This is a genomic window from Nocardia sp. NPDC058114 (genome assembly GCF_042884695.1).
Lineage (GTDB): Bacteria > Actinomycetota > Actinomycetes > Mycobacteriales > Mycobacteriaceae > Nocardia.
On sequence record NZ_JBHVTK010000003.1, the window covers coordinates 509231 to 624573 of the forward strand.

At 67.6% G+C, this 115343-nt stretch carries 90 protein-coding genes and 1 tRNA gene (2 of these 91 running past the window's edge); 50 read left to right on the top strand and 41 right to left on the bottom strand.

Annotated elements, in window-relative coordinates; all coding sequences use genetic code 11:
- From ACFVVI_RS14835 to ACFVVI_RS14845, 3 genes are all read left to right on the top strand, one after another.
- Positions 1-19586, top strand: partial view of a non-ribosomal peptide synthase/polyketide synthase gene (locus ACFVVI_RS14835; protein ID WP_387445768.1) — the final stretch only. It extends 24424 nt beyond the left edge of the window; only the last 19586 of its 44010 coding nucleotides appear in the window; the start codon falls outside the window, past its left edge; it ends in the stop codon at positions 19584-19586.
- Between the two features lie 100 nt (positions 19587-19686).
- Entirely contained in the window at positions 19687-19854 is a 168-nt protein-coding gene (locus ACFVVI_RS14840; RefSeq protein ID WP_378990843.1) for a hypothetical protein, read from the top strand.
- Positions 19855-19875: 21 nt separating this feature from the next.
- Positions 19876-21048 carry an ATP-grasp domain-containing protein gene (locus ACFVVI_RS14845; protein WP_379313128.1) on the top strand — a complete coding sequence of 391 codons (1173 nt, stop codon included), beginning with the start codon at positions 19876-19878 and terminating at the stop codon, positions 21046-21048.
- A 17-nt stretch (positions 21049-21065) separates the two neighbouring features.
- On the opposite strand, the gene ACFVVI_RS14850 is transcribed toward ACFVVI_RS14845, so the two are convergent.
- The 3 genes from ACFVVI_RS14850 to ACFVVI_RS14860 are packed head-to-tail and all read right to left on the bottom strand — an operon-like array spanning position 21066 to position 24984.
- The gene (locus ACFVVI_RS14850; RefSeq protein WP_378990839.1) at positions 21066-21701 is read right to left on the bottom strand and encodes a response regulator; all 636 of its coding nucleotides are present in this window, start codon (positions 21699-21701) and stop codon (positions 21066-21068) included.
- Complete coding sequence (locus tag ACFVVI_RS14855; protein WP_387445769.1) at positions 21698-22846, bottom strand: sensor histidine kinase; 1149 nt, start codon at positions 22844-22846, stop codon at positions 21698-21700. Before ACFVVI_RS14855 ends, ACFVVI_RS14850 begins: the two co-directional genes overlap by 4 nt.
- Before the next feature lie 5 nt (positions 22847-22851).
- The gene (locus ACFVVI_RS14860) at positions 22852-24984 is read right to left on the bottom strand and encodes an MMPL family transporter (protein ID WP_387445770.1); all 2133 of its coding nucleotides are present in this window, start codon (positions 24982-24984) and stop codon (positions 22852-22854) included.
- A 355-nt stretch (positions 24985-25339) separates the two neighbouring features.
- Here ACFVVI_RS14860 and ACFVVI_RS14865 point away from each other — a divergent pair, with 355 nt between their 5' ends.
- A complete protein-coding gene (locus tag ACFVVI_RS14865; protein WP_378990835.1) occupies positions 25340-25507 on the top strand; it encodes a hypothetical protein in 168 nt (55 codons plus the stop codon).
- Between the two features lie 14 nt (positions 25508-25521).
- On the opposite strand, the gene ACFVVI_RS14870 is transcribed toward ACFVVI_RS14865, so the two are convergent.
- Positions 25522-26163, bottom strand: coding sequence for a TetR/AcrR family transcriptional regulator C-terminal domain-containing protein (locus ACFVVI_RS14870; protein ID WP_387445771.1), 642 nt, complete (start codon positions 26161-26163; stop codon positions 25522-25524).
- 90 nt (positions 26164-26253) lie between these two features.
- Between ACFVVI_RS14870 and ACFVVI_RS14875 the strand changes: the two genes are divergently transcribed.
- Entirely contained in the window at positions 26254-27249 is a 996-nt protein-coding gene (locus ACFVVI_RS14875) for an NAD(P)-dependent alcohol dehydrogenase (protein ID WP_387445772.1), read from the top strand.
- A 6-nt stretch (positions 27250-27255) separates the two neighbouring features.
- Here ACFVVI_RS14875 and ACFVVI_RS14880 read toward each other — a convergent pair whose 3' ends face one another.
- The 4 genes from ACFVVI_RS14880 to ACFVVI_RS14895 form a co-directional block, all read right to left on the bottom strand.
- Positions 27256-29457, bottom strand: a complete 2202-nt coding sequence (locus ACFVVI_RS14880) for a 5-oxoprolinase/urea amidolyase family protein (protein WP_387445773.1) — start codon at positions 29455-29457, stop codon at positions 27256-27258.
- Positions 29454-30068, bottom strand: coding sequence for an urea amidolyase associated protein UAAP2 (locus tag ACFVVI_RS14885; protein WP_379318434.1), 615 nt, complete (start codon positions 30066-30068; stop codon positions 29454-29456). Before ACFVVI_RS14885 ends, ACFVVI_RS14880 begins: the two co-directional genes overlap by 4 nt.
- Positions 30065-30814, bottom strand: a complete 750-nt coding sequence (locus ACFVVI_RS14890; RefSeq protein WP_387445774.1) for a DUF1989 domain-containing protein — start codon at positions 30812-30814, stop codon at positions 30065-30067. The genes ACFVVI_RS14885 and ACFVVI_RS14890 overlap by 4 nt, the downstream gene beginning before the upstream one ends.
- 267 nt (positions 30815-31081) lie before the next feature.
- Positions 31082-32617, bottom strand: a complete 1536-nt coding sequence (locus ACFVVI_RS14895) for an amino acid permease (protein ID WP_379318011.1) — start codon at positions 32615-32617, stop codon at positions 31082-31084.
- Positions 32618-32834: 217 nt separating this feature from the next.
- On the opposite strand from ACFVVI_RS14895, the gene ACFVVI_RS14900 reads away from it, so the two are divergent.
- The gene (locus ACFVVI_RS14900; RefSeq protein WP_387445775.1) at positions 32835-33506 is read left to right on the top strand and encodes a TetR/AcrR family transcriptional regulator; all 672 of its coding nucleotides are present in this window, start codon (positions 32835-32837) and stop codon (positions 33504-33506) included.
- Positions 33507-33543: 37 nt separating this feature from the next.
- On the opposite strand, the gene ACFVVI_RS14905 is transcribed toward ACFVVI_RS14900, so the two are convergent.
- Complete coding sequence (locus ACFVVI_RS14905; protein WP_387445776.1) at positions 33544-34365, bottom strand: alpha/beta fold hydrolase; 822 nt, start codon at positions 34363-34365, stop codon at positions 33544-33546.
- A 125-nt stretch (positions 34366-34490) separates the two neighbouring features.
- Between ACFVVI_RS14905 and ACFVVI_RS14910 the strand changes: the two genes are divergently transcribed.
- Positions 34491-35489 (top strand): GlxA family transcriptional regulator, encoded by a 999-nt coding sequence (locus ACFVVI_RS14910; protein ID WP_387445777.1) that lies wholly within the window; start codon positions 34491-34493, stop codon positions 35487-35489.
- Positions 35490-35495: 6 nt separating this feature from the next.
- On the opposite strand, the gene ACFVVI_RS14915 is transcribed toward ACFVVI_RS14910, so the two are convergent.
- The 6 genes from ACFVVI_RS14915 to ACFVVI_RS14940 all read right to left on the bottom strand — a co-directional run bounded on the left by ACFVVI_RS14915 (position 35496) and on the right by ACFVVI_RS14940 (position 39766).
- Positions 35496-36023 carry a hypothetical protein gene (locus tag ACFVVI_RS14915; RefSeq protein WP_101465660.1) on the bottom strand — a complete coding sequence of 176 codons (528 nt, stop codon included), beginning with the start codon at positions 36021-36023 and terminating at the stop codon, positions 35496-35498.
- Positions 36024-36118: 95 nt separating this feature from the next.
- Positions 36119-36916 (bottom strand): family 1 encapsulin nanocompartment shell protein, encoded by a 798-nt coding sequence (locus ACFVVI_RS14920; protein WP_378993315.1) that lies wholly within the window; start codon positions 36914-36916, stop codon positions 36119-36121.
- Positions 36917-37972: a Dyp-type peroxidase gene (locus ACFVVI_RS14925; protein ID WP_387445778.1), complete on the bottom strand. Its 1056-nt coding sequence runs from the start codon at positions 37970-37972 to the stop codon at positions 36917-36919. It lies immediately after the preceding gene.
- Between the two features lie 77 nt (positions 37973-38049).
- Positions 38050-38376 carry a cupin domain-containing protein gene (locus ACFVVI_RS14930; protein WP_101465662.1) on the bottom strand — a complete coding sequence of 109 codons (327 nt, stop codon included), beginning with the start codon at positions 38374-38376 and terminating at the stop codon, positions 38050-38052.
- Between the two features lie 104 nt (positions 38377-38480).
- Positions 38481-38966 carry a dihydrofolate reductase gene (locus tag ACFVVI_RS14935; protein WP_378993312.1) on the bottom strand — a complete coding sequence of 162 codons (486 nt, stop codon included), beginning with the start codon at positions 38964-38966 and terminating at the stop codon, positions 38481-38483.
- Positions 38963-39766, bottom strand: a complete 804-nt coding sequence (locus ACFVVI_RS14940; RefSeq protein ID WP_387445779.1) for a thymidylate synthase — start codon at positions 39764-39766, stop codon at positions 38963-38965. The genes ACFVVI_RS14935 and ACFVVI_RS14940 overlap by 4 nt, the downstream gene beginning before the upstream one ends.
- Before the next feature lie 58 nt (positions 39767-39824).
- Here ACFVVI_RS14940 and cobF point away from each other — a divergent pair, with 58 nt between their 5' ends.
- Both cobF and ACFVVI_RS14950 read left to right on the top strand, forming a co-directional pair.
- Positions 39825-40583, top strand: a complete 759-nt coding sequence (gene cobF / locus ACFVVI_RS14945) for a precorrin-6A synthase (deacetylating) (protein WP_378993309.1) — start codon at positions 39825-39827, stop codon at positions 40581-40583.
- 18 nt (positions 40584-40601) lie between these two features.
- Positions 40602-41471 carry an Fpg/Nei family DNA glycosylase gene (locus ACFVVI_RS14950; protein ID WP_378993308.1) on the top strand — a complete coding sequence of 290 codons (870 nt, stop codon included), beginning with the start codon at positions 40602-40604 and terminating at the stop codon, positions 41469-41471.
- On the opposite strand, the gene ACFVVI_RS14955 is transcribed toward ACFVVI_RS14950, so the two are convergent.
- From ACFVVI_RS14955 to ACFVVI_RS14965, 3 genes are read right to left on the bottom strand one after another with little or no spacing between them, the layout of a single operon-like run.
- Positions 41464-42909: a dihydrolipoyl dehydrogenase family protein gene (locus tag ACFVVI_RS14955; protein ID WP_387445780.1), complete on the bottom strand. Its 1446-nt coding sequence runs from the start codon at positions 42907-42909 to the stop codon at positions 41464-41466. The two genes, ACFVVI_RS14950 and ACFVVI_RS14955, sit on opposite strands and share 8 nt — an antisense overlap.
- Positions 42906-43151 (bottom strand): DUF2630 family protein, encoded by a 246-nt coding sequence (locus ACFVVI_RS14960; protein ID WP_101465668.1) that lies wholly within the window; start codon positions 43149-43151, stop codon positions 42906-42908. The genes ACFVVI_RS14955 and ACFVVI_RS14960 overlap by 4 nt, the downstream gene beginning before the upstream one ends.
- A 50-nt stretch (positions 43152-43201) precedes the next feature.
- Positions 43202-44596 (bottom strand): PLP-dependent aminotransferase family protein, encoded by a 1395-nt coding sequence (locus ACFVVI_RS14965; protein ID WP_387445781.1) that lies wholly within the window; start codon positions 44594-44596, stop codon positions 43202-43204.
- A gap of 79 nt (positions 44597-44675) precedes the next feature.
- On the opposite strand from ACFVVI_RS14965, the gene ACFVVI_RS14970 reads away from it, so the two are divergent.
- Entirely contained in the window at positions 44676-45368 is a 693-nt protein-coding gene (locus tag ACFVVI_RS14970) for a pyridoxamine 5'-phosphate oxidase family protein (protein ID WP_387445782.1), read from the top strand.
- A gap of 17 nt (positions 45369-45385) precedes the next feature.
- Here the strand turns inward: ACFVVI_RS14970 and ACFVVI_RS14975 are convergent, their stop codons facing one another.
- A complete protein-coding gene (locus ACFVVI_RS14975) occupies positions 45386-47488 on the bottom strand; it encodes a bifunctional lysylphosphatidylglycerol flippase/synthetase MprF (RefSeq protein ID WP_387445783.1) in 2103 nt (700 codons plus the stop codon).
- A gap of 132 nt (positions 47489-47620) precedes the next feature.
- On the opposite strand from ACFVVI_RS14975, the gene ACFVVI_RS14980 reads away from it, so the two are divergent.
- Both ACFVVI_RS14980 and ACFVVI_RS14985 read left to right on the top strand, forming a co-directional pair.
- Positions 47621-48919 (top strand): alpha/beta hydrolase, encoded by a 1299-nt coding sequence (locus ACFVVI_RS14980; RefSeq protein ID WP_387445784.1) that lies wholly within the window; start codon positions 47621-47623, stop codon positions 48917-48919.
- 44 nt (positions 48920-48963) lie between these two features.
- Complete coding sequence (locus tag ACFVVI_RS14985) at positions 48964-49656, top strand: TetR/AcrR family transcriptional regulator (protein ID WP_387445785.1); 693 nt, start codon at positions 48964-48966, stop codon at positions 49654-49656.
- On the opposite strand, the gene ACFVVI_RS14990 is transcribed toward ACFVVI_RS14985, so the two are convergent.
- A complete protein-coding gene (locus ACFVVI_RS14990; protein ID WP_387445786.1) occupies positions 49605-50279 on the bottom strand; it encodes a DUF4386 family protein in 675 nt (224 codons plus the stop codon). The genes ACFVVI_RS14985 and ACFVVI_RS14990 overlap by 52 nt on opposite strands.
- 57 nt (positions 50280-50336) lie before the next feature.
- Between ACFVVI_RS14990 and ACFVVI_RS14995 the strand changes: the two genes are divergently transcribed.
- A complete protein-coding gene (locus tag ACFVVI_RS14995; RefSeq protein ID WP_378993294.1) occupies positions 50337-51026 on the top strand; it encodes a TetR/AcrR family transcriptional regulator in 690 nt (229 codons plus the stop codon).
- Here ACFVVI_RS14995 and ACFVVI_RS15000 read toward each other — a convergent pair whose 3' ends face one another.
- Together ACFVVI_RS15000 and ACFVVI_RS15005 are read right to left on the bottom strand one after the other, a co-directional pair.
- Positions 51027-52394 carry a hypothetical protein gene (locus tag ACFVVI_RS15000; RefSeq protein ID WP_387445787.1) on the bottom strand — a complete coding sequence of 456 codons (1368 nt, stop codon included), beginning with the start codon at positions 52392-52394 and terminating at the stop codon, positions 51027-51029.
- A complete protein-coding gene (locus tag ACFVVI_RS15005; RefSeq protein ID WP_387445788.1) occupies positions 52394-53206 on the bottom strand; it encodes a crotonase/enoyl-CoA hydratase family protein in 813 nt (270 codons plus the stop codon). Before ACFVVI_RS15005 ends, ACFVVI_RS15000 begins: the two co-directional genes overlap by 1 nt.
- 64 nt (positions 53207-53270) lie before the next feature.
- On the opposite strand from ACFVVI_RS15005, the gene ACFVVI_RS15010 reads away from it, so the two are divergent.
- Genes ACFVVI_RS15010 through ACFVVI_RS15025 form a run of 4 tightly spaced genes read left to right on the top strand, consistent with a single transcriptional unit; the run spans position 53271 to position 56862 of the window.
- Positions 53271-53876: a TetR/AcrR family transcriptional regulator gene (locus tag ACFVVI_RS15010; RefSeq protein WP_387445789.1), complete on the top strand. Its 606-nt coding sequence runs from the start codon at positions 53271-53273 to the stop codon at positions 53874-53876.
- An 18-nt stretch (positions 53877-53894) separates the two neighbouring features.
- The gene (locus ACFVVI_RS15015; protein WP_387445790.1) at positions 53895-55523 is read left to right on the top strand and encodes an acyl-CoA dehydrogenase family protein; all 1629 of its coding nucleotides are present in this window, start codon (positions 53895-53897) and stop codon (positions 55521-55523) included.
- Positions 55524-55570: 47 nt separating this feature from the next.
- A complete protein-coding gene (locus ACFVVI_RS15020; protein ID WP_378993288.1) occupies positions 55571-56236 on the top strand; it encodes a nucleoside/nucleotide kinase family protein in 666 nt (221 codons plus the stop codon).
- Between the two features lie 59 nt (positions 56237-56295).
- On the top strand, positions 56296-56862 hold the full coding sequence (locus ACFVVI_RS15025) for a potassium channel family protein (RefSeq protein ID WP_378993286.1): 567 nt from the start codon (positions 56296-56298) through the stop codon (positions 56860-56862).
- Here the strand turns inward: ACFVVI_RS15025 and pgi are convergent.
- Positions 56831-58474 carry a glucose-6-phosphate isomerase gene (pgi, locus tag ACFVVI_RS15030; RefSeq protein WP_387445791.1) on the bottom strand — a complete coding sequence of 548 codons (1644 nt, stop codon included), beginning with the start codon at positions 58472-58474 and terminating at the stop codon, positions 56831-56833. The two genes, ACFVVI_RS15025 and pgi, sit on opposite strands and share 32 nt — an antisense overlap.
- Positions 58475-58664: 190 nt before the next feature.
- On the opposite strand from pgi, the gene ACFVVI_RS15035 reads away from it, so the two are divergent.
- The gene (locus ACFVVI_RS15035) at positions 58665-60119 is read left to right on the top strand and encodes an NAD-dependent succinate-semialdehyde dehydrogenase (protein ID WP_378993284.1); all 1455 of its coding nucleotides are present in this window, start codon (positions 58665-58667) and stop codon (positions 60117-60119) included.
- 102 nt (positions 60120-60221) lie between these two features.
- Here ACFVVI_RS15035 and ACFVVI_RS15040 read toward each other — a convergent pair whose 3' ends face one another.
- The gene (locus tag ACFVVI_RS15040; protein ID WP_056816138.1) at positions 60222-60515 is read right to left on the bottom strand and encodes a chorismate mutase; all 294 of its coding nucleotides are present in this window, start codon (positions 60513-60515) and stop codon (positions 60222-60224) included.
- A 377-nt stretch (positions 60516-60892) separates the two neighbouring features.
- Between ACFVVI_RS15040 and ACFVVI_RS15045 the strand changes: the two genes are divergently transcribed.
- A complete protein-coding gene (locus ACFVVI_RS15045; RefSeq protein ID WP_387445792.1) occupies positions 60893-63475 on the top strand; it encodes a UvrD-helicase domain-containing protein in 2583 nt (860 codons plus the stop codon).
- 52 nt (positions 63476-63527) lie between these two features.
- Here the strand turns inward: ACFVVI_RS15045 and ACFVVI_RS15050 are convergent, their stop codons facing one another.
- Both ACFVVI_RS15050 and ACFVVI_RS15055 read right to left on the bottom strand, forming a co-directional pair.
- The gene (locus ACFVVI_RS15050) at positions 63528-64907 is read right to left on the bottom strand and encodes a DUF1731 domain-containing protein (RefSeq protein ID WP_387445793.1); all 1380 of its coding nucleotides are present in this window, start codon (positions 64905-64907) and stop codon (positions 63528-63530) included.
- Positions 64908-65133: 226 nt separating this feature from the next.
- Positions 65134-66174, bottom strand: a complete 1041-nt coding sequence (locus ACFVVI_RS15055) for a M23 family metallopeptidase (RefSeq protein ID WP_378993280.1) — start codon at positions 66172-66174, stop codon at positions 65134-65136.
- A 517-nt stretch (positions 66175-66691) separates the two neighbouring features.
- Here ACFVVI_RS15055 and sucC point away from each other — a divergent pair.
- From sucC to purH, 6 genes are all read left to right on the top strand, one after another.
- Positions 66692-67861 carry an ADP-forming succinate--CoA ligase subunit beta gene (gene sucC / locus ACFVVI_RS15060; RefSeq protein ID WP_358109230.1) on the top strand — a complete coding sequence of 390 codons (1170 nt, stop codon included), beginning with the start codon at positions 66692-66694 and terminating at the stop codon, positions 67859-67861.
- A 12-nt stretch (positions 67862-67873) separates the two neighbouring features.
- Positions 67874-68791, top strand: a complete 918-nt coding sequence (gene sucD, locus ACFVVI_RS15065) for a succinate--CoA ligase subunit alpha (RefSeq protein WP_378635903.1) — start codon at positions 67874-67876, stop codon at positions 68789-68791.
- Between the two features lie 204 nt (positions 68792-68995).
- On the top strand, positions 68996-70030 hold the full coding sequence (locus tag ACFVVI_RS15070; RefSeq protein ID WP_378993276.1) for a DUF5336 domain-containing protein: 1035 nt from the start codon (positions 68996-68998) through the stop codon (positions 70028-70030).
- Positions 70031-70144: 114 nt separating this feature from the next.
- Positions 70145-71659, top strand: a complete 1515-nt coding sequence (locus tag ACFVVI_RS15075) for a DUF6350 family protein (RefSeq protein ID WP_378993274.1) — start codon at positions 70145-70147, stop codon at positions 71657-71659.
- 36 nt (positions 71660-71695) lie between these two features.
- A complete protein-coding gene (gene purN, locus ACFVVI_RS15080; RefSeq protein WP_378636340.1) occupies positions 71696-72376 on the top strand; it encodes a phosphoribosylglycinamide formyltransferase in 681 nt (226 codons plus the stop codon).
- Positions 72369-73934: a bifunctional phosphoribosylaminoimidazolecarboxamide formyltransferase/IMP cyclohydrolase gene (gene purH / locus ACFVVI_RS15085; RefSeq protein WP_378993273.1), complete on the top strand. Its 1566-nt coding sequence runs from the start codon at positions 72369-72371 to the stop codon at positions 73932-73934. Before purN ends, purH begins: the two co-directional genes overlap by 8 nt.
- A gap of 54 nt (positions 73935-73988) precedes the next feature.
- Here purH and ACFVVI_RS15090 read toward each other — a convergent pair whose 3' ends face one another.
- Positions 73989-74432, bottom strand: a complete 444-nt coding sequence (locus ACFVVI_RS15090) for a hypothetical protein (RefSeq protein WP_387445794.1) — start codon at positions 74430-74432, stop codon at positions 73989-73991.
- Between the two features lie 170 nt (positions 74433-74602).
- On the opposite strand from ACFVVI_RS15090, the gene ACFVVI_RS15095 reads away from it, so the two are divergent.
- Entirely contained in the window at positions 74603-75160 is a 558-nt protein-coding gene (locus ACFVVI_RS15095; RefSeq protein ID WP_387445795.1) for a LysM peptidoglycan-binding domain-containing protein, read from the top strand.
- 59 nt (positions 75161-75219) lie between these two features.
- On the opposite strand, the gene rpsR is transcribed toward ACFVVI_RS15095, so the two are convergent.
- The 4 genes from rpsR to rpmB are packed head-to-tail and all read right to left on the bottom strand — an operon-like array spanning position 75220 to position 76235.
- Positions 75220-75477 (bottom strand): 30S ribosomal protein S18, encoded by a 258-nt coding sequence (gene rpsR, locus ACFVVI_RS15100; protein WP_067449582.1) that lies wholly within the window; start codon positions 75475-75477, stop codon positions 75220-75222.
- Between the two features lie 36 nt (positions 75478-75513).
- The gene (gene rpsN, locus ACFVVI_RS15105) at positions 75514-75819 is read right to left on the bottom strand and encodes a 30S ribosomal protein S14 (RefSeq protein WP_378993269.1); all 306 of its coding nucleotides are present in this window, start codon (positions 75817-75819) and stop codon (positions 75514-75516) included.
- On the bottom strand, positions 75819-75989 hold the full coding sequence (gene rpmG / locus ACFVVI_RS15110) for a 50S ribosomal protein L33 (RefSeq protein ID WP_378635921.1): 171 nt from the start codon (positions 75987-75989) through the stop codon (positions 75819-75821). Before rpmG ends, rpsN begins: the two co-directional genes overlap by 1 nt.
- Before the next feature lie 9 nt (positions 75990-75998).
- Positions 75999-76235, bottom strand: a complete 237-nt coding sequence (gene rpmB / locus ACFVVI_RS15115; protein ID WP_194826729.1) for a 50S ribosomal protein L28 — start codon at positions 76233-76235, stop codon at positions 75999-76001.
- 103 nt (positions 76236-76338) lie between these two features.
- Here rpmB and mrf point away from each other — a divergent pair, with 103 nt between their 5' ends.
- From mrf to rpmF, 3 genes are read left to right on the top strand one after another with little or no spacing between them, the layout of a single operon-like run.
- Entirely contained in the window at positions 76339-77643 is a 1305-nt protein-coding gene (gene mrf, locus ACFVVI_RS15120) for a ribosome hibernation factor-recruiting GTPase MRF (RefSeq protein ID WP_387445796.1), read from the top strand.
- Entirely contained in the window at positions 77640-77906 is a 267-nt protein-coding gene (locus ACFVVI_RS15125) for a type B 50S ribosomal protein L31 (protein WP_378635925.1), read from the top strand. The genes mrf and ACFVVI_RS15125 overlap by 4 nt, the downstream gene beginning before the upstream one ends.
- Before the next feature lie 3 nt (positions 77907-77909).
- A complete protein-coding gene (gene rpmF / locus ACFVVI_RS15130; protein WP_378635926.1) occupies positions 77910-78083 on the top strand; it encodes a 50S ribosomal protein L32 in 174 nt (57 codons plus the stop codon).
- 76 nt (positions 78084-78159) lie between these two features.
- On the opposite strand, the gene ACFVVI_RS15135 is transcribed toward rpmF, so the two are convergent.
- The 6 genes from ACFVVI_RS15135 to ACFVVI_RS15160 form a co-directional block, all read right to left on the bottom strand.
- Entirely contained in the window at positions 78160-78384 is a 225-nt protein-coding gene (locus ACFVVI_RS15135; protein ID WP_336084385.1) for a hypothetical protein, read from the bottom strand.
- Between the two features lie 504 nt (positions 78385-78888).
- On the bottom strand, positions 78889-79665 hold the full coding sequence (locus tag ACFVVI_RS15140) for an MHYT domain-containing protein (protein WP_378993267.1): 777 nt from the start codon (positions 79663-79665) through the stop codon (positions 78889-78891).
- Positions 79658-80257 (bottom strand): ATP/GTP-binding protein, encoded by a 600-nt coding sequence (locus ACFVVI_RS15145; protein ID WP_266295760.1) that lies wholly within the window; start codon positions 80255-80257, stop codon positions 79658-79660. The genes ACFVVI_RS15140 and ACFVVI_RS15145 overlap by 8 nt, the downstream gene beginning before the upstream one ends.
- Before the next feature lie 4 nt (positions 80258-80261).
- Positions 80262-80633, bottom strand: coding sequence for a DUF742 domain-containing protein (locus ACFVVI_RS15150; protein WP_056813973.1), 372 nt, complete (start codon positions 80631-80633; stop codon positions 80262-80264).
- A 6-nt stretch (positions 80634-80639) separates the two neighbouring features.
- Positions 80640-81044 (bottom strand): roadblock/LC7 domain-containing protein, encoded by a 405-nt coding sequence (locus ACFVVI_RS15155; RefSeq protein ID WP_056813970.1) that lies wholly within the window; start codon positions 81042-81044, stop codon positions 80640-80642.
- Entirely contained in the window at positions 81041-83821 is a 2781-nt protein-coding gene (locus tag ACFVVI_RS15160) for an ATP-binding protein (protein WP_387445797.1), read from the bottom strand. The genes ACFVVI_RS15155 and ACFVVI_RS15160 overlap by 4 nt, the downstream gene beginning before the upstream one ends.
- A 292-nt stretch (positions 83822-84113) precedes the next feature.
- Between ACFVVI_RS15160 and ACFVVI_RS15165 the strand changes: the two genes are divergently transcribed.
- The 8 genes from ACFVVI_RS15165 to ACFVVI_RS15200 all read left to right on the top strand — a co-directional run bounded on the left by ACFVVI_RS15165 (position 84114) and on the right by ACFVVI_RS15200 (position 92285).
- Positions 84114-84800, top strand: a complete 687-nt coding sequence (locus ACFVVI_RS15165; protein ID WP_358071318.1) for a response regulator transcription factor — start codon at positions 84114-84116, stop codon at positions 84798-84800.
- 9 nt (positions 84801-84809) lie between these two features.
- Entirely contained in the window at positions 84810-86264 is a 1455-nt protein-coding gene (locus tag ACFVVI_RS15170) for an ATP-binding protein (RefSeq protein WP_378993264.1), read from the top strand.
- Between the two features lie 93 nt (positions 86265-86357).
- On the top strand, positions 86358-87863 hold the full coding sequence (locus ACFVVI_RS15175; RefSeq protein WP_387445798.1) for a trypsin-like peptidase domain-containing protein: 1506 nt from the start codon (positions 86358-86360) through the stop codon (positions 87861-87863).
- On the top strand, positions 87863-88405 hold the full coding sequence (locus ACFVVI_RS15180) for a MogA/MoaB family molybdenum cofactor biosynthesis protein (RefSeq protein ID WP_194826720.1): 543 nt from the start codon (positions 87863-87865) through the stop codon (positions 88403-88405). Before ACFVVI_RS15175 ends, ACFVVI_RS15180 begins: the two co-directional genes overlap by 1 nt.
- Before the next feature lie 742 nt (positions 88406-89147).
- Positions 89148-89828, top strand: a complete 681-nt coding sequence (locus tag ACFVVI_RS15185; RefSeq protein WP_378993261.1) for an MspA family porin — start codon at positions 89148-89150, stop codon at positions 89826-89828.
- 66 nt (positions 89829-89894) lie between these two features.
- Complete coding sequence (locus ACFVVI_RS15190; RefSeq protein WP_378993260.1) at positions 89895-90554, top strand: MspA family porin; 660 nt, start codon at positions 89895-89897, stop codon at positions 90552-90554.
- Between the two features lie 344 nt (positions 90555-90898).
- The gene (locus ACFVVI_RS15195) at positions 90899-91567 is read left to right on the top strand and encodes an MspA family porin (protein ID WP_378993259.1); all 669 of its coding nucleotides are present in this window, start codon (positions 90899-90901) and stop codon (positions 91565-91567) included.
- A 61-nt stretch (positions 91568-91628) separates the two neighbouring features.
- Positions 91629-92285: an MspA family porin gene (locus ACFVVI_RS15200; protein ID WP_379318356.1), complete on the top strand. Its 657-nt coding sequence runs from the start codon at positions 91629-91631 to the stop codon at positions 92283-92285.
- Positions 92286-92358: 73 nt separating this feature from the next.
- Here the strand turns inward: ACFVVI_RS15200 and mscL are convergent, their stop codons facing one another.
- The 4 genes from mscL to ACFVVI_RS15220 form a co-directional block, all read right to left on the bottom strand.
- A complete protein-coding gene (gene mscL / locus ACFVVI_RS15205) occupies positions 92359-92805 on the bottom strand; it encodes a large conductance mechanosensitive channel protein MscL (RefSeq protein WP_378993257.1) in 447 nt (148 codons plus the stop codon).
- A gap of 148 nt (positions 92806-92953) precedes the next feature.
- Entirely contained in the window at positions 92954-93622 is a 669-nt protein-coding gene (locus tag ACFVVI_RS15210) for an SAF domain-containing protein (protein WP_387445799.1), read from the bottom strand.
- Positions 93623-93712: 90 nt separating this feature from the next.
- Positions 93713-94030, bottom strand: a complete 318-nt coding sequence (locus ACFVVI_RS15215) for an FmdB family zinc ribbon protein (RefSeq protein ID WP_378993253.1) — start codon at positions 94028-94030, stop codon at positions 93713-93715.
- A 71-nt stretch (positions 94031-94101) separates the two neighbouring features.
- On the bottom strand, positions 94102-94701 hold the full coding sequence (locus tag ACFVVI_RS15220; protein WP_378993329.1) for a 5-formyltetrahydrofolate cyclo-ligase: 600 nt from the start codon (positions 94699-94701) through the stop codon (positions 94102-94104).
- A gap of 150 nt (positions 94702-94851) precedes the next feature.
- Here ACFVVI_RS15220 and ACFVVI_RS15225 point away from each other — a divergent pair, with 150 nt between their 5' ends.
- From ACFVVI_RS15225 to dpdD, 13 genes are all read left to right on the top strand, one after another.
- Entirely contained in the window at positions 94852-95778 is a 927-nt protein-coding gene (locus tag ACFVVI_RS15225; protein WP_378993251.1) for a UTP--glucose-1-phosphate uridylyltransferase, read from the top strand.
- A 39-nt stretch (positions 95779-95817) separates the two neighbouring features.
- A complete protein-coding gene (gene glp, locus ACFVVI_RS15230; protein WP_378993248.1) occupies positions 95818-97077 on the top strand; it encodes a gephyrin-like molybdotransferase Glp in 1260 nt (419 codons plus the stop codon).
- 12 nt (positions 97078-97089) lie between these two features.
- A complete protein-coding gene (locus tag ACFVVI_RS15235; RefSeq protein WP_358109313.1) occupies positions 97090-97740 on the top strand; it encodes a GNAT family protein in 651 nt (216 codons plus the stop codon).
- 136 nt (positions 97741-97876) lie between these two features.
- Positions 97877-98887: a gephyrin-like molybdotransferase receptor GlpR gene (glpR, locus tag ACFVVI_RS15240; protein ID WP_387445800.1), complete on the top strand. Its 1011-nt coding sequence runs from the start codon at positions 97877-97879 to the stop codon at positions 98885-98887.
- Positions 98888-98985: 98 nt separating this feature from the next.
- Positions 98986-99058: transfer RNA gene (locus tag ACFVVI_RS15245), tRNA-Ala, on the top strand.
- Between the two features lie 436 nt (positions 99059-99494).
- Complete coding sequence (dpdE, locus tag ACFVVI_RS15250) at positions 99495-102758, top strand: protein DpdE (RefSeq protein WP_387445801.1); 3264 nt, start codon at positions 99495-99497, stop codon at positions 102756-102758.
- A complete protein-coding gene (gene dpdF / locus ACFVVI_RS15255) occupies positions 102719-105319 on the top strand; it encodes a protein DpdF (protein WP_387445802.1) in 2601 nt (866 codons plus the stop codon). Before dpdE ends, dpdF begins: the two co-directional genes overlap by 40 nt.
- The gene (gene dpdG, locus ACFVVI_RS15260; protein ID WP_387445803.1) at positions 105319-106200 is read left to right on the top strand and encodes a protein DpdG; all 882 of its coding nucleotides are present in this window, start codon (positions 105319-105321) and stop codon (positions 106198-106200) included. The genes dpdF and dpdG overlap by 1 nt, the downstream gene beginning before the upstream one ends.
- Complete coding sequence (gene dpdH, locus ACFVVI_RS15265; RefSeq protein WP_387445804.1) at positions 106193-109261, top strand: protein DpdH; 3069 nt, start codon at positions 106193-106195, stop codon at positions 109259-109261. Before dpdG ends, dpdH begins: the two co-directional genes overlap by 8 nt.
- Positions 109254-109943: a hypothetical protein gene (locus ACFVVI_RS15270; protein WP_387445805.1), complete on the top strand. Its 690-nt coding sequence runs from the start codon at positions 109254-109256 to the stop codon at positions 109941-109943. The genes dpdH and ACFVVI_RS15270 overlap by 8 nt, the downstream gene beginning before the upstream one ends.
- Positions 109944-109948: 5 nt before the next feature.
- Positions 109949-114394 (top strand): protein DpdJ, encoded by a 4446-nt coding sequence (gene dpdJ / locus ACFVVI_RS15275; RefSeq protein ID WP_387445892.1) that lies wholly within the window; start codon positions 109949-109951, stop codon positions 114392-114394.
- Positions 114391-114912: a phospholipase D-like domain-containing protein DpdK gene (gene dpdK / locus ACFVVI_RS15280; RefSeq protein WP_387445806.1), complete on the top strand. Its 522-nt coding sequence runs from the start codon at positions 114391-114393 to the stop codon at positions 114910-114912. Before dpdJ ends, dpdK begins: the two co-directional genes overlap by 4 nt.
- Positions 114909-115343: the start of a protein DpdD gene (dpdD, locus tag ACFVVI_RS15285; RefSeq protein ID WP_387445807.1), read on the top strand. 1554 nt of this gene lie beyond the right edge of the window; only the first 435 of its 1989 coding nucleotides appear in the window; its start codon is at positions 114909-114911; its stop codon lies off the right edge, out of view. Before dpdK ends, dpdD begins: the two co-directional genes overlap by 4 nt.

A 115343-nucleotide genomic window follows, 5' to 3' on the forward strand; every position in this document is an offset into this window, starting at 1 on the left:
TGCTCGCCCGCCACGAATCGCTGCGCAGCTACTACCCGGAGGTGTCCGGCGCCGGCTACCAGGTGATCGTGCCGACCGGCAAGGTCATCCCCGACCTCGCGCCGATCGAGACCACCGCCGCCGAACTGCCGCAACGGCTTTCGGAGCTGGTACGCACCGCGTTCGACGTCACCGCCGAGGTGCCGTTCCGCGCGGCCCTGTTCGAGGTGAGCCCCACCGAACACGTGCTCGCCCTTGTCGTGCACCACATCTCCGCCGACGGCTTCTCCATGGGCCCGCTGACCCGCGACGTGATGACCGCCTACAGCGCCCGCGTCGAAGGCGCCGAACCGGCCTGGCGTCCGCTGGAAGTCCAGTACGCCGACTTCGCGCTGTGGCAGCGCGCCGTGCTCGGTGACGAGGACGACGCGAAATCGGTGATCGCCCAGCAGATCTCGTACTGGGGTTCGACCCTGGACGGCCTGCCCGAGCAGCTCGACCTGCCCGCCGACCGGCCGCGCCCCGCGGTCGCCAGCGGCCGCGGCGCCACCCACACCTTCGAGATCGACGCGAAAACCCATGCGGCCCTGACCGAGCTGGCCCGCACCCGCGGCGCGACGCTGTTCATGGTCTCCCACGCGGCGCTGGCACTGCTGCTCTCGCGCCTGTCCGGCGAGCACGACATCGCCATCGGCACCCCCATCGCGGGCCGTGGTGAGCGCGCGCTCGACGACCTGATCGGCATGTTCGTCAACACCCTGGTGCTGCGCACCGAGATCGACAGCGACGCGAGCTTCGCCGACCTGCTCGGTGCGGTCCGTGCGAGCGACATCGCCGCCTTCGGCCACGCCGATCTGCCGTTCGAACGCCTCGTCGAGATCATCAACCCGGCCCGCTCGCAGGCCCGCCACCCGCTGTTCCAGGTCATGCTGGCCTTCCAGAACACCGGCCAGACCAGCCTGGAACTGCCCGGCCTCACCGTGAGCGGCGTCGATCTGCCGATCGACGTGGCCAAGTTCGACCTGCAGGTCGTGCTCACCGAGAAGCCGGGTGAGGCATCGGGCATCGTCGCCGAGCTGATCTACGCCACCGACCTGTTCGACGCGGCGACGATGGACCGCTTCGGTGCCCGCTTCGCCCGCCTGCTGGCCGGCATCGCGGCGGCGCCGAACCGCGCCGTCGGCGATCTCGCGCTGCTCGACTCGGCGGAAACCGCGCTGGCCGTGCACGGTTGGAACGACACCGCCCGCGAGCTGTCCGAGGCGGGCACGCTGGTGGACGAGTTCGCCCGCCAGGCCGCGGCCACGCCCGACGCGGTCGCGATGGTCGATCCCGCCACCGGCGAAACCTTGACCTACGCCGAATTCGCTTCCCGGGTGCACCGTCTGGCGCATCGCCTGATCGAGGCGGGCGTCGGCCCGGAGTCCCTGGTCGCCCTCGGCCTGCGCCGCAGCATCGACCTGGTCGTCGCCGCCTACGCGGTGCAGGAAGCGGGCGGTGGCTACGTGCCGCTGGACCTGGACCAGCCCGCCGACCGCATCGCGTACGTGCTCGAGACCGCCGCACCGGTGGTGGTTCTCACGACGACTCGCGACGGCTTCGAGGATGCCGCACCGACACTGGTCATCGACGCGCTCGATCTCTCGGCGTACCCGGAGACTCCGGTCACCGATGCGGATCGGATCGCGCCGCTGCTCCCGCAGCACCCGGCCTACGTCATCTTCACCTCCGGCTCGACCGGCCGCCCCAAGGGTGTGGCCGTGGCGCACTCGGCCGTGGTGAACCAGATCCGCTGGATCACCGGCGAATACGGCATCGACGCCGGCGATGTGGTGCTGTTCAAGACGCCCGCCACGTTCGACGTGTCGGTGTGGGAGCTGTTCGGCCCGCTGAGCACCGGCGGCCGGATCGTCGTGGCGAGCCCCGATGGTCACCGCGACCCGCAGTACCTCGCGGATGTCATTGCCGCGCAACGGGTCACGATGACTTCGTTCGTGCCGTCGATGCTCACCGTGTTCGCGGGCAGCATCGATCAGGCCGCGGTCGAGGGCGGAGCTCTGTCCTCGCTGCGCGCCCTGCTGATCGCCGGTGAGGCATTCACCGCCGATACGGTCGTCGCATTCCGCAAGGTGAGCGACGCGGCGCTGTTCAACCTGTACGGCCCCACCGAGTTCACCGTCCACGCGACGCACGGCCCGGTCGCCGACCAGGTCGACGGCGCTGTCCCGATCGGTGCGCCGGTCTGGAACTCGCAGGCCTACGTCCTGGATTCGCGCCTGCATCCCGTGGCCGCCGGTGTCGCCGGTGAGCTGTACCTGGCCGGTGCCCAGCTGGCCCGCGGCTACTTCGGCCGACCGGACCTCACCGCCGATCGCTTTGTCGCCGACCCGTTCGGAACCGACGGCGAACGGATGTACCGCACCGGTGACCTCGTCCGCCGCGACGAGAACGGCGTCATCACCTATCTCGGCCGCACCGACTTCCAGGTGAAGCTGCGTGGTCTGCGGATCGAGCTCGGCGAGATCGAAGCCGCGCTCACCGCGCACAACACCGTGACGCAGGCCGTGGTGGTCGTGCGTTCGGACGCTCGCATCGGTGACCAGCTCGTCGGCTATGTCGTCCCCGCCGTGGGCGAGACCGCCGATATCGACGTTCTGCGCGCGCAGCTCGCGGCGCAACTGCCGTCCTACATGGTGCCGGCCGCGTTCGTCGTGATCGACGAGATGCCGCTGAGCGCCAACGGCAAGCTCGACCGTCGCGCCTTGCCCGAGCCGGTGTTCGAGGCGCGCGAGTTCCGTGCGCCGCGCACGCCGATCGAGGAGATCGTCGCCGCCACCTTCGCCGAGGTGCTCGGCCTGTCCGGTGACCGCGCGGTCGGCCTCGACGACGACTTCTTCGACCTGGGCGGCAACTCGCTCATCGCCACCCAGGTGGTCGCCCGCCTCGGTGCCGCCCTCGACACCCGCGTCCCCGTGCGCGCCCTGTTCGAGGCGCCCTCGGTGGCCGCGCTGGCCACCAAGGTCGAGGTCCACGCGGGCAGCGGCAGTCGCCGCGAGCTCGTCGCCAGTGCGCGCCCGGACCAGATCCCGCTCTCGCTCGCCCAGCAGCGCATGTGGTTCCTCAACCGCTTCGACAGCGCGACCGGCGTCAACAACATCCCCCTCGCGGTCCGTCTGACCGGCGACCTCGACATCGACGCCCTGCGCCAGGCCGTCGCCGACGTGGTCGACCGGCACGAGGTGCTGCGCACCGTCTACCCGGAGACCGCCGACGGCCAGGGCGTGCAGGTCGTGCTGCCCGCCGGGCAGATGCCGATCTCGCTGCACCCGATCACCGTCGGCGAGGACGAGATCCGCGATCGCATCAGCGAACTCGTGCTCGCCGGATTCGATGTGACCGCCGAGGTCCCGGTGCGCGCCGAACTGCTGCGCATCGCGGGCTCGATGGACGGCTCGCACCCCGACACCCACGTGCTGGTCTTCGTCGTGCACCACATCTCCGGCGACGGCTGGTCGGTGCGCCCGCTGGCCCGCGACGTGATGATCGCCTACGCCGCCCGCTCGCGCGGTGAGGCGCCCGGCTGGACCCCGCTGCCCGTGCAGTACGCCGACTTCGCCCTGTGGCAGCGCGAAACGCTGGGCTCCGAAGCGGACTCGTCGTCGATGATCGCCCAGCAGGTGGCCTACTGGTCGCAGAACCTGGCCGGGCTGCCCGACCAGCTCGACCTGCCCGCCGATCGGGCCCGTCCCGCCGTCGCGTCCAATCGCGGTGGGGTGCACGAGTTCTCGATCGACCCCGCCCTGTCCGCCGGACTCAATGCGCTGGCCCGCGAACACGGTGCCAGCCTGTTCATGGTCGTGCACGCCGCGTTCGCCGCACTGCTGGCTCGCCTGTCCGGCAGCGACGACATCGCCATCGGTACTGCCGTCGCCGGTCGTGGTGAAGCGGTGCTCGACGATGCCATCGGCATGTTCGTCAACACCCTGGTCCTGCGCAGCGCGGTCGACCCGGCCCAGCCGTTCACCGAGCTGCTCGCGCAGACCAGGGAGAACGACCTCGCCGCCTTCGGCCACGCCGACCTGCCGTTCGAGCGGCTCGTGGAGATCCTCAACCCGGCCCGTTCGCAGGCGCGCCACCCGCTGTTCCAGGTGATGCTGTCCTTCCAGAACACCGGTGAGGCGTCCTTCGAACTGCCCGGCCTCGAGGTCGCGGGCGTGCCGCTGGATGTGGTCACCGCCAAGTTCGATCTGCACCTGAACCTGGCCGATCGTCACCGTGCCGACGGTTCCGCCGACGGCATGACCGCCGAATTCGCCTACGCCACCGACATGTTCGACGCCGACACCATCGCCGTCCTCGCGCAGCGCCTGGTGCGGATGCTGACCGCGGTCGTGGCCAAGCCCGCCCGCGCGATCGGCGAGATCGAGCTGCTGGCCCCGGCCGAATACCGCCAGGTGGTCACCGACTGGAACGCCACCGAGCATCCGGTCGACCAAGCCGCCACGCTGGTGTCGATGTTCGAGGCACAGGCCGCGGCCAGCCCGCGCGCGACCGCCGTGACGTTCGAGGGGACGAGTCTGTCCTACCGCGAGTTCACCGCGCAGGTGAACCGCCTGGCCCGCCACCTCATCGCCCAGGGCGTCGGCCCGGACACCATGGTCGCGCTCGGCATGCGCCGCTCGCTCGACCTGGTGATCGGCATGTACGCGGTGAGCGTGGCCGGTGGCGCCTACGTGCCGCTGGACCCGGATCACCCAGCCGAGCGCACCCACTACGTGCTCGAGACCGCGGCGCCGGTGTGCGTACTGACCACTGTCCGGGACGAATTCGACGCCGGCTCGACCACCGCGCTGAACATCGAACGACTGGATCTCTCGGGTTACTCGGATGCGCCGGTCACCGATGCCGAGCGGATCGCGCCGCTGCGCCCGGAGAACACGGCGTATGTGATCTTCACGTCGGGTTCGACGGGTCGTCCGAAGGGTGTGGCGGTCAGCCACGGTGCGATCGTCAACCGTTTGGTGTGGATGCAGGAGGCTTACGGCCTGACCGAGGCCGACGTCGTTCTGCAGAAGACTCCGGCGACGTTCGACGTGTCGGTGTGGGAGTTCTTCTGGCCCTTGCAGATCGGCGCGCGACTCGTTGTCGCGAAGCCCGATGGTCACCGCGATCCGGCCTACCTCGCCGAGATCATCGCCACCGAAGGCGTCACCACCGCGCACTTCGTGCCGTCGATGATGTCGGTCTTCGTCGCCGAACTGGCCGAATCCGCCGCCGTGGCGCTCGCCGACGGTGCCGAGGTCTCGAGCAGCCTGCGACTGGTGTTCGCCTCGGGTGAGGCGCTGCCCGCGCCGACCGCCCAGCGGATGCGCGCCCTCACCGGCGCGGCCCTGCACAACCTGTACGGCCCCACCGAAGCCGCCGTCGACGTGACCTTCCACGAGGTCACCGATGCCGACACCACCTCGGTGCCGATCGGTGCGCCGGTCTTCAACACCCAGGTGTACGTGCTGGATTCGCGTCTGCACCCCGCGCCCGTCGGTGTCCCCGGCGAGCTCTACCTGGCCGGTGTCCAGCTGGCGCGCGGGTACGTCAACCGTCCCGACCTCACCGCCGACCGCTTCGTCGCCGATCCGTTCGGCGAGGACGGCGCCCGCATGTACCGCACCGGCGACCTCGTCGCCTGGACCGCGGACGGCGAGCTGGAATACCTGGGCCGCACCGACTTCCAGGTGAAGCTGCGTGGTCTGCGCATCGAACTCGGCGAGATCGAGTCCGCGCTCACCGCGCTGCCCTCGATCGCCCAGTCCGTGGTCGTGGTCCGCTCCGACGAGCGCCTCGGCGACCAGCTGGTCGGCTACCTGATCCCGGCGGCCGGTGCCAGCATCGACCTCGATGCCGTGCGCACCGAACTCGGCGGCGCGCTGCCGGCCTACATGGTCCCCACCGCCTTCGTGATCCTGGATGCTTTCCCGCTCAACGCCTCCGGCAAGCTCGACCGCAAAGCACTGCCCGCGCCGGTGTTCGAGGCCAAGGTGTTCCGCGCGGCGTCCACCCCGATCGAGGAGATCGTGGCGGGCACCTTCGGCGACGTGCTCGGCGTGACCCGCGTCGGCGCCGACGACGACTTCTTCGAACTCGGCGGCAACTCGCTGCTGGCCACCCAGGTCACCGCCCGCATCGGTGCCGCCCTGGACACCCAGCTCTCGGTGCGCGACCTGTTCGAGGCTTCGACGGTCTCCGCGCTGGCCGCCCGCGCCGAACACAACGCCGGCTCCGGCCGCACCCGTCCGCGCCTGACCGCGGGGGAGCGGCCCGCCGTTATCCCGCTCTCGCCCGCCCAGCAGCGCTACTGGTTCCTCAACCAGTTCGACACGTCCACCTCCGCGGTCGACAACATCCCCCTGGCCGTCCGCCTCACCGGTGAACTCGACGTGCCCGCGCTCGAGCAGGCCATCGGCGACGTGTTCGCCCGCCACGAAATGCTGCGCACCACCTACCCGGGCTCGCCGGACGGCCCGCACCAGGTGATCCTGCCCGTCTCGCAGAGCCGCGCCGTGGTGCACCACATCGCGGTCACCGAGGCCGAATTGCTCGGTAGCGTCATCGAATTCGCGATGACCACCTTCGACGTCACCCAGGAGGTGCCGCTCAAGGTCGCGCTGTTCGAACTGAACGCCACCGACCACGTGCTCGCGTTCACCGTGCACCACGTCTCCGCCGACGGTTCCTCGATGGGCCCGCTGGCGCGCGACATCATGGCCGCTTACGTGGCCCGTGTGCAGGGTGAGGCGCCGCAGTGGGCGCCGCTGCCCGTGCAGTACGCCGACTACGCGCTGTGGCAGCGCGAAGTCCTCGGCGACGAGACCGATTCCGAATCCCTCGCGGCCAAGCAGGTCGCCTACTGGAGCGAAGCGCTCGCCGGGCTGCCCGACCAGCTCGAACTGCCCGCCGACCGGCCGCGCCCGCCCGCGCAGTCGTTCCAGGGCCAGGCCATCCGCTTCGAGATCGACCCGGAGCGGCACGCGGCCCTGCACGAACTGGCACGGGCGAACAACGCCTCGCTGTTCATGGTCGTGCACGCCGCGCTCGCGGTGCTGCTGGCCCGCCTGTCCGGCACCGACGACATCGCCGTCGGCACCCCGATCGCCGGCCGTGGTGAGCGCGAACTCGACGACCTGATCGGCATGTTCGTCAACACCCTGGTGTTCCGCACCGCCGTCGACCCCGGCGCCTCCTTCGCCGAACTGCTCGCCGACGTGCGCAACCGCGACCTGGAAGCCTTCGCCAACGCCGACGTGCCGTTCGAGCGTCTCGTCGAGGTGCTCAACCCGGTCCGCTCCACCGCCCGCAACCCGCTGTTCCAGGTGGGCCTGTCGTTCCAGAACCTGGCCGACACCACCTTCGAACTGCCCGGCCTGACCGTCAGCGCCGTCGACTACGACTCGCAGCTGGCCAAGACCGACCTGCACGTCACCCTCTACGACCGCTACACCGACGACGGCGCACCGGCCCAGCTGGTCACCGAATTCGGTTACGCCATCGACCTGTTCGACGAGTCGACGGTCCAGAGCTTCGCCGACCGCTTCCTGCTGGTGCTCGACGCGGTCGCCGCCGACGCCACCATCCCGGTCGGCGACATCGACCTGCTCACCACGCCGGAATCCGAGCGGATCGTCAGCACGTGGAACGACACCGCGCACGCTGTCGACACCGACGCCACCCTGGTATCGCTGCTCGATGCGACAGTGGCGGCCACTCCCGAGGCCATCGCGCTGGTCGTGGACGAGCCGGAATCCGAAGCGATTGCCGCCGGTGCCGAATCCGGTAGTGGCACCGCCGCAGTCGGTCGGGTCGTCGCAGGACGCCGCGAGCTGACCTACGCCGAGCTCGACGCCGAGGTCAACCGTCTCGCGCGGCACCTGATCTCGCGCGGGATCGGCACCGAAGACCGGGTGGCTCTTGCCATCCGCCGTTCCGCCGAGCTGATCATCGCGATGTACGCGGTGGCCCGCACGGGCGCGGCGTATGTGCCGATCGACCCGGATCAGCCTGCCGAGCGCACCGACTACATCCTGGAGACGGCCGCACCGGCTGTCGTGCTGACGACGGCGAACGCCGAATTCAGCACGGCGGCAGCCGAAGTGGTGGTCCTCGATGACCTCGACCTGAGCGATGTCAGCGATGCCGCGATCACCGGGCGCACCCTGGTCCCCACGAACACCGCGTACGTCATCTTCACGTCCGGCTCGACCGGCAAGCCCAAGGGTGTGGCGGTCTCGCACGGCGCGATCGTCAACCAGTTGCAGTGGGAGACGGCCGAATTCGGCATCGGTGCCGACGACGCGGTGCTGCTCAAGACGGCCGCCACCTTCGACCTCTCGGTCTGGGAGTTCTGGACCGCCGCCGTCGCGGGTGCCCGTCTGGTGGTCGCCACCGCCGACGGCCACCGCGACCCGGCCTACCTCAACGACCTGATGCGGGGCACCGGCGTCACCACGCTGCATGTGGTGCCGTCGATGCTCGACGCGCTGCTCACCGAATCCGGTGCCGCACTGCCGCGGACGTTGCGCCGCGTCCTCGCCATCGGTGAGGCGCTGCCCGCCGCGACCGCCCAGCGTTTCCGCACGGCCAACACCGCCGCGCTGTTCAACCTGTACGGCCCGACCGAGGCCGCGGTCTCGATCACCAGCCACGCGGTGACCGACGCGGACACGGTCTCGGTGTCGATCGGCGCGCCGGAGTGGAACAGCCGTGTCTACGTGCTGGATTCGCGCCTGCGTCCCGTTCCGGTCGGTGTCTCCGGTGAGTTGTACCTGGCCGGCGCCCAGCTGGCCCGCGGCTACTACGGTCGCGCCGATCTGACCGCCGACCGATTCGTCGCGGACCCGTTCGCGGTGACCGGCGAGCGCATGTACCGCACCGGTGACCTGGTGGCCTGGAATGCCAACGGCGAGTTGGACTACCGGGGCCGCACCGACTTCCAGGTGAAGATCCGCGGCTTCCGCATCGAACTCGGCGAGATCGAAGCCGCGCTGCTGCGTCAGCCCGGCATCACCTCCGCGGCGGTTCTCGCGCACACGGATCCCGTCGTAGGCGATCGCCTGGTCGCCTACGTCGTCGCCGGAACCGCTGCCGACAAGGCCGCGGCAACCAGCGCTGTGAACTCGGCGACCGCTGACGCCGCGACCGAGAGCACCCCGGCTCGCTCGGCTGACCGCGCTGAGCTCGACAAGCTGGCCCTCCGTGCCGCGCTGGCCGCCGAACTGCCGTCGTACATGGTTCCGACCGTGTTCCTGCAGCTCGACGCGCTGCCGCTGAACGCCAACGGCAAGCTCGACCGCAAGGCTCTCCCGGAGCCCGAGGTCGAGAAGGCGGTGTTCCGCGCGCCGGTGAGCCCGAGTGAACAGCTCGTCGCGGCTACCTTCGCCGAGGTCCTTCGTCTCGACGCCGACAAGCGGTTCGGTCTCGATGACGACTTCTTCGCCTGGGGCGGTAACTCGCTGCTGGCGACGCAGGTCGCCGCTCGCCTCGGCGCGGCACTCGATACCCGCATTCCCGTGCGCCTGCTGTTCGAGGCGTCCACGGTGGCCGCGCTGGCCCAGCGGGTCGAGCAGCACGCCGAGACCGGCGATCGCAAGGCGCTGACCGCGGGTCCGCGCCCCGAGCACATCCCGCTCTCGCTCGCGCAGCAGCGGATGTGGTTCCTCAACCGGTTCGACACCCAGTCGGCCGCGTACAACGTGCCCGTCGCGGTCCGCCTCACCGGCGACCTCGACGTGAACGCGCTGCGTGCGGCGGTCACCGACCTGGTGACCCGCCACGAGATCCTGCGCACGATCTACCCGCAGACCGAAGCCGGTGCGGCACAGGTGATCCTGTCGCCCGCCCAGGCCGCGCCGGAACTGATCGAACGCACCGTGGCCGTCGACCAGGTGGAATCGGCTGTGGCGGAACTGATGTCGACGATGTTCGACGTCACCGTCGAGGTCCCGCTCAAGGTGGCACTGTTCCGCGTCGAGAACACCGACGACTTCGTGCTCGCCCTGGTCGTGCACCACATCTCCGGCGACGGTTCCTCGGTCGCCCCACTGACCCGCGACCTGATGACCGCCTACGCGGCCCGCTCCATGGGCTCCGAGCCCGGCTGGGCACCGCTGGCAGTGCAGTACGCGGACTACAGCATCTGGCAGCGTGATCTCCTCGGCAGCGAGGACGACGCCGACTCGATGGCGTCCAAGCAGGTCGCGCACTGGAAGCAGGCCCTCGCGGACCTCCCCGATCAGCTCGACCTGCCCGCCGACCGTCCGCGCCCCGCGGTGCAGACCTTCGCCGGCAGCAAGGTCGACGTCCAGATCGACGCCGACACCCACCGCGCGCTGGTCGAGCTGGCTCGTGCCGAGGGCGCGACGCTGTTCATGGTCGTGCACACCGCCCTCGCGGTGCTGCTCGCCCGCCTGTCCGGCACCGACGACATCGCCATCGGTACCCCGATGGCCGGCCGTGGCGAAGCCGCGCTCGACGACATGATCGGCATGTTCGTCAACACCCTGGTGTTCCGCACCAAGGTCGACGGCGGCGAGGCGTTCACCGAACTGCTCGCCCGCCAGCGTGAAGACGACATCGCGGCGTTCGCCAACGCCGACGTGCCGTTCGAGCGCCTGGTCGAGGTGCTCAACCCGGTGCGCTCCACCGCGCGTCATCCGCTGTTCCAGGTGGGTCTGTCGTTCCAGAACCTCAGCCGCGCCATCCTGGAACTGCCGGGCCTGACGGTCTCGGGCCTCGACATCGCCACCGAGCTGTCGCAGTTCGATCTGCACCTGATCGCCACCGACCGCTACGGCGATGCCGGTGAGCCCGAGGGCATCTCGGGTCTGTTCACCTACGCCACCGACCTGTTCGACCACGCCACGGTCGAAGGTTTCGTGGAGCGTTTCGTCCGCCTGCTCGGCGCGATCGTCGCCACCCCGCGCACTGCGGTCGGCGATATCGAACTGCTGGCCCCGGCCGAACGCACCCAGATCCTCGACGCCCGCAACGCCACCACTTACTCGGTCGACACCGAGGCCACCCTGGTCTCGCTGCTCGACGCGTCCGTGGTCGCCGATCCGAAGTCGACCGCGCTGGTCACCGACGACGGTGCCCAGCTCACCTACGCCGAACTCGACGCGAAGGTGAACCGCCTCGCGCGGCACCTGATCTCGCTCGGTGTGGGCCCGGAGTCCCGTGTCGCGCTGGCGATGCGCCGCTCGGTGGACCTGGTTGTCGCGATGTACGCGGTGGCCAAGTCCGGTGGCGCGTACGTGCCGGTCGACCCCGATCAGGCGGCCGAGCGCACCGGCTACATCCTCGAGACGGCGGCACCGGTCTGCGTGCTGACCAACGCCGAGTTCGCCACTGATGTCGCACCGGTCGTGCGGATCGACGAGCTCGACCTGGAATCGATCGGCGCCGCACCGATTTCCGATGCCGAGCGCACCGAGCCGTTGCGTCCGGAGAACACCGCGTACGTGATCTTCACGTCCGGTTCCACCGGCCGCCCGAAGGGTGTCGCCGTTCCTCACCGATCCATCGCCAACCAGCTGCAGTGGAAGCTGATCGAGTTCGGCATGGACGCCGCCGACGCGGTGCTGCTCAAGACCGCCGCCACCTTCGACCTCTCGGTCTGGGAGTTCTGGTCGGCCGCGGTCTGCGGTGGCCGCCTGGTGATCGCCTCGGCCGACGGCCATCGCGACCCGGCTTACCTCAACGAGCTGATGTCGCGCGAATGGGTCACCACCCTGCACGTGGTGCCGTCGATGCTCGACGCGCTCATCACCGCGGGAATGCCCGATTCGCTGTGGCGGGTCCTGGCCATCGGTGAGGCGCTGCCGGGTTCGCTGGCCCAGCGCTTCCGCGCCGAGTTCAGCCGTACCGAGCTGTTCAACCTGTACGGCCCGACCGAGGCCGCCGTCTCGATCACCTCGCACCGGGTGAACGCCGCCGACCAGGTGTCGGTCTCCATCGGTTCGCCCGAGTGGAACAGTCAGGTCTACGTGCTCGACGAGCGTCTGCGCCCGGTGCCCGACGGGGTCGCCGGTGAGCTGTACCTGGCGGGCGCGCAGTTGGCTCGCGGCTACTACGGTCGCCCCGACCTGACCGCCGATCGCTTCGTGGCCAACCCGTTCACGCCGGGCACTCGCATGTACCGCACCGGTGACCTGGTGGCCTGGCACAACCGCGAACTCGACTACCGCGGCCGCACCGACTTCCAGGTGAAGATCCGCGGCTTCCGGATCGAGCTCGGCGAGATCGAGGCCGCGTTGCTCGCGCTGCCCGAGATCGCCCAGACCGCGGTGATCGCCAAGTCCGATCCGCGCACCGGTGACCGTCTGGTCGCCTACCTGGTCGGCTCGGATATCGAGGTGGCACAGGTCAAGTCGACGCTGGCCGCCGGTCTGCCGTCGTACATGGTGCCCGCCGCGTTCGTGGTGCTGGACGCGCTGCCGCTGAATGTCAACGGCAAGCTCGACCGCAAGGCGCTGCCGGAGCCGGAGTTCGAGGCGCAGACCTTCCGCGCGCCGTCGACCCCGATCGAGGAGATCGTGGCCGGCGTGTTCGCCGATGTTCTCGGCGCCGAACGCGTCGGTGCCGACGACGACTTCTTCGCCCTCGGCGGCAACTCGCTGCTGGCCACCCAGGTCGCGGCCCGCCTCGGCGCCGCCCTGGACAGCCGGGTGCCCGTGCGCCTGCTGTTCGAGGCGTCGACGGTGGCCGGGCTCGCGGTGAAGGTCGAGCAGGGCGCGGGTGCCGGTGGGCGTCGCGCGCTGGTCGCCGGTCCGCGCCCGGATCAGGTGCCGCTGTCGCTCGCGCAGCAGCGCATGTGGTTCCTGAACCAGTTCGACACTGCCTCTTCGGTGAACAACATCCCCGTCGCCGTTCGCCTGTCGGGCGCGCTGGACGTGGCGGCGCTGCAATTGGCCGTCGCCGATGTGCTCGCACGGCACGAGACCCTGCGCACGGTGTACCCGTCGACCGACGGCACGCCGCACCAGGTGATCCTGCCGGTAGAAGGCAACGTCCCGGATCTGACGCCGGAAACCGTTGCTCCCGAACAGGTTCGCGACAAGATCGCCGAGCTGATCACCACCGGTTTCGACGTGATCGACGAAGTTCCGTTGCGTGCGAAGCTCATGCAGGTCGCCGACGAGGAATTCATCCTTGTCTTCGTGGCCCACCACATCAGCGCCGACGGTTGGTCCATGGGCCCGCTGACCCGCGACGTGATGATCGCCTACGCCGCCCGTGCCACCGGTGAAGCACCGGGCTGGGCGCCGATGCCGGTGCAGTACGCCGACTTCAGCGTCTGGCAGCGCGAGGTGCTCGGCGCCGAGACCGACGAGACCAGCCTCATCGCCCAGCAGGCCGGCTACTGGAAGCGCGCGCTCGCCGGTGTTCCCGACGAGCTGAACCTGCCCCTGGATCGCCCGCGTCCGAGCACGCAGTCGTTCGCCGGTGGCCGGGTGCTGTTCCCGATCGGCGGCGACATCCACGCCGGACTGTCCGCCATCGCTCGCGAGCAGAACGCGACGCTGTTCATGGTCGTGCACACCGCGCTGGCGGTGTTCCTGGCACGCATGTCGGGCACCGAGGACATCGTCATCGGCACCCCGATCGCCGGCCGCGGCGAAGCCGAACTCGACGACGTGATCGGCATGTTCGTCAACACCCTCGCCCTGCGCACGCAGGTCGGCGGACAGCTCACCTTCGCGGAGCTGCTGACCCAGGCCAAGGAAGCCGACCTGGCCGCCTTCGCCCACGCCGACATCCCGTTCGAACGCCTGGTGGAACTGCTCAACCCCGAGCGCTCCACCGCGCGGCACCCGCTGTTCCAGGTGGCGCTGTCGTTCGAGAACCTGCCCGACGCCGGCTTCGAGCTGCCCGGCCTGTCGGTCTCGGCCGTCGACTTCGACGTCGACACCGCCAAGTTCGACCTGCTGCTCACCGTGCGGGAAGCCGCAGCTGGTGATGACGCGGGCGCCTACGCCGAGTTCTCCTACGCCAGTGCGCTGTTCGACCAGTCGACCGTGGAGAAGTTCGCGCAGCGCTTCCAGCGACTGCTCGCCGAGGTCGTCGCCGACACCACCACCCCGGTCGGTGACCTCGAACTCCTCGACAGCGCCGAGCGCACCGAACTGCTCACCCGCACAGGCGGTCCCGCCGCCGCGGTGAGCACCCTGCCGGAGCTGCTGGCCCAGGCCGTGGCAACGAACCCGACCGGTCAGGCCATCGTGGCGCCGGGCGAGTCGGCCTCGCTGACCTACGCCGAGCTCGACGCGGCGTCTTCGCGCCTGGCACGGGTGCTCATCGCGCGCGGTGCGGCACCGGAGACCGTCGTCGCCATCGCCATGCAGCGTTCGCTCGACACGACCCTGGCCATCTGGGCCGTCAGCAAGACCGGCGCGGCGTTCCTCCCGGTCGACCCGAAGTACCCGGCCGAGCGCATCGCGCACATGATGTCGGACTCCGGTGCGGCACTGGGCATCACGGTGTCCGCCGAGGCCGACCACCTGCCGACGCCCGTGCTGGGCGACTGGCTGACCCTCGACGACGCGGCCACCGAGGCCGAGGTCGCCGCACAGTCCGACGCCCCGATCACCGAGGCCGATCGCCGTGGTGAAGTCCGCCCCGGCAACACGGCTTACATGATCTACACCTCGGGTTCGACGGGTCTGCCCAAGGGCGTCGTCGTCACCCATGCCGGTGTGCCCAACTTCGCCGCCGCCCAGGTCGCGCAGTTCGGTCTCGACAAGAACGCGCGGACCCTGGCGTTCGCGTCACCGTCGTTCGACGCGTCGATCCTCGAGTTCCTCCTGGCCGTCGGCTCGGCGGGCACCCTCGTGATCACACCGGTCGGTGTGGTCGGCGGCGAGGAGCTGGCCGACATCATCGCCGGCGAGCAGCTGACCCATGTGTTCCTCACCCCGCTGGTCGCGGCGTCGATGGAACCCGCGGCACTGGCCGGGCTCGAAGCGCTGATCGTCGGTGGCGACAAGGCTCCCGTCGACCTGGTCGCGAACTGGCACAGCGCGGGTACCGACCCGGCGCTGCACCGGTTCTACAACGCCTACGGTCCCACCGAGGCGACCATCGCCACCAACCTGTCCGATCCGCTGCTGCCGGCCGACACCATGAACATCGGTGGCCCGATCGCGGGCGCGACCGTGTACGTGCTCGACAGCCGCCTGCGCCCGGTCCCCGAGGGCGTGGCCGGTGAGCTGTACCTCGGCGGTGTCCCGCTGGCGCGCGGCTACCACGCGCGCCACGGCCTCACCGCCGAACGTTTCGTGGCCAGCCCGTACGTGGCAGGCGAGCGCCTCTACCGCACCGGTGACGTCGTCGCCTGGCGCACGGTGCACGGCAAGCCGGTCGTGGAATACGTGGGCCGCAACGACTTCCAGGTGAAGATTCGCGGTTTCCGCATCGAACTGGGCGAGATCGACGCGGTCCTCACCGCGCACGACAACGTCGAGTTCGCCGCCACCATCGGCCGCAAGACCGACGCGGGCGCCACCATCCTGGTGTCCTACGTCCGCGGCAACGTGGATCCGGCCGCCCTGGTCGAGTACGCGGCGCAGCACCTGCCCGCGCACATGGTGCCCGCCGCCGTGATGGTCCTCGACGAGATCCCGCTGACCCCCGCGGGCAAGCTCGACCGGCGCGCACTGCCGGAGCCGGTCCTCGCTCCGCGCGAGTTCCGCTCGCCGACCAGCGAAATCGAGGCGATCATCGCCACTGTCTTCGCCGAAGTGCTCGGCGTGGACGCCGTGGGCCTGGACGATTCGTTCTTCGCCCTCGGCGGCGACTCGATCCTGTCCATCCAGCTGGTCTCACGGGCCAAGGATCGCGGCGTGCTGTTCAAGCCGCGTGATGTGTTCGACAAGCGCAGCGTGGCAGGGCTTGCCGAGATCGCCGTGCTCGCGGGCGACGCCGAACAGATCGTGCTCGAGGAACTGCCGGGCGGCGGTGTCGGCGATATCCCGATGCTGCCGATCATGCGCCAGATTCTGGCGAGCGGTTCCACCTACGACCGGTTCTCCCAGTCGATGGTGCTGCGTCTGCCCGACAACATCACCGCCGATGTCCTGCACGCCACCATCGGCGCGGTCTTCGACCACCACGATGTGCTGCGCTCGCGAGTGGCGAAGGACGCCGCGAACGGGTGGATCTTCGAGGCTCTGGCACCGGGCGAGGTCGACGTGACCACGCTCGTGCGCCGGGTCGAGGTCGCCGGTGACATCGCCGACGATCAGCTGTCCAAGCTGGCCAGCGTCGAATACGACGAGGCCATGGGCCGTCTCGACCCCGCGAGCGCCGCCATGGTGCAGTTCGTCTGGTTCGCCTTCGGTGAGCCCGCCGAAGGTCCGCGCCGGCGCGACGCCCTGCTCATCGTCGGCCACCACTTCGTGATCGACGGCGTCTCCTGGCGCATCCTGATCCCGGATCTCGGCATGGCCTGGGGACAGATCGCGGCGGGCCAGCAGGTGACGCTGCCGGTCAACGGCACCTCGATGCGTCGCTGGGCGCACAGCCTGGTCGAGCAGTCGACCGATCGTCGCGCGGAACTGCCGTTCTGGCGCGAGGTGTCGGCCACCGTCGATCCGCAGCTCGGCGCGCGGGCCTTCGACCCGCAGGTCGACACCTTCGCCACCGTCGACCGGGTACAGGTCACCCTCTCGCCCGAGGTCACCGACGCGGTCCTCACCGCGATCCCGGGCCTCTACCACGGCGGCGTCAACGACGGTCTGCTCACCGCACTCGCGCTGGCCGTATCCCGTTGGCGTGGAGACGAATCCGGCACCGCGGCCCTGATCAAGCTGGAAGGCCACGGCCGCCAGGAAGAGATCGTGGCCGGTGCGGATCTGTCGCGCACCGTCGGCTGGTTCACCACCGCGTTCCCGGTCCGGCTGGACCTGGGCGGTGCCGACCTCGACGACGCGTTCGCCGGTGGCGCCGCGCTCGGTGACGTCATCAAGTCGGTCAAGGAGCAGATGCTCGCGGTGCCGGACAAGGGCATCGGCTTCGGCATGCTGAAGTACCTCGACGGTGCCGACCTGCCGAGCGTGGGCCAGATCAGCTTCAACTACCTCGGTCGCGCGACCGCCGGTGAGATCCCGGCCGAACTCGCCGAACTCGGCTGGGTGCCGGTGGCGGATCTGGGCCAACTCGACGCCGAGATGGACCTCGACATGCCCGCCAACGCGACCCTCGACATCAACGCCATCGTCAACGACGGCGACGAGGGACCGCAGCTCGGCGCGAACATCGCGTTCCCGAAGGGTCTGCTCACCGCCGACCAGGCACAGGAGTTCGCTGATCTGTTCGTGGCCGCGCTCACCGCGCTCGCCACGCACGCCCAGCGGGTCGACGCGGGTGGCTTCACCCCGTCCGACATGTCCCTGGTCCGGGTCGGCCAGTCCGACCTCGAGCTGTGGGAGCGCGACTACCCGGCGCTGTCGGAGGTGTGGCCGCTCTCGCCGCTGCAGGCGGGCCTGATGTTCCACGCCATGCTCAGCTCGGCGACCGTCGACGTCTACACCGTGCAGGCCGTCCTCGACCTCACCGGCACCCTCGACACCGAGCGCCTGCGCGGCGCCGCCCAGGCCGTGCTCGACCGGTACCCGAACCTGCGGACCGCGTTCGTCACCGATTCGGCCGGTCAGCCGGTGCAGGTGGTGCTCTCCGAGCTCGAGGTGCCGTGGCGTGAGGTCGACCTCACCGACCTGCCCGAAGACGAGCGGATGCCGCGCATGCGCCAACTGCTGCAAGCCGACCAGGCGAACCAGTTCGACATGGCCACCGCGCCGCTGATCCGCTTCGGTCTCTACAAGATCGACGAGGAGCACTCGCACCTGGCGATCACCGTGCACCACATCCTGGTCGACGGCTGGTCCATGCCGCTGCTCATGCGTGACCTGCTCGTGCTCTACGCGGTGCACGGTGACCTCACCGCGCTCCCGCGCGTGGCGTCCTACCGCAACTTCCTGTCCTGGCTCTCGGGCTGGGATCGCGAAGTGTCGCTGCAGGTGTGGGCCGACGCGCTGGCCGGGGTCGAAGGTCCCACCCAGCTCGCGCCCGCGCCGCGCACCGAGGAACGCTACGAGCTCGGCAAGGTCATCGTCGAGATCGACAACGACCGCACCCGGGCGCTCGGCAAGTTCGCCGGCGAGCTCGGGGTCACCGTGAACACGATGCTGCAGACCGCGTGGGGCATCGTCGTCGGTCGCCTCACCGGGCGCGACGACGTGGTGTTCGGCGCGACCGTCTCGGGTCGCCCGGCGGAACTGCCCGGCGTCGAGTCGATGGTCGGCCTGTTCATCAACACCCTGCCCGTGCGCATCCAGATCGACGACCGGATGACCGCGGAGAAGCTGACCCAGCGAGTGCAGTCCGAGCAAGCCGAGCTGCTCAGCCACCACTTCGTCGGTCTGTCCGACATCCAGCGGGTGGCGGGCATGGGCTCGCAGTTCGACACGCTGGTGGTGTTCGAGTCCTACCCGATGGACAAGGACGCCGTCACCGCGGCGAGCTCGATCGACGGCATGCAGGTCACCGGTGTCGGCCTCGACGACGCGACCCACTACCCGCTCACCCTGGTGGTGATGGCCGAGTCGACCATCGAGATCACGATGAAGTACCTGACCAGTACCTTCACCGCCGACGAGGTCCGCACGCTGTCGCAGCGCCTGCTGCGGGTGCTCGACGAGCTGCTCGACAACCCGTCCGGTCTGGTCGGCGACATCGACATCCTCGATGCGAGCGAACGCGCTCAGCTGCTCGCCGATTCCGGTGTGACAGCCGCTGTTTCGGCTCCGGTTGTTTCCGGTGTCGGCGCGCAGACGGTGGCCAAGATCCTCGCCGAGGTCGTCGAAGCCGATCCGCAGGCTCCGGCGTTGCTGCGCGGTGACAGCGAAATCGCCTACAGCGCACTGGATCGCAAGTCCTCCCAGCTGGCCCGGGTGCTCATCGCGCGCGGTGCGGGTCCCGGCGACGTGGTCGCGATCTCGCTGCCGCGCAGCGTGGATTCGGTCCTGGCCGCCTGGGCGGTCCAGAAGGCGGGTGCCGCGGTGCTGTTCGCGGGCGAACTCTCCGGCGTCGAGATCGCCGCCGCGGGAGCTCTTTTCGGGATCAGCGCGTCGCCGGTCGCCGGGGTGGCGGGTCAGTGGCTGATCCTGGCCGACGTCGAGGACGAGATCGCCGCGGCCGCGGCCCATCCCGTCTCCTACGCCGACCGCGTCCGCCCCCTGGCCGAGGACCACCCGGCCTTCGTGCTGGTCTCGGGCGAGAACACCACGGCCCTGGCCCAGTCCGACGCGGTGGCCCTCGCCGAGCGCCTGCGCGATGAACACGCCATCGACTACGAAGGCACCACCTACACCACCCACGCCTCCGGCCCGGCCGCGGTCCAGGAATTCCTGGCCTCGTCCACCGCGGGCGCCCTGTCGGTCCTGCCCGACGCCTCGGTCGAAGACGACCTGGCCGAGGGCGAGGTCACCCACTGGTTCGTCGTGGCAGGCGATCCGACCGACGCGGCCGAGGGTGAAGTGACGGTGATCGTCGCCGAATAGTCCGCCGCTACTCGCCTACCGGAGCGCTCGGTAGGCGAGTAGTTGTGGCGCAGGTGCCCTCGTCGGCCCTATCCTGGGTGCAGGAACAAGGGGAGGGCCTATGACCGATCAGCACGACGACCAGACCGATCCACGAGCGCAGTGGCGACAGCTTCCGCCCGCTCCCGCGGAGTGGATCGAGGAAACCCCGGCCAACACCCAAGCCACCGATCTCGGACTCCCCGCGATCGACCTCACCGAGGAATTCGTCCGCAAGTACGGCCTGTGATGTAGTTCCCCCCGATGTGACGTGGGGTCCTTCTTTCCGAAATGTGCTCGAAGCAGAACCGGGATAAGGTCCGGGTTCGCTTCGGGAAAAAGGAAGGGAGCGGTTGCCATAACGCTTCGGATTTGGCTGAGCAGTGCGGGTGCGGCCAGCGTTCAGGTCATGCGGTTGCTACGGGAGAACCCTGATGGGGTCGAGGTCACTGTTTTCGCCAGCAATGTGGATCCGAGTGCGGCAGCTCTCTCGGCGTGTGATGTGTCGGCGATCGAACCTCGGTATGTCAGCAACGAGGAGTATGCGCAGTTCGCGCTCGATTTCTGTCGGACGCATCGCATCGACGTGCTCATTCCGCCGCGACGGCTCGACGCACTGGCGGGCCGCGCGGCGGACTTCGCCGCGGTCGGTACCAGTCTGATGTGTTCGCCGCTGTCCGCGGTGACGGCGCTGACCAGCAAGGTTCTCACCTACGAGATAGCCGGTGCCGCGGGGATTCCCGTACCGCCGTGGCGCGAGGCGGCCGACGTCGATGAGTTCTACGCGGCTGTCGACGAGCTTTCGCTCACCGGGGAGACGCTGTGTATCAAGCCCAGCGGTGAGTACTCGGCGTTCGGCTTCCGCATCCTCGACGACCGCCCGCTGACCATGGCGAACCTGCGGGTCGCGCCCCGGCCGGTGGCCTCGGTCGAGGCGGTCGCGGGGGCGATGCGGCGGGCGGCGGAAGAGGGCGAAGCGGTGCCGCCGCTGCTCGTGATGCCGTTCCTCGAAGGACCGGAGATCAGCATCGACTGCCTCTCCGCGTCGGGAGGCGAACTGCTGATGGGTATTCCGCGGGCCAAGCAGGGGCGTTTCCGCATCCTGCTCGACGATCCCGCGCTGGTCGACATCGCGCGTCGGCTCGTACGGCATTTCGAATTGGCCTATCTGACGAATGTTCAATTGCGTTATCGCGGTGGCGAACCGGTGCTGCTCGAGGCGAATCCACGCCCCTCGGCGGGCCTGTTCCACACCTCGTTCGCTGATGTGAACCTGCCATGGGCCGCGGTTCGGCTCCTGCTGCAAGGGGATTCGGGATTGCGCCGACTGCCGCGGCTCGGTGCCTGCCTCGCCGTGGCGGAAGCGGTGATGGAGGTCGCGCCGCAATCGGACGGTCAGTTCCCCGGTGCCGTGCGCAGGAGCGCGGACCTGGTACCCGGTTGATCGGCTGCCGGAGTCGGTCACTCGCCGGTGGTGAACAGGCCCCGCTTCATCGCGACGATGACCGCGTGGGTGCGGTCGTTGACGTCGAGTTTGGCGAAGACGCGCAGGAGATGGGTTTTGACGGTGGCTTCGGCGATGACGAGGCGCCGGCCGATCTCGGGGTTGGACAGGCCGTCGGCGACCGCGCGCAGGACGTCGATCTCTCGCGGTGTCAGGGTGACCGGCTCGGGGCGGCGGATGCGGGCGACCAGGCGTTCGGCGACCCGGGGCGCCAGGACGGTCTGGCCGCGGGCGGCGGCGTGGATGGCGTCGACGAGTTGATCGCGGGTGGTGTCCTTGAGGAGGTAGCCGATGGCGCCCGCTTCGATGGCGCGTTCGATCTCGGCATCGGTGTCGTAGGTGGTGAGGATCAGGACACGGGTTCCGGTGCGGCGCACGATGTCGCGGGTCGCGGCGACGCCGTCCAGAACCGGCATTCGTAGATCGAGCAGCGCAACATCGGGGCACAGCCGTTCGGCGAGATCGATGGCTTCCGCGCCGTCGGCCGCCTCGCCGACGATCCGGATGGACGGTTCGGCCTGCAACAGCGCGACGAGACCCGCCCGCATCACGAGGTGATCGTCGGCGAGGATCAGGCGCAGGGGCTCGGTCACGTCGGTCCGGTCGCGGGGAGAAGGGCGAAGATCCTGGTGCCCTCGCCGGGCGAGCTGGTGACGGCGAATTCGCCACCGAGTTCGGCCAGCCGGTTACGCATCCCGTTCAGGCCGAATCCGCGAGCCTCGTGCGGTGCGAAACCGATTCCGTCATCGGTGATCTCGAGTTCCGGTCCGGCATCGGTGTGGGAGAGAACCACGCTCACAGTGCTCGCCTTCGCGTGCTTGCTCACGTTGGCCAGTGACTCCTGCGTGCAGCGCAGCAGGCCGATTCTGGTGGGTTGGTCGCAGACGATGTCCGCCAGTTCGGCGTGCACGGTCAGCCCGGTGTCTTCGACGAAGCTATCGAGGACCCGGCGCAGCGTCTGGGCGATCCCGGTGCTGTCCGCGGGAGTTCCGCCGACCAGCACCCTTGCCTCGGTGAGATTCTCGCGGGCGGTGCGCTCGATCGACAACAGCTGTTTGGCGGTGGCCGCCGGATCGGTGCCGATGCCGTCGCGGGCCACCTCGGCCAGCACGACGATGGAAGCGAAGCCCTGGGCGAGCGTGTCGTGGATTTCGCGGGCGATCCGTTCGCGTTCCTCGGCCGCGCCCTGCCGCTGGTGGGCGGCGGCCAGATCCGATTGGGTGCGTTCCAGCTCGGCGCCGAGGGCGCGAGTACGTTCCGCGCCCTGCCTGATCACCTGGTCCATCCACAGCCCGAGCAGGACGCCGCCCGCGTATCCGAGCAGGGTGAAGGTGGCATTGCCGGGGGAGAAGATCGGTCCGGTGAGATTCCCGATGAGGGTGGCTACCGCCGCCGCGCTGAGGTAACCGACCGCGCGGCGCGGTGTCGGAGTGTAGATCCAGAACAGCGGAATGGAGACGATGAAGAAGGCCGCACCGCCCTCGAGCAAGATCGCTGTCATGCCGAGGACGGCGACCAGCAGGCACAGAAAGCCGGTGGTGCCGACGACGCGGTGACGCGGAAAGGTCGTCAGCGCCAGATAACTCGCGGCCAGCGCCGTGATCAGGATCCACGTCGAGTACTTCGTCATATCGGTGCGATCGTGCACGGCGATCACGGGCGGGCCGAGGCCGAACAGCACCCAACATCCGGCGTACCACCGGCGCAGAATCCGCATCCGGGTCGGCCTCTCCTCCATTTCGCTCAGCCTACTTTCACCGGCTCGGCGGTGCGGGCGGGGCGGGCGGGCCACCAGGTGCGATCACCCAGCAGCAGCAACATCGCGGGCAGGATCACGATCCGGATCACGAACGCGTCGAGCAGGACCGCGGCCGCGAGGGCGAAGCCCATCTGCTTCATCTCCATGATGTGCAGCGGAACGAAGCTCGCGAACACTGTGACCATGACGAACGCGGCGCTGGTCACCGCGCTCGCCGAACCGCCGACGCCGTCGAGTACGGCCCGGCGGGTCGGCACCCCGGCGCGTGCGAGCTCGCTGATGCGGCTGAGCACGAAAATCTGGTAGTCCATCGACAGTCCGAACAGGATCACCAACAGCAGCAGGGGGACTCGGGAGCCGATCGAGCCGGTCGAATGGAAGTCGAGCAGGCCCTCGGCCCAGGTGTTCTGGAAGACCGCGGTCAACAGGCCCAGCGATGCGCCCGCCGAGAGCAGATTCAGCACGACACCGATCGATCCGAGGACCACGGAGCGGAACGTCACGACGGTCAGGACGAACGTCACCAGCAGCAACGTCGCGATGATCAGGGGCAGCTTCTGTTCCTGGTGGCGCGGGTAGTCGGCATAGCGAGCGACATCACCGGTCACCGCGTAGTCCACGCCGGAGAGGGTGCCGACGGTTGCCGGTAGGTAGTCCGTGCGCAGGCGTTCGAGGGACTGTTGGGCCGCATCGTCGCTGACGTGGTGCTGGACCGGCAGTTCCAGCAGGCTGACCCGGCCGTCGGGGGAGGTGCGCAGTTCGGCTTCGCCCGCGAGGGCGGGATCGGACTCGGCTCGTCGGGCCAGTGCGCGCAGCGCGTCGGTGACCTCGTCGGCTCGCTGCGGCTCGGCCGCCACCACGACCTGGTGCATCGACTTCAGCTGGGGGAACGCGGTAGTGAGCCGATCGAACGTTTGCATGGCGGGGATGGACCGGGGGTGGGTCTCGCGGCCCATGTCGGTGAGGTCGAGGCCGAGCAGTGGCACGGTGAGCGTGAGCATGGCCAGCACCGCGACGGTCAGTGCGGCTACCGGGCGTGCGGCGGTCAGTCGCAGCAGGGAACCGGTGAGTCGGCCGGTGCTCTCTCGCTCCGGTGCCGAGGGCTTGCGGGCCGCGCGCCGCTCGGCTCGATCGGTCAGCACTGTCAGCAGGGCGGGCAGTGCGGTGAGCGAGCTGGCCACCGCGACCAAGGTGACCAGAATCGCGGCGGTCGCGATCGAGGAGAAGACCACGTCGTCGGCGAGATACATCGTCGCGCTGGAGACCGCGACGGCGATCCCGGAAACCACCACCGCGCGCCCGGAGGTCGCCGCGGCCAGTTCCACCAGCGCCCGTGAACTGAGCGCGCCGCCCGCGCGGGCCCGCTCCTCGCGCGCCCGCTTCAGATAGAACAGGGTGTAGTCGACGCCGACCGCCATCCCGATCAGCAGAATGATGTTCGTGCCGACACCGTTGTCGGGGAACAGGTGTGAGGCGGGCAGCGACAGCCCGATTGCCGCGACGATCGACGATATCGCCAGCAACAACGGCACCAGAGCCATTGCCGCCGAACGGAACACAACGAGCAGGGTGAGCAGGGTGATCGGCAGCGCGATCATCTCGGTTCTCGCCAGATCGCGCCCGCGCAAGACTTCGACGCCGCTGCTGATGGAGGGACCGCCGGTCTGCTCGACCTGTAGGTCCGGGTATGCCCGCTGTACCTGATCGGTTTGCGCGCGCAGCGCGGCCACGTGCTTCTTGGCATCGAGTTCGGCGCCCGCCATGGTCACGTCGACGCGCAGCACCGTCCCATCCGGTGAATACACCGCAGCATCAACGGATCTGACCTCGGGCAGGGTCAGCATTCGGTCGATGACATCCTGAGCGGCGTTGTGCGCGGCAGTTCCGCCGCCGGTGATCAGCACCCGTTCCATCGGCGCCTGCTGCAATCCGCCCGAGGTCGCGAGCGCCTCACCGCGGCCCGCCTCGCCGATCCAGAAGTCCTCGGTGGCTGCGGGTTTCCCGCCGATGCCGACCCCGATTCCGACGCACAACGCCACGAAGACGAACCAGCCCACAATGGCCCGCCACGGATGGCGCGCGCTGGCAACGGCGATCAATACCAAGCGATTTCGCATGTCGTCGATGCTGCTCGGGTGGCCGGTGCCGTAGACAGCATCGACCGGTCGAACTTCGTGTCCACCGATCGGTGGACAACCTCTGGCCACATTCCGGAACGGTGTATTCGGTGGCACGAAGGTCACGGGTCGGTAACATTCGTTTTCGCGGTATCACGCCGGGAAAACCGCCGGCTTCCGCGGCAGGGGACGTTTCGCGGGCGAACCGTCGAAGCCCGGAAGTGACAGTTCCGCGATGCCACTGCGTCTGACGTAATGCTTTCTTGCCTGGAGTTTGCCCTCGTCACAGCGAAGACTGAGGGAGCGCGCAGCTAGGAACCAACCAACCGAGTTCACCCGAGAGAAAGGACTCCCCATGTCCGCGAAGATCAGCAAGGCGGCCGCCGCTGCCGCCATCGTTCTGGCTCTTGGCGCTGTCGCCGCTCCCGCGGCCTCGGCTGCCGTGCCCGCGCCTCCCACAGCATCGGAAGTCGGATCGGTGGCATTGTGCTTCCCGTTGGGCAGCGTGGAGATCTGTATCTGATCACCACGCCGTTGTCAGCGGGGGAGCAGACCGGCCAACCCCTCGAGAATTAGCTCGAGGCCGAAGGTGAAATCAGCCGCACCGGAGTGGGTTCCGGCGATGACGCGCGCGGCCAGCGCGTGCATGTGGGGATGGGTTTCGGCGGGAACGAGCGGAAGGAATTGTTGTGCCGCCGAAGCGTATTCGGCGGGGTCGAGAGGGAAGTTGACGGCCTGGACGGTGAAGCCGTAGATGTGGCTGTCCAGGGCATTCCAGGCTCGGTCGGCCTGTTCGTAGGTGAAGCCCGCGGTGATCAGGCAGCCGAGGGTGGCGTCGACGTAACGCAGCATGGCGGGGCCGACGTTGATGCGGGAGCCGAGCAGGCCGGTGGCCCAGCGGTGGCTCAGCAGGACCTCGTGGGCAGAGGCGGCGCGGCGGCGGAGTTCGGCCTGCCAGTCGCCGCCCGCACGGGGGACGTAGATCTCCGCGACCACCAGGTCGATGATGCCGTCGTAGAGGTCGTCCTTGTTGGCGACGTGGTTGTACAGCGACATCGCCTCCACGCCGACGGTCTTGGCGAGGTTGCGCATCGACAGGGCGGCCAGGCCCTGCTGGTCGGCGAGGTCGATGGCGGCGCGTAGGACGCGTTCCCTGGTGAGTGGGGTGCGCGTCGGCATGGGTGTCCTCTCCTTGACCTACTTACGGCGTAAGCGTACCGTTTCGTCTCAGAGACTTACGCTGTAAGTGCGAGATGAGGGACAGTTCTCATGACCGATGTCGATACCGCCTCGATGACCGCCTGGATCGCGCCCCGATACGGCGGGGGTGAAGTGTTGCGGACCGAGATCGTGCCGAGGCCGACGCCGGGGGACCGGGACGTGGTGGTCCGGGTGCGGGCGGCGTCGCTGTGCAGCGGGGACCTGCATCTGCTCACCGGGACGCCGTACCTGCTGCGGCTCGGGTTCGGGTTGCGCAGGCCCAAGCGTCGGATGATCGGGCAGAACTCGGCGGGCGAGGTCGTCGCGGTGGGCGCCTCGGTCGCTGAATTCCGGGTGGGTGATCAGGTTTTCGGTGCGGTCCCCAGCGGCGGGTTCGCCCAGTACGTGTGCGCGGACGCGGGTTCGTTCGCCGCTGTCCCCGCTGGGTTGAGCCTGGAAGACGCCGCGGCGATACCGGATTCGGGAATGACGGCCCTGCAGGGGCTGCGCGGCATCGGCAAGGTCGGGCCGGGGCAACGGGTGCTCGTGAACGGTGCGTCCGGTGGGGTGGGCAGTTTCGCGGTGCAGATCGCGAAGGTGCTCAGCGCGCATGTGACGGCGGTGTGTAGCACCCGGCATGTCGACATGGTGCGCGATATCGGTGCCGATGTCGTAATCGATTACACCACAGACGATTTCACTGTGACAGACGTGCCTTATGACGTGATCTTCGACCTCGCGGGCAACCGTGAACTGCGCGAAATCCGTCGCGTGCTGACCGTGGACGGTGTGTTCATCTCCTCCGCCGCCGCGCCGGGCAACAATTGGTTCGGCCCGATCCGATGGCTCGGTCAGGTGGCACTCACCGACCTGTTCGCGCGACAGACCCTGAAGGCACTGCTCATGCGACCCGCCACCGCCGACCTGCGATACCTGGCCGAATTGGCCGTCTCCGGAAAGTTGCGGCCGGTGATCGAGCGGCGGTTCCCCTTGTCCGACACGGCCCTTGCCATGGCCGCGTTCGAGCAAGGGCACGCGTCGGGGAAAACTGTTCTCATTGCCTGACGTCGCTCAGTCGGTGAGTTCTCCCGCGGTGCGCCAGGATTGGCGTTCCTCGGCGAAGGCTCCCGCCTGCAGGGTGCGGAAGTCGGTGATGGAGTCGGCGTTGTCCGCCAGGAACGTGCGATAGTCGGCCAGGCGGAAGTCGCCGTTCTCGGTGGTGATGTCCACCTTGCCCGCCGCGAAATCCGCGCGAAGGTCGAGTAGCTCGTCCGCCTCGACCGGGTGCCAGCGGATGCGGTCGAAATAACGCAGAAGCCAGGGGGTTTCGGGGTCGGTGGAAAAGCGGTCGACGCCGGGGCCCGCAGTGCCGGTCGGACGTGCCCGGTGGTTCCAGACCTGGGTGGTGCGCCCCACGAATTGGTAGCCGCCCGGGCCTTCCATGCCGTAGATGCACAGGTAGGCGCCGCCGATGCCGACCGCGTTCTCCGGGGTCCAGGTGCGGGCCGGGTTGTATTTGGTGGTGACGAGGCGGTGGCGGGGGTCGGTCGGGGTGGCCACGGGGGCGCCGAGGTAGACATCGCCCAAGCCGAGGACCAGGTATTCGGCATCGAAGACCGTCTTGTAGACATCCTCGACGGAAGGCAGGCCGTTCATGCGTCGGATGAACTCGATGTTCCACGGGCACCAGGGGGCGTCGGCGCGCACGCCGTGCACGTAGCGGGTGATCGCTTCCCTGGTGGAGGGGTCGTCCCAGGACAGCGGGAGATGGACCGTGCGACTCGGGACGACCAGCTGATCGGAATTCGGCAGCTGCGCCTCGGCTTCGGCGAGGAGGTCGAGCAGACGGGGGATCGGCAGGACAGCGGGGTCGACCCTGATCTGGAGTGAGCGAATCCCCGGGGTGAGCTCGATGACGCCACGCAACCCGATCGCGATGAGGTGCTGGTGCAGGGCGTGGACGCGGGCCCGAAGTCCGAGATCCAGGGTGAGCGTGCCGTATTCGACGAGCACGCCGTCGTCGCCTTGGCGGCGGTAGGTCACGCCGGTCTCGTCGTCGACTTCGGTGCGGCGCAGGATGCCGTCGTCGCCGTCGCGACCTGCCGAAAGGACGGTGCCGAAGCAAGCGCGTCGACGAGCGCCGAGTTCCGCCGCGGGGGCGGCGTGTTCGGAACGGATGGGGACGAAACGGACCCTGTCGCCCGGCGTGAGTTGGCCGAGTTTCCAGCGATCGGCGGCGACGACGGTGACCGGGCAGACGAATCCACCCAGGCTGGGGCCGTCCGGGCCGAGCAGGATCGGAGTATCGCCGGTGAAGTCGAGGGCGCCGACGGTGTACGCGTTGTCGTGGATGTTCGACGGATGCAAACCCGCTTCGCCGCCGTCGGTGCGGGCCCACTCGGGCTTCGGGCCGATGAGGCGGACGCCGGTGCGATCGGAGTTGAAGTGGACTTCGTAGTCGGTTCCGATGATGGTGTCGAAGTCGTAGCGGGTGAAGAACTCCGGTGCGCCGTGGGGGCCCTCGGTGACGGCGAGTTCCCAACGATGCGCGAAGGCGGGCTGGTCGGCCATCGGGACGGCGGGGGCGCGGCGGGTCGACGGCGCGCCGAGCGTGAGCGAATCGTCGGCGCGCAACGCGGCACCCGTTCCGCCACCGAACTTGCCGAGAGTGAATGTCGCGGCACTGCCGAGGAACTCGTCGACATCGATACCGCCCGCGATCAGGATGTAGGTGCGCATGCCGGGGCCCCGGATCGCGCCGACATCGAGCACGCCGCCCGCCGGGACCTCGACGGTCCGCCACTGCTCGACCGGGACGCCGTCCACCCGGACATCGGCGACCGCGCCGGTCACGCACACCCACGTCGGCTCGGCGAACCGCAACGCCGGTCCGCCCAGCGTGCACTCCAGCCCGGCCGCGCCCTCGAGGTTGCCGAGCACGCGATTGCCCAGGCGGAACGACAGGTCATCCATCGGCCCCGACGGCGGAACTCCGATGTGCCAGTACCCGATTCGTCCCGGCCAGTCCTGCACGGTGGTCTGCATTCCGGGACGGACGACATCGAGGCGCCGCCGACTGGGCGCCGGCGCCGCCGGGGTGTCCGAAGTCGGCTCGGTCGCACTGGTGCCTGTCGGGTCGACCGTGCTCGCGGCGCGCGACTCGGCCGGGCCGACCGCCTGCTTCGTGGTCGAGTCGATGACACCACTGGGCGCGGGGAGCTTCGTCGGGGCCAGGTCGGCAGCGGGATCGATGGGGGTGTCGGTGAGGCTCATCGGGTCACCACCATGCGGACCGGGGTGGGGTCGAAACCGTTGCAGGGGTTGTTGATCTGGGGGCAGTTGGAAACCAGGACCAGAGTGTCGATCTCGGCCCGGAGGGTGAGCTTCTTGCCGGGGGCGGACAGGCCGTCGACGATGCCGAGCGTGCCGTCGGGTTCGACGGGGACGTTCATGAACCAGTTGATGTTGGAGACCAGGTCGCGTTTGCCGAGGCCCCATTCGAGAGCGGCGGTCAGGAAGTTCTCCACGCACGCGTGCTGGTGGCGGGTGTGGTGACCGTAGCGCAGCGTGTTGGATTCCTGGGAGCAGGCGCCGGCGATGGTGTCGTGATTGCCGACCTCGTCGGCGACCACCGTCATCAGCGGGGTGCCGCCTTCGGTCCGCAGGACGCTGCCGGTGGTGAGGAAGATGTTGCGCTGGGCGGCGATGGTGGCCTGGGCGCTGTAGCGGTCGGTGCGATCGGCGGCGGAGTAGAGCAGGCAGTCGACTGCCTGATTGCCGTGCAGGTCGATGATGTCGAGGTGGTCGCCCGCGCGGACGACGGCCGACCACGGCGCCCGGGCGGGGACGGTCTCGTCGAGGACGACGGTGCGGGTGGCGGTCATGCCGGGACCTCCGTGTTCAGTGCGGCCGTCCATGCGGCTTCGGTGTTCTCCACGGCCCGGCGGTATTCGGGGTCGTCGTTGCGGGTGTCCAGATCCGCGGGGGAGGACCAGGCGAGAAGGTCGAGGTCGCCGGTGGGGCGGTCGTCGAGGGGGTGCGGGGCGTTGGCGACCAGGAGGGTCAGGGGGAGGTGGACGATGAGGTCGAGGGTGGCGCCCGCCGGGCCGTTGCCGGTGGGCTCGATCGCGCCGTCCACCGCGACCACGGCTCCGCGGAACACGGCGATCGAGGGGCCGATATCGCGCGGCTCCAGACCTTGTTTGGCACCTGCCAGGTGGAGTTGGTGGCGGCCCTCGGTGGTGGGGCCACAGAGGGTGTCGTGGTGGCCGTCGGAGTCGGCGAGGACGGTGGCCAGGACCCGGCCTTGGTCGGAGAGCAGCGGATGGCCTGCGCTGAGGTAGGCCTGCCACGGGACTTTCACGGTGTCGGCGACATTCAGCCGCTCCCAGGGGGATTCGGTCCGGAGTAGGAACAGGTGGGCGCAGGTGGTGCCAGCGGGGTCGCTGAGGCGCACTCGGGTGCCTCTGCCGAGCACGATGTTCGCGTAGCCGCCTGGGGGGATGCGTTGTGCGGCAACGATTTTTGTGGGATCTATGTCAGGGGGTGTGTCGGGGGTGGTGATGGTCGCTGCCGCGGCTTGGGCGCGTGCGTGGGCGCGGGCGCCGGTGGTGGAGTGGGTGTTTGTCATCGTTGACCTCCTGGGATGACCTGGGTTCGGTAGTCCCAGGACGGTTTGACGCTGTGTTTTTGGCGCGCTGGCGCGCGCGTGTCCGCGGCCCTGATTGGCCCGCCGGTCAGGCACCGGGGCTTGCTCCTTCGTCGCCTACGCCCCGGCGCCTGACCGGCGGCCCGGCCGCGGACCGGCCACTTCGTGGCCGTCCCTCCCTAGGGGTCGGGAGTGCGGTGGCTGGGTTGGGTGGGTTGTTGAAGACGGGGACTGGCTGGGCGTGGCGGATCAGGTTGTGGCGGGGGCGGTTTCGGTGCGGGGAGTGGGGGTTTTGGCTGCTACTACCGAGCGGTAGACGATGGCGCCGGTGGTGAGGATTACGGCTACCGACAGGGGGCCTGCCCAGAGTTGCCACCAGCTGCCGCCGGCGGGGGTGTAGACCTCGGGGCGGGGCCAGGCCAGGTTGATGACCATGGCGATGCCCCAGACGACGGCGAGGGCGTTGATGGGGATGCCGAGGCGGCCCAGGTGGAACAGGGTCTTGTCGTCGGGGGCGGGCAGGCCCTGGACGCGGCGCAGCAGCAGTGGCACGGTGACCAGGAGGTAGGCCAGGTACAGGCTGACGATGCAGACGCTGGCGAGGGTGGCGAAGATGGCGGGGTTGCCGAGGTTCAGGACCAGCAGGCCGATGCCGAGGGCGCCGATCGCGACGGCGGGCCACACGGGGGTGCCGAAGCGGGGGTGCACGGTGGAGAGGGCCTTCGCGAAGGGGAGTTTGCCGTCGCGGGCCATCGAGAACATCAGGCGTGAGCCGGCGGTCTGGATGGCGAGGGTGCACACGATCACCGCGACCGCGACACAGCCGAGCAGCACCGAACCGGCGGGGCTGTTGAGCTTCGAGGTGATGACGTAAGCCAGTCCACCGGTCGACAATTCGCCGTCGGACAGGCTCGGAGCCGCCATCAGCGCGCCGAGCAGCATGAGGCCACCGCCCAGCGCCGAGACCGCCAGCGCGAGCAGGATGGTGCGGGGAGCGACCTTGCGCGGGTTCTTGGTCTCCTCGGAAAGCTCACCGGCGGAATCGAATCCGACCATCACGTACGCGGCCATCAGGCCCGAGACCAGGAATGCCGCCCAGTACGGGCCGGGGGAGGCCTGGTCGGTCTGGAACACCACATCGGGGCCGCGCTCGGTGTTGGCGAAGAACAGCGCGATGATCGCCAGCACACCGACGATCTCGACGGTGACACCGATCGAATTGATCTTCGACATCAGGTCGATGCCGATCACATTGATGGTGGTGGTGACGACGAGCAACACGCTGCCGAGCAGCACGGCGTTCATCGCGCCGTCGCGGGAGGTGAGCGCGGTGTCGGTGCCGATGAGCTGGAATCCGCTCCAGATCGAGGGCAGCACCACCTGGAGCGCGATGGCGGCCGCGGCAGCGGTCACGACCTGCGCGATCACCATCATCCAGCCGGCGAACCAGCCGATCAGCCCACCCGCCAGCCGCCGCGACCACTGATAGATACAGCCGGAGATCGGGTAGCGGGCGGCGAGCTCGGCGAAGTTCAGCGCGACCAGGAACTGGCCCGCGAACACCAGCGGCCACGTCCAGAAGAAGGCGGCGCCGCCGAACGAATAGCCGAAGCCGAAGAACTGGAAGATGGTGGTGAGGATGGAGACGAACGAGAAACCTGCCGCGAAGGACGCGTAGCGCCCCAGTTTGCGGTGCAGGACCGGCGTGTAGCCGAAGGCTGCCAGATCGGCGCTGTCGCGGCCGAGTTCGGGTGGGGCGGCGGGGGATTCGAATGTCGTGGCCATGTCGGAGTCCTTCAGCGGTTCGGCCAATATCTATCAGTCGATAGTTTTGCGCGCGCGATCGCTCGAACGGTGTCGTGCGTGTATCGACTGGACGCCCCGCGGTAACTTCTGCGTTGCCTGAGTTTCTGTCAAATGACAGAAATTCGACCGCTGGGCATTCTCGCCGGTGAGCTGCCCGCTGCGGTGCAGGTCGTGGCCCGATGACAGAATCTTCGGTGTGGCGAATCTCGGTCCCGGGCGTCCCCGGCTGGAACAGCGGCGCAGGCAGGGAACTACGCCGCGCGCGGAGATCCTCGACGCGGCGGCGGAGCTCTTCACCACCAAGGGGTACGCCAACACCTCGACGCGGGCAGTCGCCGACGCGGTCGGCATCCGGCAGGCATCGCTGTATCACCACTTCGCCGCCAAGGACGACATCCTCGACGCACTACTGGCCGAAACAGTGGCGGGACCGGTCGAACTGGCGCAGCGGATGATGACCGAACCGGACGGCGCGGCGACCCAGCTCTACGCGCTTGCCCTGTTCGACGTGCGCCAACTGCGGACGGCGCGGTGGAATCTGGGCGCGCTGTACCTGCTCCCGGAGTTGCGCACGGAACGCTTCGTCGCGTTCCGGCGACGACGTGACGAACTGCGCGGACACTACGAGCGTCTGGCCGCCGCGGCCTCGACGGCCGCGGGGGAATCCGACGACGCGCGGATCCTGCCGTTCCGGCTGGTGGAGACGGTGATCGCGATCAGGTACGACGAGGGGGCGGCGGGCGTGGACACCGAGCGCGTCATCCCGGACGCCGTGCTGCGCATCGTCGGCTACCCGGGCGACACGGGTACGGTGCGGGCATCGGCCGCGGCGCTCCTCGCACGGCTGGGCGAGATCGCTCCCGCCTGAGAGGCCGTACCCGGTGGGCGAGGAGCGCCGCGATACCTCAACTTCGGATGAACGCCAGGATGTCCTGGATGAGTTCCTGCTGATAGGCGCCGAAGACGCCGTGCGGTGCGCCCGCGTACACCTTCAATGTCCCGTTCTCGACGAGCTCGATCGACTTCAGTGCCGCATTCGCGATCGGCACGATCTGGTCGTCGTCGCCGTGCGCGATGAAGACCGGCACTTTCAGGGCCTTCAGATCCTCGGTGAAGTCGGTCGCGGAGAACGCGGCGACACACTCGTAGGCGGCCTGGATCCCCGCGAGCATGCCCTGGCGCCAGAAGTCGTCCTGCGCGCCCTTCGAGACGACGGCGCCCTCGCGGTTGAAGCCGAAGAACGAGGGAGCGAGCTCCTGATAGAAGCTGGAGCGGTCGCTGAGCACCCCGGCGCGGATATTGTCGAACACCTCCATCGGCAGGCCGTCGGGATAGGCCTCGGTGGCGACCATGATCGGCGGTACCGCGCCGATGGTGACGACCTTGGCGACCCGGTCCACACCGTGCTGGGCGGCGTAACGCACTACTTCGCCGCCTCCGGTCGAGTGCCCGACCACGATGACATCGCGCAGGTCGAGTGACTCGATCAGCTCGGCGAGATCGCGCGCGTAGGTGTCCATGTCGTTGCCCTGCCACGGCTGCGAGGAGCGGCCGTGACCGCGGCGGTCGTGCGCGATGACGCGGTAGCCCGCGTCGGCGAAGGTCTTGCGCTCCAGCGCCCACGCGTCGGAGCTCAGCGGCCAGCCGTGGCTGAACACCACAGGTCGTCCGGTGCCCCAATCGGAGAAATAGATCTCGGTGCCGTCGGTGGTGGTGAAGTAGGGCATTGTGCTGTGCTCCTGTAGGAGATGCGGACGAATAGGTTGCCCATAGTTGTCGAGCGCCGGTGCGCTGTCGCCCACCGGAACGGCCGAAGATCCCGCCATTCCGGCCGAGTATTAGATTTATCGGCATGTCCACACCCCGGAATCGACTACGTCACAGTGCATCCAGTGGTACACGGCGTATCGGGTTTCTCCTGTTCGACGGGGTGAAGGCGCTCGACTACGTCGGTCCCGCAGAGGTATTCGTCGAGGCGAATCAGTTCGCCGATGCCTACGAGATCGTGCTGATCTCGCCCACAGGCGAACCGGTGCACAGCTCGGTGGGCCAGGGAGTTGCTGTGACGACTTCCGTGGCGGACGCGCCCCCGCTCGACACGCTCGTGGTGCCCGGCAGCGAAGTGCGCCCCGCCGAGTTCGTACGTCCCGATCTGGTCGAGGCCGCTCGCGTTCTCGCGGCGCGCAGTCGTCGGGTCGTTTCCATCTGCAGTGGCGCCTTCGTGCTGGCCGAACTCGGGATGCTGGACGGCCGAAGCGCGACCACGCACTGGAAATTCGCCGCCGAGCTCGCCCGCCGGTATCCCCGGATCGACGTGCAGGCGGACCGGATCTTCGTGCGGGACAACGACATCGCGACCTCGGCGGGCGTCGCGGCGGGCATCGACCTCGCGCTCGCGCTGGTGGCGGACGATCTGGGCAGCGACATCGCTCGCCAGGTCGCTCAGGGGCTTCTCGTCTATCTGCAACGTTCCGGCGGGCAGACCCAGTTCTCGACGCCCATGCGCGCCGTCGCCCTGCCGCCCGGTCCGGTGCGCGTGGTCACCGACCTGATCGCCAGGGACCCCGCCGCGCGGCACAGCGTGGTGGACCTGGCGCGATACGTCAATGTGAGCGTCCGCCACCTCACCCGCCTGTTCACCGAGGAGACCGGGCTCAGCCCGGCCGAGTACGCGGCGAATGTGCGCTTCGATCTCGCCCGGGCCGAGCTCGAAGCCGGCAGTTCGGTGAGCCGGGCCGCCTCCGGCGCGGGTTTCGCCAGCGCCGAGGCGCTACGCCGGGCCTTTGTGGCGCGGCTCGGGGTGTCGCCCTCGGACTACCGGCGCAGGTTCGAATCCGAGGCGAGTGCGTAGCGGGTCTCAGCGGGCGGTCGGCGGGGCGATCTGCCAGTGCTGGTTGAGCGCGCCCGCGATCTCGGGCAGCACGGTGATCGGGATTCGTTTGGCGCGCAGCATTTCCCGGATCTCGCTCACCTGTTCGCGCTTGCGCATGTCGTAGGCGCCGGTGACGGGGCGGATCACCGGTGGGATGGACAGCAGTACGAGCTCGTCGGCCGACTCACCGTTCAGGTCGAGTGCCAGTGCCCAGCGGGCGTGCTCGTCGAGGGTGAAGCGGCCGGCGACGACACGGTCCCACGGCACGGTCGACGAGCGGAACGGGGTCCGCGCGTAGATGGCGTGCTCGTGCAGTTCGATGACATCACGGACGAACAGCGCGACACCCACCGCGAACCCGCCGACCGCCCCGACCAGCAGGCCGGTGATCACCCGGTTCACCCCGAACATCGCCAGGAACAACCCGACGACGCCCGTGGTGACCAGGACCGCGATCAAGCAATAGAACAGACTCCGCCTGGTGGACACCACACCGGCACGCACGACCGACATGCGGACCTCCCTCTCCAGCTCGCCGGGCCCGATGCTCGCGCCGATCGGCGAATCACGATTCGTGGCTCACCCTAGCGGTGCGCATCGCCGCGGTCTCACGAGCCGAGCGACACCGCTGCCTCCGAGGTCTCGACGAGGAAGGTGAAGGTCTCCTGGAAGTACAGCTGCACCGTCTCGGCGTCGTGGCTGAGGTAGCCGATCGACAGGTCCTGGCCCAGCGCGAGCTCGAAGTCGCCGCCGCGGGTGGTGAGCGCGAAACCGCCGGAGATCGCCGGCGCCCAGATGATCTCGCCGTCGATCAGCCGCTCGATGTGGGTCCGGATCGGGTGACCGTGATCGGAGGTCTCGCTGACCTGGGTGTACAGCTCGGCGCTGAGCACCACCGAATACGGGCCCTGCACGCCGGCCAGACGCAGGCCGGTGAGGGCGTGCGAGATGGCATCGGGAATGTCGACGACGTTGCTCGGCAGCGCGACGGGGGAGTTCGAGGCGGCATCGCGGATCCCGGTGATGCCCGCGGCGGCGTAGCTCTCGAAGATCGCACGGTCTTCAGCGAAGGCGATCTTCTGCGCGGCGTCCTTGAGGTTGTCGAGGTCGGCGTCGCCCGCGCCGCGCTCGATGTCGTCGAGCTCGGAGCGTTGCAGGGTGAACGGCACCCGCAGCTCGATAACCGGTTGGATCAGGCGCTGATGAGCCTGCACGCCGTCGTCGGGCGAGGCGATCGAGGTGATCCGGCCGAGGTTGCGGGCCGAGAAGTCGAAACCGTGCGGTCCCGATACGTCGACGACCCGGCGACCGGCGATATTGCGCTTGAACGTGCGGGTCGCCTCCTCCTCGATCTGCGACCAGGCTTCGCCGGTGATCGGCGCGAGTTCGCGATGCAGGTTGTTCATTCAATTACTCCTTTTCATCGTGCCGATTGCGAGGGAGCCGTCCGAGCGAGCGGCTGCCGCCGCGTTCGCACGTTCGACGGGGACGATTTCGGGCAGTGTCGCCGGCTCGATCTCGGTGGCCGCCGTGTCGGGTGCGTCGGGCAGGTCATCGAGGAAATCCACGGTGGGAGTGAAGAAGAGCGTGCCGGTCACGGCGAAAGAGAAGTCGAGGATGCGGTCGTAGGCGGCCTCGCCGGTACCGAGGAACATCCGTTCGAGCATGCGTTCGGTGACGCTCGGGGTGGCGGCGTAGGCCACGTAGTAGGTGCCGAACTCGCCGGTGCCGATGGTGCCGAACGGCATATTGGCGCGCACGATCTGGCGTTCGGTGCCGTCGGCTTCGGTGATGGTGTTCACCGCGACGTGCGAGTCGGCGGGTTTCACGTCGTCGGGCAGTTCGTAGTCGGCGAGCTTGGTCCGCCCGATCACCCGCTCCTGTTCCTCGATCGACAATGCGTTCCACTGGTCGAGCGGGTGGGTGTACTTCTGCACGACCACGTAGCTACCGCCGGTGAACTCGGGGTCCTCGTCGCCGATCAGCGCCGCCGAGGCCGCGTTCGGGCCCTCCGGGTTCTCGGTACCGTCGACGAAGCCGAGCAGGTCGCGCTGCTCGAAATAGCGAAAGCCGATCGTCTCGTCGACGATGGTCGCCGCGCCTTTGAGGCGAGCGCCGATCACCATGGCGAGCTCGAAGCACGGGCCCTGAGTTTCGCCTTTGATATGGAAGAACAGGTCGCCAGGGGTGGCCGGTGCGCTGTGGATCGGGCCGTTGTAACCCGGGAAATCGTGCAGCTCAGCGGGTTTCGGGCCGACGAAGAGCCGGTCCCAGGCCGCGGAGCCGATCGAGGTGACGCAGGTCAATCCTTCACCGGGCACCCGGAAACCGATCGAACGGCGCAATCCGGAGAGATCTGCCAAGAGGTCGCGGACCGCGGATTCGCCACCGGAGTCGATGGTGGCGACAAGGAAAATCGCGGACGGCGTGAGTGGATCGAGGATCGGCTGTGGCTCACCCATGGCGTCCACAGTACGGCTCCGTGCCGACAGGTTTGATCAACACCTCGCGGTGTCAAGCAATTCGGGCGATCGACCTGCTATTTCGCGACGGTCAGCAAAAATGTGACGTCATCGACAGCTTTGACGCTGTGCCGGGCGCGCGGCACCACGATGAGATCGCCCGCCGAACCCTTCCACTCGTCGGTGCCCGCGATCAGCACCAGCGTGCCGGAGAGCACCTGGATGGTGGCATCGCCCGCATTGTCGTGTTCGGCCAGGCTCTGTCCCTCGGCGAGTGCGACGACCGTCTGGCGCAGCGCGTGGGTGTGGCCGCCGATGAGGGTTTGCGAACTCCGGCCGCTCGTCGACGTGGCCGCCAGCTTGAGCTGTTGACGGGCCACGGCGGTCAGCGATTTCTTGTCCATGGATCGGGCCTTTCGCAGGCATCTCGCGGGCAGGTCTTGCCAGGAGTATGCCCGACGGTGCCCACGCGTTCGGGCGTTTTGCCGCGACCGTTAGCTGCGTGTTGTCAGCCGCGGGTGTAGTGGCGAATGCGGTAGCGCAGACCGGTTTTCGAGGTCAGCCACGGGGTGTCGTCCGCATGCCATTCCGGGCCGATGACCGGGGCGAACGCATCGCCCGCCACGGTGGTGTCGACCTCGGTGACCAGCAGCGTCGTCGCCGAGGCCAGCGCGGCGCGGTAGATCTCGCCGCCGCCCGCCACCCAGGTGTCGGACTCGCCGGTCATCGTCAGCGCGTCGGGTACGGATGCGGCGCGTTCGGCACCGTCGGCCGCCCAATCAGTCTGGCGAGTGACTACGATGTTGCGGCGGCCGGACAGCGGACGAAAGCTCGCGGGCAGCGAATCCCACGTCCGTCTGCCCATGATCACCGGGTGCCCCATGGTGGTGTCGCGGAAATTCGCCATATCCTCGGGCACCCGCCACGGAATGGTGTTGTCGACACCGATCACCCGGTCGTTCGCCTGCGCCCAGATCAGGCCGATCCGCTTCACACCGCCACCGGCGCCTTGATGCCTGGGTGATGTTTGTAGTCGGACAGCTCGATGTCCTCGTAGGCGTAGTCGAACAGGCTCGTCGCCGGGCGCAGGCGCAGCGCCGGGAACGGGTAGGGCTCGCGGGTGAGCTGCTCGCGGACCTGGTCGAGGTGATTGTCGTAGATGTGCACGTCGCCGCCGGTCCAGATGAACTCGCCCGGCTCGAGCTCGGTCTGCTGGGCGACCATCAGCGTGAGCAGGGCGTAGCTGGCGATATTGAACGGCACACCGAGGAACAGGTCGGCGCTGCGCTGGTACAGCTGGCAGGACAGTTTGCCGTCGGCGACATAGAACTGGAAGAAGGCGTGGCAGGGGGCCAGCGCCATCTTGTCCAGGTCGGCCACGTTCCAGGCCGAGACGATCATCCGGCGCGAGTCGGGGTCGGTGCGCAGGGTGTGCAGCACCTGGGCGATCTGATCGATGTGGGTGCCGTCGGGGGTGGGCCACGAGCGCCACTGCACGCCGTAGACGGGGCCGAGCTCACCCTTGGCGTCGGCCCATTCGTCCCAGATGGTCACGCCGTGCTCGCGCAGCCAGGAGACATTGGAGTCGCCGCGCAGGAACCACAGCAGTTCGTAGGCGATGGACTTCATGTGGACCCGCTTGGTGGTGATCAGCGGGAAGGACTCGGCCAGGTCGTAGCGCAGCTGGTGACCGAAGATGCTGCGGGTTCCGGTGCCGGTGCGATCGGCTTTTGGCGTGCCTCGCTCCAGCACGTGCCGGAGCAGATCCTCGTACTGCGTATCAGGGGTGGCCACGTCTCGCGATTCTACGGGGGTCGGCTCGGTGGATCGGCACCTGGCAAGCTCTTCGGCTATGCGCAAGCTCTACGTGATCGGCATCGGCGCCGGCGACCCCGACCAGGTGACGGTGCAGGCGATCAAGGCCATGCGAAAGGCCGAGGCCTTCTTCGTGATCGGCAAGGGCACCGAGAAACAGGAACTGGTCGACGTGCGTACCACGATCCTGGCCGAACACGTGGACACGCCGCATCGGATCATCGAGATCACCGATCCGCCGCGTGAGCGCACTCCCGCCGACTACGCCGGTGTCGTCGTGGATTGGCACGAACGGCGCTCCGAGCTCCTCGAAGCCGCGTTCGACCAGGTGGACGGCATCGGCGCGATCCTCGTGTGGGGAGATCCGGCGCTCTACGACAGCACCCTGCGCATGGTCGAGCACGTGCTGGGGCGCGGGCGCGCCGACTTCGACTACGAGGTGATCCCCGGCGTCACCAGCATCGCCGCGCTGGCCGCCCGGCACCGCATGGTGCTGCACCGGATCGGTGAGCCCGTCCACGTCACGACGGGGCGCAGACTGCGCGAAGAAGGGCTCGGACCCGGATCGACCGTGGTGATGCTGGACGGTGAATGCTCGTTCACCGAGGTTCGTGGCGACGACATCCATATCTGGTGGGGCGCCTACCTCGGCATGCCCGACGAAATCCTGATCGAAGGCGCTCTGCGCGAAGTCGAAAGCCGCATCGTGGCCCGCCGCGCGGAACTGCGCGCGGAAAAAGGCTGGATCATGGATGTCTATCTGCTCCGCGACGGATCCCGCGCCGACGCACGATGAATAGCTAAACTGGCAACCGTGCCCGAACTGCCGGAAATAGAGGCGTTGGCGCAGTTCCTTCGGGATCATGCCGTCGGCGCTGTGGTCGGCCGTGTGGACGTGGCGGCGTTGAGCGCGGTGAAGACGTTCGATCCGCCGGTCACCGCGTTGTCCGGCCGCGATGTCACCGGTGCGGGACGGTGGGGGAAATTCCTCGGAATGGATTGTGGCGGACTGTGGCTGATCACCCATTTGTCGCGCGGCGGATGGTTGCGATGGGTCGATGAGCCGAATCCGTTGCCACCCAAGCCGGGCGGTAAGAGCCCGCTGGCGCTGCGCGTGCATTTCTTCACGCCCGAGGGCGCCACACCCGCGATCGACCTGACCGAGGCGGGGACGAAGAAACGGCTGGCGGTGTATGTCGTCGAGGATCCGATGCTGGTGCCGGGGATCGCGCGGCTCGGACCCGACGCGCTCGGACTGACCGAGGACGAATTCGCCGCGCTGCTGAAAAGTACATCGCAACGAATCAAGACCGCGATCGTGGATCAGACTCTGATCGCCGGAATCGGCAATGCCTATTCCGACGAGATTCTGCACACCGCGAAGATCTCCCCGTTCGCGAACACCAGAACGATGTCCGCGGAGAAGGTTTCGCACTTGTACACCGCGATGCGCACGGTGCTGCTCGACGCGGTCGATCGTTCGGTGGGACAGGACGCGGCCCGATTGAAGGGCGAGAAGCGTTCGGGCATGCGGGTGCACGCCAGAACCGGCCAGGCGTGCCCGGTGTGCGGTGACACCGTGCGTGAGGTGTCCTACGCGGAGCGGTCCTTCCAGTACTGCGCCACCTGCCAGACCGGCGGCAAGGTGCTCGCCGACCGGCGGATGTCGCGGCTGCTCAAATAGTCTTCTCGCGCCAGGCTTCCAGCAGCCGGAGCCAGAATTCGCTGACGGCGGGAAAGGCGGGCACCGCGTTCCACAGCGTCTCCATGGGCACCCGTCCCACCACCGCGATGGTGGCCGCGTGCAACTGCTCGCCCATATCGGGGCCGACGAAGGTAGCACCGAGAATACGGTCGGCGGCGGTATCGATCACGAGTTTCGCGCGGCCGTGGAAGTCGTCACGCGAGAGCGCGGAACCCGCGACGGCGATGTCGAGCTCGACGGTGTCCACCGCGTGTCCGGCGGTGCGCGCCTCGTGTTCGGTGAGGCCCACGGAGGCGAGTTCCGGTGCGGTGTAGACGACTTGGGGAACCTGCTGATGGTCGGCGCTCGCGGTGAACCGCGAGCCGTCGAGTGGCTTGCCCTCCGCGCGGGCGGCGATCACGTCACCGCACACCCTGGCCTGGTACTTGCCCATATGTGTCAGCGCCACACGATGATTCACGTCGCCGACGGCGTAGAGCCAGTCGCCGGACACCGCACGCGCGGTCAGCTGATCGTCGACCTCGACATAGCCGGCGGGCAGCCCCACCGCGTCGAGGCCGAGATTCGCGGTGGCGGGGCTGCGGCCGGTGGCGACGACGAGTTCGTCGACCTCGAGTTCGCCGTCGCCGAGCACCAGGGTGACCGGACCGCCGTGGAGGCGGCCGACGCCGATGTCCTCGGGATCGCGGCGCGAGACCAGTAACGGCTCGGTGTGGAACCGCACCTCGACGATTCCGGTGTCACGCAAGCCCCGCAGCACCAGCTCGGACGCGAACGATTCGCTGCGCGGCAGCAGGCGGTCACCCCGGACCAGCATGGTCACCTCCTCGGCGCCGAGTTCGGCCAGCCAGGTCGCCGTTTCGCAGGCGACGACACCGCCGCCGATGATGGCGACCCGGCGCGGGACGACGGTCAGGTTGGTGGCGTCGCGGGAGGTCCACGGCAGCGCCTCGCGCACGCCCTGAATGTCGGGGATGGTGGCGGTGGTGCCGGTCGCCAGGACGACGGCGTGCCGGGCCCGCAAGCGCTTCACGCCGTCGTCGGTGGTTACCTCGACGAGTCGTTCGCCGACCAGACGGCCGGCCCCGCGGACGGTGTCGATGCCGGTCGATTTCGCCCACTCCACCTGGGAACTGTCGTCGCGGTCGTGCACGAAGGCGTCGCGGCGGGCGAGGACGTCGGCCACCTGCGGGCCGCTCGCGCTCACCCCCGGCATCGCCTCGCCGAGGTCGAGTACGGCGCCGGGGCGCAGCAGTGCCTTGCTGGGAATGCACGCCCAGTAGCTGCATTCGCCGCCGAACAGTTCCCGCTCGACCAGGGCGGCGGTGCGGTCGCTGCCCGCGATGGCGTAGGCGGCGGCGTTCTCACCCGCCGGGCCCGCGCCGATGACGATGACGTCGTACTCGAGCTCGGTCACTGCAGATAGCCCTCGACCTCACGGGGGGAACGCAGCCCGGTGTCCTCGGGAGATTCGCCGGAGCCGCTGCGGGCGCGCCGCTGCCGCAACAGATCCCAGGCCTGATCGAGCATCACTTCCAGTTCGGCCAGCTGCTTGCGTTCGGCTACCGGGTCGATCTCGCCCGCGGTGGCCTTGGCTCGCAGCGAGTGCTCGTCGTCGACCAGCTGTTTGATCCGCGCCAGAATGTCCTGATCGGTCATGCTCTCACCACTTCGATAGTCGGAGGGGTCGTGCCGGTTCCTGGTCCATGCTACGACCGCGCGGGTCCGGCGGGGCGTGCTGCTTCGGCGAGGCAGCACGCCGCGATGGGCATGGCGCGGGCGAGGTCGGTGCTGTTCAGCGCGGTATAGCCGATGGCGACGCCGAAGCGGTGTGGTTCGCCGAGGTGGTGGCGGGCCAGACCGTCGAGCAGGACGCCGCGGGCGCGGGCGGCGTCGACGGCGTGGCGCTCGGCGGCGGGACCGGGGAGTTCGACGACGACGTGTGAGCCCGCGTCGTCGCCGATGACGGGGAGCCCGCGGCGGGTGAGCGCGTCGACGACCAGGGCGCGTCGTGGCGGGACGACTCTGCGGAGCCGGCGCAGGTGCCGGGACAGGTCGCCGTGGCGGGCGAATTCGCTGAGGATCCGTTGCCCGGCGGGGCTCGGGGAACTGCCGATCTCCGCGCGATGGGCCAGCACCGCGTCGGTGATGTCGGGGCGGGCGACGAGCCAGCCCACGCCGAGGGTGGTGGCGATGATCTTGCTGGTGGTGCCGAGATGGACGACGACATCCGGCGCCATCGCCGCGAGCAGTGGTAATGGTGCTGTGTCGTAACGCAATTCGCCGTCGTAGTCGTCTTCGATGATGAAAGCGCCCGTTCTTCTCGCGAATTCGATGAGCTCGACCCGGCGCGCCGCGGGCATCATCGCACCGATCGGGAACTGGTGTGCCGGTGTGCAATACACCGCGCGGACCCCGGGCGGAATCCGATCCACACACAAACCCCCGGCGTCGACGGGCACCGGCAGCACCTCGATGCCCACGGCTCGCAGCGCGCCGACGGCGCGTAGGTAGCCGGGATCCTCGATGGCGACGGTGTCGCCGGGGCGGAGCAGCGCGGTGGCGAGCTCACCCACCGCCGCGCTGGTACCGGCGGTGGCCAGCACCACCGATCCGGCGCCTGCCGCCAGTCCTCGATGGCGCAGGAGGTGATCGGCGACCGCCGCCCGGAAGTCCGGTTCGCCCGCACGGTTCTTGCGGGCCTCGGGAGCTTGGTCGCCGGCCGCCCGCCACGCGCGGCGCCAGGCGGCGGAGTCGACCGCTTCGGCGCACGGAGCGCCCGGACCCAGATCGAGCAGGCCCGCGTCGGGATCGGCACCGTGGCCCACGCCGGTGGACGGTGGCGCGGTGGCGGGGGCGGTGCTGAGGTAGGTGCCGGAGCCGTGTTTGCCGGCGAGCCAGCCTTCCGCGTGCAATTGGTCATAGGCGCCCGCCACCACCGCCCGGCTCACGCCGAGCCGTTGGGCCAGGGCGCGCGAGGACGGTAGACGGTCGCCGATGCGCAGCACCCGATCGGTCGCCGCGGCGCGCAGGGCATCGGCCACCTGCACCGACAGCGGTTCGGGGGCGGTGCGGTCGAGTGGGATCGGAAGGTCGTCGAGCATCGTCCACCTAGAATTGGCCTGTTGAAATTCTGTTGGATTGGACCTACGCGTAGTCCACTTCTTCGGCGAAGCTCATCTTATGAGCACGCACGACGTCAACCGCAACCCCCTGTCACCGACCCCGCGCACCACGCTGACACGCTCCAAGGAACGCGGCACCACCGACCGCGCGGCACTGGACGCGGTGCTCGACGCGGGCCTGGTCTGCCACCTCGGCGTGCTGCTCGGTGGCTCGCCCGTGGCGCTGCCCACCATCTACGGTCGCGTCGGCGACACCCTCTACCTGCACGGATCCACCGGCGCGGGCAATATGCGCGCCGCGATCGACACCGACATCTCCCTGACGGTGACCCACGTCGACGGGCTGGTGTACGCGCGCTCGGCGATGCACTTCTCGATGAACTACCGCTCCGCGGTGATCCGGGGCAGGGCGGTGCTGGTCACCGACGAGGCCGAGCGCGACAACGCGCTGCGGGTGATCGTCGAGCACGCCGCGCCCGGCGCCTGGGATCGGGTACGCCCGCCCAACCGCAAGGAAATGGCGGCGACGATGGTGCTCGCGCTCGACCTCACCGAGGCCTCGGTGAAGGTGCGTTCGGGTGGGCCGAACGACGACGAGGGCGACATCGCGACCGGCGGTGTGTGGGCGGGCGTATTGCCGCTGCGACAGGTGTGGGGCGAGCCGATCCCGGCCGGCGACCTCGAACCCGGCATCGACGTGCCCGCTGACGTCAGCGCCCGGGTTACGCCGGTCGCGGTGCCCGCGCGTTGAGATCCGCGCGTCGGCGTCTATTTGCCGGACGTCCCGAGAGTCATCAGATCCTTGGCCGAGACCTCGGGTAGGTATGCCTTCGTCAGAGCGATGCCGATGCGGGGCAGGTCCGCCTCGTCGCGGTAGCACAGGTACACCGGCTCGTGCCGGGGCTGGAACTTGGCCTTGAACGTATGCAGTGACCGGAAGCCGTAATACGGCTCCATCGCGGCGCCGAGCCCTTCGAGCAGACGGTCGATGGGCTCGGCACCGTCGGTCCTCGCACTGCGCGCCAACGGTGCGCCCGAGAGCGAAACGATCTCGGCGCCTTCCTCTTTGAACTCCTGGCAGGACGAGGCGATGAGAAATTCCACCACTGGCCGGAAACCGCCGGGGCGCCTGCGCATCACGTCGAGGGTCCAGCCGCGGATCTCGTCGCCGGGGCCGTAGACGGGCAACCAGGAGGTGACGCCGTGCACGCTGCCCTTGGCGTCGACGGCCAGCCCCACCCGCACGGCCGGGTCGAGTGCCTCCTCCACGCCGCCGAGGGTGAATCCCATTTCGGGCAGCCCCTTTTCGCCCACCCACTCCTCGGAGATGGCGCGTACCTGGGCGATCACCGCGAACGGTTCGTCGGCCAGCTCGACGAGCCGGAACTCGATGCCCTCCTTGTTCGCCTTGTTGATCGCGGACCGGATGTCCTGCCACGCCTTGCCCTTGAACTCGAGCTGCGGCAGGTCGACGATGGTGTCCTCGGCGATCTGCACACTGCGCCAACCGAGTTCGCCCGCGATCTCGGCGACGGCCTCGGTGGTGGAGAACAGGCACGGGACGAGTCCGTCGGCTTCGCAGCGATCGGTGAACCCGGCGATGGTGGCGGGGAGGAGTTCGGTGGGGCCGATCGGATCGGTGAGCACGATGACAGTGCCCGCGTGACGCTGGTAGGCGACGCAGCGTTCACCGTCGGCAGCGAACCAGTATTTGTTCTCCGGCCAGGTCGTCATCCACGACATGGTGCTGCCGCCGTAGCGGGCGAGCAAGGCGCGCACCGCATGTCCGGGATCGGTGCCGGTGAGTGCGCCGTCGGTGATCTTGCGCCGCACGGGCACCCGGAACGCGCCGCGGCCGCTGTAGAGCAGCGCCACCTCGACCGCCCACAGCAGACCTGTTCCGAAGGTCACCGCGCCTTCGGTCTCGAAGTCGGTGCCGATGGCCACGCCGAGCAGCACCAGCGTGAACACCACGTGCAGCAGGCCGTAGGCGAGAGTGCCCCACCACGCCCAGTGCCTGCCTTTCCGCAGTTGCTCGGCCACCACCGTGATCACCACCACGGTCAGGATCGTGCTCCACAGCGAGCCGCGTTCGTTCTCGGTGGGACCGAGCAGGCTGTTGCCGGGGAAGAAGTACACCGCCACCGAGGCCGTCGCGATCACCAGCAGGCCGATGAAGGCCAGCATGCGAACCTCACGTCGGGTGCGGGGCCAGAAGCCGTGTTCGGTGCGGCTGAACAGCTTTTCGCCCGCGGGCAGCCAGACGGCGATCGCGATGAGATGCATGAGATCGGCGAAGGTCGACTCGAACAGGAACGTGAGCGCCACGTGCGCCATCAGCACAGCGCGTACCCGCAGGCGCCACGGCGACCGCAGCGTTGCCGAGACCGCGGCCAGCGCCGAGAACGCGGCCGTGGTGAATCCGACATCGCGGACCTCGGAAAGCCGGTCGGCCCAACCGAGATGGGTGTGGGCCAGCAGCCCCACCGTCACCGACGCGCCGAGAATGCCGATCAGCTGGCCCGACAGACAGACCAGTGCGGTGCGCACGGTGCCGAGCCGCCACTCCGTCCAGCCGACCGCCGCCGCGAAAATGATTGCCATGCAGAAGTATTGGAAGGGGGTGAGTCCGAAGAACCAGCCGGACAGCGGCGTCCACCACTTGCCCTCGGTGAGCGGCGGCCAGCCGTAGGCGATATCGGGATACCAGGAACGCTCGTCGAGCCTGCGCCACAGACCACCGCCGGCGATGCCGAGGATCGCGACCACGACGAGGAAGCCGAGGGTGAACGGCATCCGGCGGATCACAGTGTGCGCCATGGTGACGCCGCGCGAGGGCGCCGATTCGGGGGCAGCCGCGTTGTCGCTCATAGAACCACCCTTTGCTGCGAGTGCGCCGCACCGGCGCGGTGAGGTCGTCTGTGTACCGTATGTCATCGCGGTCGTACCAGGACCGCGATGCGCGCGCCAGGGCAGTCGAGGTGGCATCTGTGGAGGTCAGAGATGACGCGAATCACCGATCTGTCGTTGCTCACCGGATGGTTGCCGGTGGCGTTGACGGTCCTGGGCGCCCTGGGTGCGGTCTGGTTGCTGTTACCTCGCGTACGACGATATGTCACGACGATCATGCCGATCGTGGTGCTGGCCGCGGTGGTGCTCACCGTGGCGCTGTACTTGTTCGTGGAGGAGGTGTGGCGGCCCTTTCCCGATCCGATCGCCGTGTCGGTGTACGTGCTGATCGGGATCGCGGTGGCGGCAGTGCTGTTGGTGGTGCCGCGAATCCTGGTGCGCCGGACGGTGTGGACCGGCGTGGTGACTGTGCTCGCGGCCGTGGCGGTGCTGGTGGCGGTGGGAGTCAGGATCAACCTGGAGTACGCGTCGTATCCGACGGTGGGTGCGGCGCTCGGGGTCGAACAGATCGACCGGGTCGACGCGCGTGAGCTGACCCGGCGCGAGCAGGTGATCAGCGCGCGTCCGCTCGAGCCGGCCTGGCCCGCGCCCGGTGGATTGCCCGACGGCGGGCGAGTTCTGACCGCGACGGTGCCGCCGACAGCGTCCGGATTCACCGCGCGCGATGCCCAGATCTATCTGCCGCCCGCCTATTTCGCGGATCCACGTCCGCTGCTGCCGGTGCTGGTATTGCTCGCCGGTGAGCCGGGTGCGCCGCAGGACTGGTTCGTCGGTGGGCAGCTGGTCGAGACCATGGATTCGTTCGCCCGCGCGCACAACGGGCTCGCACCGGTCGTCGTGGTGGCCGACGGGACCGGCTCCCAGCTGGCGAACCCGCTGTGCCTGGACTCGAAACTCGGCAATGTCGCCACGTACCTGGCCGTCGACGTGCCGAACTGGACGCGAGCGAATCTGCAGATCGACCCGGATCCGCGTTCCTGGGCGGTGGGCGGACTCTCCTACGGCGGCACCTGCGCACTGCAACTCGCCACCAATTACCCCGCCGTCTATCCCACCTTCCTCGACATGTCGGGTGAGGACGAGCCGACCCTGGGTGACCGTCAGCGCACGGTGGACGCCGCGTTCGGTGGGGAAACCGCGGCGCTGCTGCGGGTCAACCCGCTCGATCTGCTGCGGACGCGGGCGTATCCGGACTCCGCCGGCGCGTTCGTGGTCGGCGCCGATGACGAGACGTACCGGCCGCAGGTGGAGCGGATGTATCAGGCGGCGAAGGACGCGGGGATGGACGTGCGGTTACGAATTCTGCCCGGCGGACACAGCTTCGCGCTGTGGGAGTTCGGGCTGCGTGATCAGCTGCCGTGGCTGGCTACCCGGCTCGGCCTGACACCCTGATCGGCGACGGATTCCGCGAGGGTCCCCGGAGTACAGTTCGACGCATGTCCGAGGCGAAAACCCCAGGTACGGACGTTGGTGGCCCGCCCGCCGAGCAGCAGATCGCCGAGGCCGCGCTCGCCATCGTCGACGCGGACGGCGCGGGGGCCCTGTCCGTCGGTGCGGTGGCGCGACGGCTCGGGATCGACGCGGACGCTGTGCACGCCCGCGTCGGTGGGTTGGACGGCCTCGAACGCGCGGTGATCGACAACGTGCTGTCGTCGGTGGCGCTCGGGCCGCTCTCCGACGACGGTGTGGAGTGGACCGCGGCGGTGATCCAGTTCGCGCTCGGCATGCGCGCTCGGCTCTTCGACCACCCCGCCGTGGCGGAGTTGATCATGTCGGGGCCGATGGACAGTCCGTCGGCCGATGGACCGGTGGCACGGGATATGACCGAGTCGCTGTTCGTCTGCCTCGCCCGCGGCGGCCTCCAGGCGCCCATCCGTGCGCACGGGGTCTACGCGGTATTCGTGTACGTGCTCGGTTCGATCGCCCTCGACGTGGCGGAAACCGACGGAAAGCCGCCGCTGCCAGGCGAATCGGAGCGGATCGCGGCCCGCCGCGCGGCGCTGCGAGACCTGGATCCAACCAGGTGGCCGCGCACCGCGGCGCACCTGGAGGAGATCGCCGCCTGGACCTCGGTGGATCAGTTCGTCTGGGGGCTTCGTGTGCTGCTCGTCGGGATGACGGCGACCTGACGCGCGAACGCGCCGCGGCCGAGCAGGGCCGCGAAGGCCAGCAGCCACCCGCTCCACAACACGTAGCCGAGGAAGTTGACGACGGCGGCGGGCTCGATGCCGAGCGGGATGACGACGCCGGTCGCGATGGCGGCGGCGCTGGTGTAGCCGAGTGCGGCGAACCACCGCGGGGTGCGCAGGGCCGCGATGACCAGCGCGGTCCAGATCGCGGTGAGGGTGTAGCCGGCGGTTTCGCCCAGGAGGGTGCCGAGCAGGGTGTGCTGTCGTTCGAAGGTGTCCGCGTCGGTCAGGGTGGGGACCAGTAGTGGCCAGCGCAGCAGGCCGATGGTTTGCACGAGGGCGGCGGCGATGCCGGCTCGCACCGCCCAGCGCATCGTGGGGGAGTCGTCCAGGCGCCCGATCAGAACGGACAACGGGACGAAAGCGCACGCCGCGGCCGCGAGGAGGGCGAACAGCGTGACGATCGTGGCTTGCTCGGCCCGGAATCGGGCGAGGACCTCGGTGGCGGGCAATTGCAGGACGTCGGGGTAGTCGAACGTCATCCCGAGGCCGACGAAGGCGAGGTTCATCAGGATCGGGGCGCCGATCAGCAGCGTGATGGTGGTCCATGGCTTGTTGTGCACGAGAATCCATTCTGGCTGTACGGGGTACAGGTAGCTGTACGGGGTACAGTCCACCGCATGTCGAAGGCGAAGTCAACAGGTGGCGGCGCGGCGCGGCCGGCGCGGCGCTCGTTCACCGAAGAGCAGGTGGTGGACATCGCGCTACAGCTCCTCGACGAGGGCGGGACCGGGGCGCTGTCGATCCGGGCGGTGGCGGGCAAGCTCGGGGTGAATCCCAATGCCGTGTACACCTACGTGGCGAGCCGGGCCGATCTGGAGCGCGCCGTGATCGAACGCGTGCTCTCGGCGGTTGCCCTCGAACCCCTGCGCGACCCCGGCGTGGAGTGGGCCGACGCGGTGATCCAGTTCGCGCGCGGCCTGCGCGCGGAGCTGCTCGCGCATCCGGCGGTCGCGCTGTTGATGATGTCGGGGCCGATGGACGGGCCGTCGGCGAGCGATGTCGGCGAGGCGCTGTTCGGGTGCCTGGCTCGAGGCGGTTTGTCCGAGGCGAGGCAGGCGAACGGTGTGTACTCGCTGATCGTGCAGGTGCTCGGCGGCATCGCGCTCACGGTCGCCGAGACCGACGGAAAGCCGCCGCTCACCCCGGAATCCGAGCGGGTCGCGCAACGTCGCGAGGGGCTGGCCCTGCTCGACGGCGACCGCTGGCCACGCTCGGCGGCACAGGTCGACGCGATGGCAGCGTGGAACTCCGAGGATCAGTTCGTGTGGGGGCTGCGTGCCTTGCTCACGGGGATCGCTGCCGGCTGACTACCAGGGCGCGGGATGTAATCCCGTTGCCGCATAGGCTTTGTCGACGGCCTCGGGCAGGGAATCGTTGTCGGCGGCGAGGCTGACCAGGGCGAGTGTGTAGGTATCGCCGAGGTGGGAGAGGTAGCCCGCGAGCTGGGTGCGGGGGAAGGCGGTGATGCCGGGATGGATCGCGCGGGCGGCCACCCGGGTGCAGTCGTGCGGGCCGACTCTTCGCACCGCGTCGGGGAGGGTTCCGATGTTGGAGCACAGGATGTCTCGCTCGCCCGCGCCCTTGCTGAGGGTGTAGGCCCAGCGGTCGGGGATCACCTGGAGGATCTCCTCGGGCAGGCCCGCGGGGCTGGACATTCGGTGCTGATAGGCGGACCTCGCCTTGTCGCGAATGGTCGCGGGGGTGTCGACGCGGTGGATGGCGATCTCGGTCACCGCGAGATCGTTGTCGACTCGGGGTTCCTCGCGCGTGTCGACGGGCAGGCTCGCGGTGATGATCGGGTTCGGGAAGCCGTTCTGCCACAGGATGTTCGCGATCAAGTGGATGAACAGGCTGTTCGGGGTCCCGCCGAGGGTGCTCGCGGTGGTGTCCCAGTGGGCGGCATCGAAGGTCAGCAGGAGGGGGCGCAGGTGCCGGTCGCCGGTCGAACCGGGATTCGCCGGCGCAGCGCTGCTGGAGGCCGACTCGCGCGGAACGTGGTCCGTGGTCGGTCGGGCCGCCCGCCGGGGGAACCTGCGTAACAGCGCACGGGTCGTGCCGCCGAAGATGGTGACCCACTGGGAGACCGCATCCGTCCACTCCGACGACGTTGTCCAGTAACGCGTTTCGCTGGTGGGCGCTAGGCCGATCGAGGCGTGCGCCGGATCGAGCGAGCGCAGGGCGGCGGTGACAGCGTGGATCAGGCCACGGGCGTCGGCCAGGACATGCGAACAGGTCAGGGCGACAACGGTTCCGCCGTCGTCGAGGCGGGCAGCGGACAGGCGCCAGCCGGGCGCGAACTCGGGGTCCAGATCGGTGCCGAGGCTGTCGGCCCATGGCAGGACCGCGTGGGCGGGGAGTGGGCCGATACCGCGACCGGAATCGTGCTGGGCGATCGGCATTGCCGGCCAGCCGGTCTCGGAGATCGCGGTCCGGTTCGGGAGGAGGTCGAGGGGGTGGGCGCTGGTGTTGGGCTGCCAGCCTCTGCGGGCGCCCGGAAGCCGGGAGCCGACCACCCTGCGGCCGAGCCTGCCCATCCGCAAGTGATCGTGAATCGCTTGCAACAGCGCGGGTTCCATCGCATCGGGAGTACGCCACAGACCCTGTAGCGCGATGGGGGTGCCCATCCCGCGGTGGGTCCGCAGGAAGATCTCGTCGACGACCGTGAGGCGGTCCATCAGCGGTGGTCGGCGCTACCGTGCCTGCCCTCACCCGCGGCGAAGCGGGCGGCGCCGTCGAGTGCGCCGCCGGTCAGGGCGGTCATGCCGTGCCGGAATTCGACGCGCAGCGCCTCCTCCTCGGTGTGTCCGTACTGGTCGTACAGGGCGGCGCGGTCGGTGCGCAGACAGGTCTGGGGGAGCGCGGCGAGCTGGGCGGCCAGTTCCTCTGCCGCGCGGCGGGCATCGCCGGTGGGCACGACCCGGGTGACCAGGCCCATCTGTAGCGCCTCGGGCGCGCTCACCGGGCGGCCGGTGAGGATCATGTCGAGTGCGCGACCTTCGCCGACGATGCGCGGGAGGCGCACGGTGCCGCCGTCGATCAGCGGGACGCCCCAGCGGCGGCAGAAGACGCCGAAGATGGAGTCCTGCTCGGCGATTCGCAGATCACACCACAAGGCCAGTTCGAGCCCGCCCGCCACGGCGTATCCGGACACCGCCGCGATCACCGGCTTGGACAGGCGCAGCCGGGTCGGGCCCATCGGGCCGTCACCGTCTTCGGTGGCCTGATTGCTGTTCTCGGTGCCGAGAGCTTTGAGGTCGGCGCCGGAGCAGAAGGTGCCGTGTTCGCCCCACAGCACGGCGACCGAGGAGGTGGGGTCGGCGTCGAACGCGCGGAACGCCTCCACCAGCGCGCGAGCGGTCGGGCCGTCCACCGCGTTGCGTGCGTGTGGGCGATCCAGGATCACCGTCGTGACCGGGCCCGCGTGTTCGACGCGCACCGAACTCGCCGGACCGGATGCGCTGGTTTCGGCGGGTGAACCTGTTTCCATTCCTCGACCATACGGCCACGGTGCCCCTTGTGTGAAGAGGTGAATCAATGGTTCACTTCTTCACATGGTGTACCGCAGGACCCCGGCCGTACAGGCCCGGCTCGACGCGCAACGGGCGCTGATCGTGCACGGCGCCACCCGCGTGCTCTCCCGTGACGGGTTCGCCGGGCTGTCGATGGCGGCGGTCGCGGCGGAGGCCGGCATCGCGACCGGCACCGTGTACAAGCAGTTCGAGAACAAGGCCGAATTGGTCGCGGCGGTCTTCGAGACGGTCGTCGCCCGCGAGGTCGACGCGGTCCGGGCCGCGGTGGCCGAGGGTGACGTGGTGGGGCGGGTCACCGCCGCGGTGGAGACCTTCGCCGGGCGCGCGATGAAGAATCCGAAACTTGCCTACGTGCTGCTGGCCGAGCCCGTCGACGCCGCCGTCGACGCGCAGCGGCTGGAATTCCGGCGGGCGTTCGCCGCGTCGTTCGAGACCGCGATCGCACACGGTGTCGCCGAAGGCCGCTTGCCTGCCCAGGAATCGAGCCTCACCGCCGCCGCCCTCGTCGGCGCGATCGGCGAGGTGCTGGTCGGCCCGCTGGCCGCCGCGCCGCACGCCGAGACCGTCATCCCCGAATTGGTCGCTTTCGCCGTGCGCGCACTCGGTGCGCGCCCGGAAACGTTGTAGTCGAAGGAGTTACCGGATATGCCGACCCACGAAGTCTTCAACCAGGCGCCACCACTGATCCCCTTCGATGCCGCGCGCAACCCCGCGCTGCTGGAAGGTCTGCACCGCGAAGGCGCGGGCTGGGCCGAAGCCGAAGTGCGCGAACTCGGCGCGCTGGCAGGCGGTTTCGCGGCGCAGCAGTGGGGCAGACTCGCCAACGAGTACCCGCCGGTGCTGCACACCCACGACCGGTGGGGCAATCGTGTCGACGAGGTGGAATTCCACCCGCACTGGCACGACCTGATGAATGTCGCGGTGACACATGGGCTGCACGGTTCGCCGTGGCTGGACGAGCGGCCCGGCGCGCACACCGCGCGCGCCGCCAAGTTCTACACCTGGGGCGCCGCCGACGCCGGACACATGTGCCCGATCTCGATGACCTACGCGGTGGTGCCCGCGCTGCGCCACAACCCCGAACTGGCGGCCCGCTTCGAGCCGCTGCTGGGCTCGCGCACCTACGATTTCGGCTTGCGTGAACCATCGACCAAGGCCGGTCTCATCGCGGGCATGTCGATGACGGAGAAGCAGGGCGGCTCCGACGTCCGGGCCAACACCACCACTGCCACACCACAACCCGATGGCTCGTACCGCATCGTCGGGCACAAGTGGTTCACCTCGGCGCCCATGTCGGACATGTTCCTCACGCTCGCGCAGGCCCCGGGCGGCCTGTCGTGTTTCCTGCTGCCCCGGGTACTGCCCGACGGCACCCGCAACCCCCTCCGCATCCAGCGGCTGAAAGACAAGCTGGGCAACAAGTCCAACGCGTCCTCGGAGATCGAATATGAGAACGCCACCGGCTGGCTCGTCGGCGCCGAGGGGGCAGGCGTGAAGACGATCATCGAGATGGTCAACATGACCCGTCTCGACTGCGTGATCGGCTCGGCCACCGGCATGCGGCTCGGCGCGGTCACCGCGATCCACCACGCCCGCCACCGAAAAGCCTTCGGCGCCGAGCTGATCGACCAGCCCGCCATGCGCAATGTGCTGGCCGACCTCGTCATCGAATCGGATGCCGCGACCACGGTGATGATGCGACTGGCCGGGGCCACCGACCGCGCGGGCAGCGATCCGGCCGAGGCCGCGCTGCGCCGCATCGCGCTCGCCATCACCAAGTACTGGGTCTGCAAGCGTGCTCCCGCCCACGCCGCCGAAGCACTGGAATGCCTGGGCGGCAACGGCTATGCCGAGGAGTCGGGCATGCCGCGGCTGTATCGCGAGGCGCCGCTCATGTCGATCTGGGAAGGGTCGGGCAATGTGGCGGCGCTGGACGCGTTGCGCGCCATGGGACGTCAGCCCGAGACGGTCGAGGCCTATTTCGCCGAGGTCGGACTCGCCCGCGGCGCCGATGCGCGCCTCGACGACGCGATCGACCGGGTGGGCAAGGAACTCACGGACCTGTCCGATATCGAGTATCGTGCCCGCCGCGTCGTGGAACTGATGGCACTCGTCCTGCAGGGCGCACAGTTGGTGCGGCACGGGCATCCCGCCGTCGCGGATGCCTTCTGCGCCACCCGCCTCGGCGCCGACTGGGGCATCGCCTTCGGCACGCTGCCCGTCGGCGTCGACACCGGTGCGATCCTCGAGCGAGGCTTCGTCGACGTTCGCTGAGTCCGTCTTGTCCTCGCGTGCTGCCACCCGGTGCGTAGGGTAGGCCCGTGACCTGGGCGAACGAGGTGCTGTCGGTGGGCGAACTGGCGCAACGGGTCCCGGTGCGTCATGAGCGGTTTCTGCTGGGGATCGCCGGGCCGCCGGGAGCCGGGAAATCGACACTGGCGCAGCGGCTTCGCGTCGAGCTGTGCCGGTCGGGGCGGCCCGCGGCGGTGGCGCCGATGGATGGCTATCACCTGCGAAACGAGGTGTTGCGGGCGCGGAACGCCCTGGCGCGCAAGGGTGAGCCGGATACCTTCGATGCGGGCGGGTTCGTCGCGGATCTGCGGTTGCTGCGGGAAGCGCCGGTCGGAGCGCCGGTGCCGTGGCCGCTGTTCGATCGCGCGATCGACGAGCCGACCGATGGCGGTGTTGTCGTGCGGGACGAGCGGGTGGTCGTCATCGAGGGCAACTATCTGCTGCTGACCGAGACCGAGGCACCGGGTTGGGCGGATGTCCGCGGGCTGCTCGACGCCTGCTGGTACCTGGACGCGCCGCGGCAGGTGCTCACCGAACGACTCATGGACCGGCACACCGCGGGCGGGCGAACACCGGACCAGGCGCAGGAGAAGGTGCTGGGGAGCGATCTGCGCAACGCCGATCTCATCGCGGCGAGCAGGAACCGCGCTGACCACGTGTTGACCGCGGTGGGGGACGGCTATCGCGTGACCTGATTCGTGTCGAACGGCGCGTGTGGCACGGAAATCGGCGGCTTCGGGGCAATCATGGAGTGATGACGCGAGGTCGGCGGTTCCCCGGGCATGCGATGCGCAACGGCGCGGCGGCGTTGTGCGCGGTGCTGTTGTACTACAGCGTGCCGGTGGGCTGGATGTTCGAGCTCGACGCGTGGCCGGGGCGGTTGGTAGGGGTGGTCCTCTTCGCCGGCGGGATCGCGGGGCTGGGCTGGCTGGTCTGGCGGCGGATCGACAACTATCTGCGGGAGCCGACCGCCGCGGGAGCACAGGTCGACGGATTGCTGCTGCTCGTATGCATCGTCGGTGTGGTGTTCGCCCTGTTCTACTACCGCTTGCAGCAGCTTCATCCGGATCAGTTCGCCGGGCTCGAAACTCGCACCGACGCACTGTATTACACGCTCGTCACCCTCGGCACCGTCGGATTCGGCGACGTGCACGCCGTCGGTCAGGCCGCGCGCATCGCCACGATGGTGCAGATCGTGTTCGACCTGGTGGTGCTCGGCACCCTGCTCACCATCATCACTACCAGCGTGACCGGCCGGATCCAGGCCGCGACCCGTGCCGCGCACAAGGTCAGCGGCGATGCGCCCGATACCACTCGATGAGCTCGTCGGTCGACGAATCACCCACCGACACCGGCTTTTCCGGTCCGCTCAGCAGCGGCATCAGGGCGAGGGCCTGCTGCTTGCCCAGCTCGACACCCCACTGGTCGAAACTGTCGACACCCCAGATGATGCCCTCGACGAACACCTGGTGCTCGTAGAGCGCGATCAGCTGACCCAGCGCCGACGGCGTGAGCTCCGCGGCCAGGATCGTGGTGCTGGGCCGGTTGCCCGGCATCACCTTGTGTGGCACCAGTTCCGGGTCGGTGCCCTCGGCGCGGATCTCCTCGGCGGTCTTGCCGAACGCCAGCACCTTCGACTGCGCGAACAGGTTGCTGATCAGGATGTCCTGCATGCTGCCGGTGCCGTCGCGGGTCGGCAGGTCGTCGGTGGACCTGGCGAAGCCGAGGAAATCGGCGGGGATCAGGCGGGTGCCCTGGTGGAGGAGCTGGTAGAAAGCGTGCTGGCCGTTGGTACCCGGCTCGCCCCAGAAGATCTCGCCGGTCGACGAGGTGACCGGGGTGCCGTCGGCGCGGACCGACTTGCCGTTGGACTCCATCGTCAATTGCTGGAGATAGGCGGGGAATCGGGCCATGTCATTCGAATAGGGCAGGACCACACGGGATTCCGCGCCGAAGAAATTCGAGTACCAGACACCGAGCATCGCCAGCAGGACCGGCGCGTTCTCCGCCAGCGGCGCGGTGGCGAAATGCTTGTCTATGGCGTGCATTCCGCTGAGGAATTCCGCGAACTGCTCCTTGCCGATGGTCACCATCACCGAGAGGCCGATCGCCGAATCCACCGAGTATCGGCCGCCGACCCAATCCCAGAAGCCGAACATGTGGGCGGTGTCGATGCCGAAGGCAGCCACGCGTTCCGCGTTCGTCGACACCGCGACGAAATGCTTGGCGACCGCTTCCTCACCGAGCGCGTCGACCAGCCAGCGGCGCGCGGCGGTGGCGTTGGTGAGGGTTTCCAGCGTCGAGAACGTCTTGGACGCGACAATGAACAAGGTGGTGGCCGGATCGAGGCCGGTGAGCTTGGCGACCAGATCGGCCGGGTCGACATTCGAGACGAAACGGGCACCGATGCCCGCGTCGACGTAGTGGCGCAGTGCGCGATACACCATGTCGGGGCCCAGATCCGAGCCACCGATGCCGATATTGACGATGGTCTCGATGCGTTCGCCGGTCGCGCCGCGCCACGTGCCCGAGCGCACGGAATCAGCGAATTCGCCCATCCGGCGCAGGACGTCGTGCACCTCGGCATCGGCGTCGGTGCCGTCGATGCAGAGCTGGTCGCCGACCGGTAGGCGCAGGGCGATATGGCCGACCGCGCGATCCTCGGAGGTGTTGATGTGCTGGCCCGCGTACATCGCGTCGCGGCGTTGCGGCACACCCGCCGTGTGCGCGAGATCGACGAGCAGGCGCAGGGTTTCGCGGGTCACGCGATGTTTGCTGTAGTCGATGTGCAGGTCCGCCACCTGCATCGTCAGCTCGCGACCGCGTGCCGGGTCATCGGCGAACAGCTGCCTCAGGTGCATCGGCGCAACGGTGCGGTGATTGCTGTGCAGTGCCTGCCAGGCCGCCGACGCGGTGATGTCGCTGCTGCTCACGAGCCGAGGGTACCGCGTTACCGGCGGGCAGGCGCGCGGGTGTCGACGACCCCGACAAGCCACCGGTACGGTCTGGGAGTGTGCCGGGCACGAGGCCCCACCGCCTCCCACTGCCGCGCACGCGACGCAGGGCCGAGAGCTGCCAGTCGAGCTCCCGGACGACGCGCTACATTCTCGGAGAGGCGGGACAGTGTCTGAACGCGATGTACTCGAATTCGTACCCAAGGGTTTGTGGATCGGCTCCGGGCCCGTCGACGCCACCGGGGGTGGCACTTTCGACGTACACAATCCGGCCGATGGGACGGTGATCGCGCAGGTCGCCGACGCGACTCCCGAGGACGCGATGCGGGCGCTGGACGCGGCCGTCGCGGCGGGACCGGCGTGGGCGGCGACGCCGTCGCGGGAGCGGGGCGAGATCCTGCGGACGGTGTTCGAGCAGCTCACCGCGCGAGCGGAGGAATTCGCGCTGCTGATGACGCTCGAGATGGGCAAGGCACTGTCGGAGAGCCGCAACGAGGTGCGCTACGGCGCCGAGTTCTTCCGCTGGAACAGCGAAGAGGCCGTGCGGATCCACGGGCGGTATCTGAACGCGCCGTCGGGAACCGGGCGGATCATGGTCGCCAAGCAGCCGGTGGGTCCGTGCCTGGCGATCACGCCGTGGAATTTCCCGCTGGCCATGGGCACCCGCAAGATCGGGCCCGCGCTGGCGGCGGGCTGCACGATGATCGTCAAGCCCGCCTCGGCGACGCCGCTGACCATGCTGGCGCTGGCCGAGCTCTGTAGCGAGGCAGGCCTGCCCGACGGGGTGCTGTCGGTGATCACCACCCAGCGTTCCGGGGCCGTCACGGGCCCGCTGATCGACGATCCGCGGCTGCGCAAGCTCACCTTCACCGGCTCCACCGAAGTCGGTAAGAAGCTCGTTGCGGCGTCCGCGAACCGGCTGCTGCGCACGTCCATGGAATTGGGCGGCAACGCGCCGTTCGTCGTGTTCGACGATGCCGATATCGACGCCGCCGTGGCCGGTGCGATGCAGGCGAAGCTGCGCAACGGCGGCGAAGCCTGCACCGCCGCCAACCGGTTCTACGTCCAGCGCGGTGTGGTCGCCGAGTTCACCGAGAAGTTCGTCGCCGCGATGGCCGACACCGTCGTGATGGGCCCCGGCACCGACGCCGCGACCACCCTCGGCCCACTGGTGAGCGAGGATCAGCGCGAGATCGTGAGCGACCTGGTCGACGATGCTGTCGCCGTGGGCGCGCGAGCGTTGATCGGCGGCAAGGTTCCCGGCGGTCCAGGGTGGTATTACCCCGCCACGATCCTGGGCGATGTCCCGCCGTCCGCCCGCATCCTGCGCGAGGAAGTGTTCGGTCCGGTCGCCCCGATCGTCGCGTTCGACACCGACGAAGAGGGCGTCGCCGCCGCGAACGACACCGAATACGGTCTGGTCAGCTACGTGTTCACCCGAGATCTCGACCGTGCGCTGCGCATCTCGGAAGCGATGGAGAGCGGCATGGTGGGCGTGAACCGTGGCGTCATCTCCGACCCCGCCGCCCCGTTCGGCGGCGTCAAGGAATCGGGCTTCGGTCGCGAGGGCGGCACCGAGGGCATCGAGGAATACCTGAACACCAAATACATCGCCCTGACCTGAGCCGGGCAGAAAAATAACCGCCCCGGGGATGGTGTCGCACCCGGGGCGGCTTTTCGGAAGCGGCGAACTGGCTGGTCCGCCGCATGGTTTGTGGTCTGGGGGCTAGCGGCCGAGACGGCCGCGGCCGAGGCGGAGCAGGAGCATGGCGAGGGTGTGGCCCTCCTGGCCCAGCTCACTGAAGCGCTCGAGAACTTTCATCTCACGGCTGTGGACCAGGCGCGTACCACCGGAAGCCATCCGGGTGCGGCCGATGATCCGGGAGATCTCGCTGCGGCGTTTGATCGCGGCGAGGATCGTGGCATCGAGCTGATCGATCTCGAGGCGGAGCTTGTCGATCTCAGCTTCGGACTGCGGCAAGGCCGAATCGGAGCCGGTGGTCGTAGCAGGGGTGCTCATCATTCATCTCCTCGTGTCAGAACTTGGATCGGTCAAACCGAACGGCCTGTTACCCGATCTGTTCCGTCACCCTGAAACTTTTCCCGATGGGCAGTACTGGATCCCCCCGGGAGTGCGCGATCAGTACTCCCCGCCACGATATCGGATCGGCTGCCGACCCGGACATGCGGAGAAGCGCTGACCATGTGGCTCAGTCTGCCACGGGGCGCTAGGTAGGCAAAACAGTTCTGTTTGTGAATTCGCTGAGAACGTTCACCAAGCGTCGCCCGCGTCGACCTGGCCGGGTTCACCGGAAGTTTGCCCGGCTGTCGCTGTCCGGTCATCGTGGTAGCGGCAGTTCGCGGCTTGTCGGTGCCCGCCGGTAGCGTGGACACACGATGGATATCACGGTCGCTCCCCACGCCTCAGCCACCGATCCCAGCGAACCCGCGCCCGCGGCGAAGGGTGCCGTGCCAGCGCCTCGGGACGGGGGTGGCACCGGCGTGTCCGCGCTGGCTCAGGCGGCGGCGAGAAACAGCGCCGACCAGTCACAGCGTCGTCAGGAGCGGGAACAACAGCGTGCCGAGGAGATCGAGCGTCTGCTCGACGGGCTCAACCCGCCCCAGCGTGCCGCGGTGATGCACGCGGGCTCCCCACTGCTGATCGTGGCGGGCGCGGGCTCGGGCAAGACCGCCGTGCTCACCCGCCGGATCGCCTATCTGCTCGCGGCGCGCGGCGTCCGCACCGGGGAGATCCTGGCCATCACCTTCACCAACAAGGCCGCCGCCGAGATGCGGGAACGGGTCGCCGGGCTGGTCGGTCCGCGGGCGGCCAGCATGTGGGTGTCGACCTTCCATTCCAGCTGTGTGCGCATTCTGCGGATGCAGGCGGCCCTGCTGCCCGGCCTGAATTCGAATTTCTCGATCTACGACGCCGACGATTCTCGTCGGTTGCTGACGATGATCAGTCGCGATTTCGAGATCGATACGAAGAAGTATTCGGCGCGTTTGCTGTCGACCGCCATTTCGAATCTGAAGAACGAACTGATCGGTCCGGAAAAGGCCGCCGCCGACGCCGAAGCCGACGACACCGAACTGCCCGCGCTGGTCGCCCGGGTCTACGCCGAGTACCAACGGCGACTGCGCACGGCCAACGCGATGGACTTCGACGATCTGATCGGCGAGACGGTGGCCCTGCTGCAGAACCATCCCCAGGTCGCCGAGTACTACCGGCGCCGGTTCCGGCACGTGCTGGTCGACGAGTACCAGGACACCAACCACGCCCAGTATGTGCTGGTGCGTGAGCTGGTGGGGCACCACAGCACGGCGCAGGAGCAGGCGGTCGAGCCGAGCGAGCTGTGCGTGGTCGGCGACGCCGATCAGTCCATCTACGCGTTCCGTGGCGCCACCATCCGCAACATCGAGGAATTCGAACGCGACTTCCCGGACGCGGAAACCATTCTGCTGGAACAGAACTACCGGTCCACCCAGCGCATTCTGTCCGCCGCCAACGCGGTGATCGCGCGCAACGAGGGCAGGCGCGAGAAGAAACTGTGGACCGATTCCGGTGAAGGTGAACTGATCACCGGCTACGTCGCCGACAACGAGCACGACGAAGCGTCCTTCGTCGCCAAGGAGATCGATCGGCTCGTCGACACGGGCGAGGCCAACTACGGCGACGTGGCGGTGTTCTATCGCACCAACAACAATTCGCGTGCGCTGGAAGAGATCTTCATCCGCATGGGCCTGCCGTACAAGGTCGTCGGTGGTGTGCGGTTCTACGAGCGCAAAGAAGTGCGCGACGTGGTTGCCTACCTGCGCGTGCTGGAGAATCCCGAAGACGCGGTGAGTGTGCGCCGCGTTCTCAACACTCCACGTCGCGGGATCGGCGATCGTGCGGAGGCGTGCGTGGCAGTGCATGCCGAACAGCGCGGTATCGGCTTCGCCGCGGCGCTGCGTGATGCCGCCGAAGGCAAAGTCGCCCTGCTGAATACCCGCGCGCAGCGGGCCATCGCGGGATTCCTCGATCTGCTCGAGGAGATCCGGGTGGCCGGAAAACGGGCCGACAGCGACTATCCCGATGTGGGCAATGTCGTCGAGGCGGTGCTCGACCGCACCGGATATCGCGGTGAATTGGAAGCTTCCGACGATCCGCAGGACGGTGCGCGGCTCGACAACCTCAACGAATTGGTCAGCGTCGCACGCGAATTCAGTTCCGAGGCATTCAACAACGCCGAGGCCGCCCGTGAGGAAGGGCTGGTGCCGGAGGCGGGCGACGGCGAACCCGAGCCGGGGTCGCTGGCTGCGTTCCTCGAGCGGGTGTCGCTGGTCGCCGATACGGATCAGATCCCCGATGAGGGCACCGGCGTGGTCACCATGATGACGCTGCACACAGCCAAGGGGCTGGAATTCCCGGTGGTCTTCGTGACCGGCTGGGAGGACGGGCAATTCCCGCACATGCGGGCGCTGGGGGACCCGAACGAGCTGGCCGAGGAACGTCGTCTGGCCTACGTGGGGATCACGCGGGCTCGCCAGCGGCTCTATCTCTCGCGCGCTGTGGTGCGGTCCGGCTGGGGGCAGCCGGTGTCGAACCCGGAATCCCGTTTCCTGCAGGAGATCCCGCAGCATCTGCTGGATTGGCGCAGATTGGAGCCGGTTGTCTCGCCGGTGCAGCGCGGGCGGCGCCGGGGTGAGGACAGTGGGTTCGATCGGGATTGGACCAGTGGGAGTGGGTGGGATCAGCGGCCGGGTGTGCGTGGCGGATCCGGCGAGCGCCGGCCCGCGCCGGGCGGGGCGGTGAAGCGGAACAACACCGAACTGGTTCTTGCCGTGGGGGATCGGGTTACCGATGACAAGTACGGGTTGGGGCGGGTTGTGGCCGCCGATGGGGTGGGGCCGTTGGCTACGGTGACCATCGACTTCGGGTCGGCGGGCAAGATTCGGCTGATTCCGCAGTTCAGCCGGACGATTGTGAAGTTGTGATGGTGGACTCCCGCCCACGCTCCCGGCATGCGGAGCGTGGGCGGGGGTCGGGTCAGTGGGGCAACAGGTCTGTCAGGGCCTCGTCGAGGGTGGGGTAGCGGAAGTCGAAGCCGGCCTTGTGGAGGACTTCGGAGGTGGCGTGGCGGCCGGTGAGGCCGAGTGCTGGGTCGGTGCGGAGGAAGACGGCGCCGACGGTGAGCACTGCCTTCGGCGTGGGGGGTGATGGGGGGCGGTGCAGGATTCGGCGGAGGGTGGCCATGAGTTCGGTGTTGCGGACCGGGAATTCGGTGGCGGCCACGAGGATGCCGTCGGGGAGGGTGACGGAGGGGTCGAGGCCGAGGGAAGCGCGGACGATGGCCAGCCAGTCCTCGATGTGGATCCAGCTGAACCATTGATCGCCGGGGCCTACGCGACCGCCGAGACCTGCCTTGGTGAGCTGGCCCAGGCGTTTGAGGGCGGGGGCGTCGGGGTCGAGGACGATGGAGGTGCGCAGGATCGTCCAGTGGTCGGCGCGAGCGGGGTCGAACGCCTCCTCCCATGGCTGGGCGACGCCGGTCATCTGCGGGAGGCCGACGGGCAGAGGAGTTGTTTCGGTGCACCGGGTTTCGCCCGCGTCGGACCAGATGGCCGTAGTGCTCGCCTGGACCCAGTAGTCGACGGGGGTGTCGCGCAGGCGGGCCGCGGCGACGAGAGCAGTGGTGGAATCGACTCGGCTGGAGCGTAATTCGGCGACATTGCGTTCGGTCGGCCTGCAGTCGACCAGTTTCCCGGCGAGGTTGATCACCGCGAGGCGCCCTGGTTCGCGCAGTTCGGCGGACCAGGAGCCGACCGAGCGGCCGTCCCACTCGGTCTGGCGGAACGGCAGATCCGGGTTGCGGCGGCGGGTCAGCAGGGTGACACGTTGTCCGCGGCAGGTCAGATCGGCGGCGATCTGGAGACCGAGCGCGCCGGTGCCACCGGCGATGACGACATTCAGCGCGTCGTCGACGGGAGCCAGTCCGGCCAGCCGGGCCAGCCGCGAGAAGTTCACGCGCGCATCGGTTTCGATGAACGGACGGACTATGGTGCGCGCCGCGGCGGCGGAAGGGCCGGTGAACCGCAGTTCCTGGGTGATCTCGGTGCCGCCGTCGCGCGGAGTCAACCGCCAGGTGAGGTGCATGGTGCCCGCGGGTTCGGGCTGCTCGATGCCGAGCTCACGATTCGGTTCGAACACGGTGACAGTGAACGGTTCCGCGAACCGCCCGTGAATCCGCGCGGAGACCTTGCCATCGGGGAGATAGTCGCCGGTGGCGCCGACGGCAACCGGCCCGTGCATCCGCACCGACCGCACCCCGGGGTTCCACTCCGGCCACTGCTCGAGATCCCCGAGCACCCCCCACACCAATTCCGGTGCGAGCCCGATGAACTGCGTGTACTTCGTCGTACCAGCCATAGCCGAAACGCTAACCCCGCCACCTGCTCAGGGGAAGCGTGCCGCTGGTCACGCAACAAGACCGTCCACAAGCTGCCTCGATTACGCAACAGCCGGGCGAACAAAAGATGATCGGTCTTTTTCACCGACCACGCGTCGGCATCCCGACGGCAGTCACAGCAAGCCGACCAGTACTGAGGTCCGGCCTGAATTCATGGGAAGGCGGACCTGTTCTTGCCGGTGATCACTAATCGCGCTGGGCGCCGAGGCTGATGCCGCGGGTGGCCAGCCACGGGACAGGATCGATCTTGTCGGTGCCGTTGAGCCAGACCTCGAAGTGGCAGTGCGGGCCGGTGGAGAAGCCGCGGTTACCCATCGTGGCGATCTGGTCGCCCGCCATCACGCGCTCGCCCTGCGAGACGGTGGCGGTGTCGATGTGGCCGTAGATGGTGACGGTGCCGTCGTCGTGCAGGACGCGGACCCACATGCCGAAACCGGACGCCGGGCCCGCTTCGATGATGGTGCCGTCGGCGACCGCGTAGATCGGGGTGCCGATCGGTCCCGCGACGTCGATGCCGAGGTGCTGGACGCCCCAGCGGGCGCCGAAACCGGAGGTGTAGTTGCCCGCGGCGAACTTGGTGAACAGGGGCCGCAGCTTGGCGGATTCCTGGGCGGCGAGGTCTTCGGCGAACTTGGCGCCCTTGGCCAGGATGTCGTCGAAGTGGTTCTTGTCGGCGATGGTGGTGGCGTCGAGTACCTGGGGTGCCGCGCCGGTGCCCGGGTCGCCGACGTCGGCCGTGCTCATGGACTGGGCGGCGATCTCGTGGACCTGACCCGCTGCCTCGTAATCGATACCGTGCGCGGGCTGGCCCGGATCGGCCATGGCCGCCTGACCTGCGGCGACAACCGCACCGGCGGCGACGGCGATGACCGCGGCGCGGCCCTTCAGCGCGGCGGGCGGTGCGGGGACGCGGTGTGCGCCACCACGCCGTTCGGCGCGGCGCGGCGCGGGGGATTCTTCCGCGGTGGTCTCTTCGGCCGCGGGCGCCCAGTCGGTGCCGTACGTGCCGGTGTCATAGGACTCGTCCGCGGTCCATTCGTCCTCGGCGGGCGTCCATGCCGCGTCGTCGGACCACGAGTTCTGGTCGCGCCACGCGTCGTCGGTCTGCGGCCATGCGGCGGCGGGAGCCCGGCGGGCCTGCGGATGCGACGTGTATTCGTCGGCGTACCGGTAACGGTGGCCGGAGTTGGTGCGATTTTCGACTGGAAGGGTGGAGCGGTGGTTCATCGGCCGTGCCGATTCGCCAGCTGTTCCAAGCGAGTACTGAAGTACCTCAAGCTTGTCGTCCTCCTCAGTCCTGACTTGCCAGTCGTGACCTGGTTGTCGTGACCTGGTTGTGACTTCGACCGCATTGACGGTAACGAAGCGATTGCAGAGTGGCAAGCGCTGGTTGAAAACCTACACGCGTGTGTGACATTCGTCACCGTAACGCCATGGAATATCTCACCGTTTTCCGGCATCTCGGGTGAGGTCTGTCGACGACATAACGTAGTAGATGCCGGGGGGTTCCGGTTTTAGGCGGCCCGACCTGCCAAGGCGTTGTGAAACATCCAAAAACTACTCGCCAGTAGCCTTGGCCAGCGGTTTTCCGGGGCTCCCGTTATGGGTCGTGACCTGCGCCACTTACTATGAACGTGGTCGTTTACCCCTCCCCGTGACTAGCTACAGTCCGATCCGACCCGCTACCGACGTCGGGCCGCCAACAAAGACGTTGTCATAGCAACGCAGACGAGACGGTGAGTACATGGATCTCTTCGAATATCAGGCGAAGGAGCTCTTCGTTAAGCACGGAGTGCCTTCGTCCGAGGGTCGTGTTTGCGACACGGCCGAAGAAGCACGCGCCATTGCCGAGGAAATCGGCAAGCCCGTGATGGTCAAGGCGCAGGTCAAGGTGGGCGGCCGCGGCAAGGCTGGCGGCGTCAAGTACGCGGCCACCCCGGAAGACGCGTTCACGCACGCGCAGAACATCCTCGGCCTCGACATCAAGGGCCACATCGTCAAGAAGCTCCTGGTCGCCGAGGCCAAGGACATCGCGGAGGAGTACTACATCTCCTTCCTGCTCGACCGCTCCAACCGCACCTACCTGGCCATGTGTTCGGTCGAGGGCGGCATGGAGATCGAAGAGGTCGCGGAGAAGACTCCCGAGCGCCTGGCCAAGATCGCCGTCGACGCCGTCAAGGGTGTCGACCTGGCCTTCGCCCGTGAGATCGCGGAGAAGGGCCACCTGCCCGCCGACGTGCTCGACGCCGCGGCCGTGACCATCCAGAAGCTGTGGGAGGTCTTCGTCAACGAGGACACCACCCTGGTCGAGGTCAACCCGCTGGTGCGCACTCCCAACGACGAGATCCTCGCCCTCGACGGCAAGGTCACCCTGGACGAGAACGCCGAGTACCGGCATCCCGACCACCTCGAGTTCGCCGACGTCGACGCGACCGACCCGCTCGAGCTCAAGGCCAAGGAAAACGACCTCAACTACGTCAAGCTCGACGGTGAGGTCGGCATCATCGGCAACGGCGCCGGTCTGGTCATGTCCACCCTGGACGTCGTCGCGTACGCCGGTGAGAACCACGGCGGCGTGAAGCCGGCCAACTTCCTCGACATCGGCGGCGGCGCTTCGGCTTCCGTGATGGCCGCGGGCCTGGACGTCATCCTGGGCGACGCGCAGGTCAAGAGCGTGTTCGTCAACGTCTTCGGTGGTATCACCGCCTGTGACGCGGTCGCCAACGGCATCGTGGGCGCCCTCGAGGTGCTCGGTGACGCGGCCACCAAGCCGCTGGTCGTTCGTCTGGACGGCAACAACGTCGTAGAGGGTCGCCGCATCCTCGCCGAGGCCAACCACCCGCTGGTGACGCTGGCCCAGACCATGGACGAGGGCGCCGACAAGGCCGCCGAACTCGCCTTCAGCGCCAAGTAAGGAACAGCGAACATGTCCATCTTCCTGAACAAGGACAACAAGGTCATCGTCCAGGGCATCACCGGCGGCGAGGGCACCAAGCACACCGCGCTGATGCTGAAGGCGGGCACCAACGTCGTCGGCGGCGTGAACGCGCGCAAGGCCGGCACCACGGTCAAGCACACCGACAAAGACGGCAACGAGATCGAGCTGCCCGTGTTCGCCTCCGTCGCCGAGGCGATCGAGAAGACCGGCGCCGACACCTCCATCGCGTTCGTGCCGCCCGCCTTCTCCAAGGACGCCATCATCGAGGCCATCGACGCGGAGATCCCGCTGCTCGTGGTCATCACCGAGGGCATCCCGGTGCAGGACTCCGCCTTCGCGTGGGCCTACAACGTCGAAAAGGGCGAGAAGACCCGCATCATCGGCCCGAACTGCCCCGGCATCATCACTCCCGGCGAGGCGCTGGTCGGCATCACCCCGAACAACATCACCGGCAAGGGCCCGATCGGCCTGGTGTCGAAGTCGGGCACCCTGACCTACCAGATGATGTACGAGCTGCGTGATTTCGGTTTCTCGACCGCGATCGGCATCGGCGGCGACCCGGTCATCGGCACCACCCACATCGACGCCATCGAGGCGTTCGAGAAGGACCCCGAGACCAAGATCATCGTCATGATCGGCGAGATCGGTGGCGACGCCGAGGAACGCGCTGCCGCGTACATCAAGGCCAACGTGACCAAGCCGGTCGTCGGCTACGTCGCCGGTTTCACCGCGCCCGAGGGTAAGACCATGGGCCACGCAGGCGCCATCGTCTCCAGTGGTGGCGGCACCGCGCAGGCCAAGCAGGAAGCGCTCGAGGCCGCAGGCGTGAAGGTCGGTAAGACGCCGTCCGCCACCGCCGCGCTCGCTCGCGAGATCCTGGAGAAGGCGTCCATCGCTTCTGCGTGATCTGAAATCTCACACTGTCGAAGGCCGCCTTCAGGTTTAACCTGGGCGGCCTTCGTCGATTCATCCACAGGCGGTGGTTTATCCACAGCCTGCATCGGTAGGTGATGACCGGGGCCGTGGCGTGCAGTAGCGTCAGGTATCGGATCAGGCACCAGTCAGTTCGACGCGACCGATGCGCACGACTCGACAAGGAGACGACGAGACATGTCATACCCGACCGGGGGCTCCGGGTACAACACACCCGCGACACCCGCCGCGCCTCAGGGCCCGAGTACCGGAGCCGCCGCGGCTTCGCCATCGACCGCGACCGGTTCGGATGGCAAAGGACTGCCGTTCATCCTGACCGCGGCCGCCGCCGGACTCGGCGTCGTCACCTTCCTCCTCGGCTTCGCGCCGTATGTCGGCTTCACCGCGCTGCGTGAGACCACCACCGGCAGCATGTTCGAGTCGAGCAGCGGCGCCCTCGCGACGCTGATCCTGGCCGCCGCCTTGCTGGCCGGGCTGTCGTTGCTACCCAAGCAGAACGTTCTCGGCGTCGCCGCGGCGCTGGCCGTGGCCTCGTTCCTCGGCGTCGTGGTCTCGCTGATCAGCGTGGGCGAGGGCATGGAACTGCAGTGGGGCGCGTTCGCGGTGGCCGCGTTCTCGTTCATCGTCGCCGTGCTGCTGGTGCTGGCATTGCTGTTCGGGCTCGGCATCATCAAGGTGCCGGCGCCGAAACCGGCCCAGCCGCAACAGCAGCAGAACCAGTACGGCCAGTACGCCCAGCAGGGTTACGGCCAGCAGGGCTACGGCCAGAGCACCGGCCAGCAGCCCTACGGGCAGACCGGTTACGGCCAGGCCCAGACCGGTGGGCAGTACCCGACGCAGTCGCCGTCGCCGTACGGCCAGCAGAGCCAGCCGTCGGTGCCGCAGGCGCAGCAGCCGGCCTACGGCCAGCCGGGCCAGCAGTCCTACGGTCAGCCGGCACAGCAGTCGCCGTACGGCCAGCAGTACGGTGCCCCGCAGGCGCAGCAGCAGCCCTCGCCGTATGGTGCGGCGCCGCAGGCACAGCCGCGTCCCGACGAGAGCGCGACGCAGACGTTCGGTGGGCAGCAGCAGGGCCAGCCGTTCGGTGCGCCGACCTACGGTGGCGCGCAGCCGTCGTCGCCCGGTCAGCCGCAGCCGTTCGGTGGCGAGCAGACCGCCGACCCGGCGGCCGATGCGACCACCGCGTTCCGTCCGAACGACGACAACAAGTAAAACCGACGGCTGCCGCACGGTGGTTCAGGTTCGATCGCGAGCCCACAGGTACGCCTGTGGGCTCGCGGCGCGCCTGACCCGCGGCCGCCGGGGAAGCTGCCACGCTGAATTGTCATGAGCTCCCGTAACGCCCTCGTGCGCCGGACCTCCGGGTCACGCGGCACCGGGGAGACAGTCGCCGCATCACCGCCCGGGCAGGAGCCCGGCTGGTGGTCGCTCTCGCCCGAGCGGGCGCGAACCCTGCTGCTGGTCGCGGCGAGGCCGACGATCACCGCCTTGGCGGCGACGGTGCTGCTCGTCCTCGTGGTCATGCTCACCACCGGCACCGATCTCACCAGTGCGCCCGCCGCGGTCGCCGCGACGTGGCTTGCCGCCCACCAGGTTCCGCTCACGGTCGGCAGGACGACCCTCGGCCTGCTGCCGCTGGCGCCGACGGCCGTGCTGGTCTGGCTGGCCGCCCGCGAATGCGCGCGGGCCGTTCCGAACCGCCCCACTCCCGTCGAGCTGGGCTGGTTGACCGGTGCCGTGCTGGCCGGACCGCTGCTGATGACAGCCGTCTGCCTCGCCGTCACCGGCGATGCCGCGGGTGTCACCCCGCTCGAATCCTCGGGTCCGATCGCGGCGTTCGGCTGGGTGTTCGTGCTGTATCTGTTCGCGGCCGCCGCCGGGATCGCCGGCCGGGCGTGGAGTTCGCTGTGCGCGCTGGTGCCGATCGAGATCCCGGAATGGGCGGTCCTCGGCGCCCGCGCGGCGCGTCGCACCGTGTTGCGCATGCTCGGCTGCGCCGTGCTGGCCACCGTGATCTCCTTCTTCGTGCATCTGTCCCGGCTCGACGGTGCCTTCCAGCAGGCCCACAACGTCACCGACGTGCTGGGTATGACCTTGCTTTCCCTGCTCTATCTGCCGAATGTGGTGATCGGCGCGGCGGGGATCCTCAGCGGCGCCGCGGTGCTGTTCGGAGCGGGCTCGGTCGGGCTGTTCGGCGTGACCGGCGGGCACATGCCGGTGCTGCCCGCGCTGATCCCCGTGCCGGAAGGCCCCGCGTCCCCGTGGTGGGCGGCGCTGCTGCTGGTCCCGCTCGCCGTCGGCGTGCTCGGCGGGATCGAACTCGGCCGCACCAGCGATGACCGGCCCGGCGCGCCGTGGGCGACGCTCACCTGCGCCGCGCTGTCCACGCTGACGTTCCTGATGCTCGCGATCCTCGGCAGCGGTCAGCTCGGCGCCGTCGGGTGGGTGGGCGTCGATCTGCTGATGCTGGTCGTGCTGATGGTCACCTGGTTCGGTTTCGGCGGCTTCGTCGGCATGGTGTTCGCCCGCCGCTTCCTGGCACCGACCGCGCCGGCCGAGGTGTACGACGACTACGACGACGCAGACGACTACGAGGACTACGACTACTACGACGAGGACGAGTACGACGACGAGGACGACGATCCCGACGAGTACGCCGATGCTGTCGAATACGACGATCCCGCAGTCGAAGTCGACGGCGAACTTGTCGAGGACTTCGACGACGACCTCGAAGTGAGCATCGCCGCGCCCGGCTCGACCGACGAGCCCGCCGACGACATCGTCGACGTCGAAGTGGTCGAGTCGGACCTGCCGGACGAGGACAAGACCCCCGGTCGCTAAGCTCGACCCGGCGCCTGTCGCCATCGCCGCCGCCCGATCACACGCAGGAGTAGAGCGCTGACGTCCTCGTTTGCCCCGTGGAAGCCCGCCAGAACACCGGCCACCGTCGTCGTTCTGGCCTCGGGCACCGGCTCGCTGCTCAACGCACTGCTGGCCGCCGCACGCGAGCCCGGCTACCCGGCGCAGATCGTGGCCGTCGGTGTCGACCGCGACTGCCCGGCCACCGCGCACGCCGAGGCCGCCGGTGTGCCGCACTTCAAGGTGGGGCTCAAAGACTATTCCGACCGGGACGCCTGGAACGTCGCCCTTACCGAGGCCGTCGACGCGCACAAGCCCGATCTGGTGGTCCTGGCCGGCTTCATGAAAATCCTCGGCCCCGCGTTCATGGAACGTTTCGGCGGCCGGCTCATCAACACCCATCCCGCGCTGCTGCCGTCGTTCCCGGGCGCGCACGGGGTGCGTGACGCGCTCGCCTACGGCGTCAAGGTCACCGGCTGCACCGTGCACCTGGTCGACGCGGGCGTGGACACCGGCCCGGTCCTCGCGCAGGAAGCGGTCGCCGTGATGCCCGGCGACGACGAGGACACGCTGCAGGAGCGCATCAAGGTTGTCGAGCGACGGTTACTGGCGGAGGTCATCGCCGCCGTCGCGACGCGAGGCATTGTCTCCGACGGACGAAAGGCAGAAATACCAGTGAGCGAGCACGCCGGTGAGTGAACGTAAGGCGATCCAGAGGGCGCTGGTGAGCGTCTACGACAAGACCGGGCTCGTCGAGCTCGCCACCGGGCTGCACGCGGCCGGTGTGGAGCTGGTGTCGACGGGGTCTACCGCGGGCAAGATCGCCGAGGCCGGGATTCCGGTCACCAAGGTCGAGGATCTGACCGGGTTCCCGGAGACCCTCGACGGCCGGGTCAAGACGCTGCATCCGCGCGTGCACGCGGGCATCCTGGCCGACACCCGTCGTGCCGAGCATGTCGAGCAGCTCGTGGAACTGGGTGTCGAGGCGTTCCAGCTGGTGGTGGTGAACCTGTACCCGTTCACCCAGACCGTGGCCAGTGGCGCGAGCGTCGACGAGTGCGTGGAGCAGATCGACATCGGCGGGCCGTCGATGGTGCGTGCCGCGGCGAAGAATCACCCGTCGGTGGGTGTGGTCGTCGACGTCACCGACTACGACGACGTGCTCGCCGCGGTGAAGTCCGGCGGGTTCACCCTCGCCGAGCGGACCGCGCTGGCCGCCAAGGCCTTCCAGCACACCGCGAGCTACGACGTGGCCGTCGCGAGCTGGATGGGCTCGGTCGCCGTGCCCGCCGTCGCCGAGGAGACCGAGCAGTTCCCCGGCTGGGTCGCCGGTTCGTGGGAGCGCGCCGCGGTGCTGCGCTACGGCGAGAACCCGCACCAGGCCGCCGCGCTGTACACCAGCAACGACGGCACGGTCGGGATCGCGCAGGCGAAGCAGTTGCACGGCAAGGAGATGTCGTACAACAACTACACCGACGGTGACGCCGCCTGGCGGGCCGCGTTCGACTTCGACGAGCCCGCGGTCGCGGTGATCAAGCACGCCAACCCGTGTGGCATCGCCGTGGCGGGCGATATCGCCGAGGCGCACCGCAAGGCGCATGCCACCGACCCGGTGAGTGCCTACGGTGGCGTGATCGCGGCCAACCGTGAGGTGAGCGTCGAGATGGCCGAGCAGGTCGCCGAGATCTTCACCGAGGTGATCATCGCCCCCGGGTACGCGCCCGGTGCGGTGGAAGTGTTGCAGCGCAAGAAGAACGTGCGCGTGCTGGTGGCCGACGCGCCGCAGCGCAAGGGCGTGGAGCTGCGCCCGATCAGCGGCGGTGCGCTGCTGCAGGACCGCGACGTTCTCGATGCCGAGGGCGATGATCCGGTCAACTGGACTCTCGCCGCGGGCGACCCGGCCGACGTGACGACCCTGGCCGACCTCGAATTCGCCTGGCGCGCATGCCGTTCGGTGAAGTCGAACGCGATCCTGCTCGCCGAGGACGGCGCCGCGGTCGGCGTCGGCATGGGCCAGGTCAACCGTGTCGATTCCTGCAAGCTCGCCGTCGAGCGCGCGGGTGAGCGTGCGAAGGGTTCCGTCGCCGCCTCCGACGCCTTCTTCCCGTTCTCGGACGGGCCGGAGATCCTGGTGGCCGCGGGTGTTCGCGCGATCGTGCAGCCCGGCGGTTCGATCCGCGACAAGGACACCATCGAACTCTGCAAGGAAGCCGGCGTCACCCTGTACCTGACAGGCGCACGTCACTTCGCTCACTGAGTCCGAACCCGAAACGGGTGCCGCACCGAATCCTCGGTGCGGCACCCGTTTCGGCTATCCGGCGTCGACTACCTTGCGGCTGCCCAGCGGGGAACTCAAGGGGATTTCCAAGGTGCCGAAGACGGCGTTCATGGTGCACATCTTGTTCACGGAGTCCGCTCGGGTCCCGGAGCGCAGGGATACGGTGACCACCTCGGCGGTTTCGGTGACGGAGGCGTCCACGGCGTAGCACTCGGGGTTGCCGGTCTGGAAGTTGACGCTGATCTTGTTCTCGCTCAGCCGGTTCCAGGACGTGAACGGGATCGGGTGCGGATTGACAAGGGTGGGATCCGCGGTGAAGGGCTGCCCGATGCCGGGGTTCGGGTCTTCGGTCCGAGTGTCTGTTGTCGATGTATTCGGTTGGGGCGCAGCATCATCCGAGGATCCGCAGGCGGTGAGCGGTGCGATCAGCACGGCCACGGCTGCCGCGGCGGCGGTGTAGCGCGACATCGTTCTCATGGTGTCGACCCTAGACGGCCCGGCCCGGCCGTGAACTTTCCGCGAACCCTGCGCATAACTCCTCCATTTCCCGGCCGCGGCGACTACATTCGGCTTCGATGCGGCTCTGCGGCAATCGGCCGGCATCTTCTGTTGGGCTGAAGCAATTGGCGATCTTCGAAAGGAACAACGTGGCCGACACGCTGCGCGTAGGCGAAGAACTGGGACTGGGGCAGTCCCTGACCGGCGGTGCGTACACCCTGGCTCTGCAGCCGGATGGCAACCTGGTGCTGACCGAGCCCGACGGCAATGTCGTCTGGGCCGCCATGACGCACGGGCAGGACGCGCAGCGCGCGGCCCTGCAGCACGACGGCGACTTCGTCGTCTACGGCGGTGGCGGCGCGCGTATCTGGGCGACCGACACCAGCGGCAAGAACGTCGAGAAGCTGGTCGTGCAGCCCGACCGCAACGTGGTGCTCTACGGCACCGACGGCTCGGTCGCGTGGGCCACCGCCACCAATACCGACAACCCGCTGCCCGCGCCGGAGCCGGTCGCGGCGGCCCCGATCGCCGAGGAGGTCCCGCCGCCGCCGGCCGCGCAGACCTACACGGTCGAGTCGGGCGACACCCTGTGGGCGATCTCGGAGCGCTTCTACGGTGACGGCAACCGCTACCAGGAGATCGCCGCGGCCTCCGGTATCGACAATCCGGATCTGATCAACGCCGGTCAGGTACTGACCATCCCGTAAGGCGCAGACGAAAGTGGCCCCGAGGCAACAGCTTCGGGGCCATTCTCGTGTTCACGGCGCTACTTGGTGGTGGTGAACGGCAGCAACGCCATCTCGCGCGCGTTCTTCACCGCGACGGCGACCTGACGCTGCTGCTGCGGGGTCAGGCCGGTGACGCGGCGGCTGCGGATCTTGCCGCGATCGGAGATGAAGGTCCGCAGCAGGTTGACGTCTTTGTAGTCGACGTACTCGATGCCCGCGGCGATCAGCGGATTCTTCTTCGGCTTACGCCCCTGGTCGGCGCGTGCCTTCTTGGACGGTGCTCGCTTCACTGCCATGGGATATTCCTTCTCACGAATCAGTTTGGGGAGTCTCTACCAGCTCGATTTGTGGACCCCGGGAAGCTCACCCCGATGGGCCATCTCGCGCACACGAACACGGGAGAGGCCGAACTTGCGGAGATAGCCGCGTGGGCGGCCGTCAGCAGCGTCCCGATTGCGCAATCGTACCGGACTGGCATTGCGTGGCTGGTTGCGCAGTTCGGCCTGGGCGGCCGAGCGTTCGGCCTCGCCGGTGCTCGGCTTGCGGATGATCTCCTTCAGCTCGGCGCGCCGGGCCGCGAACCGTTCGACGATCTCGCGCCGCTGCTCGTTGCGGGCGATCTTGGATTTCTTCGCCATCAGCGCTCTTCCCGGAAGTCGACGTGGCGGCGCACGACGGGGTCGTACTTGCGCAGAACCAGCCGGTCGGGGTCGTTGCGGCGGTTCTTGCGGGTGACGTAGGTGAAGCCGGTGTCCGCGGTGGACTTCAGCTTGACGATCGGCCGGATATCGGTCGCTTTCGAGGCCATGTTCAGCTCCTAGATCTTGTCCCCACGAGCGCGGATGCGGGCCACCACGGCCTCGATCCCGTCGCGGTCGATGGTCTTGATGCCCTTGGTGGAGACCGTCAGCGTGATGCGGCGGCCCTCGCTGGGCAGGTAGTAGGTCTTGTGCTGGATGTTGGGGTTCCAGCGTCGGTTGGTGCGCCGGTGCGAGTGGGAGACGGCTTTTCCGAAGCCGGGCTTGCGACCGGTGACCTGGCAGTGGGCCGACATGCGACCTCCTTCCATGGTTATGACAACCATTTTCGACAACGATTATTCCGCACTGTACAGTCGCCGTGAGGTAAATGAAAATCATTGTCGAAAGGGGTATCGGGTGCTGGACCAGTCAGACCGGAGAACGCCCGTGGTGCTGCTGGCCGGCTTCTCCGGACCCGCCATGGGCGGCGTCGAGCACATCGCGGCGACGCTGAGCGAGGACGCGGGCACCGTGGTGGTGCATCACGACCTCGCCGAGCTACGTGAGGGAGTGGTGCGGCGCACGGTGCGGACCGCGGGCAACGTGAGCACCACGGTGCTCGAACTGGCGCACGGGTGCGTGTCGTGCACGCTGCGCGCCGATCTGCTGCCGATGCTGTGCACGCTCGCCACCCGCGATCACGTCGAGCGGATCGTGCTCGCGCTGGATCCCGGCATCGAGGCGGAGGCGCTGTGCCACGCGATCGAGCATGTCGAGGTCAGCGGGGTGGCCGATCGTGTCGACGGGCCCGCGGGCCGCAGCGTACGGATCGAAGCCGTGCTGACCTGCCTGGACGGGCAGCAGTGGCTCGCCGATGCCACCGGTGACGAGGTGCTGGCCGATCGCGGGCTCGCCTCGGCCGACGACGAGCGCACGGTCGCGCAGGTGGCTGTCGGCCAGGTCGACTTCGCCGACGCGCTGGTGGTACTCACCGCGGGCGCCGACGCGCTCGATCACGAGCGGCTGGCAGCCGTGCTCGCCCGCCTCGCACCCGCGGCGCCGGTCGCCTGGCTACCCGACCTGTCCGGCTTCGACGCCATCGAGATCGGTGCGCTGCTGACCCGCGTGCCCGCGGACTCACGCCGGGGCCGGATCTTCGACGCGCACGCACCGCTGCTGCGGGGACAGCCGCCGCTGAGCACCGACTGCGGCGTCTCGATCGTCGAATTCGCCGCGCGCAGGCCGTTTCATCCCGAGCGGCTGCACGAAGCCCTCGACGTACTCCTCGACGGCGTGGTCACCGCCCGCGGCCGGATCTGGCTGGCGACCCAGCCCGACCACGTGGTCTGGCTCGAGTCGGCCGGTGGCGGGCTGCGGGTCGGCGGCGCCGGTCGCTGGCTGGCCACGATGAGCGCCGAGGAACAGGCCGGCGCCGACCCGGATCGGCGGGCGATGGGCGCGCTGGGCTGGGACGAGCGATTCGGCGATCGCGATGTGTCGCTGGTGATCCTGGCTCACGACGCGGACCCCGCCGAGATCCGGCACGCCCTGCACTGGGCGCTGGTCGAGGACGACGAACTGCTGCTCGTCGACCGGGCGCCGGAACGAGTCGCGTTGTGGGAGGACCCCTTCGGCGACTGGCATCAAGATCCCTGCGCCGATCCCACCGAGGCAACGGCCTCGGCGAGCGAGCGCACAAACCCGAGAGGAGAAACGGCATGAAAGCGGGCATCCACCCCGACTACCACCCCGTCGTGTTCGAGGACGCGAGCACCGGCAAGCAGTTCCTGACCAGGTCGACCGCGAACAGCGACCGCACGATCGAATGGGCCGACGGGAACACCTACCCGCTCATGCTGGTCGACGTGACCTCGGATTCGCACCCGTTCTGGACGGGCACCGCCCGCAACCTCGACACCCAGGGCCGGGTCGAGAAGTTCGAGCGCAAGTACGGAAAGCGCTCGCGCGCAGGCAAGGAAGGCTGAATCATGGCGGTCCCCAAGCGCAGAATGTCGCGCTCGAACACCCGAAGCAGACGCGCGCAGTGGAAAGCGGAAGTCCCGCAGCTGGTCCCGGTGACAGTGGGCGGTGTCGAGTACCGAGTACCACGCCGCATCGTCAACGCCGTCCGCAAGGGCATGATCGACCCCGCCCGGCTCTGACGCCGACGACAACGGCCTGCCGGAACCGCCCGGCAGGCCGTTGCCTGTCTCTACCGCCCTGGGTTTGCGGCCCGCGTCATCCTTCTCGTTCGGCCAGCGCTACGAGGGTCGCGGCGAGCTGGAAGAACTTGTTGTTGCCCAGGTCGGCGATGGTCTTGATCTTCAGCGCCTCGAGCAGTTGCTTGTCGTGCGCCTCGGTGAGGCCGGCCAGCGCCGACGGGGGCGCGGCGAGAATTTCGGCGAGCGTCTTGTTCTCGAATTCCTTGTCGAGGACTTTGTCGAGCACCACGTTGACGGCCATGCGAACTCCTTCGAACGAACCTTGGATGTGCCGGGCGAGACGGATGCGCCCATCAGCGACCATAACTCGGTTGGCGCACCAGGTGGTGGGCTTCCGGGGGCTCGGCGGTTCGTTCTGCCCTGCCATCTGTCCAGGGGACTTACTGCGGTGCTGTTCTGCCTGTTCAGGGCCCTAGGGGAGGGTGTGGGGCAACCGCCCCGTTAACCGTGTGATGCATGCCACTTGGCATGAACGCGCGCAAGGGCTTGCGGAGTATTTGCTGACGGTCGAATTACCAACTCTCGGTTTGTTTTTCGCCACAAGAAAATTCCCGAACCACTGATGCGGAGTCCCTCGCAGGTATGTACTCTCGTGCGGGAGGGCGGGTTCCCCGAGTATGGGGAACCCGCTCATCGCCACTTCAGAGGCGGTTTTCGCGGCAGTTCGCCGCAGGTTGCGAGAGCTCGGATCAGCGGGGCGGAAGACCGGAAATATTCCGACAAACCGGACGTTAGCTGGTTGCGGTCAACGGGCCGGAACGGGCTGACGCACCGGGACCGCGACATCGCGTCGATCCGGCGCCACCAGCACCGCGGTGATCGGCACGGTCAGGCCGAGCGCACCGATCACGAACATCGGGAACACCAGGTCGAACAGTGGCATCCCGGCCGGTGTCCGGATACCCGGATCGATCGAGAAGCTCAGCGCGGCGATGGCCGTGTAATACACCGCCGCGACGCCGAGCGCGAACAGCACCGACACCAGCACCCGCATCGGCACCCGCCGGACCACCTGCGATACCCACAGGGTCGCGGTGCACAGCGCCATCGACACCAGCACCGACACCCCGATGAGGCCGAGTGACTCGTCGACGGTGCCCTGCACGGCGAGCGCGTCGAGGGTCAGATAGGTCGACAGTCCGATGCTCAATCCCATCGTCAGCCCACCGATGATCAGCCGCGGCACCTGGGGGGTCCGGCCACTGATCAGCAATCCGGCCAGGACGCCGACCACCGCGATGGCCAGTGCCGCCGCACCGAGCGCGACGTTGTAGCGCATCGTGCTGTCGTTCACCCGCATCGCCAGCAGCGCGACGGAATTCGCCAGCCACAGCCCGACCCCGCCGAGCGAGACCGCGGCCATCGTGAGCCAGATCAGCCGGAACCGGATCGAGTACTTCGCATGCCGGATACAGGCGAACGCCACCAGCGCGCCGAGCGCCGACAGGTCCAACGCGAGCCACGCGATCCCGGTGCCGTGCGCGAATGTCTCGGCACCGGTCGCGGCGAGCAGATCAGGCACGCCTGCCCGCTCCTTCGAACTGCTGCGGCTCGAGCTGGGCGATGGCGTATTCGGTCACCGCCGCCAGTGCCTGACGGACCTCGACGGCATTGCGCGCGTCGATGTCGACGATCGGGATGCCCTCGCGCACCGAGAGCGCTTCGCGCAGTTCGGCGATGGGGAAGCGGGGAGCGTTGGGGAAGCGGTTCACCGCGATCAGGAACGGCAGTCCACGCGCCTCGAAGAAGTCGACGGCGGCGAAACTGTCTTCCAGCCTGCGGGTGTCGATCAGCACCACCGCGCCGATGGCGCCCCGGATCAGGTCGTCCCACATGAACCAGAAGCGCTTCTGGCCCGGGGTGCCGAACAGATAGAGCACCAGGTTGCCGGGCAGCACGATGCGCCCGAAGTCCATGGCCACGGTGGTGGTTTCTTTTTCCGGCGTCTCGGCGAGATCGTCGATGCCGTCGGAGAAATGGGTCACCATCGCCTCGGTGCGCAGCGGCACGATCTCCGACACCGCACCGACGAAAGTCGTTTTACCGGCGCCGAATCCGCCCGCTACGACGATCTTGGTCGACGCGACCCGTTGTTCTTGTGCCGGCGGGCGCATGCCATCAGAGGCCACGGAGTCCACGCAAAGTCCTCTCCATCAGTGATCGGCGTTCGTCGTAGCTCGCCTGTTCGGTCAGCGTCGAATGCACTCGAAGAATCCCGCCCACTACGAGATCACCGATCATCACCCGGACCATACCCAGTGGGCGACCAAGGTATGCGGCAATCTCGACGACAGAAAGCCGATGTGTGGCAAGACGCACGATTTCGATCCGCAAATCGCCTGCGGACCAGTCGTTGTGCGCTGTATAAGATACCGTCTCGACGACCGCCTCCAAAGGCAGCGCGATCGCGGGCTCGGTGCGGCCGGAGGTCAGGGCATAGGGCCTGACCCGGGTAGTCGGCCGGTGATCGGATCCGTAAGGGCTCGACATCTCACCTCAGCCGGCGGAGCGGGCGGTGGCGGTAACCGCCGAGCCCACCCGGTCGACGAGCAACGCCATCTCGTAGCCGATGCGGCCGATGTCGTGGCTCTTGTTGGCGAGAACGGCCAGGTGCGAACCGTTTCCGACGCTCATCACCAGCAGATAGCCCCGCTGCATCTCCACGATCGACTGCATCACCTTGCCGCCGTCGAACAGGTGCGCGGCACCCATCGACAGGCTGGCCAGACCGGCGGTGACCGCGGCCAATTGCTCGGCGCGGTCGGCGGGTAGATGCGGACTGGTCGCCTGGAGCAGTCCGTCGGCCGAGACGAGCACCGCGTGTGAGACGCCGGGTACGTCGCGGGTGAAGCGGGCGACCAACCAGTTCAGATTCTCGTCTGTGGGGTGCGCGTTGCTCATTCGAGGCCTCCGTCGTTGTACTGGATCTCGGCACGGCCGCTGCGGACGCCGCTGAGATGTCTGGTCAGGTTGTTGCGGATCTCCTCGGGGTCGCGAGCGCCCGCTTCCTCCGCGGGGGTGAGCCCACCGGGGACGAGCTGAGCGCCCGGCTTGCGGATCGGCAGCCCGCCGCTCGTTCGCGAGGACGTAGGTGGGTGGTCCGCCTCGGCGGCGGCCGACCAGCCCGCGTCGCCGGGGGCGCTCCACGACGCGCCGTTGCCGTTGCCGGATTCGGTGGGGGCCGAGGCGGGTTCGACGAGCCACTCCGAGACCATCCGCTGGTAGATCGGGGTCGGCGCCGGGCCGGAGACCGGCTGTAAACGGGTGCTCGTCGTCGGCATCGGGTCGACGTCGAGGGGACGCGGCGCGGGTTGCGGCTCCTGGGGCGCGGCCGGTGCGGACGACGCGGCGAGCTCGGCCAGCGCGTTCGAGGGGATGCGCTGCGGCAGGCCGAACGGCGACGAATCGGGAGCGGGTGCCGCCGGATCGGTGGTCACCGGAAGATCGTCGGTGTCGTGATCGTGCTCGGCCCACATGCCCGCCGGTGCCGCGTCCTCGTCGGGTTCGACGATGGCCGGTTCCGGCGGGGGCGCCGGTACCGCGGCCGGAACACGTTGCGGGAGACCGACACTGGTGAGTGGGTTCTTGGGCGTGCTCGCGCCGTTGGTCGGGACGAGCGGATTCGGATCCGCGAACGTCGGCAGCGCGGGAAGCGGTGAGGCGGGCAGGTCGAGATCGGTCACGGCGTCGAGCGAGACCAAGGGGCGCGGTCCGGTCGGCATGATCGGATTCGGGCCGGTGATGTCGGCCGGAGTCAGCGCGTACGGGCCGATCCCGGCGGGGACGATCGGATTCGGCCCGGTGGCCGGACCCGACGACATGGGCGGCGACGGCGCGACGAGCGCACTGGGCAGATGCACGCTGGCCGTGATGCCGGGCTGCGGGGCCGCACCGCTGGTACGGCGCAGGCTGACCGTGATGGTGTGCCGCTTGGCGAGCCTGCCGACCACGAAAAGACCCATGCGACGGGCGGTTTCGATGGTCACCTCACCACCGGAGGCGAGCCGGTCGTTGGTCGTCTGCAGATCCTCGGCCGACATGCCGAGGCCGCGGTCGGTGATCTCGATCAGATAGCCGCTGTCGACCGCCCGGCCGACGATGACCGCCACCGATGTACTCGGCGGGGAGTAGCGCAGGGCGTTGTCGATGAGCTCGGCGAGCAGGTGCTCGATATCGACCGCGGACTCACCGGCCACGACGCCGTCGGGCACATTGCCGATCTCGACCCGCTGGTAGTCCTCCACCTGCGAGACCGCGCTCCACAGCATGTCCGACAGCGGCACCGGCGGCAGATGACCGCGGCGCAGCACGGTGCCCGCGAGCACCAGCAGGTTGTCGCCGTTGCGGCGCATGCGGGTGGCGAGGTGGTCGAGGCGGAACAGCGTCTGCAGGCGCGAGGGGTTGTCCTCGTCGTGCTCGAGTTCCTCGATGAGCGCGAGCTGCTGCTCCACCAGCGACTGGCTGCGCCGCGACAGCGTCTCGAACATGTTGCCGATCTGCAGGCGCAGGCGGGCCTGATCGCCCGCCAGATTCAGCGCCTGCTCGTGGATCTCGTCGACGGCACGGGCCAGCTGACCGATCTCGTCGGTGGAGTGCACACCCACCGGCATGATCTCCGGCGTCGCGCCGCCGCTGCGGACCACGGCCAGCTCGTCGGGCAGCTTCACATGCGCGACCTCGAGCGCGTCGCGGCGCAGCCTGCGCACCGGCACCACCAGGGTGCGGGCCACGGCCAGCGCGAGCGCCAGGCCCGCCAGCAGCATGCCGAGCACCAGGGTGGTCTCGCGCAGGGCGCCGGTCTGTGCCGTCGCGGTGTTGCTGTCGAGAGTGTGGTCGATGTTGTCGAGCAGCGCGGAGATCGTGGAGGCGTAGGTGTCGGCGCTCACCTGGAGCGTGTTGAGCACCGCCGCGTTGGTGGTCGGATCACCGCTGTTCTGGCTGAACACACTGATCCGGGTCTGCACCGCGTCGAGCAGCGCGGCCATGCTGCCCGCCTGGTCGGGCAAGACCATCGCGTAGGTCTTGATCATGTTCGATTCGGAGCCGAGCTCGACGAGCATCTTCGCTCGCGCGCTCTGGCTGCGACCGGATTCGGGCGAGACGACCAGCGTGCGCTCGCGGGTGAGCACCCGGCGGGCCTGGTGCAGCGCGGCCAGCTGGAGGAAGTAGCGCTGCACGACGAAGTCCTGGACCTGCGGGGTCTTGGACAGCGCCTTTCCGATCCGTTCGCCGATCTCGTCGGTCTGCTCGCCGACCATCGCCGGGGACCCGCCGCGCACGGTATTGCGCAGGGTGGCGCCGGTGGTGGTGGCCGCGGTGAGTTCACTGGCGACGACAGGGTCGATGCGGGCCGAGCGCAGCGCGCTCTGCACCTCGGCGAGCGCCTGGTCGTAGGTGGTGAGCGCGGCGTCGGTCTGAGGGTCGGCGATCGCACCCCAGTTGGCCGTCGCGGCGACGGCGAGTTGTTCGGTGGCGGTGGCGAATTTGACGACGGGACGGATGACGGTGGCCTGTTCGGTGGCCGCGCCCAGCTGCGTCATCGTCTGCAGTTCGTTGTTGATCCGCAGCACGGCGAAGGTGGTCGCGAGCATCACCGGCAGCACCAGCACCACACCGACCTTGCGCGTAACCGACCAGTTGGACAGGCTGAATTGCCAGGAGCGCGATGCAGGTTCCATCCGCGTGCGTTGCCTCTGCTTCCACGTGTGACCCCGGCCCGCGCGGGGAGGTCGCGGAGCGATGCGAGCGCAGAACCAACTGGAGGTCTTCTTTTACCGCAGGAAAGATACCGTGCCGAGTGGGCATCGGCAATCCGGGCCACACGGTCTGTAATTCGCCGAATATGCGCTGACACAACGACGATTCGTTCGGGTTTGTCAAGACCTACAACATACCTCCGGCGAGAACACGACGTTCGGCGCGCCGAGGCCTCTCAGTACGTTCTCAGTCGGTCACGGCAAACTACAGCACATGCGCATTCTGGTAGTCGACGACGATCGCGCGGTGCGGGAATCACTGCGCCGGTCACTGAGCTTCAACGGCTACACCGTCGACCTCGCTGTCGACGGTCTGGACGCACTCGAGAAAGTGACCGCGGCCAGGCCCGATGCGCTGGTTCTCGACGTCATGATGCCGCGCCTGGACGGCCTCGAAGTGTGCCGAAGGCTGCGCAGTACGGGCGACGATCTGCCGATTCTCGTTTTGACCGCGCGCGATTCGGTGTCCGAACGAGTGGCCGGCCTCGACGCGGGCGCCGACGATTATTTGCCGAAACCTTTCGCGTTGGAGGAATTGCTGGCGCGTTTACGGGCGTTGCTGCGTCGTCGAACGCCCGATCCCGGTGAAGCGTCGGAGGCGATGGTGTTCGCTGACTTGTCGCTGGATCCGGTCACCCGCGAGGTTTCGCGCGGCGAACGCGCGATCAGTCTGACGCGTACCGAGTTCTCGTTGCTCGAGATGTTGATGGCCAATCCGCGCCGAGTGCTCACTCGCGGACGAATCCTCGAAGAGGTCTGGGGCTACGACTTTCCGACCTCCGGTAACGCGCTGGAGGTCTATATCGGCTATTTGCGCCGCAAGACCGAGGCCGACGGCGAGGAACGACTGATCCACACCGTGCGTGGCGTCGGCTACGTGCTGCGCGAGACCCCTCCGTAGGCGGGCGAGATGGCACACAAGGAACCCGCGGTCGCCGTTCTCGGCAGGCCGCTGGACGCGAGCGAGATGCGTCCGCCTACCCCGCTCACCCGCTCGGTGTCCCTGCGCTGGCGGGTGACCCTGCTGGCCGCGTCGGTGGTGCTGATCGCGGTCGCGGTCACCTCGATCGCCGCCTACGCGATGGTGGCGCGCGCGCTCTACGCCGACGTCGACGCCCAGCTCGAGGCCCGCGCGGCGACGATGATCAACAACAATTTCGAGACCGCCGGTTTCCAGTCGATCGTGCTGGCCGGGCTGTTCTCCAACGATGTCGGCGTCGCGCTGATCTATGCCGGTCACAAGCCGTATATGCCACCCCAGCAGACAATTCCACCGGTCGGCGCCCAGGAGCTCGCGGTGGCCGACGGCAAGATCAATTCCTCGCTGCGCACCGTCGGTGACCAGCGGGTACTCGCCGCGCGTACGCACAGCGGCGCGACGCTGATCATCTCGCAGAAGCTCTACCGCACCCGCGAGGTGCTCGATCAGCTGGCATGGCTGCTGTTCGTGGTCGGCGCGTGCGGCGTCGTGCTCGCCGCCGCCGCCGGAACCGCGGTGGGTCGCACCGGTCTGCGCCCGATCGCCCGGCTCACCGCGGCCACCGAGCGCGTCGCCCGCACCGACGACCTGACGCCGATCCCGGTGACCGGTGACGACGAATTGGCCAGACTCACCGAGAGTTTCAACACGATGCTGCGGGCGCTGACCGAATCACGCGATCGTCAGCGTCGGCTCGTCGCCGACGCGGGCCACGAACTGCGGACGCCGCTCACCTCGCTGCGCACCAATATGGAGCTGCTCATCGCCTCGGGCAGGCCGGGCGCGCCCCGGCTGCCCGACGAGGACATGGCCGAATTGCGCGCCGATGTGGTCGCCCAGATCGGTGAGCTGTCGACGCTGGTCGGCGACCTGGTCGACCTGGCCCGTGAGGATGCCCCCGAAACCGTGTACGAGCGGGTGGATCTCGGCGAGGTGGCCGAGCGTGCGCTCGAACGTGCGCGCCGCAGACGGGTGGGGATCACCTTCGTGGCCGATCTGGCGCCCTGGTTCGTCTACGGGCACGAGGCGGGGCTGGAACGGGCCGTCCTCAACGTCCTCGACAACGCGGCCAAGTGGAGTCCGCCCGACGCGGTCGTGCGGATCACCATGCGCCCGGCCGGCCCCGGACTGCTCGAACTGGCCGTCGGCGACGCGGGCCCCGGCATCCCCACCGGCGAACGCGAACTGGTCTTCGAACGCTTCTACCGCACGACCGCCTCGCGCTCGATGCCCGGTTCCGGACTCGGGCTGGCCATCGTCAAGCAGGTGGTGACCAAACACGGCGGCACCATCGCGGTCGACACCTCCGATCGGGGCGGCGCGCTGGTACGCATCGTGTTGCCGGGGGAGGCGCCGATCGTTCTCGACGAGTCCGACGCCGGGTGATCGCCGTCAGTCACGGCGAACTGATAGTCCGATCTCAGGCGCCTCTCAGTAGCCGTCAGGAAGCTGGTCAGCAAGCGTGAGGAGACAGACACCATGACCGACGATCCCCAGCACCCCGCTGACCGGCCCGCCGCTACCGGGCCGGGCGACACGGGCCATCCCACCGAGTCGGGGCTACCGGCCGGGCACCAGGGGCAGGCGCCGGGCTTCGGCGACCAGCCGCGCTACGGCGAGCATGCCGGACCGGCTCCCTTCGGCGACCAGCCGCGCTACAGCGACCAGCCCCATGGCGAGCCTGCACCCTTCGGCGAGCCTGCACCCTTCGGCGGGCAGGCACCCTACGGCGGACAGCAGGCCCACAGCGGCCATGCGCCCTTCGGGAATCCCGCGCCGCACACCGCCCCCATGGCGTTCGGTGGCCCGTCGTCGCAGGGGGGCCAGCCGTCGCACGGTGCGCAGCCCCAGGCATTCGGTCCCGCGCCGGCTCCGCAACGAAAGCCGCTGCGGCTCGGCCTGATCGCCGGTGCGACGGCGCTGGCTCTGGTCAGCGGTGGTGTCGGTGGTGTCGTCGGAGTGCTCGCCACCGACTCGGGTTCCGCGCCGGTGACCAATGCGCTCGAGGCGCCGAAGCCCGCGGTCAACAACGTCGCCAACGCGCCCGCCGGGTCCACCCAGGCGGTGGCGCAGCGGGTGTTGCCCAGTGTCGTGATGATCAAGGTCGCGGGTAACCGTGCGTCCGGCGAGGGTTCCGGGGTGGTGCTGTCCACGGACGGTTTGATCCTCACCAACAATCACGTCGCCGCGGGCGCGGGTGCCTCGGCGAAGATGGAGGTGGTGTTCAGCGACGGCAGCACCGCGCCCGCCACGATGATCGGCGCGGATCCGGTCTCCGACCTGGCTGTCATCAAGGTCAGCGGCAAGACCGGGCTCACGCCGATCGAACTCGGCACCTCCGACGGTCTGGCCGTGGGTCAGCCGGTGATCGCGATCGGCTCGCCGCTGGGCCTCGCGGGCACGGTCACCACCGGCATCGTCTCGGCTCTCAACCGCCCGGTCTCGACCAGCGGCGAGGGCACGCCGAGTCAGGTGAACCCGGTGATCGACGCGATCCAGACCGACGCGGCGATCAACCCGGGCAACTCCGGCGGCGCGCTGGTCGACGGACAGGGCAAGCTGATCGGCATCAACACCGCCATCGCCAGCCTCGGCGGCGAGGCGGCGGGCGGCACCCAGAGCGGTTCGATCGGCCTCGGCTTCGCGATCCCGGTGGATCAGGCGCGCCGGGTCGCCGACGAACTGATCAAGACCGGCCATGCCACCTACGCCCAGATCGGCATCAAACTGCGCCCGCAGGACACCGCCGCACGCGTACTCGAGGCCACTCCCGACGGCCCTGCCGCCAAGGCAGGCATCCCCGCGGGAGCCGTCATCACCCGCCTCGACGACCGCCCCATCGACTCCGGCGACGCGCTGATCGCCGCCGTCCGCTCACACCAGCCAGGAGACAAGGTGAAGGTGACTTACACCGACGAACAGGGCGGTAACTCCAAGACCGTCGAGGTCACGCTCACCGCCGCGGCGGCGGAAGGCGGCCGATGATGCGTTCGAACGCAAACCTGTCGTGCGTAGGCGCTACGGTGATGACCATGGACATCGATGCTCCCGTGGCAGGGCGCGCACTGGTTGTTGTCGTCGACGATCGGACGGCTCATGGCGGCGTGGATTCGCTCGGCCCGCTCGTCACCGAATTGCTCAACGAGGCCGGGTTCCTCGTCGACGCCTCGGTGACGGTGCAAGCCGAGGAGGTCGAGATCCGCAACGCGCTCAACACCGCGGTGATCGGCGGCGTCGACCTGGTGATCTCGGTCGGCGGCACCGGCATGTCGCCGCGCGACATCACCCCCGAAGCCACCACCCAGGTGCTCGACCGTGAACTGCCCGGCATCACCGAGGCATTGCGCGCGTCCGGCCGGGTGGCGGGCTCGCTCGACGCCGGTCTGTCCCGCGGCGTGGCAGGCATCTCCGGCAGCACCCTGGTGGTGAACCTGCCCGGCACGCGCGCGTCGGTCCGCGACGGCATGGCCACCCTCGGCCCGCTGGCCAGCAAGGTGATCGGCGAACTGTCCGGTCTGGACGAATGACATCCGACCCGCACGACGCGGTTTCCGGCCCCGATGATCGGGGCCGGAAACAGGCTGCGGCGGAGGAGCTGCGACGGAAAGCGGCCGAGGCGGCGCGACTGGCGAGAATCTTCGGCGATGTTCTCCCGGAGACCACCGGCGACGAACGCGGCGAGCGATCACGGGGCTCCGGTACCGACGATTGGTTACGGTCGCAAGTTCCACCGCACCACGGGTGATCAGCCCGTTATCTACGTAGCCGCTACGTAATAAGCCGCCTTGGAATTGCCGATTACGGCATGAACGCACACTGCGGACAAATACTCGAGACCACGCGAAAGCGTGGTCTTTTGTCGTTCGACGACCCAGATCGTTACCCGGGGCCATCTCCTGTCAAGGTGTCATGACAGGAGCCTTCGCGACTGCATCAATGCACGTCAAGGCATGTGGCGATGTAAGAATGTGTGCCGTGCTTCACAGTGAAATTTACGAACTCTTTCGTTGCCGAATCCGTGTAACGGCGTTTAATGTTCGCCATCGAGCCACCAACTATCGGTCCCCGCAGTACTCCCACCTCTGTGCGTTGAACCACCCGGTGGAACCCTGGCTCGGGTTCGCCACACCGGCCCCGGCCGTATCGTCGAAATAACAGTTAGTTACGTAACGGCAACAAAGGGGCGACACACTGATCTGGGCCCTGTGAGGTCCATTTGTCCGGCTTCGAAAGTCGAAGCCGGCTGTTAGACACCTGATGAGGGGAAGTATGAGCGAGAACCGCACCACCGGTGTGCGCCGTGGCGTCCGTGCCGCGGGCGTCGGCGCTGCCGCGGCCGCCGTGGCCTTGGGCCTGCTGTCGACCGGTGCCGCCAATGCCGATACCTTCGTGCCGTTGCCGGACGGCCAGAAGGTCAGCCCTGCTGGCGTGACCATCACCCGCACCCACGAGTCCGCACTGATCTCGCCGTCGATGGCCGCCAACGGCGCGGGTCGCGTCGTCTGGGTCTCGGGCACCGCGGTCGCCGAGGTCAACGAGACCCCCGAGGGCGAGGTCGGCCCCTGGAACGGCCCGACCGGTCGTCCCGGCTCGAACAACTCGTCGACGCACGGCACCTCCCAGCTGAACACCGGCTACATCGTCGGTTGCCAGGTGAGCATCGCCGATGACGCCATCGGCGCCGGTGTCTCCGGCGGAATCAGCACCGGCGGCGTGACCGCGGGCGGCTCCATCGGCGTCAACCTCGGCCCCGGTGAAGTGAAGTTCGTGCAGATCAGCTCGAAGGACATCCTGAAGGCCGGTACCTACGCGATCGATTACCAGGACGCGGAAATCGAGATCCAGGGCTGCGCCGGCTACGCGCAGGCCCGGGCGTACACCGTCGTCGAGGTCATCGGCGACAACTACTCGAAGACCACCCTGTACGGCATGCCGTTCAGCATCGGCTGACGTTCTTCGATCCGGCACGAATCTTCTTCTCGCTGCGGCGAACTCAATCCTCGAGGGACAAATCCTATGATCAACCGTAAGTTCATGGCGAAGGTGGCGGGCGTCAGCGCTGCGGCCACCGTGGCCGTCGGCCTGTTCTCGACGGGCGCGGCCAATGCCGATACCTTCGTTCCCCTGCCGGGTGGACACATCACCAAGACGCTGTCCGACGGCACCGTCGTCGACATCTCCCTTGTCGGTGAGTCGGCCCTGATCAGCCCGTCCATGGGTTCCACTCCGGTGCACCGCAACTCGTGGGTCTCCGGTAGCGCTCAGGTCACCGTTTCCGACGGCGGCTCCGGCAAGATCTACCCGGGCTACACCGTGGGTTGCCAGGTCAACATCTCGGGTGGCGGCGTATCCGGCGGCGGCGAAGCCGCGATCGACCAGGACGGCAACGGCTCCGGTGGCATCACCACCGGCGGCGAGCTCTCGCTCGGCCCCGGCCAGTCGTCCTCGTTCTACATTCTCGACCGCGAGCAGGCCGACGACTTCGGCAGCGAATCGCACAGCAAGAGCAACAAGTTCAAGAACGGCTCCGGCTCGGTGACCTGGTCCGACACCACCATCGGCCTGAGCGGCTGCGCCGGCTACGCGCAGGCGCGTGCCTTCGTGTCCGTCGAGGTCGAGACCGACAACGTCATCTCCTGGGTGACCCTGTGGGGCGCTCCGTTCAGCCTCGGCTGATCTGTTCGTATCCCGCACTCGAAACGGGCCGGTCGCTATGCGACCGGCCCGTTTTGTTGTGCGCTCACCCTTGTATCGCTGGACATTACGAGTCAGTCTCACTATGTTGAACCCGAATCAACTGCCCCGGCAGTCGAAATCATCTTGCGTTTTCGTTCGCCGATCGGCTGAGAGTCGCGCCGATCCGGTGACGACCAGCTTCTCGATCCACCTCCCGGCAGGGCGCATCTGTCCTGTTGCCAGCGGTGCCTGTCCTGTGTGACACACCCCAGCTGGGTCCGGGCGCAACACAGATATCGACCTCGATGGTCGAGGTCGGATTTGCGTATACCTCGAGGGGAAGAATGAGCGAGAACCGCACCAACCGCGGGCGTCGCGGCGCGTGGAGCGCGGGCGCCGCAGTGGCCGTGACGATCGGCCTGTTGTCGGCCGGTGCTGCCAACGCGGACACCTTCGTACCGTTGCCGGACGGCCAGAAGCTGGGCCCCGGTGTCACTTTGAGTCGCACCGGCGAGCATGCCGTGGTATCCCCGTCGCTGGCCGCCAACGGTGCTGGTCGTGTCGTGTGGGTGTCGGGCAATGCCCGCGCCGATGTGCAGGTCACGCCAGAGGGCGAGGTCGGGCCGTACAACGGACCGACGAACCGTTCCGGCTCCAATAATTCTTCGACGCATGGTGCCTCGCAGCTGAATACGGGTTACATGGTGGGTTGCCAGGTGAGCATCGGTGACGACGCGATCGCTGCCGGATTGGCCGGTGGAGTATCGACCCTCGGCGCCTCCGCCGGTGGTGCGATCGGCCTTCATCTCGGCCCTGGTCAGGTCGCCTTCGTGCAGATCGACGCCAAGGACATTCTGAAGCCCGGCGTCTATTCGGTGGAATACCAGGACGCGGAGATAGATATCCAGGGTTGCGCGGGCTACGCACAGGCCCGGTCCTACTCGGTGGTCGAGATCATCGGTGACCACTACTCCAAGACCACGCTGTACGGAGCGCCGTTCAGCATCGGCTGATCATCGGCCGAATCGAAACTCTTTCTCGTTCACACGAATTCACCCTCGAGGGGTCACTGTGATGATCAACCGTAAGAGCATGGCGCGCGTAGCCGGATTCACGGCGGCGACGACCGTGGCATTGGGTTTGCTGTCCACAGGTGCGGCGAACGCCGACACCTTCGTTCCGCTGCCGGGCGGCCACATCACCAAGACGCTGTCCGACGGCACTGTCGTGGACATCAGCCTGGTCGGCGAGTCCGCCAATATCAATCCGTCCATGGGGTCCACCCCGGCGCATCGCAACGCCTGGGTTTCCGGTAGCGCGCAGGTCTCGGTGTCCGGTGATGGCGGTGGCAAGATCTTCCCCGGTTACACCGTGGGTTGCCAGGTCAACATCGCCGGCGGTGATGCGCTCGGAGACAGTGGAGCCGAGGTGGTGGAGGGCGTGGGCTTCGGCGAGGTGAACACCGGCGGCGAGCTCACCGTCGGACCCGGCCAGGCGAAGTCCTTCTACGTTCTCGATCTCGAAATGCCCGACGACTACGGCAACGAATCCCACAAGACCCGCAATGCCTTCAAGGGTGGGTCGGGCTCGGTGACCTGGGCCGACGAGACCATCGGCCTGTCCGGCTGTGGTGGTTACGCCCAGGCTCGTTCCTTCGTGAGCGTCGAGGTGGAGACCGACAACGTCATCAGCTGGGTGACCCTCTGGGGCGCGCCGTTCAGCCTCGGCTGAGCGAACACAACAACGAGTTCGGGTCCTGCACACCGCGGTGTGCAGGACCCGAACTCGTTGTGGCAGTGAGGAATCAGTAGGCGTTGTCGCCGTCGGTGTGTTGCGCCGGCTCGGCCCGGAGGCCGTGTTTGCCGTTCGAGCGACCGCGCTGCTCGGCCAGCAGATCCCTGATCTGGATGAGGAGCTCGTTCTCGGTGAGTTCCTCGTCGGCCTGGGAGAACCGCTTCTTCATCCTGGTCGCCGGCACCACCAGGATGAAGTACAGGATCAAGGCGACCAGCAGGAAGTTGATCGCCGCGGTGATGATCGGCCCGATCTCGATGAAAGTGGCCGGCTTGTCCGCGACGAGCTGGAAGCCCAGCCCCATCTCGTTCGATCCGCCGAACAGCGCGAGCAAAGGATTGATGATTCCCTCGCTGAACGCGGTGACGATCGCGACGAACGCTGTGCCGATGACGACGGCGACCGCCAGGTCGACCACGTTGCCGCGGAGTAGGAAGTCTCTGAAACCTTTGAGCATTGCCGATGTCTCCTTCGTACAGGAGCCGGCCCGGGGCGCTGCGCTCCATATCGAATGCTGCGAAACGGTGTGCTTGGTTCCTGTGTGATGCTAACGAGAGTTCGGGCAAATTTCTCGCGAACTACACCGTGGGGCGACCGGCGAGGCGTCAGTGGAAGACGACAGTCAGTGCCGTCCGCAGCGACGCACCGGCCACGGCGGCGGCGTATGCGGTATCCAGCGCGAGCAGGACCACCCGTTCCGCGCCGCGCCGATCACCCGTCGCGGTGACGAGTACCACCGCGGCGTCGGTGGCCAGCGTCCGCGCGGGCTTGGTGGCACCTGGCGCGCCGGCATCCTCCACGCCGACGACATCGACCCGGTCGCCCGCCCGCAACACATCAGCCACCGCGGCATCGGCCAGCCGGATCGGCACGATCCGCGCATCGGTGCTGCCCGCGGCCGCGGCGGCCAACCGGGGGCCGACGACGCGCAGATCGGTGAAGGTCTCCCCGGCATGCATGGCGCCGGTCAGCGTCGCGCCGAGCAGGGGAGCGGTTTCGCTGACGGAACCTCTTGGCAGCGAACGCGATTCGTGATGGTCCACACGCAGATCGTCGGCGGTGAGTAACCGGCCGGGCGCGAGATCGCGGGCGGCGACCACCACCGCGACCCTGGCTCCACCGGGGTCGCCACGCACGAACAGTACGACGGCGGCTACGGCGAGAACGGCGGCGGCGATCCGGCGGGCGAGCAACGCGTCGGCCCAGGCCGGACGATTACCGAGGGCGAAACGCCAGGAGCTGCCACGTCCCAGATCGGCGAGACTGCGAGTCATGGGCGAAAGCGTAGAGCCGCGGGCCTGCGGCAAAGTCGCTGAAAGCCCCGCCTGTGGATAACCGCGGGGCTGTGGACAACTGCCGAAAAGTCAGCTGGCGGCGGCCGGAGTGGAGCTGGTCGACGCGCTCGACGACGAATCTCCGTTGCCGCCGGATCCGCTGCCGCTCGACCCGTTGCTGCTGGTGCTCTCGGACGAGGTCTTCGCCGGTTCGCTCGCGGTGGACGCGCCGCCACGGCTGTCGGTGCGGTAGAAACCGCTGCCCTTGAACACGATGCCGACCGAGTTGAACAGCTTGCGCAGCTTCCCGGAGCACTGCGGGCATACCGTCAGTGTGTCGTCGGAGAAGGACTGAACGATGTCGAAGCGGTTGTCACACTCGGTGCACGCGTACGAATAAGTTGGCACAGGATCCTCCGCAAGTCTCTCGTCGATCTAGCACTCTACCGCCGACACTGCCAACGTCGCGAATCGCCGTTTCATTCCGGCGAAACGGGGAGGTCGCGGCCCAGCTGTTCCAGTCCACCGCCCGGGGTGAGCACCCAGCCCATTCGCCGATCGTGCGGTTCCTCGGGAAGCCGGTCGACCAGTTCATTATCCCGGACAACAGCGATGAGGCGGACGTCCGCCCGTGCGGCGCCCAGCGTGCGGTCGTAGTACCCGGCACCGCGTCCGAGCCGTACCCCGCGCCGATCGACGGCGAGGGCCGGAACCAGGATCGTCGCGGCGTCGGCCACCACCGAGGGGGGCAAGGTCTCGCCGGCCGGTTCGAGCAGGCCGTAGCGGGCCTTGCGCAGTGAATCCGCGCCCTCGTAGCGCGCCCAGCTCAGTGGACCCGGCTCGCCGGTCACCGGCAGCAACACCGTGGCGCCACGCTCGCGCAGCGCGTCGAGCATGCGTAGATCGCCGGGTTCGCCGCGGACCGGAACGTAGGCGCACACGATGTCATCGTCGGTGGCCAGCCCCGCTGCCGAGGCGGCGAGCGCCGCCGCGTCGACGGCGTGTTCGGCGGAGCCCACCTGCGCGCGAGTGGCCAGGATCTCGCCGCGCCACGCATATTTGGTGCGCTCACCGGGCATATCCACAGCGACCACCATAGTCTGCACAGGCGCGCGTCGATCCGATGTCTTGCGCGCACGGCCGAGCCGACGGCGGACGCCTAAGCTCTTGCCGACGCCGGATCGTCGCGGAGAGGCGATCGGACGGCACTGAATGGATAGGGTATGCGCATGACAGACAAGACTTCCGGTTTCCGCACTGCGGTGGTACCCGCGGCCGGACTCGGGACGCGATTTCTGCCTGCCACCAAGACGGTGCCCAAGGAATTGCTGCCGGTAGTCGACACCCCTGGCATCGAGCTGGTCGCCGCGGAAGCCGCCGATTCCGGCGCCGACCGCCTGGTGATCGTGACCTCGCCGGGCAAGGACGGCGTGGTCGCCCACTTCGTCGAAGACCTGGTGCTGGAGAGCACCCTGGCCGAGCGCGGAAAGTTCGCGCTGCTCGAGAAGGTGCGCAAGGCGCCCGGCCTGCTCGACGTGACCTCGGTCGTGCAGGAGGAACCGCTCGGCCTCGGCCACGCGGTCGCCCAGGCCGAAGCCGTGCTCGATGACGACGAACTGGCCGTCGCCGTCCTGCTGCCCGACGATCTGGTGCTGCCGTGTGGCGTGCTCGAGACGATGAGCCGGGTGCGCCGTGAGCGTGGCGGTTCGGTGCTGTGTGCCATCGATGTGCCGAAGTCCCAGGTCAGCGCCTACGGCGTCTTCGATGTCGAGGAATGCGCCGACAATGCCGAGACCGACGTGCTGCGCGTGAAGGGCATGGTCGAGAAGCCCGATCTCGCCGACGCGCCGTCGACCCTGGCCGCCGCCGGTCGCTATCTGCTCGACCGGGTGATCTTCGACGCACTGCGCCGGATCACGCCGGGCGCGGGCGGGGAACTGCAGCTCACCGACGCCATCGCGCTGTTGATCGCCGAGGGTCATCCGGTGCATGTGGTGGTCCACCGTGGGTCGCGCCACGACTTGGGCAACCCGGGCGGTTATCTTCGAGCTGCTGTGGATTTCGCCCTCGAGCGGGACGAATACGGCCCGCAGTTGCGCGAGTGGCTGAAGTTCCGGCTCAGCCCGGAGTGGGATCCACAGTCGCCCGTCGCCTAAACGCGGTAGATACGCCGCCGCCATAGATTCAGGAGCTCGATGCGCTCGGTTGAGGATCAGCTGATCAAGGTCACCGCGGCTGCGGTCGCACCCCGGCCGGTCCGGGTGGCGATATCCGAAGCCCAGGGTTTGCTCTGCGCGGAAGACATCGTCACCGAACGGCCGCTGCCCGGCTTCGATCAGGCCGCCATCGACGGATACGCGGTGCGCAGCGTCGATGTCACCGCCGCGGGCGTCGATGTGCGCGACGAGGAGGGCGAGCTGATCGACCTCACCCTGCCGGTGGTCGGTGAAGTGGTGGCCGGTTCGCGTCAGCCCATCCGGTTGCAGCCGCGCCAGACCGTGCGGGTCGATACCGGCGCACCGATGCCGACCCTGGCCGACGCGGTGCTGCCGGTCGACTTCACCGATGGTGGGCGGGCCAGGATCAAGGTTTTCGAGCCGGTTCGCTCGGGCGACTACGTGCGTCGCGTCGGCGACGACGTGCAGCCCGGTGACGTGGCCGTGCGCGCGGGCACGATCATCGGCGCGGCCCAGGTGGGGCTGCTCGCCGCGGTCGGCCAGGACAAGGTGCTCGTGCACCCGCGCCCCCGGCTGTCGGTGATCTCGATCGGCGGCGAGCTGATCGACATCGACCGCACCCCGGGCCCCGGGCAGGTCTACGACGTGAACTCCTATGCGCTGGCCGCGGCCGCGCGCGACGCGGGCGCCGATGTGAACCGGGTCGGCATCGTGAGCGCCGATCCGCGCCGGCTCCGCGATGTGGTCGAAGGCCAGCTGGTGCGCTCGGAGGTCGTGGTGATCGCGGGTGCGGTCGGCGGCTGGGCCTCGGATCAGGTACGCGAGGCCCTCGACGGGCTCGGCGAGCTGGAGGTCGACCGGGTGGCGATGCACCCGGGCTCGGTGCAGGGTTTCGGACGGCTCGGGCGCGACGAGGTGCCCACCTTCCTGTTGCCCGCGAATCCGGTGAGCGCGCTGGTGGTGTTCGAGGTGATGGTCCGTCCGCTGATCCGGATCGCGCTCGGCCGTCGTCAGCCGATGCGGCGGATCGTGAGCGCGCGCACCATCACTCCCATCACCTCGATGCCGGGCCGCAAGGGCTATCTGCGCGCGCAACTGCTGCGCGACGAGGCAACCGGTGACTATCTGGTGCAGCCGCTCGGCAACAGCAACGCGGGCTCCTCGCACCTGCTGGCGACCCTCGCCGAGGCCAACAGCCTGATCGTGGTGGAACCCGACGACACCGATTTCCGTACCGGTGACGAAGTGCAGGTCGCGTTCTTGGCGCAGCGCGGCTGACCAGTGGACTCCATGAACGTATTCCGGGCCGGACAGCATCCCGGCTGGCCCGCCCGGCTCGGTCCGGTGATGGTGGCAGGCGGCAGGGTGACGCTGCGGCCGGTGCGCTTTCGCGATGCCGCCGCGTGGAGCCGGATCCGGCTGCGCGACCGTGACCACCTGGAGCGCTGGGAGCCGACCGGGCGCGGCAGCTGGGAGGCGCGCAATCACGCGTCCAACTGGCCGTCGCTGTGGACGAGTTTGAAGGCCGAGGCCCGGCGCGGGGCGATGATCCCGCTGGTCATCGAGGTCGACGGGCAGTTCAGCGGTCAGCTGACCATCGGCAATATCGTGCGCGGGGCGCTGCGGTCGGGCTGGATCGGGTACTGGGTGGCCAAGGATCTCGGCGGCCAGGGTGTGGCGACGGCCGCGCTCGCGCTCGGGCTCGACCACTGCTTCGGGCCGGTCGGTCTGCATCGCGTCGAGGCGACCGTGCGACCGGAAAACCATGCCAGCCAGGCGGTTCTGCGCAATGTCGGTTTCCGGGAAGAGGGCCTGCTGCGCCGCTACCTCGATGTCGACGGTGCGTGGCGCGATCATCTTCTGGTCGGGCTGACCGTCGAAGAGGTTATGGGCACTGTGGTGGATCGCCTGGTCAGGGAGGGTCGGGCGGCGCTGCCGTGAAATTTCTGTTACTCATGTGGCAGGTGTGCACGGCGCGCCTGCCACACGGGCGCGTCTGCCCGAATTAACCTACGGACGTCAGTGGTGCGTCCACAGATGGACAACACGTAGGTGGGGACGGGAGGTGATGACCGCGATGCCGAATTCGATCCTGTGGATCGGACTGGTTGTGCTGTGGGTCTTCGTCCTGTTCCCGATCCTGGCGGACCGGCATCCCCGGATCCGCCGCACCACCGATGCCGCGCTCGCCACACGCGTGCTGCACCGTGGCGGGGCCGAACGACGGATCCGCATCGGCGCGGCAGGCGGTCACGAGAGTGACCCCGATTATCGACCCCGTGTGCTGCGTAAGCGCTCCCACCGAACTGATTCGGAGGATCGGATGACGACCGAAGAGCCCGTCACCGAAGACGACGACGAAAAACTGACCCCCGCAGCCGAACTCGAGGCAGCGGTTGCCGAGGTGGCCACCGACGATATCGGCGAGGCCACCGCGACAGCCGATCTCGACGGCGACGAGACGGCAGACGTTGCGGCGCAACCGCTCTCGGCGGAAGCCGTCGAGGAACCACCCGTCGCCGCGCGCATCCCACCCGCGCCGCCTGCCCGGCTGGACGACCTCGTGGCCGAGGACGACGCCGAATTCGACGATGACGACGACTTCACCCCGTCGCGCCGTGGTCGCGGTGGCTACGACCCCGAGGCCGATGCCATCGCCCGCGCCGCCCGCTACAGCTTCCGTCAGCGCGCGGTCATGGGTCTGGTCATCGGCCTGATCCTGTTCGCCGCGTTCGGGCTGCTGCTCAACTCGATGTTCTGGTGGGCGTTCGGGCTGTCGGCTGCCGTACTCACGGGCTACCTCGCGTACCTGCGCAAGCAGGTCCACGTGGAGGAGGAGATCCGCCGCAGGCGCGCTGCCCGCCTGGTCCGTGGCAAGCGCCACGAGGCCGCTGAAGTCACCCCGGAGGCGGCCACCACCCGTCGCACGATGGACCGTGACACCGCACGCGCCCTGCGCCGCCGCTCCACCCTGCTCGACACCGACGACGAGGATCCGAGGTTCGAGTTCCTCGAGATCTTCGATCCGGCCACCTCTCGCGCGCTCCGCAACCGGGTCGAAGACCTCGGTCAAGCCGTCGGCGAGTAGCTGGTAGTAACCACGCAAAACAGCAGGTCAGAGTGCCGATTCGGTATCGGGGCGCAACCCCTGATACAGTGTCACAGCGCGGTTCACCAGAGCCGTACGGGGCTATAGCGCAGTTGGTAGCGCGTCTCGTTCGCATCGAGAAGGTCAGGGGTTCGATTCCCCTTAGCTCCACAGTATGCGCAGTCAGGCTGGGTTTCCGAGATAGAATTCGGACCCGGCCTGACTTGTTTTCCTAGGCGACTCACAACTAATTCGTCTGGTGGCTTGGTCGGGTGCCCGCTTCGTCGGGTCGACAGGCGGCCAGACCTCGCGGGATTCATGTTGTTCGGCACCACATCGGCAATGCGAACCAGATGTCCAGGCGTCTTGATCGCCGCAGACTTGACTGTCTGCCTGAGATCACCTGAAGCATCGAACTGGATAAGACCCATCAAATCGACAGTCCCACATAGCTAACGGGCCCAGACATAGCGGGCTGGCTTGTCCACCCAGGATGTAGCGGCAGCGAGACTCGCCGTACTCTGTTGCGGGAGGGCGCTGACGGGGGATGTCGGTCACACGTACCAATGTGGCGCCTATCGCGTCAGAGTTCGGGAGGGTATCGGCGTTGCAACCAGGCAGCTTCATCATGCAACGCGGCAGATGGGACATTGGTCGCGTTGGCGTGGTCCAGGGGAGCCGAGTTCGTATCGAGTACTTCGAGTCTGTTGCCGAACCGGTCGTCGAAGCCGTCGATGCTCTTGTGCAGGATTGTCAGCCCGTCACGCTTCCCGTGGGAGCGCGGGTGTTCTGGTGCGACCCCGACACTGGTGACTGGACCGCGGGGAGAGTCACTGCCCGACAGAGTGACTCGTATTTCGTCCGGTTCCCGAACTGCAGCGATGACCGGCGAGTGAGTGGCTCCGATCTCAGGGTCCGTTGGAACCGCCCCGTTCGAGATCCGCTGCATGTGCTGACGGCCGGTGGTAGCGAGCCCTGGTTCTTTCGGCAGGCTCGTTTACCGATGTTGAACGCGCTAGTCCGCCAGCGTGCGGCGTGTGCGAACGTTCCCGCATTCTTGTCCTCGGCGGTCGAATTGTTTCCTCACCAGGTCGAGGCCAGTCTCACGATCCTGTGCGACCCAGTTCAGCGGTACCTGCTGGCCGATGAGGTCGGACTGGGAAAGACGATCGAGGCGGGGTTCGTCATCCGTCAGACCCTCATCGACAACCCCTTGGCCAAGATCACGATCTTGACGCCGGATGTGCTGCGCAGGCAGTGGATTCGCGAGTTGACGGGCAAATTCTTCACCGACGATTTCCCGCGGGCTGGAATCAAAGTCCTCGCCCACGAGAGACCCGCCGGCTGGGTCAAACATTTGAATAGCGATCTACTCGTTGTGGACGAAGCACATGCGCTGGTCCGAGGGGGTGATCCGAACTTGTCGCCGTACCGCGAGTTGGTGCCGTTGGCCCACACCGCAGCGCGACTTCTGCTCCTCTCCGCCACTCCCATCACATCGAACCTGCTCACGCATCTCGGCTTGCTGCATCTTCTGGACCCCGATGTCTACCGCTGGGAGAACAGAGCGGCGTTCGAGACGCGCTATGCCCTACGTGCCGAGCTCGCAGATGTCGCCTACGCGATCGATGCTGACTGGCCACCGTTGCTCCCGATGAACATCGACCGCGTACGGGCGGTCCTGCCCGAGGACAAGCGGGTCGAGGAGTTGGGCACTGCGGTGCTCGCTCTGCTGACTCCGGACGGCGACCTTGCCGATGTCGCCGACGAGGACGAACTGAGGGTGCGTGTCGGCGAGTTGCGAGGACACATCAGCGAGACTTACCGGCTGCACCGGCGGACGATTCGCCACCGGCGATCTCGAGTTCTGGCAGACCGGGCCGACTCCGACTTTGTACCGTATGAGGTGCGAGGGCGGGAACTCCCAGGGCGTTTGAAGCTGGAGTCCGCTGCCGACGAGGGTCTCCAGGGGCTCGTTGAAGAATGGCGGACCGGCACCCGCGGCGCCCTGCTGGATATGGGCGTCGACGACAAGAATTCCGGCTACGCCCAGGTTTACGGCATCCTCGTGTCGTATACAGGCATTAGCGGTCGCGACCTGCTCGAGATCCTGCGATTGCGTGTCGAGCATGTTGAACCGTCGGTCGATCTGGACCCGGTGGATCGCGGACTCGTGACCTTTCCCCCGATCCTGGCCCACGAACCCGATATTCTGCGGGCGGTCGAGAAGGCTGTGTCCGAGAGCGGCACAGTCACCTTCGAGCCTGTGACCAAGGCCCTGCTGCCGGTGCTGAAACGGCACCCCAAGACGATCGTGTTCTGTGGTGGTGGTGCCCTCGCCGATGACCTGGCCGCCTACCTGCGGGCACGGTTTCCGAAAGCCCCGCTGTTCCGGCACACGAGATCCATGAGTGCGGAGGACGCGGAAGAGTCTGTTGCCGGCTGGCGGGATGCGGTGAGTGGCTTGCTGGTGTGCGACGACTCCGGTGAAGACGGCCTGAACCTCCAGGTCGCGGATGCGGCGATCCACTTGAGGCTGCCGTGGTCACCCAACCGGCTCGAACAACGACTCGGCCGGGTTGACAGGTTCGTGGAGAGGGGCAGGAATACGCCACAGGGTCCTGCCGCGCACTACATCGTGCTGCCTTCGGAGGGGGAGTTGCCATCGACTGCCTCGTGGCTGGATCTGCTGTGCAACGGCTACCGAATCTTCGACGCTTCGGTGTCGACGCTTCAGGATGCGATCTCTCACGGGCTGGTCTCCGTGTGGAGCCGAGCCCTTGAGGTCGGGACGGACGGGCTGGTGGATTGCTCCGAAGAAGTGGAGAAGGCGTTGCGGAAAGCTGCGATCGAAATTGACAAAATGGACATGCTGGAGTCGATCCACCACGCCGCCACCTATGCCGATGACGTGGCAGATGCCATGAGCACGTTGGAAACCGATTGGAAAAGGATCCGGGACGCGGTTCTGGGCTATACGTCGGACAGGAACGGCGGTATCAACATTCGGAGGCTGGAACAATCAGTCGATGGTCGGCGTGTGGAGATCTTCGACGTCGCTGGATCAAAGCCCAGAGTCGACCCGAGCATCCTGCGTGTCGCCCGATCTCGCTTCGGTGAGGACTCGGGCAAAGGCGTGTTCAACAGGTCTGTCGCCGCGCAGCCTCCTGGCAGGCGGATCTTCCGCATCGGCAACCCGGTCGTCGACCTCCTCGCACATGTCATAGACAGCGACGACCGAGGGCAAGCAACCTGCGTGGCTCGTATCGACCCCCGGTATCAGGAGGAGGAACCGGAAGTCTATTTCGGGTTCGACTTCTTGGTCGAGGCCGACCTGCGGGTCGCGCTCGCAGGAGTGCCCAATGCGCCCGGCGCGGTTCTTGCGCTGCGGCGGCGCGCTGATCGGTTGTTCGCCCCCTTCACGATGCGTGTGTGGATCGAGGTCGATGAGAAATGCGCCGTGGCAGGCTCTGAGGCCACGCGGTGGCTCGAACGCCCTCTCGACCATCGGCGTGATCACAACATCGCCGGACCGAAACTCGATGAGCTGATCGGTCGGCTCGGCGGGTGGGCAGGCTTTCGTAAGGCTGGTGATGAGGCGGAGCATTTGGCACGTGCTCACCTGACCGAGACCGCGAAGCTCACTGAACGGTCCACGGCGGCATTGGGACGAGCAACGGCTGGTTTGAGGGTGATGCAGGCGCAGGTCAAGGCGCGAGCCGCGGCGGGGCGACTCGTCAACGATGAGGAATCGATGGTCCTGGACAGCGCCATGACGTCGGCTCTCATGGACGGGATTCGCAGCCCTAGCGCACGCGTGGTCGCGGCCATGTGCGTTGTCCGGACAGGGATCCCGAGGCAGACCCGTTGAGTTCTGATTCGTGGACGGGTGCACAGCAGTTATTCAGCCAATGGCCCACCGTCCCGTCTTCCGACAACGCGACTGGGCTTCAGCGCCGGCTGACGGACGCCGTTCGCGGGTTGGGTACCCACCGCGCTTCCAAGGTTGACGTTGCCGTGCTCGCCAGACAGGTGCTACTGGATGCTGCGGCCCGAGGTAACAACGCAGGATTGGTCATCCCCCTCGATCCGGCGCTCCCCGACCTTTCTGAGTGGTCGAACGTCGAATGCACAGCGGTTGAGAGTTCGGGCGGTTTGCGCGTCTGGGCCCTCCCATGGACTCCAGAGACTGCAAGATCGTCTCTGGCGTCGTCGGCGGCTGCAGAAGACCTGGTGAACGTACACCTCGGTAGCGAGGCTCATCAACGCTTCACTCCGGTGGCAATGCCGGCTGACCCGTTCATGACCAGTGCCTTCGGTCATCGAAGTTACAAGTCGGTTGGACAGCGGCAACTGGCTCGTACGGTGGCGCTGGCTGAGGCGGGCACCACATTGGTACTCAGCCTGCCTACCGGCCAGGGTAAGACCGCCGTCGCGTTGGCTGCGGGGCTGGTTTCTCCTGAACAGTCGGGGTTGACCGTCGTTGTCGTCCCGACCGTGGTGCTCGCGCTGGACATGGAGCGGCGGACCCGAGAGGTGATGCGGCATCACGACATCGGTGCGCCGCACGATCGTTTCGCTTATCTCGGCGGGCTTGGTGACGACGACAAGCGACGGATTCGGGATGCGATCAAGTCCGGTCGGCAGCGCATCTTGTTCACGTCACCGGAGGCCTTGGTCACTGGTCTCGCGCAGGCGTTGGGGGAGGCCGCAGCCGCTGGACACTTCCGCTACTTCGTGATCGACGAGGCCCACCTGGTGGAGCAGTGGGGTATTCGGTTCCGCCAGTCGTTCCAGACGATGGCCAGGCATCGTGATCAGTGGGTTGCCGCGGCCCCGGAGGGCAGAGCACCGGTGACGGTCGCGATGAGCGCCACCTTCACACATGATCAGATCTGCAGTCTGACGTTCATGTTCGGTGATCCTGCGCGCACTCGAGTTGTCTCGGCGGCACAGTTGCGGCACGAGCCGAGCTTCTACGTCACACACCATACGACCGAGGAGGACCGCGTTTCCGCGGTTCTAAGTGCCGTTCACCTTCTGCCCAAACCGATGGTGCTGTACGTGACCACTCGCAGCGAGGCGCGGTGGTGGCGGGATCGATTGCACGAGGCAGGTCTGCACCGAGTCACGACAGTTACCGGCGAGTCCAACGATGTGGAGCGGCAGGACGCGATGACAGGATGGAGCGGTCGGAATTCGACGGGAGAGGTCTCGACCGTCTATGACGTTGTGGTCGGTACTTCGGCGTTCGGTCTGGGGGTCGATGTGGGCGATGTTCGGACGATCGTGCACGCCTGTGTGCCGGAATCTCTGGATCGCTTCTATCAGGAAGTGGGGCGTGGCGGGCGCGATGGCTGCCCGTCCCTGTCGGTCTTGATGAGCACCGACAACGATTTCGAGGTCGCGGCGAGCCTGGCGGACGAGCGGCTCATCAGTGCCGCTTTGGCTTTCGAGCGATGGCGGGTGATGTTCGTCAAGGCGGAACGATTGCAAACGCAGGTCTACCGTGTCGACCTCGACCGCTACCGACCGGATCTATCGAAAACCTCGATATCGAACCGCGGCTGGAACCTGCACATCCTCGGTCTCATGCACCGTGCCCGACTGATCGAGTTGTCGTTGTCGGTTCCTCCTGAAGCCGGAGCCGATGTCTGGGACGACGAACTCGGAACACCCGGGCAGCCCGCGGATCGGTTCGTTCAAATCACCCTGCTCGACAGCGCCGCCAACCGCGAGGAGGAGTTCTCGGCGCGGATCAGGCACGTTCGCGGGGATATCAAGCGCAGTCGGCGTCGAGCCGTCGACGGCATCAGGGACATGCTGAGCGGACAACAGTGCATGGGAGAGGTCCTCGCGGACTACTACAGTAGCGATGACATCGCGGTCGGGGTGACCTGCCGCGGATGTCCCCGATGTCGGCAGGTGGAAAAACCTGCGGGAGAAGCCTTCTATCGGCTCGCCGCCGCGCCCGCACCGTTTCTTCCGGCTCCGATCCGAGTCGACTACGATCCGCTCATCCGTTTCCGGGGGCCGGCGAATTGTCTGAGCATCACATGGGACGGCGATGCGGAGTTTCAGCGATCTGTGCCCAGGCTCCTCACCGCACTGGTGCGCAGAGGACTACCTGTCGTCGGCGGGCCCGGTGCGACCGCAGAGTTGATGGCAACCCTGCAACGGGATGCGGGCCAGGTGCCGGTGATCCACGACCAGGACGACGATCTGCTGAGGGCGTATGCGGGGCCGATGCTGTGGGTCGGCGTGCCCGATACCCGTTATCTGTCAACAGATCTGGTGGGAAGGATCCGTTCCAGGGACGTCGTGTACGTCCTGCATCCGGCCACTACCGCGCACCCGGAGAAGGTGTCGGAGCCGTTTGCCACTATTCATCGACCGACCGTGTCGGTGCGGACAGCGATGGAGTTTCTCTGATGGCCTTCTTGAACGTCGACCGGGCGTTGCCCCCGCAGTTGTGGGCGCTGGTCCGGCTCTTGAGCGCACGACAGCCCTTGACCGATAGCCAGGCCAGGGCATTGATGAGCCCCGACTCGTTGAATGCCGGGATGAAGTCCGAGCCACCGTTCCAGCCCACCGTGCGCACGTTGCTCGAACTGGAGTTGGTTGTGCAGGACGAGAGCGGCAAATTGTCGCTGTGCCATGCGATGCCCACTCTGGCGGACTTTCAGCAGCGCCTGCGTGAGGCCCTGTTTGCTCCGGCACGCAACACCAAGTTGGAGTCCGACCCCATCACCGGCAACCGGGACATGACCATCGTCCTGTGCTACTTCCTGAACTTCGACCCGCTCGACCCTCCGATCACCCGGGCGCAGGTCGACGAACAGAGCGCGGATCGCTTCTCGGTGGAAGCCAAGAACCCGACACCGAGTAACGTCCGGTGGCCGCGATTCGGCCACTGGGCACCGATGCTGGGCCTTGCTGCGGCACCACTGATTCCGGCCTCGGCCTCCGACTCGGGCGCGCTCACCCCGGACTGCACGACGGCGGTCCGTCAAGTGCTAGCTGTTGCCCATGCGGCAGGAAGAACGGTTCCTGCGGTGGAGTTGGTGCGGACAATCAGGCAAGCCATTCCCGTGTTGCCAGGTGGCGCCTACTCGACTCGCTTGGGGATTCCGGATCCGGGGGAGCAGGTTGTCGACCCTGCCCTGTCGTTCGCTCTTCTTCGCGGTTGCTACGAGGGCTGGTTGCGGTTCGAGCGATTCGCAGACAGCGCGAGTACGGTGACCGTCGCCGACCGGGATGACCCGAACCGCCGGGTGTCCGACATCCTGGTCTCGGAGGGGATCAATGGCTGAGCAATTCACTCTGCACACCTGCTGGCACGCAGACGAGGCAGCTCACGCAATCAATACCGAGGCAGTGAGCCCCTCGCGCGCCATATTCCTGGCCACGCACGCTCCCTTGAGGCTGCGGCGCAGCCAGTTGACCGGGGGAACCCGCGAGGACGCGAAAAACCTGGTGCGTGCAAAGGGTGTCGTCGATGAAAAGGCGGTTCTGTCGGACTTCTTGACACGACAATCCGATACCGGTGCTCTGCTGATGCCCGTCGTCGGCGGATCAGGAACCGGTAAATCCCATCTCATCCGGTGGGTTCGCGAGCAACTCGAGGACACACGCGACCGCAAGGTCATCTATCTGGAGAAGGGAAGGACCAGTCTCAAAGCTGTGATCGCCGAACTCCTCGCCGACCTCGAGTCCGACAAAGCGGCCGAACTCCGCCGCGCGATCGACCAACTTTCGTCTAGCGTCGAGCCCGATGCGCTGGCTCGGCGCCTGATCAACAGCATCGAAGAAGAACTCTCAGCCACCACCCAGGACGGCATCTCCGGGCCGACCCGAGTCCTGCGTGGCCCTCGTGGAGTGGCTGTCCTGCTGCAGGACCCCCATGTTCGCTCCTACATGCTGGAGCCGACACGGTTCATCCCTCAACTGGCTCATCAACTCCTGCATGACCGCCGAGATGGCGAGCAGCAGCGCCCTGAACGGTTTACCCGCGAAGATTTGCCGCTCGAGTTCGCCGAGATCAAGCAGGTCGCGGGTATGACCGCCAGTGTGTTGAACATGCTCAGCACCACCCCGGTGATGAAGGATGCCGCCGTCGAATTGTTGAACCAGTGTCTGGAAGACGCGGTCAAGCGGGCCTTCAATATGGGGGCGGGCAGCCTGGTGTCGGCTATGGAGGAGGTGCGCAAGGAGTACTCCCGTCAGGGCCGCGAAATCATCGTCCTGGTAGAGGACTTCGCGCTTATTCAGGGCATGCAACGCGAACTGTTGGACGCCATGATCGAACCCGCACGGCGAGACGGTGTCGACGTGCTGGCGCGTATCCGAACTCTACTCGCGGTGACAACGGGCTATTTCCAGTCGCTGCCTGAGACGGTGCTGACCCGTCTGCACGCGACTGTGGGGTATGTCTACGATCTGGACGCGCCGTTCGACGCCGCCGGTCAAGGCGAGGACTACATGGCGTCCTTTGTTGCGCGCTACCTCAACGCCGCACGTCTCGGAGCCGACGTGCTCGACACGGTGTCGCAGGCTGCGAAGGTTCCCAATCACTGTAAGTCGTGCCCCTTCCGGGTTGAATGCCACGCCACGTTCGGCGTCTCCGACGAGGGTTATGGTCTGTACCCTTTCAATCGCTCCGCACTGACCAGAGCCGTGCACTCCACCGCTCCGGCGGAGGCGCCCTACCAGTTCGTGCCCCGAGCGGTCCTGGGGTCGGTAGTCCACAAAGTCCTTGTCGAGGACGCCAAACCCATCAGTGACAGCGTCTTTCCCCACCAAGGCTTCCGCGATAGGTTTCGCAGGGCCAAAATCGACGTTCCACTCGGCAGTGCCCTGCTCGACACGGTGGAATCCACCTACCCGACCGAAGTCGACCGGTACAGCACCTTCTTGGAATTCTGGGGCGATGCCCAGTCGCCGTTCGAAGGCGAGACGGCAGTACGGCTCGCCTTCGGGTTGGCGGCGCCGCAGACATCGCCTACCCCTCAACCGCGGACCCCGGACAAGCCGAAATCCTCGACCGAGCGCGCTAAGGTTTTCCACACAGGCCACCCCCCGCTGTCTGCAGCCCTTCGAAATTCGCTCCAGGAGATCGAAGAATGGGCGACGGAGGGGAAAGCGATGCCCAACATCGCACGCGATCTGAGGGCAATCGCCGCCGATGTCGTCGTCCAGCGGTACACCTGGGCTGACCCGTTGATGAACAGCAGGACGAAGGAAGCCCTCAAGTCTGCATGGAGTAGTACCTCCGCGGTGCACATCCGGGGGGCCCGGGGTGGGCTGAAGATCGACCCCGAGTCGGCGCCGATTCAGTTCGCGAAGAGCGGGCGCAACGCGCAGTTCTTCCAGTCGGTACTGCTGTTGAAGGAAGGTCACCCGCCCACCTCGATGGAGGCCGTCTACCAACTGGCAGAGTTGGCTGAGTCGAAGGCAGCCGACCTCACGACAGCCATCCGCGCGAAGCACGAGATCGCCGATTCCGATCTTGTACTGGGCCTGCGGGCATCATTGATCGGCGCCGCTCTGGCCGGCCATGCGCGACCCGGCATGCCAGAGGCAGAGATGGTCGACATGGTCCTGCACGACGGCGAAGGGTGGACCCGTGAGGACTCCGCGATCCGTGTGCCTCGGTGGAACTCGACACTGGCAGACCACCTGAGCAGACGGCAAGAGCTTGTGATGCAGATCCGAAATGCTGTCGGTATCTCGCAGGGTGACCGCGGCAAGGTCCGCATGATCGATGCCGCGCATCTGCTTCCCCTGCTGAACGAAGCGGCTCGGGAATGGACATGGCAGGTCGGAGACCGTTCGGTGCCGGCCTGGGTCTCGCCTGCGGCCAAAGGCTTCCTGTTGCTGCCTCGCCTTGTCGAGGACCAGGTGGAGGCACTGCGCGATTTGCTGGCGGCGTTGCGACGCAGAGTCGCCCGAGGGACGCTGACCAAGGTCGTCGTACCCGCCGTTTTCGACGCCATGGACGATGCCAGGCAACACGGGTTACCTCTGAGTTCTGTTCAGAGCGAGAGAGTGACGACCCTCGGAGCTGCTGTCGAAGACACGGATTGGCACGCGATTACTGAGCTTGAGGATGACCTCGCTCGACTTGCGGGCGCAACGGGCCAGGACCAGGACATGATGACGAGAGCAAAACTGATCGTCGCGGTCCGAGGACGGGGTGTGGCACTGCCCGCTATTCGTGACTTCCTGGAAGCGAGTGACGCTTGGCTGGACGAAGTGCTTGAGTCAGCCAAGAACCGTAGTGGTGGGCACGAGACCGAAACTTCGGACAATCTCCGTTCCATCGTCCGTGAATGGGCCGACATAGTGCGAAGCGAGGAGCCAACCGATGAGTGAGGCAACAGTCTTCGGGAAGGTCGAGCACTTGCGGAGCGAAATCCGCCGCCTCGCGACGGCAGAGCAGGGTCTCGACGAGGCGCGCCGGATCGGCAAGAAGGTTGCCAAGCTGAAAGCCTCGCTGGGGGACTTGCACACCAAGGTCGAACTTGCTCGCAAGGTGAACGAGACCATCGGGTCGATGAGAGTGGATCTCTCTGCGGCAGATGAGGGATATCAGGACTTTGCAGACACCATTCAGACAGTGACCAACCCTGGTGATGCCGTCTTCGAACGGGCCTACCGACGCATCACCGCGGTGTGCAAGCGAGTAGGCGAGGAGACTCACTCAGCCTGGTCCACCTGGGCCTCGGCCCGCATCTCCGAGTTGCCACTCACACGGATCCCAATGCTGCCCCAAGCAGACCAGGCCGGCGCGCGTAGGAAGCACAACGAATTGGAGCGGTGGTCTCGAACCAAGGAATTGTCCAAAGCCGATATCAGTCTGTTCACCACCTCGATCAACGGGTTGGCGGACATGCTTGCCGAGGTCGCCGATGTGTCGGCTGAGGTGGCCGACCTGGTGGACAGGCTATCGAATGATCGGCCGCCGACGTTGGCGCAGATCACCGACGACGAGATTGCCTTGTTGCGTTCGCTGCACCTCGATGACCAGATCACGCTGAAGAGGACCAGCAAGTGAGTGAGATGAAGCCAAGGTTCGTAAACGACCTGCTATCTGCACTCGAAGATCGCGAACTTCCCCTCTTGTCCTGGGGAGTGACAACTGGGGTGCTGTCCTGGGACGAGGTCACCGAGACAATCGAACACTCACTCGCCGAACACAGAGACGCACCCCGCGAGGCGACCATCGACGCTGTGGTCGACTACTTGGTCAGCAAGGCTTTGTTGGTGCCCGTGCCGAGCATCGCGCCCCGTTACGATTCCACCGAAACGCCTGTGTACCGAACACGCATGGCGGAGGCGCTACGGCTGACCGTGAACCTGAGGCAGCTCTTTGCACCGCGGTGGGGTGTTATACCGCAGACGGGCTGGTGGCTGAGCGGTCCGCAGCTCGTGGCCGACTACCGACTGCATGTCCGACCGCGCCGATATCCGAAGCGTGACATTACCGTCGACCAGGCGTGCACGCAGCTGGCTACGCTGGCGGGGTGGGGCGCTTGCCAGGAACGGGTCACCAGAGCCCTCGTGGAAGAGAATCTCCTCGCTGCTTTCCAGGTTGATGCGGCGCAACGCATCTTCTCCGCCATCGGCGCACACCGCAGCCGAGGGATCATCGTCGGTGCCGGGACCGGCAGCGGAAAGACGATGGCCTTCTACCTACCAGCATTTGCTTCGATAGCCGACACCGCACGCAAGGGAATCCACACCTTAGCCATCTATCCGCGTGTGGAATTGCTGCGCGATCAGTTGGTGGAGACGATCCGTCTCGCGAAACGACTCCACGAAATGGGGGCTACTTCCCAGAGTATCCGGATCGGAGTCCTCTATGGCGATACGCCGAAGGACACCAAGGATTCTTGGCAGTTCGAAAACAAGCGCTCCGCCTGGAAGCGGCGCAAGAACGGATTCGTGTGCCCGTACTTCGGTTGTCCAGCATGCGAGAGCGGTGAGTTGATCTGGTTGGAATCCGACCGGACTGCCGACGTCGAGCGGTTGAAATGCGGAAAGTGCTCGCACACGATCGAGTCCTCAAGTTTGGCACTAACTCGGAAGAGCATCGGGGACAAACCGCCGGAAATCCTGTTCAGCACCACCGAGATGTTGAACAGGAGTGCGACCGGACACCTCGCGGCTCTGCTGGGCTGGCGGGGGGGAGTGCCACCCGCTGTTGTTCTGTTGGACGAGGTGCACACCTACGTCGGGATGCATGGTGCGCAAGTCGCTCTTCTGCTGCGACGTTGGCGCAACGCAGCGAAGAAACCCATCACCTTCGTCGGCCTGTCAGCGACACTACGTGACAGCGAGCGGTTTCTCGCTGCGCTGACCGGTCTGCCCCCGAGCGCGGTCGATCGCGTCGAGCCCAGGGAAGCCGACATGGTCGACGAGGGTCGGGAGTACTGCATCGCGCTGCGCGGCGACCCGATCTCCCAAGCAAGCCTGCTGTCGACCTCCGTGCAGACGGCGATGCTGTTCGGCAGGATCCTCGACAAGAAACAGCAACTGTTCGGCACGATCGGTTTCGCGTTCACCGACGACTTGGACGTGACCAACCGCTTCTATGACGCCCTGCGCGACGCCGAAGGCGGACAAAACCGAGCGATGCGCAGTAACGGTCAGCCGATCCTGGCTGCGCTGCGGTCTTCGACGGGAAACTTCGAGACAGATCGCGAACGCGACGGCCAAGTGTGGCGCGTGACAGAGAAGATCGGGCGCACCCTGTCTTCGGACCTGCGACAGGAGCACCTGCGGATCGGCCGGACCTCCTCCCAGGATGCAGGGATGGACCGAGACGCCGACCTTACAGTTGCCTCACCGTCACTAGAAGTCGGAGTCAACGACTCCAGGGTGGGATTGGTACTGCAGCACAAGGCGCCACGCAACCCGGCAGCGTTCATCCAACGGCGAGGGCGCGCCGGCCGCCTTCGAGTCACCCGGCCGATCACAGTTGTCACGCTCTCGGAGTTCGGGCGTGACCGTTTGGCCTATCAGGCCTACGAATCGCTGTTCACGCCTGTCTTGACGGCCCCGACCCTGCCTGTGGGCAACAGGTTCATTCAGAAGATCCAGGCGACTCAGGCCATGCTCGACTGGCTGGGTGGTCGAATGCGAGTGCAGCGATGCTTTCTCGATCCGCGCAAGGTACTCGAACGCCCGCGGGCGGGCTACCAGGTTGACGACTCCGCGTATGAGACCGTCGCTGACACCTTGCGGGCGGTCTTGGAGAACCGCGGAGGCGCTCAGGACCATCTGGCCAAACACATTCAGAGTGCGTTGCAGATCGGTTCCGATGATGTCCAAGCGATCTTGTGGGATCCACCGCGGTCACTATTGTTGGCCGTCGTTCCGACAGCATTGAGGAGGATCAGTACACGGTGGGAGTCGGCTCGTGAGGATCCTGGTGCAAGACCAGGCGACCTGCTTCCGGAATTTCTGACGACCTCGCTGTTCGCACCGCTGAATGTCCCCGAAGTCCGGTTGGAGTTGCCGTTCGGCGATCAGGACGACTTCGAGTCGCTCGGTATCGCGCAGGCTTTGAGGGAGACCGTGCCGGGAAGAGTCAGCAAACGGTACGCGTATCGACGCGACGACGATCGAACATGGATTGCGCCTCCGACCGGCTCCGATGAACTCGACCTGCGGACGATGGTTGGTCTCGGCGCAATCGTGGAGGGTGTGTGGGAAGGACCTGACGGCAAGAAATACCAGGTGGTCCGCCCAACCCGTATCCGCGTGACGGAGCCCGACCCCGAGATCAACACGAGGTCCCAGGGCATGGCGCGATGGGTCAGCCAGGTCGCGGTCAACGAAAGTGCACCTCCCCACGCTGCCCACGTCCCGGACCCATCACCGTGGAGCACGCGGTTGGTCGAGGTCGGGTTCTGCTCGCACCGGAGCGGAAACCCGGTCGAGGTTCGGCGAATGACTATCGGAGCGGACAGCGTGATCGCCCGTACCAACCAGCGTGTTGATGAGCGGCGGAAGATCGCGTACTCGCTCGACGGTCGACCGGCGGCACTGGGCTTCCATCTGGAGGTGGACGGAATCAAGTTCGTCCTCAAGCGACCCATTCTCGAAACCCCCGAGTTCAGGACATATCTCGGGTCGCCGCAATGGCGATCGTTGGCGTTCCTAGATGTAGTGCGCTCGGATCCGACCCTCGATGACGTGGCGAACAAATTTCAGCGCGAGTGGCTAGCCCAGATCTACCTCACTGCCTTTGCCCTCGCAGGGGCGGATGGGCGTCCGGGTTCGGAGGTTCACACAGAGCTTGCCGGTGGGGCATGGCGTGATCAACTTCAAGAAATCCTCACCGTCATGTATCGAAGCACCGATACACCGGGTTCGGGCGCGCCGGCGACAGAACGGCTCGTCCAGGGTCTCTCGGCACTGGCCACGCAGCCCGCGGTAATCGATTCGCTCAACCGCGCAGGCCGACTCTTGATCGATTCCGACATCGTGGACAGGACGGCGTCGCTGGCGACACGTGTCTATACGCACACGGTTGCCGCCGCAATCCTCGCGGCCTCAATCCGTGTCTGCCCACACGCGCAAGACAAGGACCTCACGGTCGATGTCTTCGAACGGGGGCAGGGAGACCACGACGTGGTGTGGCTGACCGAGACCTCGATCGGAGGTGTCGGAGTGGTCGAGTTCTTGGTCCAGAACTATGCGCAGGACCCCCGGGCATTCTGGACACTTGTCGACTCCATCCTGGCACCGGGAGAACAAGAGCACGTCGACGCGGCGTTGCTCGAACTGTTGAAAGAGGTGACAGCGAATCCTTCCGGTGCAGCAGCACGCGCAATTGCAGAGTTGCGACAGGCTCGCTCCACGCAGACCGCCGGAGCGGGCCTGGAGGACCTGCGCGAGGCGTGGACAGTGCTCAGCGGGCCACCTCGACACGCCGCATTCGCCGCGCTGTCGACCCGCCTACTGCGCCCAGGCTCGGACACTACCTCAGACCGCACGGCGTTGCGGCTGGTCGAGGACTGGGTCACGTTGGAGCAGCGACTCGGGGTGGAAGTCGATGCGCGCGTGATGGCCTTCGTGGCCAGTCGTGGATCCTTCGCCGAGGACGAGCGTGAACTGAGCGCCGACCAGGTATTCAGCATGTTGTGGCCCCGGGGCCACCAGGCTCGGAACCAGCACCTGCAGTACTACCAGGGATTCGGCGAAGAAACCGTCGTGGACCGGGCACTGATCGGCGCTTCCCACGCGGAGCAACTGGTCGAGATCGACCTCGATGAACCGGATTGGATTGTGCGATACCAGGCAGCACTCGCCAGACACGGACAACTCGACCTCGTCAGTCGCAGCCAGGGAAACCGGGCTGTGGCGGCCGCTTTGGTCCTGCTCCCAGTTCTGCCCACCGACCGGGACGCGCTTCGCGTGTACGGCCAGGTTCGAAACATCATCCGGCACTCCGATCGCACCACCGTCCGTGTGGAACTCCGGGAAGCGGTGCAATGACCACGACCGCACGCACGATTCGCATCAGCGAACAGACGCGTATCCGAGTTGCACCGGTTCTCCGAGCGGTGTTGCTGTCGGAGATGCTCGCTCCCAGCCCGCTGATCTGGCTGGTTTCGCCGTGGATCACCGATGTGGATGTCATCGACAATTCCGCAGGTGAGTTCGATGCCGTTTTCGGAGACGACTCGGTCACCGTGTGCCGGTTGTCCGACGCACTGGCCAGAATCACTGCAGCGGGAGCTCACGTTCATGTCGTGACCCGCCCTGACGACCACAACGAACCTTTCCTGCTTCGGCTCAAAGCCGGAGCCCCGCAGGGGCGATTGAAGATCATGCAGGCACCGGAAGTGCACGAGAAGACTCTATGTGGGCAGGAGTGGCTGCTCACCGGATCGATGAACTTCACCGTCCGCGGTATGACGGTGAACGATGAAGCGGTCACCTATAGCCAGGGCGGGCGTGAACCCGCCCAAGCACGAATCGACCTAGAGCGGCGTTGGGAAAATACACCGTGACCGAGACAGGGGTAGCACGGACTCCGGAAGCCACCCGACGGCTGTTGGAGGCGTTCTTCGCAGCGCCGGTCAACGATGCCTGGCCTGACATGGCCGAAGCCTACGAATGGGCAGATCGCACAAGGCCTTTCGTCGACAACGCCTTGAATCGGCCAGACGTCCCGCTGGTGTTGCCCGCACTCAAGAAGTCGATGGACCGATTCACCATCTACGTGGTGGTGGACAAGCGCGAGGATGTTGTTCTTACCTCGGAACTCATCAAGGCGTTCGCGGGGCCGAGCCACCTCGTTCAGGCCTCTATGGAGCGCCCCGCCCCGCTTGACCCAGCAGTAGAGGTCGAGCGGATCCTGCTCGAGGCCACGAGTGCTGCAGCCGTGTTCCGCCTCGGCGCGGGTCCTGTGTCGAAGCAGCGGGCGAGGCTGACCGACGCG

Excerpts from the sequence above, each read along its gene's own strand:
- rpsN (WP_378993269.1), bottom strand. The coding sequence starts at position 75,819 with ATGGCGAAGAAATCCAAGATCGCCCGCAACGAGCAGCGGCGCGAGATC.
- dpdK (WP_387445806.1), top strand. The coding sequence starts at position 114,391 with ATGACCACGACCGCACGCACGATTCGCATCAGCGAACAGACGCGTATC.
- ACFVVI_RS14905 (WP_387445776.1), bottom strand. The coding sequence starts at position 34,365 with ATGCCCTACTTCACCACCACCGACGGCACCGAGATCTATTTCTCCGAT.
- ACFVVI_RS15050 (WP_387445793.1), bottom strand. The coding sequence starts at position 64,907 with ATGGCTGGTACGACGAAGTACACGCAGTTCATCGGGCTCGCACCGGAA.
- ACFVVI_RS15025 (WP_378993286.1), top strand. The coding sequence starts at position 56,296 with ATGACGCGAGGTCGGCGGTTCCCCGGGCATGCGATGCGCAACGGCGCG.
- ACFVVI_RS15055 (WP_378993280.1), bottom strand. The coding sequence starts at position 66,174 with ATGAACCACCGCTCCACCCTTCCAGTCGAAAATCGCACCAACTCCGGC.
- ACFVVI_RS14995 (WP_378993294.1), top strand. The coding sequence starts at position 50,337 with ATGTCGAAGGCGAAGTCAACAGGTGGCGGCGCGGCGCGGCCGGCGCGG.
- ACFVVI_RS14915 (WP_101465660.1), bottom strand. The coding sequence starts at position 36,023 with ATGTCGGTCGTGCGTGCCGGTGTGGTGTCCACCAGGCGGAGTCTGTTC.
- ACFVVI_RS14985 (WP_387445785.1), top strand. The coding sequence starts at position 48,964 with ATGTCCGAGGCGAAAACCCCAGGTACGGACGTTGGTGGCCCGCCCGCC.
- dpdJ (WP_387445892.1), top strand. The coding sequence starts at position 109,949 with ATGAAGCCAAGGTTCGTAAACGACCTGCTATCTGCACTCGAAGATCGC.
- ACFVVI_RS15235 (WP_358109313.1), top strand. The coding sequence starts at position 97,090 with ATGAACGTATTCCGGGCCGGACAGCATCCCGGCTGGCCCGCCCGGCTC.
- ACFVVI_RS14960 (WP_101465668.1), bottom strand. The coding sequence starts at position 43,151 with ATGACCGATCAGGACATTCTGGCGCGGATCAAACAGCTGGTCGACGAC.
- ACFVVI_RS15170 (WP_378993264.1), top strand. The coding sequence starts at position 84,810 with ATGGCACACAAGGAACCCGCGGTCGCCGTTCTCGGCAGGCCGCTGGAC.
- ACFVVI_RS15175 (WP_387445798.1), top strand. The coding sequence starts at position 86,358 with ATGACCGACGATCCCCAGCACCCCGCTGACCGGCCCGCCGCTACCGGG.
- ACFVVI_RS15165 (WP_358071318.1), top strand. The coding sequence starts at position 84,114 with ATGCGCATTCTGGTAGTCGACGACGATCGCGCGGTGCGGGAATCACTG.
- dpdH (WP_387445804.1), top strand. The coding sequence starts at position 106,193 with ATGGCTGAGCAATTCACTCTGCACACCTGCTGGCACGCAGACGAGGCA.
- ACFVVI_RS14970 (WP_387445782.1), top strand. The coding sequence starts at position 44,676 with ATGAGCACGCACGACGTCAACCGCAACCCCCTGTCACCGACCCCGCGC.
- ACFVVI_RS15190 (WP_378993260.1), top strand. The coding sequence starts at position 89,895 with ATGATCAACCGTAAGTTCATGGCGAAGGTGGCGGGCGTCAGCGCTGCG.
- ACFVVI_RS15040 (WP_056816138.1), bottom strand. The coding sequence starts at position 60,515 with ATGAGCACCCCTGCTACGACCACCGGCTCCGATTCGGCCTTGCCGCAG.
- ACFVVI_RS15185 (WP_378993261.1), top strand. The coding sequence starts at position 89,148 with ATGAGCGAGAACCGCACCACCGGTGTGCGCCGTGGCGTCCGTGCCGCG.
- ACFVVI_RS15225 (WP_378993251.1), top strand. The coding sequence starts at position 94,852 with ATGACAGACAAGACTTCCGGTTTCCGCACTGCGGTGGTACCCGCGGCC.
- sucD (WP_378635903.1), top strand. The coding sequence starts at position 67,874 with ATGTCCATCTTCCTGAACAAGGACAACAAGGTCATCGTCCAGGGCATC.
- ACFVVI_RS15270 (WP_387445805.1), top strand. The coding sequence starts at position 109,254 with ATGAGTGAGGCAACAGTCTTCGGGAAGGTCGAGCACTTGCGGAGCGAA.
- rpmG (WP_378635921.1), bottom strand. The coding sequence starts at position 75,989 with ATGGCCTCGAAAGCGACCGATATCCGGCCGATCGTCAAGCTGAAGTCC.
- glp (WP_378993248.1), top strand. The coding sequence starts at position 95,818 with ATGCGCTCGGTTGAGGATCAGCTGATCAAGGTCACCGCGGCTGCGGTC.
- ACFVVI_RS14930 (WP_101465662.1), bottom strand. The coding sequence starts at position 38,376 with ATGGACAAGAAATCGCTGACCGCCGTGGCCCGTCAACAGCTCAAGCTG.
- ACFVVI_RS14975 (WP_387445783.1), bottom strand. The coding sequence starts at position 47,488 with ATGAGCGACAACGCGGCTGCCCCCGAATCGGCGCCCTCGCGCGGCGTC.
- glpR (WP_387445800.1), top strand. The coding sequence starts at position 97,877 with ATGCCGAATTCGATCCTGTGGATCGGACTGGTTGTGCTGTGGGTCTTC.
- sucC (WP_358109230.1), top strand. The coding sequence starts at position 66,692 with ATGGATCTCTTCGAATATCAGGCGAAGGAGCTCTTCGTTAAGCACGGA.
- ACFVVI_RS15125 (WP_378635925.1), top strand. The coding sequence starts at position 77,640 with ATGAAAGCGGGCATCCACCCCGACTACCACCCCGTCGTGTTCGAGGAC.
- rpmF (WP_378635926.1), top strand. The coding sequence starts at position 77,910 with ATGGCGGTCCCCAAGCGCAGAATGTCGCGCTCGAACACCCGAAGCAGA.
- ACFVVI_RS14895 (WP_379318011.1), bottom strand. The coding sequence starts at position 32,617 with ATGGCCACGACATTCGAATCCCCCGCCGCCCCACCCGAACTCGGCCGC.
- ACFVVI_RS15220 (WP_378993329.1), bottom strand. The coding sequence starts at position 94,701 with ATGCCCGGTGAGCGCACCAAATATGCGTGGCGCGGCGAGATCCTGGCC.
- rpsR (WP_067449582.1), bottom strand. The coding sequence starts at position 75,477 with ATGGCAGTGAAGCGAGCACCGTCCAAGAAGGCACGCGCCGACCAGGGG.
- ACFVVI_RS14920 (WP_378993315.1), bottom strand. The coding sequence starts at position 36,916 with ATGAACAACCTGCATCGCGAACTCGCGCCGATCACCGGCGAAGCCTGG.
- ACFVVI_RS14840 (WP_378990843.1), top strand. The coding sequence starts at position 19,687 with ATGACCGATCAGCACGACGACCAGACCGATCCACGAGCGCAGTGGCGA.
- ACFVVI_RS15180 (WP_194826720.1), top strand. The coding sequence starts at position 87,863 with ATGCGTTCGAACGCAAACCTGTCGTGCGTAGGCGCTACGGTGATGACC.
- ACFVVI_RS14855 (WP_387445769.1), bottom strand. The coding sequence starts at position 22,846 with ATGGAGGAGAGGCCGACCCGGATGCGGATTCTGCGCCGGTGGTACGCC.
- ACFVVI_RS15160 (WP_387445797.1), bottom strand. The coding sequence starts at position 83,821 with ATGGAACCTGCATCGCGCTCCTGGCAATTCAGCCTGTCCAACTGGTCG.
- ACFVVI_RS15200 (WP_379318356.1), top strand. The coding sequence starts at position 91,629 with ATGATCAACCGTAAGAGCATGGCGCGCGTAGCCGGATTCACGGCGGCG.
- ACFVVI_RS15210 (WP_387445799.1), bottom strand. The coding sequence starts at position 93,622 with ATGACTCGCAGTCTCGCCGATCTGGGACGTGGCAGCTCCTGGCGTTTC.
- ACFVVI_RS14885 (WP_379318434.1), bottom strand. The coding sequence starts at position 30,068 with ATGACCGCCACCCGCACCGTCGTCCTCGACGAGACCGTCCCCGCCCGG.
- ACFVVI_RS14875 (WP_387445772.1), top strand. The coding sequence starts at position 26,254 with ATGACCGATGTCGATACCGCCTCGATGACCGCCTGGATCGCGCCCCGA.
- ACFVVI_RS15195 (WP_378993259.1), top strand. The coding sequence starts at position 90,899 with ATGAGCGAGAACCGCACCAACCGCGGGCGTCGCGGCGCGTGGAGCGCG.
- ACFVVI_RS14860 (WP_387445770.1), bottom strand. The coding sequence starts at position 24,984 with ATGCGAAATCGCTTGGTATTGATCGCCGTTGCCAGCGCGCGCCATCCG.
- ACFVVI_RS15010 (WP_387445789.1), top strand. The coding sequence starts at position 53,271 with ATGGTGTACCGCAGGACCCCGGCCGTACAGGCCCGGCTCGACGCGCAA.
- ACFVVI_RS14925 (WP_387445778.1), bottom strand. The coding sequence starts at position 37,972 with ATGGGTGAGCCACAGCCGATCCTCGATCCACTCACGCCGTCCGCGATT.
- ACFVVI_RS15005 (WP_387445788.1), bottom strand. The coding sequence starts at position 53,206 with ATGGAAACAGGTTCACCCGCCGAAACCAGCGCATCCGGTCCGGCGAGT.
- rpmB (WP_194826729.1), bottom strand. The coding sequence starts at position 76,235 with ATGTCGGCCCACTGCCAGGTCACCGGTCGCAAGCCCGGCTTCGGAAAA.
- mscL (WP_378993257.1), bottom strand. The coding sequence starts at position 92,805 with ATGCTCAAAGGTTTCAGAGACTTCCTACTCCGCGGCAACGTGGTCGAC.
- ACFVVI_RS15045 (WP_387445792.1), top strand. The coding sequence starts at position 60,893 with ATGGATATCACGGTCGCTCCCCACGCCTCAGCCACCGATCCCAGCGAA.
- ACFVVI_RS15000 (WP_387445787.1), bottom strand. The coding sequence starts at position 52,394 with ATGGACCGCCTCACGGTCGTCGACGAGATCTTCCTGCGGACCCACCGC.
- ACFVVI_RS14865 (WP_378990835.1), top strand. The coding sequence starts at position 25,340 with ATGTCCGCGAAGATCAGCAAGGCGGCCGCCGCTGCCGCCATCGTTCTG.
- ACFVVI_RS14890 (WP_387445774.1), bottom strand. The coding sequence starts at position 30,814 with ATGACAAACACCCACTCCACCACCGGCGCCCGCGCCCACGCACGCGCC.
- ACFVVI_RS15070 (WP_378993276.1), top strand. The coding sequence starts at position 68,996 with ATGTCATACCCGACCGGGGGCTCCGGGTACAACACACCCGCGACACCC.
- ACFVVI_RS15090 (WP_387445794.1), bottom strand. The coding sequence starts at position 74,432 with ATGAGAACGATGTCGCGCTACACCGCCGCCGCGGCAGCCGTGGCCGTG.
- dpdG (WP_387445803.1), top strand. The coding sequence starts at position 105,319 with ATGGCCTTCTTGAACGTCGACCGGGCGTTGCCCCCGCAGTTGTGGGCG.
- ACFVVI_RS15015 (WP_387445790.1), top strand. The coding sequence starts at position 53,895 with ATGCCGACCCACGAAGTCTTCAACCAGGCGCCACCACTGATCCCCTTC.
- ACFVVI_RS14965 (WP_387445781.1), bottom strand. The coding sequence starts at position 44,596 with ATGCTCGACGACCTTCCGATCCCACTCGACCGCACCGCCCCCGAACCG.
- ACFVVI_RS15075 (WP_378993274.1), top strand. The coding sequence starts at position 70,145 with ATGAGCTCCCGTAACGCCCTCGTGCGCCGGACCTCCGGGTCACGCGGC.
- ACFVVI_RS14910 (WP_387445777.1), top strand. The coding sequence starts at position 34,491 with ATGTCCACACCCCGGAATCGACTACGTCACAGTGCATCCAGTGGTACA.
- ACFVVI_RS14980 (WP_387445784.1), top strand. The coding sequence starts at position 47,621 with ATGACGCGAATCACCGATCTGTCGTTGCTCACCGGATGGTTGCCGGTG.
- ACFVVI_RS15150 (WP_056813973.1), bottom strand. The coding sequence starts at position 80,633 with ATGTCGAGCCCTTACGGATCCGATCACCGGCCGACTACCCGGGTCAGG.
- ACFVVI_RS15135 (WP_336084385.1), bottom strand. The coding sequence starts at position 78,384 with ATGGCCGTCAACGTGGTGCTCGACAAAGTCCTCGACAAGGAATTCGAG.
- ACFVVI_RS14870 (WP_387445771.1), bottom strand. The coding sequence starts at position 26,163 with ATGCCGACGCGCACCCCACTCACCAGGGAACGCGTCCTACGCGCCGCC.
- ACFVVI_RS15155 (WP_056813970.1), bottom strand. The coding sequence starts at position 81,044 with ATGAGCAACGCGCACCCCACAGACGAGAATCTGAACTGGTTGGTCGCC.
- cobF (WP_378993309.1), top strand. The coding sequence starts at position 39,825 with ATGCGCAAGCTCTACGTGATCGGCATCGGCGCCGGCGACCCCGACCAG.
- ACFVVI_RS15145 (WP_266295760.1), bottom strand. The coding sequence starts at position 80,257 with ATGCGCCCGCCGGCACAAGAACAACGGGTCGCGTCGACCAAGATCGTC.
- ACFVVI_RS14880 (WP_387445773.1), bottom strand. The coding sequence starts at position 29,457 with ATGAGCCTCACCGACACCCCCATCGATCCCGCTGCCGACCTGGCCCCG.